At 43.7% G+C, this 112,628-nt stretch carries 132 protein-coding genes, 3 tRNA genes and 5 pseudogenes (2 of these 140 running past the window's edge); 34 read left to right on the top strand and 106 right to left on the bottom strand.

Annotated features, from left to right (window positions below; all coding sequences use genetic code 11):
* Both H6759_02360 and H6759_02355 read right to left on the bottom strand, forming a co-directional pair.
* Nucleotides 1-625: the 5' portion of a penicillin-binding protein 2 gene (locus tag H6759_02360; GenBank protein ID USN52883.1), read on the bottom strand. 1,250 nt of this gene lie to the left of the window's left edge; the window shows 625 of its 1,875 coding nt (coding positions 1-625); the start codon lies at nucleotides 623-625; the stop codon falls past the left edge of the window.
* 18 nt (nucleotides 626-643) lie between these two features.
* On the bottom strand, nucleotides 644-1,894 hold the full coding sequence (locus H6759_02355; protein USN52882.1) for a replication-associated recombination protein A: 1,251 nt from the start codon (nucleotides 1,892-1,894) through the stop codon (nucleotides 644-646).
* 81 nt (nucleotides 1,895-1,975) lie between these two features.
* On the opposite strand from H6759_02355, the gene xth reads away from it, so the two are divergent.
* Complete coding sequence (gene xth / locus H6759_02350; GenBank protein ID USN52881.1) at nucleotides 1,976-2,749, top strand: exodeoxyribonuclease III; 774 nt, start codon at nucleotides 1,976-1,978, stop codon at nucleotides 2,747-2,749.
* A gap of 8 nt (nucleotides 2,750-2,757) precedes the next feature.
* On the opposite strand, the gene H6759_02345 is transcribed toward xth, so the two are convergent.
* Complete coding sequence (locus tag H6759_02345; protein ID USN52880.1) at nucleotides 2,758-3,411, bottom strand: hypothetical protein; 654 nt, start codon at nucleotides 3,409-3,411, stop codon at nucleotides 2,758-2,760.
* Nucleotide 3,412: 1 nt separating this feature from the next.
* The gene (locus H6759_02340) at nucleotides 3,413-4,138 is read right to left on the bottom strand and encodes a hypothetical protein (protein ID USN52879.1); all 726 of its coding nucleotides are present in this window, start codon (nucleotides 4,136-4,138) and stop codon (nucleotides 3,413-3,415) included.
* Between the two features lie 6 nt (nucleotides 4,139-4,144).
* Here H6759_02340 and H6759_02335 point away from each other — a divergent pair, with 6 nt between their 5' ends.
* Nucleotides 4,145-4,507 (top strand): hypothetical protein, encoded by a 363-nt coding sequence (locus tag H6759_02335; protein USN52878.1) that lies wholly within the window; start codon nucleotides 4,145-4,147, stop codon nucleotides 4,505-4,507.
* A 1-nt stretch (nucleotide 4,508) separates the two neighbouring features.
* Here the strand turns inward: H6759_02335 and H6759_02330 are convergent, their stop codons facing one another.
* On the bottom strand, nucleotides 4,509-5,138 hold the full coding sequence (locus tag H6759_02330; protein ID USN52877.1) for a hypothetical protein: 630 nt from the start codon (nucleotides 5,136-5,138) through the stop codon (nucleotides 4,509-4,511).
* Between the two features lie 2 nt (nucleotides 5,139-5,140).
* Nucleotides 5,141-5,863, bottom strand: a complete 723-nt coding sequence (locus H6759_02325; GenBank protein USN52876.1) for a hypothetical protein — start codon at nucleotides 5,861-5,863, stop codon at nucleotides 5,141-5,143.
* Between the two features lie 17 nt (nucleotides 5,864-5,880).
* Between H6759_02325 and H6759_02320 the strand changes: the two genes are divergently transcribed.
* Entirely contained in the window at nucleotides 5,881-6,231 is a 351-nt protein-coding gene (locus tag H6759_02320) for a hypothetical protein (protein USN52875.1), read from the top strand.
* Here the strand turns inward: H6759_02320 and H6759_02315 are convergent.
* Nucleotides 6,178-6,813 (bottom strand): hypothetical protein, encoded by a 636-nt coding sequence (locus tag H6759_02315; GenBank protein USN52874.1) that lies wholly within the window; start codon nucleotides 6,811-6,813, stop codon nucleotides 6,178-6,180. The genes H6759_02320 and H6759_02315 overlap by 54 nt on opposite strands.
* Nucleotides 6,814-6,937: 124 nt before the next feature.
* Between H6759_02315 and H6759_02310 the strand changes: the two genes are divergently transcribed.
* From H6759_02310 to H6759_02280, 7 genes are all read left to right on the top strand, one after another.
* Nucleotides 6,938-7,480 carry a peroxiredoxin gene (locus tag H6759_02310; protein ID USN52873.1) on the top strand — a complete coding sequence of 181 codons (543 nt, stop codon included), beginning with the start codon at nucleotides 6,938-6,940 and terminating at the stop codon, nucleotides 7,478-7,480.
* A 200-nt stretch (nucleotides 7,481-7,680) separates the two neighbouring features.
* Nucleotides 7,681-8,304 (top strand): hypothetical protein, encoded by a 624-nt coding sequence (locus H6759_02305; GenBank protein ID USN52872.1) that lies wholly within the window; start codon nucleotides 7,681-7,683, stop codon nucleotides 8,302-8,304.
* Nucleotides 8,305-8,529: 225 nt separating this feature from the next.
* Nucleotides 8,530-8,874 (top strand): glycosyltransferase, encoded by a 345-nt coding sequence (locus tag H6759_02300; protein USN52871.1) that lies wholly within the window; start codon nucleotides 8,530-8,532, stop codon nucleotides 8,872-8,874.
* Nucleotides 8,875-8,891: 17 nt separating this feature from the next.
* On the top strand, nucleotides 8,892-9,263 hold the full coding sequence (locus H6759_02295) for a glycosyltransferase (protein USN52870.1): 372 nt from the start codon (nucleotides 8,892-8,894) through the stop codon (nucleotides 9,261-9,263).
* Nucleotides 9,264-9,378: 115 nt separating this feature from the next.
* Nucleotides 9,379-9,681, top strand: coding sequence for a glycosyltransferase (locus tag H6759_02290; protein ID USN52869.1), 303 nt, complete (start codon nucleotides 9,379-9,381; stop codon nucleotides 9,679-9,681).
* Nucleotides 9,605-9,949, top strand: a complete 345-nt coding sequence (locus H6759_02285; GenBank protein USN53032.1) for a glycosyltransferase — start codon at nucleotides 9,605-9,607, stop codon at nucleotides 9,947-9,949. The genes H6759_02290 and H6759_02285 overlap by 77 nt, the downstream gene beginning before the upstream one ends.
* A gap of 43 nt (nucleotides 9,950-9,992) precedes the next feature.
* Entirely contained in the window at nucleotides 9,993-11,348 is a 1,356-nt protein-coding gene (locus tag H6759_02280) for a glycosyltransferase family 2 protein (protein ID USN52868.1), read from the top strand.
* A gap of 61 nt (nucleotides 11,349-11,409) precedes the next feature.
* On the opposite strand, the gene H6759_02275 is transcribed toward H6759_02280, so the two are convergent.
* Together H6759_02275 and H6759_02270 are read right to left on the bottom strand one after the other, a co-directional pair.
* Nucleotides 11,410-12,210: a hypothetical protein gene (locus H6759_02275; protein USN52867.1), complete on the bottom strand. Its 801-nt coding sequence runs from the start codon at nucleotides 12,208-12,210 to the stop codon at nucleotides 11,410-11,412.
* 101 nt (nucleotides 12,211-12,311) lie between these two features.
* Nucleotides 12,312-12,920, bottom strand: a complete 609-nt coding sequence (locus H6759_02270) for a histidine phosphatase family protein (protein USN52866.1) — start codon at nucleotides 12,918-12,920, stop codon at nucleotides 12,312-12,314.
* A 106-nt stretch (nucleotides 12,921-13,026) separates the two neighbouring features.
* Here H6759_02270 and H6759_02265 point away from each other — a divergent pair, with 106 nt between their 5' ends.
* Entirely contained in the window at nucleotides 13,027-13,689 is a 663-nt protein-coding gene (locus H6759_02265) for a hypothetical protein (protein ID USN52865.1), read from the top strand.
* A gap of 94 nt (nucleotides 13,690-13,783) precedes the next feature.
* Here the strand turns inward: H6759_02265 and pyrF are convergent, their stop codons facing one another.
* Entirely contained in the window at nucleotides 13,784-14,461 is a 678-nt protein-coding gene (gene pyrF / locus H6759_02260) for an orotidine-5'-phosphate decarboxylase (protein ID USN52864.1), read from the bottom strand.
* Between the two features lie 95 nt (nucleotides 14,462-14,556).
* On the bottom strand, nucleotides 14,557-14,757 hold the full coding sequence (locus H6759_02255) for a DUF1059 domain-containing protein (GenBank protein USN52863.1): 201 nt from the start codon (nucleotides 14,755-14,757) through the stop codon (nucleotides 14,557-14,559).
* Nucleotides 14,758-14,993: 236 nt separating this feature from the next.
* Between H6759_02255 and H6759_02250 the strand changes: the two genes are divergently transcribed.
* A complete protein-coding gene (locus H6759_02250) occupies nucleotides 14,994-15,212 on the top strand; it encodes a glycosyltransferase (protein ID USN52862.1) in 219 nt (72 codons plus the stop codon).
* A 716-nt stretch (nucleotides 15,213-15,928) separates the two neighbouring features.
* Nucleotides 15,929-16,078: a hypothetical protein gene (locus H6759_02245; GenBank protein USN52861.1), complete on the top strand. Its 150-nt coding sequence runs from the start codon at nucleotides 15,929-15,931 to the stop codon at nucleotides 16,076-16,078.
* A gap of 25 nt (nucleotides 16,079-16,103) precedes the next feature.
* Here the strand turns inward: H6759_02245 and H6759_02240 are convergent, their stop codons facing one another.
* Nucleotides 16,104-16,307 (bottom strand): DUF1059 domain-containing protein, encoded by a 204-nt coding sequence (locus tag H6759_02240; protein USN52860.1) that lies wholly within the window; start codon nucleotides 16,305-16,307, stop codon nucleotides 16,104-16,106.
* 243 nt (nucleotides 16,308-16,550) lie between these two features.
* Nucleotides 16,551-17,663 (bottom strand): AAA family ATPase, encoded by a 1,113-nt coding sequence (locus tag H6759_02235; GenBank protein USN52859.1) that lies wholly within the window; start codon nucleotides 17,661-17,663, stop codon nucleotides 16,551-16,553.
* Between the two features lie 281 nt (nucleotides 17,664-17,944).
* On the opposite strand from H6759_02235, the gene H6759_02230 reads away from it, so the two are divergent.
* On the top strand, nucleotides 17,945-18,835 hold the full coding sequence (locus H6759_02230) for a class I SAM-dependent methyltransferase (protein ID USN52858.1): 891 nt from the start codon (nucleotides 17,945-17,947) through the stop codon (nucleotides 18,833-18,835).
* Nucleotide 18,836: 1 nt separating this feature from the next.
* Nucleotides 18,837-19,496 carry an RluA family pseudouridine synthase gene (locus tag H6759_02225; GenBank protein ID USN52857.1) on the top strand — a complete coding sequence of 220 codons (660 nt, stop codon included), beginning with the start codon at nucleotides 18,837-18,839 and terminating at the stop codon, nucleotides 19,494-19,496.
* Between the two features lie 258 nt (nucleotides 19,497-19,754).
* Here the strand turns inward: H6759_02225 and H6759_02220 are convergent.
* Nucleotides 19,755-20,659 (bottom strand): annotated as a pseudogene (locus H6759_02220) (VOC family protein).
* Nucleotides 20,660-20,922: 263 nt separating this feature from the next.
* On the opposite strand from H6759_02220, the pseudogene H6759_02215 reads away from it, so the two are divergent.
* Both H6759_02215 and H6759_02210 read left to right on the top strand, forming a co-directional pair.
* Nucleotides 20,923-22,751 (top strand): annotated as a pseudogene (locus H6759_02215) (RecQ family ATP-dependent DNA helicase).
* A 63-nt stretch (nucleotides 22,752-22,814) separates the two neighbouring features.
* Nucleotides 22,815-23,369 carry a hypothetical protein gene (locus H6759_02210; GenBank protein ID USN52856.1) on the top strand — a complete coding sequence of 185 codons (555 nt, stop codon included), beginning with the start codon at nucleotides 22,815-22,817 and terminating at the stop codon, nucleotides 23,367-23,369.
* A gap of 47 nt (nucleotides 23,370-23,416) precedes the next feature.
* On the opposite strand, the gene H6759_02205 is transcribed toward H6759_02210, so the two are convergent.
* Nucleotides 23,417-23,707, bottom strand: a complete 291-nt coding sequence (locus H6759_02205) for a hypothetical protein (GenBank protein ID USN53031.1) — start codon at nucleotides 23,705-23,707, stop codon at nucleotides 23,417-23,419.
* 119 nt (nucleotides 23,708-23,826) lie between these two features.
* Here H6759_02205 and H6759_02200 point away from each other — a divergent pair, with 119 nt between their 5' ends.
* Nucleotides 23,827-24,393, top strand: coding sequence for a hypothetical protein (locus tag H6759_02200; protein ID USN52855.1), 567 nt, complete (start codon nucleotides 23,827-23,829; stop codon nucleotides 24,391-24,393).
* A gap of 56 nt (nucleotides 24,394-24,449) precedes the next feature.
* On the opposite strand, the gene H6759_02195 is transcribed toward H6759_02200, so the two are convergent.
* From H6759_02195 to H6759_02175, 5 genes are all read right to left on the bottom strand, one after another.
* A complete protein-coding gene (locus H6759_02195; GenBank protein USN52854.1) occupies nucleotides 24,450-24,782 on the bottom strand; it encodes a hypothetical protein in 333 nt (110 codons plus the stop codon).
* A 47-nt stretch (nucleotides 24,783-24,829) separates the two neighbouring features.
* Entirely contained in the window at nucleotides 24,830-25,249 is a 420-nt protein-coding gene (locus H6759_02190; GenBank protein USN52853.1) for a DUF1801 domain-containing protein, read from the bottom strand.
* Between the two features lie 26 nt (nucleotides 25,250-25,275).
* The gene (locus tag H6759_02185; GenBank protein ID USN52852.1) at nucleotides 25,276-25,635 is read right to left on the bottom strand and encodes a DUF2200 domain-containing protein; all 360 of its coding nucleotides are present in this window, start codon (nucleotides 25,633-25,635) and stop codon (nucleotides 25,276-25,278) included.
* 60 nt (nucleotides 25,636-25,695) lie between these two features.
* Entirely contained in the window at nucleotides 25,696-26,715 is a 1,020-nt protein-coding gene (locus tag H6759_02180; GenBank protein ID USN52851.1) for a hypothetical protein, read from the bottom strand.
* Between the two features lie 104 nt (nucleotides 26,716-26,819).
* Nucleotides 26,820-26,894 (bottom strand) — tRNA-Asn (locus H6759_02175).
* A 115-nt stretch (nucleotides 26,895-27,009) separates the two neighbouring features.
* Between H6759_02175 and H6759_02170 the strand changes: the two genes are divergently transcribed.
* On the top strand, nucleotides 27,010-28,485 hold the full coding sequence (locus H6759_02170) for an ABC-F family ATP-binding cassette domain-containing protein (protein USN52850.1): 1,476 nt from the start codon (nucleotides 27,010-27,012) through the stop codon (nucleotides 28,483-28,485).
* Nucleotides 28,486-28,557: 72 nt separating this feature from the next.
* A complete protein-coding gene (locus H6759_02165) occupies nucleotides 28,558-29,040 on the top strand; it encodes a hypothetical protein (protein ID USN52849.1) in 483 nt (160 codons plus the stop codon).
* Nucleotides 29,041-29,218: 178 nt separating this feature from the next.
* On the opposite strand, the gene H6759_02160 is transcribed toward H6759_02165, so the two are convergent.
* The 5 genes from H6759_02160 to H6759_02140 form a co-directional block, all read right to left on the bottom strand.
* Nucleotides 29,219-30,481 carry a sigma-70 family RNA polymerase sigma factor gene (locus tag H6759_02160; protein USN53030.1) on the bottom strand — a complete coding sequence of 421 codons (1,263 nt, stop codon included), beginning with the start codon at nucleotides 30,479-30,481 and terminating at the stop codon, nucleotides 29,219-29,221.
* 154 nt (nucleotides 30,482-30,635) lie between these two features.
* Nucleotides 30,636-32,447 (bottom strand): DNA primase, encoded by a 1,812-nt coding sequence (locus H6759_02155; GenBank protein ID USN52848.1) that lies wholly within the window; start codon nucleotides 32,445-32,447, stop codon nucleotides 30,636-30,638.
* Nucleotides 32,448-32,504: 57 nt separating this feature from the next.
* Nucleotides 32,505-34,634 carry an excinuclease ABC subunit UvrB gene (locus H6759_02150; protein ID USN52847.1) on the bottom strand — a complete coding sequence of 710 codons (2,130 nt, stop codon included), beginning with the start codon at nucleotides 34,632-34,634 and terminating at the stop codon, nucleotides 32,505-32,507.
* 85 nt (nucleotides 34,635-34,719) lie between these two features.
* Nucleotides 34,720-35,391, bottom strand: coding sequence for a spondin domain-containing protein (locus H6759_02145; protein USN52846.1), 672 nt, complete (start codon nucleotides 35,389-35,391; stop codon nucleotides 34,720-34,722).
* A 125-nt stretch (nucleotides 35,392-35,516) separates the two neighbouring features.
* Entirely contained in the window at nucleotides 35,517-35,900 is a 384-nt protein-coding gene (locus H6759_02140; protein USN52845.1) for a hypothetical protein, read from the bottom strand.
* Between the two features lie 77 nt (nucleotides 35,901-35,977).
* On the opposite strand from H6759_02140, the gene dusB reads away from it, so the two are divergent.
* Nucleotides 35,978-36,919: a tRNA dihydrouridine synthase DusB gene (dusB, locus tag H6759_02135; protein USN52844.1), complete on the top strand. Its 942-nt coding sequence runs from the start codon at nucleotides 35,978-35,980 to the stop codon at nucleotides 36,917-36,919.
* 237 nt (nucleotides 36,920-37,156) lie between these two features.
* On the opposite strand, the gene H6759_02130 is transcribed toward dusB, so the two are convergent.
* From H6759_02130 to phrB, 12 genes and pseudogenes are all read right to left on the bottom strand, one after another.
* Nucleotides 37,157-37,675 carry a M23 family metallopeptidase gene (locus H6759_02130; protein ID USN52843.1) on the bottom strand — a complete coding sequence of 173 codons (519 nt, stop codon included), beginning with the start codon at nucleotides 37,673-37,675 and terminating at the stop codon, nucleotides 37,157-37,159.
* Between the two features lie 264 nt (nucleotides 37,676-37,939).
* Nucleotides 37,940-38,383, bottom strand: a complete 444-nt coding sequence (locus H6759_02125) for a hypothetical protein (protein ID USN52842.1) — start codon at nucleotides 38,381-38,383, stop codon at nucleotides 37,940-37,942.
* Nucleotides 38,384-38,391: 8 nt separating this feature from the next.
* On the bottom strand, nucleotides 38,392-38,787 hold the full coding sequence (locus tag H6759_02120) for a hypothetical protein (protein ID USN52841.1): 396 nt from the start codon (nucleotides 38,785-38,787) through the stop codon (nucleotides 38,392-38,394).
* A 227-nt stretch (nucleotides 38,788-39,014) separates the two neighbouring features.
* Nucleotides 39,015-39,677: a hypothetical protein gene (locus H6759_02115; GenBank protein ID USN52840.1), complete on the bottom strand. Its 663-nt coding sequence runs from the start codon at nucleotides 39,675-39,677 to the stop codon at nucleotides 39,015-39,017.
* Complete coding sequence (locus H6759_02110) at nucleotides 39,658-39,882, bottom strand: hypothetical protein (protein ID USN53029.1); 225 nt, start codon at nucleotides 39,880-39,882, stop codon at nucleotides 39,658-39,660. The genes H6759_02115 and H6759_02110 overlap by 20 nt, the downstream gene beginning before the upstream one ends.
* A gap of 49 nt (nucleotides 39,883-39,931) precedes the next feature.
* The gene (locus H6759_02105; GenBank protein ID USN52839.1) at nucleotides 39,932-40,225 is read right to left on the bottom strand and encodes a WecB/TagA/CpsF family glycosyltransferase; all 294 of its coding nucleotides are present in this window, start codon (nucleotides 40,223-40,225) and stop codon (nucleotides 39,932-39,934) included.
* A gap of 8 nt (nucleotides 40,226-40,233) precedes the next feature.
* Nucleotides 40,234-40,623 (bottom strand): WecB/TagA/CpsF family glycosyltransferase, encoded by a 390-nt coding sequence (locus H6759_02100; GenBank protein USN52838.1) that lies wholly within the window; start codon nucleotides 40,621-40,623, stop codon nucleotides 40,234-40,236.
* A gap of 193 nt (nucleotides 40,624-40,816) precedes the next feature.
* A complete protein-coding gene (locus tag H6759_02095; GenBank protein ID USN52837.1) occupies nucleotides 40,817-41,269 on the bottom strand; it encodes a hypothetical protein in 453 nt (150 codons plus the stop codon).
* The gene (locus H6759_02090; GenBank protein USN52836.1) at nucleotides 41,220-41,630 is read right to left on the bottom strand and encodes a hypothetical protein; all 411 of its coding nucleotides are present in this window, start codon (nucleotides 41,628-41,630) and stop codon (nucleotides 41,220-41,222) included. The genes H6759_02095 and H6759_02090 overlap by 50 nt, the downstream gene beginning before the upstream one ends.
* A 336-nt stretch (nucleotides 41,631-41,966) precedes the next feature.
* Nucleotides 41,967-43,085 (bottom strand): glycosyltransferase family 4 protein, encoded by a 1,119-nt coding sequence (locus H6759_02085; protein ID USN52835.1) that lies wholly within the window; start codon nucleotides 43,083-43,085, stop codon nucleotides 41,967-41,969.
* A 203-nt stretch (nucleotides 43,086-43,288) separates the two neighbouring features.
* A tRNA-Lys gene (locus H6759_02080) sits at nucleotides 43,289-43,364 on the bottom strand.
* 75 nt (nucleotides 43,365-43,439) lie between these two features.
* Nucleotides 43,440-44,784 (bottom strand): annotated as a pseudogene (gene phrB, locus H6759_02075) (deoxyribodipyrimidine photo-lyase).
* A 36-nt stretch (nucleotides 44,785-44,820) separates the two neighbouring features.
* Here phrB and H6759_02070 point away from each other — a divergent pair.
* Nucleotides 44,821-45,651 (top strand): prenyltransferase, encoded by an 831-nt coding sequence (locus tag H6759_02070; protein USN52834.1) that lies wholly within the window; start codon nucleotides 44,821-44,823, stop codon nucleotides 45,649-45,651.
* Here the strand turns inward: H6759_02070 and crtI are convergent.
* From crtI to H6759_02025, 9 genes are all read right to left on the bottom strand, one after another.
* Nucleotides 45,648-47,171, bottom strand: a complete 1,524-nt coding sequence (gene crtI / locus H6759_02065) for a phytoene desaturase (GenBank protein USN52833.1) — start codon at nucleotides 47,169-47,171, stop codon at nucleotides 45,648-45,650. The genes H6759_02070 and crtI overlap by 4 nt on opposite strands.
* The gene (locus tag H6759_02060) at nucleotides 47,164-48,021 is read right to left on the bottom strand and encodes a phytoene/squalene synthase family protein (protein USN52832.1); all 858 of its coding nucleotides are present in this window, start codon (nucleotides 48,019-48,021) and stop codon (nucleotides 47,164-47,166) included. The genes crtI and H6759_02060 overlap by 8 nt, the downstream gene beginning before the upstream one ends.
* Nucleotide 48,022: 1 nt before the next feature.
* The gene (locus tag H6759_02055; protein USN52831.1) at nucleotides 48,023-48,223 is read right to left on the bottom strand and encodes a hypothetical protein; all 201 of its coding nucleotides are present in this window, start codon (nucleotides 48,221-48,223) and stop codon (nucleotides 48,023-48,025) included.
* Nucleotides 48,207-48,950 (bottom strand): polyprenyl synthetase family protein, encoded by a 744-nt coding sequence (locus H6759_02050; protein ID USN52830.1) that lies wholly within the window; start codon nucleotides 48,948-48,950, stop codon nucleotides 48,207-48,209. Before H6759_02050 ends, H6759_02055 begins: the two co-directional genes overlap by 17 nt.
* Before the next feature lie 79 nt (nucleotides 48,951-49,029).
* Nucleotides 49,030-50,142 (bottom strand): UDP-N-acetylglucosamine--N-acetylmuramyl-(pentapeptide) pyrophosphoryl-undecaprenol N-acetylglucosamine transferase, encoded by a 1,113-nt coding sequence (locus H6759_02045; protein ID USN52829.1) that lies wholly within the window; start codon nucleotides 50,140-50,142, stop codon nucleotides 49,030-49,032.
* Nucleotides 50,139-51,287: a putative lipid II flippase FtsW gene (gene ftsW / locus H6759_02040; GenBank protein ID USN52828.1), complete on the bottom strand. Its 1,149-nt coding sequence runs from the start codon at nucleotides 51,285-51,287 to the stop codon at nucleotides 50,139-50,141. The genes H6759_02045 and ftsW overlap by 4 nt, the downstream gene beginning before the upstream one ends.
* 5 nt (nucleotides 51,288-51,292) lie before the next feature.
* Nucleotides 51,293-52,348 (bottom strand): phospho-N-acetylmuramoyl-pentapeptide-transferase, encoded by a 1,056-nt coding sequence (locus H6759_02035; protein ID USN52827.1) that lies wholly within the window; start codon nucleotides 52,346-52,348, stop codon nucleotides 51,293-51,295.
* A gap of 23 nt (nucleotides 52,349-52,371) precedes the next feature.
* A complete protein-coding gene (locus H6759_02030; protein USN52826.1) occupies nucleotides 52,372-52,749 on the bottom strand; it encodes a hypothetical protein in 378 nt (125 codons plus the stop codon).
* Between the two features lie 18 nt (nucleotides 52,750-52,767).
* Nucleotides 52,768-53,043, bottom strand: a complete 276-nt coding sequence (locus H6759_02025) for a NifU family protein (GenBank protein ID USN52825.1) — start codon at nucleotides 53,041-53,043, stop codon at nucleotides 52,768-52,770.
* 95 nt (nucleotides 53,044-53,138) lie between these two features.
* Between H6759_02025 and rpmA the strand changes: the two genes are divergently transcribed.
* Nucleotides 53,139-53,492 (top strand): 50S ribosomal protein L27, encoded by a 354-nt coding sequence (gene rpmA / locus H6759_02020; protein USN52824.1) that lies wholly within the window; start codon nucleotides 53,139-53,141, stop codon nucleotides 53,490-53,492.
* Between the two features lie 65 nt (nucleotides 53,493-53,557).
* Here the strand turns inward: rpmA and H6759_02015 are convergent, their stop codons facing one another.
* Together H6759_02015 and uppS are read right to left on the bottom strand one after the other, a co-directional pair.
* The gene (locus H6759_02015) at nucleotides 53,558-54,121 is read right to left on the bottom strand and encodes a hypothetical protein (GenBank protein ID USN52823.1); all 564 of its coding nucleotides are present in this window, start codon (nucleotides 54,119-54,121) and stop codon (nucleotides 53,558-53,560) included.
* A gap of 86 nt (nucleotides 54,122-54,207) precedes the next feature.
* On the bottom strand, nucleotides 54,208-54,894 hold the full coding sequence (gene uppS, locus H6759_02010; GenBank protein ID USN52822.1) for a di-trans,poly-cis-decaprenylcistransferase: 687 nt from the start codon (nucleotides 54,892-54,894) through the stop codon (nucleotides 54,208-54,210).
* An 84-nt stretch (nucleotides 54,895-54,978) separates the two neighbouring features.
* Between uppS and H6759_02005 the strand changes: the two genes are divergently transcribed.
* Nucleotides 54,979-55,812, top strand: a complete 834-nt coding sequence (locus tag H6759_02005; protein USN52821.1) for a bifunctional 5,10-methylenetetrahydrofolate dehydrogenase/5,10-methenyltetrahydrofolate cyclohydrolase — start codon at nucleotides 54,979-54,981, stop codon at nucleotides 55,810-55,812.
* Here H6759_02005 and H6759_02000 read toward each other — a convergent pair.
* On the bottom strand, nucleotides 55,797-56,921 hold the full coding sequence (locus tag H6759_02000; protein ID USN52820.1) for a hypothetical protein: 1,125 nt from the start codon (nucleotides 56,919-56,921) through the stop codon (nucleotides 55,797-55,799). The two genes, H6759_02005 and H6759_02000, sit on opposite strands and share 16 nt — an antisense overlap.
* A 158-nt stretch (nucleotides 56,922-57,079) precedes the next feature.
* On the opposite strand from H6759_02000, the gene dnaB reads away from it, so the two are divergent.
* From dnaB to recR, 3 genes are read left to right on the top strand one after another with little or no spacing between them, the layout of a single operon-like run.
* Complete coding sequence (gene dnaB, locus H6759_01995) at nucleotides 57,080-58,534, top strand: replicative DNA helicase (GenBank protein USN52819.1); 1,455 nt, start codon at nucleotides 57,080-57,082, stop codon at nucleotides 58,532-58,534.
* Nucleotides 58,535-58,555: 21 nt separating this feature from the next.
* Nucleotides 58,556-58,870, top strand: a complete 315-nt coding sequence (locus H6759_01990) for a YbaB/EbfC family nucleoid-associated protein (GenBank protein ID USN52818.1) — start codon at nucleotides 58,556-58,558, stop codon at nucleotides 58,868-58,870.
* A gap of 3 nt (nucleotides 58,871-58,873) precedes the next feature.
* Nucleotides 58,874-59,476, top strand: coding sequence for a recombination protein RecR (recR, locus tag H6759_01985; protein USN52817.1), 603 nt, complete (start codon nucleotides 58,874-58,876; stop codon nucleotides 59,474-59,476).
* A gap of 87 nt (nucleotides 59,477-59,563) precedes the next feature.
* Here recR and H6759_01980 read toward each other — a convergent pair whose 3' ends face one another.
* From H6759_01980 to uvrA, 15 genes are all read right to left on the bottom strand, one after another.
* A complete protein-coding gene (locus tag H6759_01980; GenBank protein USN52816.1) occupies nucleotides 59,564-60,013 on the bottom strand; it encodes an NUDIX domain-containing protein in 450 nt (149 codons plus the stop codon).
* 59 nt (nucleotides 60,014-60,072) lie between these two features.
* On the bottom strand, nucleotides 60,073-60,726 hold the full coding sequence (locus H6759_01975) for a hypothetical protein (GenBank protein ID USN52815.1): 654 nt from the start codon (nucleotides 60,724-60,726) through the stop codon (nucleotides 60,073-60,075).
* A 146-nt stretch (nucleotides 60,727-60,872) separates the two neighbouring features.
* Entirely contained in the window at nucleotides 60,873-61,175 is a 303-nt protein-coding gene (gene rplU / locus H6759_01970) for a 50S ribosomal protein L21 (GenBank protein ID USN52814.1), read from the bottom strand.
* 224 nt (nucleotides 61,176-61,399) lie between these two features.
* Nucleotides 61,400-61,867 carry a DUF192 domain-containing protein gene (locus H6759_01965; GenBank protein ID USN52813.1) on the bottom strand — a complete coding sequence of 156 codons (468 nt, stop codon included), beginning with the start codon at nucleotides 61,865-61,867 and terminating at the stop codon, nucleotides 61,400-61,402.
* Complete coding sequence (locus tag H6759_01960; protein ID USN52812.1) at nucleotides 61,864-62,925, bottom strand: undecaprenyl/decaprenyl-phosphate alpha-N-acetylglucosaminyl 1-phosphate transferase; 1,062 nt, start codon at nucleotides 62,923-62,925, stop codon at nucleotides 61,864-61,866. Before H6759_01960 ends, H6759_01965 begins: the two co-directional genes overlap by 4 nt.
* An 8-nt stretch (nucleotides 62,926-62,933) precedes the next feature.
* A complete protein-coding gene (locus H6759_01955) occupies nucleotides 62,934-65,597 on the bottom strand; it encodes an ATP-dependent Clp protease ATP-binding subunit (GenBank protein USN52811.1) in 2,664 nt (887 codons plus the stop codon).
* Nucleotides 65,598-65,600: 3 nt separating this feature from the next.
* Nucleotides 65,601-65,987, bottom strand: coding sequence for a hypothetical protein (locus H6759_01950; protein USN52810.1), 387 nt, complete (start codon nucleotides 65,985-65,987; stop codon nucleotides 65,601-65,603).
* A gap of 123 nt (nucleotides 65,988-66,110) precedes the next feature.
* Nucleotides 66,111-66,491, bottom strand: coding sequence for a hypothetical protein (locus H6759_01945; protein USN52809.1), 381 nt, complete (start codon nucleotides 66,489-66,491; stop codon nucleotides 66,111-66,113).
* Nucleotides 66,488-67,393, bottom strand: a complete 906-nt coding sequence (gene rsmH, locus H6759_01940) for a 16S rRNA (cytosine(1402)-N(4))-methyltransferase RsmH (GenBank protein USN52808.1) — start codon at nucleotides 67,391-67,393, stop codon at nucleotides 66,488-66,490. The genes H6759_01945 and rsmH overlap by 4 nt, the downstream gene beginning before the upstream one ends.
* Nucleotides 67,390-67,821 (bottom strand): division/cell wall cluster transcriptional repressor MraZ, encoded by a 432-nt coding sequence (gene mraZ / locus H6759_01935; GenBank protein ID USN52807.1) that lies wholly within the window; start codon nucleotides 67,819-67,821, stop codon nucleotides 67,390-67,392. The genes rsmH and mraZ overlap by 4 nt, the downstream gene beginning before the upstream one ends.
* A gap of 151 nt (nucleotides 67,822-67,972) precedes the next feature.
* On the bottom strand, nucleotides 67,973-68,887 hold the full coding sequence (locus H6759_01930) for an endonuclease/exonuclease/phosphatase family protein (protein ID USN52806.1): 915 nt from the start codon (nucleotides 68,885-68,887) through the stop codon (nucleotides 67,973-67,975).
* Nucleotides 68,830-69,066, bottom strand: coding sequence for a hypothetical protein (locus H6759_01925; protein USN52805.1), 237 nt, complete (start codon nucleotides 69,064-69,066; stop codon nucleotides 68,830-68,832). The genes H6759_01930 and H6759_01925 overlap by 58 nt, the downstream gene beginning before the upstream one ends.
* Nucleotides 69,067-69,080: 14 nt before the next feature.
* The gene (locus tag H6759_01920) at nucleotides 69,081-70,406 is read right to left on the bottom strand and encodes an excinuclease ABC subunit UvrC (GenBank protein ID USN52804.1); all 1,326 of its coding nucleotides are present in this window, start codon (nucleotides 70,404-70,406) and stop codon (nucleotides 69,081-69,083) included.
* A gap of 187 nt (nucleotides 70,407-70,593) precedes the next feature.
* Nucleotides 70,594-70,956 carry a hypothetical protein gene (locus H6759_01915; protein ID USN52803.1) on the bottom strand — a complete coding sequence of 121 codons (363 nt, stop codon included), beginning with the start codon at nucleotides 70,954-70,956 and terminating at the stop codon, nucleotides 70,594-70,596.
* A gap of 38 nt (nucleotides 70,957-70,994) precedes the next feature.
* Nucleotides 70,995-73,571, bottom strand: coding sequence for an excinuclease ABC subunit UvrA (uvrA, locus tag H6759_01910; protein ID USN52802.1), 2,577 nt, complete (start codon nucleotides 73,569-73,571; stop codon nucleotides 70,995-70,997).
* 74 nt (nucleotides 73,572-73,645) lie between these two features.
* Between uvrA and H6759_01905 the strand changes: the two genes are divergently transcribed.
* Nucleotides 73,646-74,203, top strand: coding sequence for an NUDIX hydrolase (locus H6759_01905; GenBank protein USN52801.1), 558 nt, complete (start codon nucleotides 73,646-73,648; stop codon nucleotides 74,201-74,203).
* 25 nt (nucleotides 74,204-74,228) lie between these two features.
* Here the strand turns inward: H6759_01905 and H6759_01900 are convergent, their stop codons facing one another.
* Nucleotides 74,229-75,617, bottom strand: coding sequence for a hypothetical protein (locus H6759_01900; protein ID USN52800.1), 1,389 nt, complete (start codon nucleotides 75,615-75,617; stop codon nucleotides 74,229-74,231).
* Between the two features lie 70 nt (nucleotides 75,618-75,687).
* Here H6759_01900 and H6759_01895 point away from each other — a divergent pair, with 70 nt between their 5' ends.
* Complete coding sequence (locus H6759_01895) at nucleotides 75,688-76,254, top strand: hypothetical protein (protein USN52799.1); 567 nt, start codon at nucleotides 75,688-75,690, stop codon at nucleotides 76,252-76,254.
* A gap of 59 nt (nucleotides 76,255-76,313) precedes the next feature.
* Here the strand turns inward: H6759_01895 and H6759_01890 are convergent, their stop codons facing one another.
* From H6759_01890 to H6759_01865, 6 genes and pseudogenes are all read right to left on the bottom strand, one after another.
* Nucleotides 76,314-77,624 carry an AAA family ATPase gene (locus H6759_01890; GenBank protein USN52798.1) on the bottom strand — a complete coding sequence of 437 codons (1,311 nt, stop codon included), beginning with the start codon at nucleotides 77,622-77,624 and terminating at the stop codon, nucleotides 76,314-76,316.
* Between the two features lie 21 nt (nucleotides 77,625-77,645).
* Nucleotides 77,646-78,581 (bottom strand): redoxin family protein, encoded by a 936-nt coding sequence (locus H6759_01885; protein USN53028.1) that lies wholly within the window; start codon nucleotides 78,579-78,581, stop codon nucleotides 77,646-77,648.
* Nucleotides 78,582-78,656: 75 nt separating this feature from the next.
* Nucleotides 78,657-79,339 (bottom strand): annotated as a pseudogene (locus H6759_01880) (sulfite exporter TauE/SafE family protein).
* Nucleotides 79,340-79,347: 8 nt separating this feature from the next.
* Complete coding sequence (locus H6759_01875) at nucleotides 79,348-79,938, bottom strand: thioredoxin family protein (protein USN52797.1); 591 nt, start codon at nucleotides 79,936-79,938, stop codon at nucleotides 79,348-79,350.
* Nucleotides 79,939-80,029: 91 nt separating this feature from the next.
* Nucleotides 80,030-80,401 carry a hypothetical protein gene (locus H6759_01870; GenBank protein ID USN52796.1) on the bottom strand — a complete coding sequence of 124 codons (372 nt, stop codon included), beginning with the start codon at nucleotides 80,399-80,401 and terminating at the stop codon, nucleotides 80,030-80,032.
* Nucleotides 80,391-80,603 carry a helix-turn-helix transcriptional regulator gene (locus H6759_01865; protein USN52795.1) on the bottom strand — a complete coding sequence of 71 codons (213 nt, stop codon included), beginning with the start codon at nucleotides 80,601-80,603 and terminating at the stop codon, nucleotides 80,391-80,393. The genes H6759_01870 and H6759_01865 overlap by 11 nt, the downstream gene beginning before the upstream one ends.
* A gap of 98 nt (nucleotides 80,604-80,701) precedes the next feature.
* Here H6759_01865 and H6759_01860 point away from each other — a divergent pair, with 98 nt between their 5' ends.
* Complete coding sequence (locus H6759_01860) at nucleotides 80,702-81,028, top strand: hypothetical protein (GenBank protein USN52794.1); 327 nt, start codon at nucleotides 80,702-80,704, stop codon at nucleotides 81,026-81,028.
* Nucleotides 81,029-81,075: 47 nt separating this feature from the next.
* Here the strand turns inward: H6759_01860 and H6759_01855 are convergent, their stop codons facing one another.
* From H6759_01855 to H6759_01830, 6 genes are all read right to left on the bottom strand, one after another.
* Complete coding sequence (locus H6759_01855; GenBank protein USN52793.1) at nucleotides 81,076-81,534, bottom strand: META domain-containing protein; 459 nt, start codon at nucleotides 81,532-81,534, stop codon at nucleotides 81,076-81,078.
* A gap of 29 nt (nucleotides 81,535-81,563) precedes the next feature.
* On the bottom strand, nucleotides 81,564-81,872 hold the full coding sequence (locus H6759_01850) for a GIY-YIG nuclease family protein (protein USN52792.1): 309 nt from the start codon (nucleotides 81,870-81,872) through the stop codon (nucleotides 81,564-81,566).
* 9 nt (nucleotides 81,873-81,881) lie between these two features.
* A complete protein-coding gene (locus tag H6759_01845) occupies nucleotides 81,882-82,190 on the bottom strand; it encodes a TfoX/Sxy family protein (GenBank protein ID USN53027.1) in 309 nt (102 codons plus the stop codon).
* A gap of 37 nt (nucleotides 82,191-82,227) precedes the next feature.
* Nucleotides 82,228-82,884, bottom strand: a complete 657-nt coding sequence (locus H6759_01840) for a hypothetical protein (GenBank protein ID USN52791.1) — start codon at nucleotides 82,882-82,884, stop codon at nucleotides 82,228-82,230.
* Nucleotides 82,885-82,942: 58 nt separating this feature from the next.
* Nucleotides 82,943-86,401 (bottom strand): hypothetical protein, encoded by a 3,459-nt coding sequence (locus H6759_01835; protein ID USN52790.1) that lies wholly within the window; start codon nucleotides 86,399-86,401, stop codon nucleotides 82,943-82,945.
* A gap of 84 nt (nucleotides 86,402-86,485) precedes the next feature.
* On the bottom strand, nucleotides 86,486-86,734 hold the full coding sequence (locus H6759_01830) for a GlsB/YeaQ/YmgE family stress response membrane protein (GenBank protein ID USN52789.1): 249 nt from the start codon (nucleotides 86,732-86,734) through the stop codon (nucleotides 86,486-86,488).
* Between the two features lie 185 nt (nucleotides 86,735-86,919).
* Here H6759_01830 and H6759_01825 point away from each other — a divergent pair.
* Both H6759_01825 and H6759_01820 read left to right on the top strand, forming a co-directional pair.
* A tRNA-Ser gene (locus H6759_01825) sits at nucleotides 86,920-87,009 on the top strand.
* A 54-nt stretch (nucleotides 87,010-87,063) separates the two neighbouring features.
* Nucleotides 87,064-87,486, top strand: a complete 423-nt coding sequence (locus tag H6759_01820; GenBank protein USN52788.1) for a DUF1761 domain-containing protein — start codon at nucleotides 87,064-87,066, stop codon at nucleotides 87,484-87,486.
* Between the two features lie 73 nt (nucleotides 87,487-87,559).
* On the opposite strand, the gene H6759_01815 is transcribed toward H6759_01820, so the two are convergent.
* From H6759_01815 to gatC, 10 genes are all read right to left on the bottom strand, one after another.
* Nucleotides 87,560-88,360, bottom strand: coding sequence for a hypothetical protein (locus H6759_01815; GenBank protein ID USN52787.1), 801 nt, complete (start codon nucleotides 88,358-88,360; stop codon nucleotides 87,560-87,562).
* A gap of 72 nt (nucleotides 88,361-88,432) precedes the next feature.
* Nucleotides 88,433-89,362: an ATP-binding protein gene (locus H6759_01810; GenBank protein ID USN52786.1), complete on the bottom strand. Its 930-nt coding sequence runs from the start codon at nucleotides 89,360-89,362 to the stop codon at nucleotides 88,433-88,435.
* Entirely contained in the window at nucleotides 89,359-89,751 is a 393-nt protein-coding gene (locus H6759_01805; protein ID USN52785.1) for a transcriptional repressor, read from the bottom strand. The genes H6759_01810 and H6759_01805 overlap by 4 nt, the downstream gene beginning before the upstream one ends.
* 109 nt (nucleotides 89,752-89,860) lie before the next feature.
* Nucleotides 89,861-90,610 carry a DsbA family protein gene (locus H6759_01800; GenBank protein ID USN52784.1) on the bottom strand — a complete coding sequence of 250 codons (750 nt, stop codon included), beginning with the start codon at nucleotides 90,608-90,610 and terminating at the stop codon, nucleotides 89,861-89,863.
* A gap of 76 nt (nucleotides 90,611-90,686) precedes the next feature.
* Nucleotides 90,687-91,340: a thioredoxin domain-containing protein gene (locus H6759_01795; GenBank protein USN52783.1), complete on the bottom strand. Its 654-nt coding sequence runs from the start codon at nucleotides 91,338-91,340 to the stop codon at nucleotides 90,687-90,689.
* 23 nt (nucleotides 91,341-91,363) lie between these two features.
* A complete protein-coding gene (locus H6759_01790; protein USN52782.1) occupies nucleotides 91,364-92,281 on the bottom strand; it encodes an NAD(P)/FAD-dependent oxidoreductase in 918 nt (305 codons plus the stop codon).
* A gap of 50 nt (nucleotides 92,282-92,331) precedes the next feature.
* On the bottom strand, nucleotides 92,332-93,087 hold the full coding sequence (locus H6759_01785) for a prolipoprotein diacylglyceryl transferase (protein USN52781.1): 756 nt from the start codon (nucleotides 93,085-93,087) through the stop codon (nucleotides 92,332-92,334).
* Nucleotides 93,084-93,557, bottom strand: coding sequence for a hypothetical protein (locus tag H6759_01780; protein ID USN52780.1), 474 nt, complete (start codon nucleotides 93,555-93,557; stop codon nucleotides 93,084-93,086). Before H6759_01780 ends, H6759_01785 begins: the two co-directional genes overlap by 4 nt.
* Before the next feature lie 9 nt (nucleotides 93,558-93,566).
* Nucleotides 93,567-94,985: an Asp-tRNA(Asn)/Glu-tRNA(Gln) amidotransferase subunit GatA gene (gatA, locus tag H6759_01775; protein USN52779.1), complete on the bottom strand. Its 1,419-nt coding sequence runs from the start codon at nucleotides 94,983-94,985 to the stop codon at nucleotides 93,567-93,569.
* Nucleotides 94,986-94,999: 14 nt separating this feature from the next.
* The gene (gene gatC, locus H6759_01770; GenBank protein USN52778.1) at nucleotides 95,000-95,302 is read right to left on the bottom strand and encodes an Asp-tRNA(Asn)/Glu-tRNA(Gln) amidotransferase subunit GatC; all 303 of its coding nucleotides are present in this window, start codon (nucleotides 95,300-95,302) and stop codon (nucleotides 95,000-95,002) included.
* A gap of 67 nt (nucleotides 95,303-95,369) precedes the next feature.
* Here gatC and H6759_01765 point away from each other — a divergent pair, with 67 nt between their 5' ends.
* Together H6759_01765 and H6759_01760 are read left to right on the top strand one after the other, a co-directional pair.
* Nucleotides 95,370-97,031, top strand: coding sequence for a DsbA family protein (locus H6759_01765; GenBank protein ID USN52777.1), 1,662 nt, complete (start codon nucleotides 95,370-95,372; stop codon nucleotides 97,029-97,031).
* A gap of 57 nt (nucleotides 97,032-97,088) precedes the next feature.
* Nucleotides 97,089-97,646 (top strand): hypothetical protein, encoded by a 558-nt coding sequence (locus tag H6759_01760; GenBank protein ID USN52776.1) that lies wholly within the window; start codon nucleotides 97,089-97,091, stop codon nucleotides 97,644-97,646.
* Here the strand turns inward: H6759_01760 and ligA are convergent.
* The 19 genes and pseudogenes from ligA to H6759_01665 all read right to left on the bottom strand — a co-directional run.
* Nucleotides 97,643-99,748, bottom strand: a complete 2,106-nt coding sequence (gene ligA, locus H6759_01755) for an NAD-dependent DNA ligase LigA (GenBank protein ID USN52775.1) — start codon at nucleotides 99,746-99,748, stop codon at nucleotides 97,643-97,645. The two genes, H6759_01760 and ligA, sit on opposite strands and share 4 nt — an antisense overlap.
* A gap of 13 nt (nucleotides 99,749-99,761) precedes the next feature.
* The gene (locus H6759_01750) at nucleotides 99,762-100,229 is read right to left on the bottom strand and encodes a hypothetical protein (GenBank protein USN52774.1); all 468 of its coding nucleotides are present in this window, start codon (nucleotides 100,227-100,229) and stop codon (nucleotides 99,762-99,764) included.
* A gap of 17 nt (nucleotides 100,230-100,246) precedes the next feature.
* The gene (locus H6759_01745) at nucleotides 100,247-100,705 is read right to left on the bottom strand and encodes a hypothetical protein (protein ID USN52773.1); all 459 of its coding nucleotides are present in this window, start codon (nucleotides 100,703-100,705) and stop codon (nucleotides 100,247-100,249) included.
* A 9-nt stretch (nucleotides 100,706-100,714) separates the two neighbouring features.
* Nucleotides 100,715-101,092, bottom strand: a complete 378-nt coding sequence (locus H6759_01740; protein USN52772.1) for a response regulator — start codon at nucleotides 101,090-101,092, stop codon at nucleotides 100,715-100,717.
* Nucleotides 101,074-101,874, bottom strand: a complete 801-nt coding sequence (locus tag H6759_01735) for a hypothetical protein (GenBank protein USN52771.1) — start codon at nucleotides 101,872-101,874, stop codon at nucleotides 101,074-101,076. The genes H6759_01740 and H6759_01735 overlap by 19 nt, the downstream gene beginning before the upstream one ends.
* Nucleotides 101,871-102,941 (bottom strand): type IV pilus assembly protein PilM, encoded by a 1,071-nt coding sequence (gene pilM / locus H6759_01730; GenBank protein USN52770.1) that lies wholly within the window; start codon nucleotides 102,939-102,941, stop codon nucleotides 101,871-101,873. The genes H6759_01735 and pilM overlap by 4 nt, the downstream gene beginning before the upstream one ends.
* 24 nt (nucleotides 102,942-102,965) lie before the next feature.
* A complete protein-coding gene (locus H6759_01725; GenBank protein ID USN52769.1) occupies nucleotides 102,966-103,406 on the bottom strand; it encodes a ribonuclease HI family protein in 441 nt (146 codons plus the stop codon).
* Nucleotides 103,397-105,121, bottom strand: coding sequence for a single-stranded-DNA-specific exonuclease RecJ (recJ, locus tag H6759_01720; GenBank protein USN52768.1), 1,725 nt, complete (start codon nucleotides 105,119-105,121; stop codon nucleotides 103,397-103,399). The genes H6759_01725 and recJ overlap by 10 nt, the downstream gene beginning before the upstream one ends.
* Nucleotides 105,122-105,197: 76 nt before the next feature.
* The gene (locus H6759_01715) at nucleotides 105,198-105,821 is read right to left on the bottom strand and encodes a hypothetical protein (GenBank protein USN52767.1); all 624 of its coding nucleotides are present in this window, start codon (nucleotides 105,819-105,821) and stop codon (nucleotides 105,198-105,200) included.
* A gap of 108 nt (nucleotides 105,822-105,929) precedes the next feature.
* The gene (locus H6759_01710) at nucleotides 105,930-106,085 is read right to left on the bottom strand and encodes a hypothetical protein (GenBank protein USN52766.1); all 156 of its coding nucleotides are present in this window, start codon (nucleotides 106,083-106,085) and stop codon (nucleotides 105,930-105,932) included.
* A 271-nt stretch (nucleotides 106,086-106,356) separates the two neighbouring features.
* Nucleotides 106,357-108,156 (bottom strand): elongation factor 4, encoded by a 1,800-nt coding sequence (gene lepA, locus H6759_01705; protein USN52765.1) that lies wholly within the window; start codon nucleotides 108,154-108,156, stop codon nucleotides 106,357-106,359.
* 75 nt (nucleotides 108,157-108,231) lie between these two features.
* On the bottom strand, nucleotides 108,232-108,681 hold the full coding sequence (locus H6759_01700; GenBank protein USN52764.1) for a hypothetical protein: 450 nt from the start codon (nucleotides 108,679-108,681) through the stop codon (nucleotides 108,232-108,234).
* Between the two features lie 36 nt (nucleotides 108,682-108,717).
* Nucleotides 108,718-109,320, bottom strand: coding sequence for a hypothetical protein (locus tag H6759_01695; protein ID USN52763.1), 603 nt, complete (start codon nucleotides 109,318-109,320; stop codon nucleotides 108,718-108,720).
* Complete coding sequence (locus H6759_01690; protein ID USN52762.1) at nucleotides 109,305-110,342, bottom strand: hypothetical protein; 1,038 nt, start codon at nucleotides 110,340-110,342, stop codon at nucleotides 109,305-109,307. Before H6759_01690 ends, H6759_01695 begins: the two co-directional genes overlap by 16 nt.
* Before the next feature lie 12 nt (nucleotides 110,343-110,354).
* Nucleotides 110,355-110,552, bottom strand: coding sequence for a hypothetical protein (locus tag H6759_01685; protein USN52761.1), 198 nt, complete (start codon nucleotides 110,550-110,552; stop codon nucleotides 110,355-110,357).
* Nucleotides 110,462-111,358, bottom strand: a complete 897-nt coding sequence (locus H6759_01680) for a glycosyltransferase (GenBank protein USN53026.1) — start codon at nucleotides 111,356-111,358, stop codon at nucleotides 110,462-110,464. The genes H6759_01685 and H6759_01680 overlap by 91 nt, the downstream gene beginning before the upstream one ends.
* Nucleotides 111,359-111,413: 55 nt before the next feature.
* Nucleotides 111,414-111,734: pseudogene (locus H6759_01675) on the bottom strand (TrmH family RNA methyltransferase).
* Nucleotides 111,719-111,871: a hypothetical protein gene (locus H6759_01670; protein ID USN52760.1), complete on the bottom strand. Its 153-nt coding sequence runs from the start codon at nucleotides 111,869-111,871 to the stop codon at nucleotides 111,719-111,721. The pseudogene H6759_01675 and the gene H6759_01670 overlap by 16 nt, the downstream one beginning before the upstream one ends.
* Nucleotides 111,872-112,239: 368 nt before the next feature.
* Nucleotides 112,240-112,628 carry the 3' end of a hypothetical protein gene (locus tag H6759_01665; GenBank protein USN52759.1) on the bottom strand. 1,183 nt of this gene lie beyond the right edge of the window, so 389 of the gene's 1,572 nt are visible here — the last part of the coding sequence; the start codon falls outside the window, past its right edge — the gene reads right to left on this strand; it ends in the stop codon at nucleotides 112,240-112,242.

Here is a 112,628-nt window from a genome sequence, read left to right as displayed (position 1 = left end):
TACCAGAGAGTTGCGCATCCATTTCACCTTCAATGCCATATTTACCTTGTCGCTTACCAGCATCATCTTGTCCGACAAAGCCAAAGACCTGACCACCTAAACCTTGCTCTGGATAAAAACGCGCTAATACCTTGGTCACACCGATGCCTGGTATTTTTAACGCCTTTATCTCATCACTTTTATTCGCGTCTACCTCACGTGCTAAAACTGCATAGGTGGTTGTAGGCGAAAGAAACTTTGCTAATAATTCTTCAGGCGGAATATCTAAGACAGGACCAAGTGCTACGGCCGAGCTTGTTGCTTGGTCTTCTTTCATTTCTCGCTTTAACATGAAAACCTGCCATGCATCACGATCTTTCGCGACGGGATGTAATGTTTGGTCAAAACGATCTTGTACATAGAGCGTTCCACGACGTGGGACAAGCTGTGCCTGCACCTCATGCTGATCTGAAGCAAGGATTTTATAGGTCTTACCTTCTACGACTTGCAGTTGGAATAAACGACCAAGGATAATAACGGCTAAAAGACTAAAAAGAACCGTAACAAGCAAAAGACGGCCTTCAAAACTTGGTTCTTGAGAGGCTTTTTTTGACGTTATCTGATAAGAGGCCCGAGTACTGCGCATTACCAAGAGTATATCACATTACCAGAATCTTTTTGTCTTGATTCTGTCTGGTAAAAAATCCTGTTTCGCTTGTGGATTATCGGGCGTATAAATATAACCCTTTCCATATCCGAGATCTTTCATGAGAGATGTTGGGGCATTACGGATAGCGAATGGAACACCGTCATTTGGATTTTCTCTCACTTCTTTGGCGGCATTATTGTATGCACGGTACGCATCAATAGATTTTGGTGCTTTGGCGAGATAACCAACAAGATGCGACAAATTTACCGCACATTCTGGCATCCCAATAAAATGACACGATTGATAAGCGGCAACAGCAAGAATAAGTGCCTGTGAATCCGCTAGACCTACGTCTTCAGAAGCAAAACGAACGAGCCGTCTTGCAATATAAAGAGGATCTGCACCTGCTTCGAGCATTCGCGCTAACCAATAGACACCAGCGTCCGCATCATTACCTCGTAATGACTTATGAAGTGCAGAAATTAAGTTGTAATACTCTTCGCCATTTTTATCATAGGCAAGAAAACCCTTTTGCAATAAGTCTTCTAATTCTGCCACGGAAAGATGTTTATCACCCTTAGGTGTCGCTGCAGCAGACTTAATGAGCATTTCAAGTACCGTAAGCGCTTGACGAACATCGCCGTCAGCCATTTGAGCTACGCGATGCAATAATCCATCATCAACCGTAATACCAATCTTTCGAGATGCTTTTTCAATTTCTACAGCGTGAACAAGCACTACTTCAAGCTCTTCCGCTTCTACACGTTCAAAAACAAATACTTTTGAGCGTGATAATAATGCGCGATTTACTTCAAAACTTGGATTTTCTGTGGTGGCGCCTATCAGAACGATCAACCCACGTTCAACGGCAGGCAGCAAAGCATCTTGTTGGGATTTATTTAAGCGATGAATCTCATCTATAAACAAGATTGTGCGAACCGTATGCCATTTAAGATCACTCTCTGCTGTTTTTAATACTTCGCGTATTTCAGGCACTCCAGATAATACCGCCGAGATTTCAACAAATTTTGATGCAGTAATGGTAGCAATCAAGCGTGCAAGCGATGTTTTGCCTGTACCTGGTGGACCCCAAAAAATCATTGACGCTAAATCATCCGCCTCGATCATTCGACGTAATGAGGCCGTTTTTCCGACTAATTTCTTTTGTCCAACAAAATCATCAAATGTTTTTGGACGCATTCTTTCTGCAAGCGGTCGCCAGCTTTGATCTCGTTGAGACGCAGCTAAATCAAATAGATCTGTCATGGCCAAATTCTATCGAACAGAAATAGAACGTGCAACTAGAGCCCTTGCTCATTTTTTACTGTGATAACATAATCAAGATCTATGTCGAAAACCCTTTCAATTGTCTCATGGAACGTTAATGGCATTCGTGCTGCAGAGAAAAAAGGTTTTCTTGAGTGGTTTCATACCTCAGACTATGACATTGTGTGCTTGCAAGAGACAAAAGCGCATGTTGGCCAGCTTTCACCTGAACTCGTTCATCCTGAGGGCTATGAGTCGTATTGGAGCTCGGCTATTCGTAAAGGCTATAGCGGAACTGCAATTTATACTCGTCTCTCACCTATCCTTGCTATCACCACGTTTGGCGATCCCTTTTTGGACGGCGAAGGAAGAATCGTTCTGCTTGAATTTGAAAAGTTCTTTTTATTTAACGTGTATTTTCCAAACGGTGGTTCTGGCGAAGAACGATTAGCATTTAAATTAGAATTTTACCGACGTTTTCTTAAGCTCATCGAAGGGTACCGTCAAATAAAACCCATTGTTGTTTGTGGGGATGTAAATACGGCACATACAGAAATTGACCTTGCGAGACCAAAAGAAAATGCCAAAGTCAGTGGCTTTATGCCCATCGAACGTGAATGGGTTGATAAGCTTGTTGAAACTGGCTATATCGATACCTTTCGACTCTTTGAAAAAGAAGGTGGGCACTATACCTGGTGGGATATGAAAAGTGGTGCCAGAGCAAGAAATGTAGGCTGGAGAATCGATTACTTCTTTGTTTCAAATGAGCTAGAAAAAAACGTAAAAAAAGCCTGGACAAATCCAGAAAAAGAAGGCTCAGATCATTGCCCAGTTGGATTAACCCTCTCATTTTGAGAGGGTTTTTATTCGTGTGGATTATATAACCAGATGGTGCTTTTGCTCACAGCGATGTCCTTAGGCAATACAAGACCATGCGCGATAGCATAAGGTACATCATTACCAAGAAAGAGCACATCTCTTCTTTTATCTGGTTCAACAGCTAGATAAAGTGCCCTCTGAACAAACGATGAACAAATATACTCGTCAGTAGCGAGGACATGTCTTACAAGTTTCTTTGTAAGCTGTACACCGATAAAACGCGAAAGCAAGAACTGAAAGAACAGATACATAACATGGTCATAGTCATACTCAATATCAATAACATCTAAAAAGAATCCTCTAAAGCGGTCAATCTCTTTAGGCGTTAGACCCGGCACGCGTTTAAAACCTATCTCATATTCATATTCTTGTAAGGCGAATGTTTCGAGGCGATGTAATCTCACCGTTTCATTAGCTTCGATTAAAATAACAGATAAAACCTCATCTCCTGATTTAACAATTTCAAATACAATGGAAACATGAGTCCAGTATGAACGGCTGACAATTCTATTGAGTGTTCTTTGCCAGCCAATTTTTCCATGAAAAAAGACTATGTCACCAATCTGAAGATGTTTGATGGCTTCATTATAATTTTTATAAACTGACTTGGGCTTGCGTTTTTTTCTGTATTGTTCCATATCAGTGTTTATTATAGATCCATTCGCTTAAAGGGCTTCGGCCAAAATCAGCGGGTGACGTTATATCGAGTAATTGCATAGGTGTAAATGCACGATTACCAAAAAGCACCTTCATGCGCACCGTTGGATCAAGTGCTTCATAGTAGGCTTTTTGTACCAAGGCAGAACACGAATATCTCTGACGAGTTAAAACTTGTTTTTTCGCCATGAAAAAAATATAGGGCTTTATCAGTCTCCAAGTTTTTAGTGGATAGTATGGCGTATCAATATTCATGAGAGCATAAGACCGTATCTTATGACGCTGAGCACGAGTGAGCCACGTTACACGTTTAATACCGATATCAAATTCTTTTGGATCGTTTAAATATTTATCAAGCGCATGTATTTCTGCGCCAAAGTAAAACGGTCTATCAGCCGAGCCCTGAATCGACTCAATAATAATGTTCGTTGAGTAACCACGTTCGATGTTTTTACCAAAGATGACTAGTGCTATGTGATCCCAGTAGCTATTCGTAATACGTCTAAATATCGCTCGTCCTATACCACCGTTCTTTTTACGTATTAAAACGATATCCCCGGTAAGCAGTTTTGGTAACTTACCGTTGATATATTCAAGAGGAGAAACCGTGACATGTTTATACCTCGTATGAGCAAGTTTTTTTGCAATGCGTTTTTGATTTTTCGCTGTTGCGAGCTCTTGTTGTTTTTTAAAAAGAAATGATATCATGCGAAAATGAAAAGCTCCCTACATATTACCACAGACGAGAAGCTTGATGTTGTTGATATCTCTTCTGAGCTCTTATCAACATTCAATATCAAAGAAAAAGACGCCCTGGGCAAACCTATGGATCAATGGCTTGATCGACAATGCCTAAGATCGTTTTTAAAGGATGTCTTACTTGCATACCGAGGCGAAAAAATATTTGAACACAATGCAACACTCGTTATAAATGGGGCAAAACATTTTCTCTCTATGGACATGATCCCAACTATTAAAAAAAACGACAGTCTTGCGAGTAAGCTTCAGTTTAATATCACTATCAAAAACCAAGCGGTTGATTGTACCCCGCTTTTTAAAGCAGTTCGATCAAATTGAACTACTCGTGAGCATTAAATACCCACATGGTATTTTTACTAGAAGATATTGTTTGTGGATTTACAAGATACATTTGTTCAACAAAAGTAAGTTCTGCAACATCGTTAAATAGAGCGGCTCTTCTACGTCCTGGCTCAGAAGCAAGGTATAAGGCGCGCTGGGCAAACGTTGTACAAATATACGAATTATCATGACTAAATTTTTTTACGAACCATCGGTAAGCCTTATTCCCTAAAAAGAAACTTAATATTCGTGCAAACATAATAGCGAATATATATGTGTAATCATATGGGATATCCAGAGCATCCAAAAAGAATCCACGAATACGATCTCTATCAAGTTCAGTGAGACCTGGAAGTCTTTTGATGCCAATATCATAACGCTCACTAGCGACATACGTCTCTAAACGATGGACCTCAATTGTTTCATTTGCTTCTACAATCGAAACAGATACAACCTCTCCACCAATGTTCACCGTTTCAAAGACCATGGCAGCATGTGTCCAGTAGCTTTGACTCAACTCCCGGATCGCTCGACGGAACAATCCATTAGAACGAGAGCGCATTAACACAATATCACCTACTTCTAGGTGTTGCATGGCCTCTTTTATTGTTGGGTAGAGCGTTGCCATAATTAGTGCTGATTATAGATCCAAGTCGTCACATCACTATTCGCGATATCTGCCGGTGAAGTGATGTCTAGAAGTTGAATCGGCATATAGTCAAGCTTACGAAACATAATTTTTTGTCGATCAGCTAAATCAACGGCTTCGTAGTAGGCTTTTTGTATAAGCGCCGAACACGTATATCGCTGTGTAGCTAAGATGCGTTTTCTTACACTCGGGAGAATAAGACCGAGCAAAAACTTCCATGTCCAATACGGATAGTATGGCGTATCTACATAGGCCAAAGCATAGGCTCTTACTCTTTGTCTGAGCGACTTATCTAGCCAAGTAAATCGTTTGATACCTATATCAAACTTTTCAGGATCATCTAGATATTTATTAAGACGATGAAGCTCGGCACCGAAATAATAGGGCTTCGTCCACCCACCACGCAATGACTCTAAAATAACATTAGACGAATACCCACGCGAATGATTCTCGCGGTACATAATCATAGCCGTATGATCCCAATAACTGTCAGTGATGATACGAAGGATTTTGCGTGCCAGACTCCCCTTTTTATGTCGAATAAGCACAATATCACCTGATAACAACATTGGAAGCTTGCCATTTTGCTCTTCTAACGGTGATAAACCCCCTTCTAGCTCACGCTTTTGTAGCACTCCTAAGATTCGCGTCGCGTGCTTGCGATGCTTTTGTTCTGCTGGAGTCTGTTCAAAAGAAGGTGTCATGATAAACTACAAGAGCTATGTCTACTACTTACAAGTTTACTACAGACCGCCACTTTCGTCTTGTGGACACGGATCCAGAATTGTCAGCTTTGCTATCTGTGAAGACTCTTATTGGCGAAGCACTTGATGAGTATGTCACACGTGAAGACTTACCACATTTTTTACAATGTATAGTTGATGTCTTTAAAGGTACCGAGATCAAACGCGAACCGGTTCACTTTCTGATTGGTGAAGCTAAATATAAAACACTGATAAATCTAAAACCCATTTCTGATAAGCATGGGCTTTTAACAGCCATCAAAGGTAGCGTCGTTTTACTTGATGAGCCCCTTCTCATCAAAAACGTGAAGAAGACAAAAAACACTTAACGCAGCGGCAAAGAAGCACCATACCGAGGTAAATACCGTCCAGAAAAGAACAAAAGAAAAAATAACAGCAAATAAACCAATAACACCCATTGGTCGCACCCAGCGATAACTCGAAAGCAAAGGCGCCACACAGGCAGAAACAAGATATCCAAGTGCAAGCGGTATTAGTACCGGTAGCTGAATTGGCACATCATACTGCAAACAACTTTGATGAATGAGTATTTGCATGGGTGTCATCAACAAAACCATGAGCAATCCTAAGCTTGTTGCTACCCCTATAAAAAGAAGCGCTAGCATAAGGCGTCTCTTTTTTGCGTCCAACTCAGCCTTGTAGAGCGAAAGTGGGATAAACCATGGCCAAAAGAGAAAGGCAAAAAACATAAACGCATACCCTAAATACTGATTTGGCTGTCCCGCATGTACGAGCATCCATTGAAAACCCTCTATGCCTTGTTGTATCCCAAATAATAATGGCGCTAGAGCGATGAAACGATCTTTTGGTTTTGCCTTAGTTAAGGCATAAGCACCTACTGGAATCAACGTTGCGGATGCAACGAAACTTGCTGTAGCTGAAAAACACATATATTAAAACTTTATCACGAAAGTTCACAAAATGACCAAGACCAATCTTTGACAGCCCCTTGTCCGACTGGCATCTTCAGTGCGTGGCTTGCCACATTTATTTATCTTTAAACCCTATAAAAACATGTCTCATTTAACAGAAGGCGCTCGCGTACCTGAGGTTGTATTTAAAACCCGCGTAAGAGATGAGAGCGTCGATGGTCCTAACCCGTATCGCTGGCAGGATCTCTCGACCAACGATATCTTTGCTGGTAAAAAAATTGTCTTGTTCTCATTACCTGGCGCATATACCCCTACCTGCTCATCAACGCATCTTCCTGGTTACGAAGCTGCAAACGATGATTTTAAAGCGCTTGGTGTTGACCAAGTTATCTGTCTCTCCGTTAACGATGCTTTCGTAATGTTCAACTGGGGCAAAGCACAGAATGTAGAAAAAACCTTCTTGCTTCCAGATGGTAATGGTGACTTCACTCGTGGCATGGGTATGCTCGTAAAAAAGAGCAATCTCGGCTTCGGTGACCGCTCCTGGCGCTACTCAATGTATGTTGTAGACGGCGAAATCAAGAAGATGTTCGTAGAACCTGGCTTCTCTGATGACTGTCCTACAGATCCGTTTGAGATCTCAGATGCGAAGACCATGCTTGATTATCTAAAGACGCAACAGTAAACAGAACCTTAGATTAATAAACACCCCACATGTGGGGTGTTTATTAATTATGTCTTATGAACGTATAAATAATATAATTAACATATAGCCTGCAACCATTTTTTGCTAAATAAAGCCATATTTTTTGCACAAAGAGGCGTTTTAGATTGACAAAATGGACAAATTCTGGCACAATCTCGCTTGTATTCTGTTATTATTTTATGCATATACTCTCTACTGACTGCTTAGCAAATATACCTGGGAATCGAGCCATTGAAGAAGGCGGCTTAGCACGGTTCTCTGCACAATTAGCTTTGTATTTAAAGAAATCAAAGCATCAGTATACTGGAATAATCATAAGAAAAGCAGACCTTTCAAAACCACAAGCAAAATCCGTATATAAACGTGGCTCCTTAGAATATATCGATCTGACGTTTCCTAAAAAGCTAGCAGTAAAAGTACGCAAAGCAAATCAACCCATAGACCCAACAGCAGTGCTAAGCAAGGTTATTGAACTCATAAGAGAACAACTACGAACATTGAAGCCAGATATAGTATTAATAAATGGAATGTTTTTAAGCCCTTGGTTGCTATTGATAGCTGCACATAAAGAAGGGATACCTGTCGTCCAATTGCATGCTGGCATACTGCATATAGAAGTCGATACTTACGCCGAATATTATACATCTCATACAGAAAATTTACTGAAGAGATTTGAAACTGATTCGGCTACTCTTGCCACAAAACAAGTCTTCTTAAATAGCTACAGCGAAGAAGTTTTTCAAAAAACAGTGCTGAGAACATCAAAATCAAAGCGCTGTATAATTCCACTTCCCGCCCTTTAGCAAGGCATCAAAGAAGAAACCACGATCTAAAAATACTCACAAAAATATAAACGTAGGTCTGGTTGCAAGATGGGACAGAATCAAGAATCACAATGCCGTGTTAGCACTAGCTGAGGAAATTGACGCACAAAAACTGCCTATCAAACTTCATGTTATTACAACAATTCTCGAGTCCAACAAACTTCAGAAGATGAAAAAAAAAAAAGATACCGAGAGCTCATTGAGGTGCACAAACCCACTGATAGTAAGGGGATTTTAAAATTCTTCAGTACAATGGACATCGCCATATTGCCTTCTTTGTTCGACGTATCTCCCACCGTTGTCCTAGAAGCTGCTTCACAAGGCATTGGAACCATTATCTCATCCTCTGTAGGATGGGTAAACCATTACCGAAAAACTGGCAACGCTGAATGGATTGGCGATTTTAACAAACCCAAAACCATAGTAAAAAAGATTGAAAAACTAGCCGGAACACCGCTTTCAGCAAAATTAATAAGTTTGTTCGAGAAAGAGCACGACCCTGAAAAAATATTTAAACAATATATCAAGTTATTTAAATCATTAATTTAACCTGTCCAATTGTAGTTATGAAGATAGCCCAACTCGTCTCAAACCTATACCCAGTTGACCCTCGATCAACTAAAGCTATTTATTCACATACAGGCGAACTGTCTGACGCTCTCGCAAAACAAGGGCATACCGTTACCGTATTTGGCTCAGCGGATTCAAAAGTAAAAACTCTGCTACACGGTTACCCATCTCGCTCACTAGCCCTATCATCCTTGCCCGAAACTGCTATCAGAAACCACACTCACGCATTAATCTCACAATGCTACAGCAGAGCAAGTGAATTTGATATAATTCACTCTCATTTTTCTTTATTGAGTTCTTTTTTCATTCAAACCTTGTTACTACCCCTACTGTATCATCGGTTCATACCACTATTACAGAAGAATTAAAGCCGCTTCTTCGTCAGTATAAAGATAATAACTACATTTCTTTTCGCTAGCTCAAAGAAAACAACTCCCAGAGCTAAACTGGGTTGCTAATATCTATCATGGCATTGATACAAATGTGTTTAAGTTTAGTAATACGCCTAAAGACTATTTCTTGTGCATTGGTAGACTTACTGAAGTAAAAGGTATTCATCTGGCTATTGAGGCTGCCAAAGCAACCAATTCTAAACTCGTAATCGCTGGGAAAAGCTACGCTAACGAAGGATACTGGCAAGAACATATCGAACCGCATATTGATGGTACAATGATTAGCTACGTTGGCGAAGCTGATCTAGAAAGAAAAAATCGAATTATTTCAGAATGCGAAAGGCCTGCTTTTCCCAATTCAATGGGACGAAGTATTTGGTCTCGTTATGATTGAAGCAATGTCTTGCGGTACTCCTGTAATCGGCTGGAACCGAGGATCCGTACCAGAGGTTGTACAACATGGTGAAACAGGTTTCGTTGTATCTTCAACTGAAGAAATGATTGATGCAATCAACAACATTGATAAAATTAATAGAAAAGCATGTAGAAACCGTGTTGAAAGACTATTTAGTGTGAATAAAATGGTTCAAGGATATAACAACGTATACCATCGTATTGTTCAAAAGAATAAGAGAGACGTAGAGCAAAAGAAACAAAGTTAATATACTCTATCTTTGCAGTCACACTGTAGTAAACTATACAAGTATGTCTCATAAACATCATTTTTCTGATTATACTCAAAGCGATATCCGAAAAGCTGAGCAAATATTTGCTGAACAGAGAAAAAGCATAGAGCCACTCCCAGCCATCAAAGATGATTGTATTATCAGCATCCTCGTAGCTGTATATAACGAATCTCTTTCACGCATTAAAAAACAAATACGTAGCTTTAACTCACAAACCTTAGAGAAAGACCTCTACGAACTTGTTTTTATAGTTAATAATCCTCCGATTAAAAAAACTGACCGCAGCGCTCTAAAGCAGAACTCACTAGTTATTAAGTACTTGTCAAATATTTCTCATAAAAATATTCATGTAATCGATCGTTCATCAAAAGGACGAGAATTAACTTTTGGCAATATCGGCGAAGCTAGAAATATCGGTCTTTTGAGTATTTCAAAACGTTATTTTGATCAAAAAAGAGACGGGATTATTATACATACTGATGCCGACACCTTTCCAAAAGATGATCAGTATCTCGCCAAAGTTAAAAGAGCTTTTGATATCCCAAAAGTTTACGGCGCGGCCGGTGGTATCAGATTCGTGCTTTCGTTAGATAATAATACGAAAAAGAATAGAGGCTTTTTTGAAGCTCATCTTTCCGTTTTTCATAAATACGTTAGATGGAACTTTTTATTAAGCGCACTTGAAACAGATGTATCAAGACTAAAGTTTGAGCCAACTACATTTTCAGGCGCTCATATGATTTCACGTGCTATAGCATCTATTTGCGTAGGCGGTATTAAGCAAGTGAATCGAACCGAAGACTACCTGTTCGGTGTATCGCTGCTTGAATTTGCAAAAAAACATCACGGGAAAATTCTCAGTATGAGAGATAAGTGGATAATGATTACTTCCTTGAGGGAATCTACCCGGTCAGGCACTTCATTCGGTCCAATATTTAATAATATCAAAGAAACTAACGGCAAACCACTCGTTAGAGACACAGCCACACCTTTTTTTCCAGTTTTTGCTAAAAGACTGCTAATAAAAATGGCAAAACTACCAAATAATCAACAAATGATTACAGCTAACCATTTTTTTGATATAAGTCTTAAAATTTCAAAAGAGGAGTTGCTTGCTATAAAGAAATTAATATCGCAACTAAAAAAAATAGAGGATACTAACAAATATTACGTTATCTACGAAGAAATACGCGCCAAGGATACACACACGATCTTGCATAAGTTTTTTAATAGACTCTATAAATTAATGTATCCAAAGATACAACTTAACGATAATGCATTAGCCGACCTACAAAAAAAAGTGTTTGCTCACCCAAAGAGAAAAGCCTATGCACTAAATGCGATCAAATATTATGGGACCTACTATTTAGATTGACTGCGAAAAAGTAAAAAGCCCCAGCTCAGTGAGCGGGGCTTTTTTCAGATCATGAAACTGTTTAGCGCATAACTTCGGCCAGGCACTCGTCGAGAGCGGCCAGACCAACCAAACAGATAAACAATTGCATCGCCGTGACTGTTGACGATGGCTCAAAAAGTGATCCCTTGTCTTTAAGTATGATTGAAGAGAACTCCTCTCCCATCACCTTCATCGAAAAGACATGCTTTTTCTTATCGAGCTTGAAGCTCGCGGCGGGGATGCTTTGCCCTAGGACGTCTTGATCGACGTAATACGGGATGATCTTTTCTTGAGCAGATCGCAATGCCTCGTGAACAAACAATGCGTCGCGTTTTTCTAGATAAGAAAGCATTTTCGTTGCATCCACGCTTAACTTGGATTGCAGAAGAAAAGCCTTGGGATACTCTGTAGGCAAGTCAAGTACAATTCGCTGTGAAGTCGAGTTTTTGAACTCTTCTTGCTCTTGAAAGGCAGTAAATACCGCTTTCATCGAGTAGTATGCGTGCATCAATGCATCAATGAGCATGCAGGTATCATCCACGCTTCTGATAGACGGAATGGTAATACTCCACGTCTCCGTGAGATCGCCGGTATTCAGTACGGAGAAACATTGACCATACCCCCAATCATTCTCACCATTGTAGTGAGTAAAATCACCAAGAATTTTTTGATCACGTTTCTCCGTGATTTCGCTCCGATGGTGATATGCCACTTCGACTGCTTTGCGAGCAATCTTTGCCGCAAGACAAGACGAAAGATGGATGTGAATATGGTCAGCGTCTTGGGTAAGACCGTATCCATAGCCATGTACGCTGTTTTTTTGCTGCGAAACGTTTTCCATTACCAATCCTTTGCAACCGTTAAATGAGCCAATAAAACCTTACATTATTTATACAAAAGGTCAATACTATAATAAAAAAGCCCCACGAAGAGTGGGGCGCTCTAAGAAGGCTGAAAACAGACCGCATCCTGCGGACGAAGGCTATTATCAAGCCAAACGAGATTTGCATTACCAAAATGGAATCGTTTGAGAGTATCCTCCCAATCTAGACCATAGAATTCTGCAAAGATCATCAAACCCGTAACACAATGCGTAACAACGAGTATCACGCCCGTATCATGCGTTTGGATGATTGATCCCAGCACGCGTTTTGCTCTTGCGCGTAATTCGGGGAAAGACTCCCCGTTTTTAGGCATCCGAGCAAAGCTTCTTTTGCCGGCGATGATGATACCACCGGTATCAACCTTTAGAGCCTCGGACTTTGTCATCCCCGTAAGGATGCCCATATCACGCTCTTGAAGATCGCGCTTAAGCATCGCTGTAGATGTATTAAGCGTACTCGTAATGATTTCTGACGTCTGCTGCGCACGGAGCGCGGTAGACGAATAGACCATGATTGGCCGTATCCCTTTCTGCTGGAGATACCGCGCCGCTTCTTGAGCTTGCAAAATACCGAGTGGCGTGAGAACTGAATCTCGACGACCACCCAGTATGCCAGCAAGGTTGTCCTTGCTTTGAGCATGCCGAGCGAGCAAGATTCGCGCTGTCACGTTTCACATCCCTTCTAAGGTCCTAGACCAGAAAACGGTATCGGAATTGAACGAAATGCGCAAATGCGCTATTTCGACACTACAGCTTCTTTGATACCATGTTTCTATGAACGCTCTCTACGCGATACTTACGCTTCTCATCATCTATTTCTCCCTCGAATATCTCAAAACAAGTGGTTTGATTCGTATTGGTCAAAACATGGCTCAAAAGACCCAACCGTTTACTCGAGAACTCAATCTCACAACAGAGCGTATTCTTATTATAGGTGATAGCACTGCATACGGCACGGGCGCATCATCACCAGAAACCTCACTTGCAGGCCTCCTTGGTAAGCGGTATCCAAATGCCGCAATCATTAATGAAGGAGTTAACGGCATGCGCATCCATGAACTTAAAGAAGCTCTTGAAGAACTAGACGATGAATCCTTTCGCCTCATTCAAATCCATATTGGAGGTAATGACATTGTTCATGGGACAGATCCAGCTGAATACAAAAAAGATTTGACTGCTGTTTTGCAAAAAGCAAATACCATGTCATCACATGTCATCTTAGTAACTTGTGGCAATGTGGGTACAGCGCCGCTTCTCCCCTATCTCTCTCGTTGGTATTTTGAAAAACGTACACGAGAGATCCGAGACATCTCAATAGAAGTAACGAAACAATTTCATGTCGACTACGTGGATCTCTTTCATGAAAAAAAGATGAGGACCCGTTTGCTCAAGAACCGAAAAAATACTACGCAAAAGATCTTTTCATCCAAGCAATGATGGTTACGCCTTTTGGTACGAGCAAATCAGAAATAACTATCCACCAGAATTATAAAACCCCTGCGATCATCCTTGGATGAAAGCAGGGGGTACATCAACGATGTTTGTTGATTTCTTCTTCGATCGCATCGAGAGCAGCGATAGGATCTTGCGCCTCAGTGATGGCACGTCCAATCACCAGCCTCGTTGCTCCGAGACGCATCGCACCAGAAGGCGTATTGAAACGCTTCTGATCATGCGTATTAGCTCCAGCAGGCCTGATGCCCGGTACGATGATATCGACCTTGCTAAACCCATCGCGCCTCAAAAGTGCGACTTCATCAGGCGAGCACACGATACCGTACGCACCACCAGCCTGTGCGATTCGAGCAAGCTTTAGAGCTGCTTCGTCAGTTGGACGTCCATATACTATATGCGCTGCTTTGGCATCAAGTGACGTAAGCACCGTCACCGCGTAGATCTTGGCTACTCCTGCATCAACAGCAGCACGAATCATCTCGACCCCACCACTTGCATGAACAGATAGGATATCAGCCTCCTCCATCGCCTTCACCCGAAGCGCGACGGTATTTGGGATATCATGGAGCTTATAGTCCACCCAAACGCGCGTAGCGCCAGCGTCCTTCAAAGCAGCGACCGCTGCCCGTCCACACTCATCGCGGAGACTGTGGATCTTGGCCGCGTAGATACGTGAACCTACTTGCTTCATGAGCTGCGCGCTTGCTTCGAGGTCGAGCCCATCGAGTGCCAAAATGATGCGAGATTCAGACATTTGTCCTCCTTGTTTACAAAAATGCGAGACTATCAGACATTAGTAGATAGTTCTTTAAACGTCAAAAACCCGACTCTTATGGAGCCGGGTTTAGATTACGACATCGTAATCATCATCTGCATCTTTTCTTCCATCGCTTCCTTAGTCATACCAGCGAGCATCATCTTTTGAATTTCATCTGCGTGCTTTGCCATACCGTGTTCGGTAAGGTCAGTCATGACTTCTTGCTCAGAATTACCCTTCGCGACAAAAGGACATTCAATACCACTCACGTCTTTACAGGAAAGATTATACATGTGTTTTAGAGAAAATAATTATAGAAACATAATACGTTTGCGACAATAAGTGCACAAGTATTGCTACTTAAAACATGTTTGATTATACTCTCGTAAATTTCTTTCAAGACAATATGCCTACCTTTTTGGGTATGAAAAACTACCCGGTATCCGATATTAAAATAGCACGCAATCGCTGTGCTAAGGTGCTAACAACCTACAAATACCCGTTACCGCCTCTGCATGAGGAATGTATCATGAGCATTGTCATCCCTGTTTATGATGAGTCGACCACACGTCTACGAGACCAGCTTCGATCTATCAATGCGCAAACGGTAAACGCTACGCAATGCGAGATTGTCTATATCGTAAACAATGGCGATCGAGCCACTACACCAAAGCCCGTATTAGCAGCGAACAATAAAGCACTCGCTTTTTTAAAGAAGGCTAAAGCCGCATTCCACTCATTGTCTTAGATTACACATCCAAAGGCCATGAACTTGAGGTAGGTAATGTCGGTAACGCAAGAAATACCGCTATCCATCTTGTTGCACAAAGGTACCTTAACCAAAATAGAGATGGGATCCTCTTTCAAACAGATGCAGACACTTTATTGACGAGCAATCGTCTTCTATCGTCGATGATTGCTGATTATAAAAAATATGGATGCATCGGCGCATCCGGCGGTGTTCGATTTGTGCTCTCTATGGATAGTCGTAAAAACAAGATCAGCTATTTTATAAACGCCATCTCCGTGACTTTAACATGTTTGCACAATGGGGTTACTTAATAAAAGCCCTCCATAACCGTAAACTAGCTCCCCTTGTCACACCCACACGCTTTTCGGGCGCGAATATGAGCTCACTCGTTATCGCTGCCGTTTGTGCTGGAGGAGTTCCGAAGCTCCATCGTGGTGTCGATCTTTATTTTGGAGAAAAACTAGAGCTTTATGCTAAAAACGAAATGCACTTATCTTGCCACGACGCGATAAATGGATTGTTCAAACCTCTTTTAGAGAGTCCACCCGCACTGGTAGCTCTTTTGGAGGCGCCTTCAGCTATATGCGCCATCACAATGGACGTCCTCTCGTCACCCCAATGACCGCGCCTGCCTTTCAGACATTCTTAAAAAACAACAAGCAAAGAGAAAGACACCTCTCAAAAAGAAAGACTTTTCAACGTTTGAAGCAGAAATGCAAGAAGAATATCTAAAACGTTACCCAAAAGTTCCGATAAGCAATGCTTCGTTTAAACAGTTAAAAGATCGAATCTATAAAGATGCAAAGCGTCGCGCTTACGCTGAGAATGCTATCAAATATTTCGCAACCTTTCATCTCAAATAAAAACGCCCCGTTTGGGGCGTTTTGATTACGACATCGTAATCATCATCTGCATTTTATCTTCGAGATCATCTTCGGTCATTTCTTCATCATCCATCATGGTATTGATGTGATCTTCGTGCTTGGTAAAAACATGATCTTTCACGTCGTCGATGACTTCGATTTCTGAGTCACCATCAGTTTTATATGGGCAGCTGAGCCCACTAACATCCTTACAGGATAAGTGATACATAGAGGTAAAATGTATTAGCCAGAAAATGGTATCGAAACACCATCTACTTTGCAAGATGCCTAAAACCCCTTTATACTTAAGGAAATTATGGCTATCTCCCCACCTGTGACATGTGTCAACTCGAGCTCTCAGACTATGGCGCTATCCTCCTCAGCCCACCAGACAGCAAAGATATGGTTCGCAAAGATCATATTTGCAAGAACTGCTATCAAAAGCTAAACGAGATGATTCAAAAGAAACATGTTATTTAATGATTTCTTTCACGAGTGATGGAACATCCACATCAAACGAAGTGGTGTCAACATAAATAACTTTGTCCGCATGAGAAAATGGCACCAGCTTTGTTAGAGCTATTTTCTTGATTGATTCAAGATTCTCACCATCAACATGACCAGGATGTCTTTCGCCGGACTCGTATCTCTTTTGAAACCGATCAATCAATACAGAGGGCTCAGTCGTGCAGATTATCTGGACAAAATGCAAACCATATTTTTCTTTGTAAGCAGAGAACCGATCATTCGCGTATTCCGGCACAAAGTTACTTTCAACGACGCAATCAACACCAGCGTCTAGCAATACCTCAAGCGAAAGATATAGCAACTCGTAGCTCGCCACTCCGTATTTTCTTGATGTCTCGCGATTATCCCATCCTAGCGAATCAAATAGTGCCTCCTTGTAGGCATCTCGAGCAATCAAAGAAACGCCAAGCAACTTAGCTACTTCTTTGCTAATGGTCGTTTTTCCTGTGGCTGGATGACCGGATATGATGATAAGTCGGCTCATAGTCTTAATAAAATTTCTCCCCTTCTTTAACATCTCTAATATCATTTGAAAACGTCTCTCCCTCGTCTCCGGCTTTTTTGCCGTATTCAAGCGAAATGAAATCGCCATAATATTCGCCTTGGTCAGCGTCGCAACAAACGCCTTCATCTTTTGATCTTTGTTAATCACCTTCATCAAATCCGCCGGGATTTCGGCTTTACTTGAGGGCGCATAAGCATTATCAAGACGTCCGTCATTCTTTGCAGCTTCGTATTGTTTCAATCCTTCAGCGTGCATTTTCTTTTCTTTTATCAAACGTTCAATATGTTCCATATTACGTTGCGACCAAATGCTCCGCGCACGACGTTGCGAAAACTTTTGAATAAACGACTTATTATCATACGTTTTCTTTTGACTATCGATCCAACCATAACAAAGCGCTTCATCAAGAGCTTCTTCATACGAAAACGTTTTCAAACCAGAATCTTTTTTGAAGAAGCGAATCCAGATCCCCTCTTCTTGCTTGTGATTCTTTGACAGCCACTTACGAAATTCGGCTGCGGTTTTGAAGGTGATGATTTCGCCTTTGATCATGCGAATAGCCTAGCAGAAAATCGCCCCTGCACCCCCTACCCCCGCCCGACTACGCAGAGCCTTCGTCGGGCGACCCCTTCCCACGTTTGTGGAAGGGGCTTGTCTGTTCTGAGTCAGAACTGAAGCTAAAACCAAAGACCCCTTCCTAGATGTGGGAAGGGGTCGGTTGGCACATATCTATAACAACCAATACATGTGATAACCGGGGGTAGGGGGTGCGCGGCTGCGTTGGCCTGCCCCTCCCCTATACAAAAAGACCAATAAACACTATCATCCGCCACATGAATTACATTATCACCGAGACCCTGCCGGAGCGCGATTATGAGCTCTTGGACAGTGGAGACGGCGAAAAACTTGAGCGTTTTGGCAAATATGTGACGGCGCGGCCTGATCCGCAGGCGCTTTGGCCAAAACGTGACTTAGATCTCTGGAAGCGCGCGAGTGCTGTTTTTGGGCATACTTCGGGCGAACAGCGTGCCAAAGGGGCTGATAAGGGCGAATGGGAGCTCAAAACCCGGCTCGACGAGCGTTGGAAGGCGACTATTGGCGAAATCACGTTTTGGATTCGTCTTTCGAGTTTTAAGCATGTTGGCGTCTTTCCAGAGCATGAGCCAAGTTGGGCATGGATGATGAAGACCATTACCGAGGCAAAGCGTCCGATTAAGGTACTCAATCTCTTTGGTTATACGGGTGGCGCATCATTGGCGGCTGCCAAGGCTGGAGCTGAGGTTGTGCATGTTGATGCTTCAAAAACCGCCATCAAAGCGGCTCGCGAAAATGCAGAGGCTTCTGGTTTGGCAGAAAAACCTATTCGTTGGATTCTCGAAGACGCTGCCACTTTTGTTGAACGTGAGTTGCGCCGTGGCAATACCTATGACGCGATTATCATGGATCCGCCAGCTTTTGGTCACGGTGCCAATGGCGAGATTTGGAAAATCGAAAAAGATTTGATTCCGCTCGTCAAAAACTGTGCAGCTATTTTAAACGAGAAGCCTTTGTTTATGTTGATGAACGGATATGCGGCTGGATATTCTGCGCTTGCCTATAAGCAAATCATGGAATCCTGCTTAAACCGTGGAGGCTCTACAGAAATCGGCGAATTAACCATTAAAGAATCCGGCTCAAACCCGCGTAATCTCCCTGCCGGCATTTTTGCCCGCTGGACACCCTAATATGAGCTACCCTATCGAAGTCCTCTACGAAGATAATCACTTGATTGCCGTTGTTAAACCACCAGGTGCCCTTATCCAAGCAGACGAATCTGACGAACGTTGTTTGATGGATGATGTGAAAGATTATCTCAAAAGCAAATATCAAAAACCCGGTAACGTGTTTTTGGGATTGATTCATCGCCTTGATCGCAATGTCACCGGCATCGTTGTCTTTGCCAAAACGAGCAAAGGCGCGTCACGCCTCTCCGAACAATTTCGTAAGCGAGATATCACCAAGACTTATCACGCGCTCGTAGAAGGTCACCTCGAGCGTCCACATGGCACGCTTATCAATATGCTTGATAAAGAAGAGCATAAGCGTATTGCCTACGAATCCCCAAAAGGCAAAGAAGCAAAACTTTCGTATAAAGTCATTAAAGAGCTAGGCGAAAATACCTTGGTAGAAATCGAACTCTATACCGGACGCTTTCATCAAATCCGCGCGCAATTTGGCTTAATCAATCATCCCCTTGTTGGTGATTATAAATACGGCGCCGACACGACGCTTCCTAACCAAGAGATCGCTCTTGCTGCCACCAAACTCGCTTTTCAAACAGCGACCGGTGAAAAAGAAGTTGTGCTCGAGATTCCCATTCCGACCTGGCATCCGACGAAAGAATAAAGCAAAATCCCACCAATCGGTGGGATTTTATAAATCATAGCTTTAATATCATTTTGTCTAGTCTGTCAGATAATTCATCTAACTTACCAGATAACTTTTCGAGGTTTTGTTTGATTGTAAATAACTCACTTAAAACATTAAAGATAAGCAACACTAGAAATAAGCGAAAATCAAAATATGACAACACCAAACCAATTGTAATATACGCAACAAGATCTACAAGAAACTCTTTCTTTGATTTATTAAAGATATTCATAATTACGCATTCTTCAACTTCTCAACATCCAATCTCTTCATCTCGAGCATGGCGTCTGACATGCGTTTGAATTTTTCTTTATCGGTCGTCGCCATCATTTCATTCATTTCATAAGGGACGATCTGCCAGCTTACGCCGTATTTATCTTTTATCCAGCCACATTGCTCTGCTTCTGGCACCGCAGAAAGATGGTCGTAAAAATAATCCATCTCTTCTTGCGAATCACAGTTTACAATCAACGAAACACCTTCATTAAAGGTATAGCCATGCGCTTCTCCGCTATCCATCGCAACGAGCCATTGGTCGCCGATCTTGATTTCGCTAAACATCACCGTACCTTCTTTGTCATTTGGCATGCCGGCTGGATAGTAAGCCGTCTGACCGCGCTTTGAGCCCTTAAATACGGATTCATAGAATGACATCGCCTCGTCTGCTTTGCCACAAACAGCTTCGGTAAACAAAAGTCCCGGCATAATAAGCGGACGTTCGTCGCCGACAGGATCGGTCAAAAGCAATTGCCATGAATTACCAAATCTATCTTGCAACCAACCATAACGCTTACAAAACGAATATTCACCGATAGGCATTAAGACCTTGCCGCCCTCAACTAATGCATTCCAAATTTCATCGATGCGCGTTGCTGCCTCAGGATCTTGCGATGGATCAAAATTCACCATCAGCGATATCGACGGATTCATCTTGAAAAACGGACCGGCAGAAATTGAAGCAACCTCATAGTTCATGATAGTGAAATTCACGATCTCAGCATTACCTGAAGGTGTACCGGGCAGGGTGACACTAAAGCCCATTTTTGAATTCGGAAAATAGACGTATAAAACTCAGCCGCTTGGCGAGCCTCTTTATCGAACCAGAGATGCGGCACGATCTTTTGGGTGAAGTTATTCATAATGATGAGTGTATCCATACAAATACCAACCGTCTAGGTTAACCTTGTTACAAAGGCGAGGCCCTTTGTCACCCCGAGCGCAGCGCTAGCGGAGCCGAGGGGACTCGCAGTCAGCTACGAGATTTCTCCACTCCTCGTCGGACTCGGTCGGTCGAAATGACAAATGCAACTGTCATCCCGAGCAACCGGAGTACTAGCGTAGGGCGTCGAGGGATTGACAAACCATTCAGTCCATGGAACGGAGTAGATACACTACACCGACCATGACTACGATACAACCTCGAGAACTCCTCAAAAAATACTTTGGATACGATGATTTTCGTACAGAACAAGAAGAAATCATCAATCATATTCTCGCTGGTCGTGATGCGCTCGTTTTAATGCCAACCGGTGGAGGCAAATCTCTTTGTTATCAAATCCCAGCACTGGCAATGAATGGCGTCACGCTCGTTGTCTCCCCTCTTATTGCGCTCATGAAAGATCAGGTGGATGCATTGCGCGCAAACGGTATCCCGTCGGCATTTATTAATAGTTCGCTCACATCATCAGCGATTGCGGATATTCAACGTCAATTACACGCGGGTGAAATCAAGTTGCTCTATGTTGCGCCAGAACGACTCGCGTCTCAAGAATTTCAATGGTTTTGCAATCGATCACCGTGTCGCTTATTGCCATTGACGAAGCGCATTGTATTTCAGAATGGGGCCATGATTTTCGCCCTGACTATCGCACGCTCAAAGATATTCGTGCGTTATTACAAAATGTTCCGCTAATTGCGCTTACCGCCACAGCAAATGACCGCGTACGCCAAGATATCATTGATCAACTAGGGCTTGAGAGCGGGCGTGTGTTTGTTGGAAGCTTTAATCGCACCAATCTCACTTATCGTATTCGACCAAAGAAAAAAGCCATCGAATCACTTTTGCCTATTTTGCATAAACGACGGGGTCAGTCGATTATTATCTATACGCTCTCTCGTAATAGCACCGAAAAGCTCGCGGATGAGCTTTGTCTCAATGGCTTGCCGGCGCTCGCCTATCACGCAGGACTTGATCAAAAAACACGACAAGCAAGTCAAGAAAAGTTTATTCGTGACGAGGTACAGATTATCGTCGCAACGGTGGCTTTTGGGATGGGCGTAAACAAACCAGACGTACGCCTCGTGGTTCACATGGATTTACCGCCATCTATCGAAGCGTATTACCAAGAAACAGGCCGCGCTGGACGTGATGGCTTGCCAAGCGACTGTCTTCTTTTCTTTTCTCTCGGTGATCGCAGTAAACGCGAATGGTTTATTCGACAAATGGCCGATCACAAAGAACGTGAGCGCGCCTACTTGCAACTCAATACCATGGTGGACTATGCCAGCAGTACTGCCTGTCGTCGCAAAACGCTATTAAACTACTTTGGTGAAGCGTGGACAAAGCAAAATTGCGGTCAATGCGATAGCTGTCTTCCTCAAGAGCAATCATCAACAGAATCCTTCGTTGAATTTAACGAAGTCTTATTTGATAAACTTCGTGCTCTGCGTAAAGCCATCGCCGCAGAAAAAAATGTTCCACCTTATATCATTTTTGGCGATAAAACCCTTCAACAAATGGCCCAAGTCTATCCGCAGTCTCCGGAGTCTATGTTAAAAATTACGGGTGTCGGTAAAGAAAAATTCACACAATTTGGCGAAGCATTTATCCATGTCATCCAAACATTTGCTCTTGAAAACGATCTTGTAGAACAACCCATCTATACTCGCATCACAAAGCCCACCGTTTCAAAAGGAAAAGCAAAAATAAGTGACACCATCGAAGAAACACATCGTTTATTTCAACAAGGTCTCTCATTACCAGAAATCGCCTCACGACGCGGTCTCGTTATTGGCACCATCGCGCAACATATCGAAAAACTTCTTGAAACAGGCGTACTACTTAAACTCGACAACGAAAGACTCGGACTTACAGAAAAATCAGCAAAAGATATCTTTGACGCTTTCGATAAAGTGGGAAAATGGGCATTAACACCCGCCTACAATCATCTCAAAGAAGCCTATTCCTACGACGAGATCAGACTTGCAAGAATCCTCTATACGATAAAATAGTCGTTTTGACGTCGCTTCTAACCTATGATTAGCTCCTGCTAGCACTTTTTGAAAGGGACGACTGTGCCAGCTGATCCAACCGTCAAAGAAACCATCCTCACGCTTCGTCGTGCAATCGATCATGTTTTATTGATCTGCGATTATGCAGAAAAATGTCATATCGTTCTACGAACAGAACGAGAGATGCTCTATGCACGTGTGCCTGTTTGTGTAGATTTTCCGCAATCAGAAGAGATGTATCGCATCAGTGCCAGAACCATGGTTCGCGAGCATGAGGTCAAAGGTCGTTGGTCTATGCAAATGGCCTTGTACTGCGGAAACCATATCAAGAGACAGTGGAGCCACGTTGCCTATCTCCAATGCGATCTCCACTATCCAAATGGATCACGCTATAGCATCCACATCGACGAAAGAGACGACCAACTCAAGAATCTCCTTGGCGTCACCGAGTGCGCAACCGTTTACCAAACATTCAATACCCATACTCGACTTGCGGTACCCATCGCTGATCGAAAACGGTATGAGCGAATATTGATGAGACTTCTACAGCTCTATGCCGAACAGCCACAAGACCTTACTCACCCGCGTGAAGACGAGGCACAAGTCGCACACCACTGACACTCAAAAGAGCGCACCCATTGGCGCGCTCTTTTTCATTTTCTTGATTAGTGCTTTTTCGGCAATCCCCATCTCCATGAGGGCTTTTCACCTTTGAGATAACAGATACGAATAAGTGTTATCGTAAGCAATGCAATCGGTAGAACAAAGGTAAACATTACTTCGCTATTAGACGAACGCTCGTCAATCGTAAAAGCAAATAAGGCAATCAATACAAGATACACCGCAATAACGGCCCATCCTTGCCACTTTACGGGCACCCAGCCATAGCCATAGAGCTTTGCTTTAAACCAATAGCCTTGTGGATTGTCTTTTAAGTATGCAATATAGTCTTTCATCATATTAAAATAACCATACTCGTATATGCGGGTTTTGTACAGTTAACGCTGTATAGCATTGACTTTATCATTAAAATATGTTTTTCTTCTGACAGAACTTTCATGAACCAGGAGTTGTCATGCGTCCATTTGTAAATACGTACTTTAAGGAGCAGGTACTCAAACACAGGCTCATACCCAAAATCATCACAAACGAAATTCTTCGCATCGCATTGATCGCAGAAGAAGAACGCATCACCTGCAATGGTAGTATGGTACGAACTGATGGCGAGTCTGGACTACTCATCTCTTTTTCGGAACGTCGAGGACCTTCTGAGGTAGCCCTTCAGATCTATTGGTCTCCCGTACAAGTCCATGGCAATGAGACGGTCTGCACAATCTCTTTACGATGCGGCGAACCTCATTCGCTCAATCCGCATTATCGAGCTTTGCTAAAACTGAGTACAAGCCCAGGATTGCCCCTCCAATATGATATCTCCGTAGAAGGCAGAGATTCTAAACTGCAGGATCGTTTGCAAATTCCTGACGAGCTCAAAACGCTGAAGTCTGATTCATATTACTTCGCTGAGATGCGCCTCGAAACACGCGAGCTCTACGAAGAAACGCTAAGACTCTTGTTGCGTGTCTACGTTGACCAACCAACGGACATGATCACTCAACAATACGCTTACGCGTCCATCAGCTAAGGAGCTTCTCCTAATCAAAAAGCGCAACATCCTACTAGATGTCGCGCTTTTTTCGATCACTTATTTTTACGTGTGAAAAGGTTAATAAGTTCATTAATCGCAGCAATAACGGGAACAAATAATACCCCACCCAAAGCGGCAAGACCAAGAAGACTAAGACTCATGTTAATAACTCTTATTAAAGTCATCATGCGTTGGACTTCTTGCGGAGAAGAGTTCGCTACGGAAAATATAGATGCGAAATAAAAACTCGCTATTGCCCACAAACCAATAATAATCGGCAATGCAACAATAGAGATGACAAATATTCGAAGTAACAAGCTCTCTTTTTTTGGTGTTACCACCTCAGCCTCTGTTGAACTCTGCGGTTTAATATCTAGAATAGCCATAGTATGTTTAGAGTATTTAATGATTAATTGTAAATGCTTATCCCTTTTTACGGTGCTACAAACCCAGGACTTTTTGCAGCTAACTGAAGAACTTTTTTTAATGTAGGAAGATGCAAGTCTTCTATTTTTTTAAAACGAATGCAGCTCTTTCCAACGCTCACCTTGCCAAGGTCATCCTTAAATTTTTCTGCAAAATATTCTTTTCCGTCGATAGCACAAACGTAAATGCTGATATAATTCTTTTGATTCGCCATCGCAATCGTAGGCCAAAGAATCTGTTCTTTTTTATAATTTACATACGGAAAAGAACCATACCCAAGCATATTATAGGCAAAATGCGGCTTGAGTTTTGGCACGGATTTTTGAATAAACGTATGCAAAAAGTCTATCGCTTCTTTTCTGTCTGCCGGAACAGAAGCGAGATATTCTTTTACGTTTGTAGGCTTTACCTTTTTAAACATATTCATATGCTGCAGCAAATTATCTAACGATGCTATTTTCTTAAAATCTTTTCCATTGGTCGACCTTTTGCCAACTCATCAACCAACTTATCTAGATAGCGAATCTCACGCATCAATGGCACTTTGATTTCTTCAAGACGAACACCGCAAATAGTTCCTGTAATCAATGACCGCGAAGGATTCATCTTTTTTGCCTCTGCAAAGAACGTCTCAAAATCTACTTGCTTTTTTATTTGTGATTCGAGTTGTTTTTGCGTATAGCCCGTCAACCAACGAATAACTTCGTCAACTTCGTCTTTCGTGCGGCCTTTTTTCTCCCCCTTCGCAATATAAAGAGGATAGACACTCGAAAAGGCCATTTTGTAGACACGGTGATTACGTTCGTCTTTCATAAAGAGAGAATAGCTTAAATAACAACAAAAAACCACCACTTGCGTGATGGTTTAATCAAACTAAGGACACTGAGCAAATTCGCAGTTTGGACCCGTTCGCCCTACGGCTGAGCCATCGCTACAGACCTTTGCATCTTGATTACATACTTTTGGTGGTGCAGAAACTCCGCTAAACGTGACAGGAATTTCGAGAGCATCATCATTTTGTGGCAAATCAGAGGGGTTGTCTTTCTTTAAGATGAGGGTACCACGATTACTATAAATATCTTTCTCTGTCGTATACGTAAGCGTTGCTTCGTACGGTACAAATTCGGTTGTCATCCAATCCCCTTTAGCTTGCGCAACACCTTGGGCAATAATCTTCCCATCCCAATCCGTCAAAAATATCGGAAAGCTCGCTTCAAAAAACCAATTTCCTCGTGCCTCGCCTTTGATGATAAGCGGACTTGAAATCGATTGATTTGGACGAGGTGAATCGATACGAATAAGATCTGACTTCTCGAGTTCATTGCCAATATACTCTGTATAGTTCGTTCCGTTTGCACGACATTGTCGAGGATAAGACTCCATCACCGGATTACCTGCAGCAACACATTCGGCAAAAGTAGTGGCGACGGCCGTTTGAGACTGCCAAATAACGCCTGTTATCCCAGGAATTCGTAAGAGATTGGTTTCGACGATAGGTTTACAGCTACAAAGCGTAATAGATACACCCGCCCAGCCATCAATCGCCGGGATCGAGACGATCCCATTATTTACCGTAATCTCAGACTGATCTAATACCGTTTGACACATGCCCGTTGTCGCGGCGTGGATCGTCTCTTTCACTAACTGGGTAATGGTAGGATTTTGTTCGAGAGTACTCGTTGTCCGCTCAACGGTAAGAGTCTTTTTATAACCCTCGCTATCCATTTGGTCACCATTACAATACCTTATGGAATCCTCTACAGAAGTCACATAAGACAGTGTCGTTACTGCTACAGGAACGACTTGTTGATTCTGCCACAGCAGAAAAGCACCGCCGCCTAATAAAAAGCTAGCAACAACAAGTACCGCGATATAATATGTGGAGATTTTCATTACTTATGGATACTCCTTTAACGTAAAGCTGTATAGAGTCATTCAAAATCATTATTCTTCCAAATTACAAACAAAAAACCACCACTTGTGTGATGGTTTGATGATGGCTCCGAGGGGGGGATTCGAACCCACGACCAAAGGATTAACAGTCCTCTGCTCTACCACTGAGCTACCTCGGAATAGTAAGTTGTGTCGGAATACTATCGTTTTGTGCCAAGATGGTCAAGATGTGGAAAACATACCTGAAACACTTGCCATTTTTGCCATTTTAAGGTATTCTCAGCGCAATTTTCTATGGAACACGGCAATGTAATCGTCCGCTTTCAGGACGTCACCTACGGGTACGATGAACAACACCCAACGCTTGAAGAAGCGAGTTTTTCGGTTCGCGAAGACTCAAAAATCACGCTCATGGGTCAAAATGGGGCTGGTAAATCCACGTTATTTAAGTTGATGCTCGGCGAGCTTAAGCCACTCGAAGGCAAAATCCATATTCGTGATAATGCCAAAATTGCCATCGGTTTACAGGTCATGGCAAAAGAAAACCTCGATAAAACCGTTCGCGAATACTTCGAGCAAGCGTTTGAGGAGACAAAATACGATCTCGATAAACGCATTAAAGATGTCCTCGAAGTCGTCAATCTTGATACCCCTCTCGATAAGGTTTTAAAGGCATTCTCAGGTGGCCAGCTCGCTCGTCTACTTTTAGCGTATGCATTGATTCAGGAACCAGATATTTTACTTCTTGATGAGCCTACAAATAATCTTGATACCGAAGGCATCGAGCATCTCACCGGTTTTTTGATGATGTATCCAAAAACGGTCATCGTTATTTCTCACGATGCGGATTTCTTAAATGCCTTTACCGAAGGCGTGCTTCATCTTGATAGCTATACGCACAAAGTCGAACAATACGTTGGTAACTATTACAACGTGGTAGAAGAAATCGCAGCCCGTCTCGAACGTGAACGCATGCAAAATGCCCGTATGGAAAAATCCATTCAAGATCGCAAAGATAAAGTAAACTTCTTTGCAAACAAGGGTGGTAAGATGCGTAAACTCGCTTCAAAACTTCGCGATCAAATCGAAGAAGCAGAAGAAAACATGGTAGACGAACGCCAAGAAGATAAAACGATTCGTGAATTTACCATTCCTTGCCAAGAATACAAAGAAGAGATCGTACGCATTAAATCTGTACGTATTATCAAACAACACGAACCTTACCGCGCCGAAGTAGATCTTGGTTTGCGTCGTGGCCGAAAACTTCTTATCTCAGGTCCAAACGGTATTGGTAAATCAACACTCTTGAGACATCTTGCTGACAATGATGATACAGGTGCGGTTATTGGCGAAGGCGTAAGCGTTGGTTACTATCGCCAAGATTTCTCTGGACTAGACTTTAATCAAACCGTCTACGAATCCATGGCAGAAGTGTACGGGGTAGAAGACAAAGAAGTGATTTATGCGACGGCAGCGCAATTCTTGATCCCTTCAAAGATCATGCATAATAAGATCGGATCCTTGTCCGAAGGCCAAAAAGGACTCCTCTGTTTTGCTCGTTTTGTTCTACAAAAACCTGCTCTACTTATTCTTGATGAACCTACGAACCATATTAACTTTCGTCACTTACCTGTCATTGCCAAAGCTCTTGATGCTTTCGAGGGCGTAGTGATCGTCGTAAGTCATATGCCAGACTTCGTAAGTCAAATTACCTTTAACGAATTCCTTGATCTCAGCACCCTCCTCAAGCGCGCTGAACCTGAGCTCTAAAAACAAAAACCCCGCCTTTTCAGCTGGGTTTTTGTTTGTTACTGTGTCGATGACTCGTACCAAGAGGTTCCCGTGCCATCACCCATCATGACATCAGAAGAACGCTATGCCCTTTCTCACGAAGAGCTCGAGAAGATCCGTGTTCTTGATACCGAACTCACAACACTGATTCATGCAAAAGGAGACTATGCTATCGGTGTCCTGAGAAGCAAGAGACCTGTTACCGATCTCGAAGTCGCCTTCTTGCAAGAACTCACCCGAGCAGAAAAACTCATTATCGCAATGGGTTGCGGCAATTTTAGCTTTGGCTATTCAGCAAACTTCTTTAGACATCCGCCAACAACCATGGCTGCTGGACACCTAGACAAAGCTCACTGCATCATAACCCTGCTCTCAGATCACTTCGCGCTTGTAGGCGAACAAAATAATCCCCAAGCACGCTATGATCGCATCTGGAAAGCTTTTGGCGATCTATTCTATAGCGAAGACAATAGACGTCTTCTCGCTTTTTACCACATGGATCCGCCCAGAGAACGTTCCTACTACAGCTACTGAAAAACCTCCCAATCGGGAGGTTTTCTGAACTTTTCCCTCCCCATCGCGTTGCTTGGGGTATCCCTTTCCACATTCGTGGACAGGGAGATATGGATTTTTTATAAACACTGTATTAAATCCGCATCCCCTTTTTCACGAACGTGAAAGAGGTGCCGAGCGAAGCGATGGCGGAGAAAGTCTAGTAATCCGCAAGTCTTCGAATCAATGGATGGTTTTGAATCTTCTCAAGAGCCTTGGCTTCAATCTGACGAATACGTTCACGAGTAACATCAAATTCTTTACCTACTTCTTCAAGTGTATGAGAGACACCGTCTACAAGGCCAAAGCGCATTTCGAGAATCTTTTGTTCACGTGGATTAAGATCTTTAACAATCTCATTCACATAATCCTTCAAGAGTTGGAGCGCTGCCGAACGATCAGGTGTGACATTCTTTACGTCTTCGATAAAGTCTTCAAGTGTTGAGTCTTCGTCATCATCACCAACGGAGGTTTCAAGTGAGACCGTGTCTTGTGAAATTTTGATAATGTGACGAACCTTGTCGAGATCCTGACCCATTTCTGCCGCGATTTCTTCTGGCATTGGTTCACGACCAAGTTCTTGGATCAATTCACGTTCAATTTGCTGGAACTTGTTGATCGTCTCAACCATATGCACCGGAATACGAATGGTACGACTCTGATCAGCGAGAGCACGTGTAATCGCTTGGCGAATCCACCACGTTGCATAGGTAGAGAATTTAAAACCTTTACGATATTCAAATTTCTTTACCGCTCTAAAGAGACCGATATTCCCTTCTTGAATCAAATCAAGGAGTGACAAACTTTTACCGGTAAACTTTTTTGCAATCGAGACAACAAGACGTAAGTTTGCTTCGATAAGCATTTGCTCTGCTTCTTTTTCGTTGCGTTCTTTGCGTTTTGCTAAAGCGACCTCTTCTTCTGCCGTAAGAAGTGGGATTTTACCAATCTCACGCAAATACATTTGGATAGAATCAGCCGTGAGGAGTTCTGAAGGATCTACGCGACCGCGACGCTCATCAATACTATGTAATGTATGCAAAATTTGATCGCGTTCTTTTTGACGACCAAGAATACCTTCTTTTTGCTCAACGATTGTTACACCAGCGCCATCAAGACGGTCGATAAAAGCTTCGTAAACATCAATATAGTCTTCTACCTCAGAAAAGGTATAAAGTACTTCATTTTCTGTTAAAAAACCACGTGCTTTTGCTTTTTCAAATAATCGATCAATAACTTCATCAGATGGAGGTAAAGATTTTTTATATGGTACGCGAACAGCCGGCGTTGCTTTTACCGTTGTCTTTTTTGCTTTTGTTGTTGGCTTTTTTGCTGAGCTCTTTGATGCTATTGTTGCGGGCTTCAAAGGCTTCTTCGCAGTCTTCTTGGGCGAAGGTTTTGTTGGTTTAAATGCTTTTGGCATTTTAGGGGACGTTTTTTTAACAGATTTAGGAGCCTTGGCTGCTGGCTTAGCAGTTTTCGCTTTTGTCTTTGTGGCTTTTACAGCCTTTGTCGTTGTACTTTTCTTCGTTGGCATATCCCTTGCCAGCACAAAGGTATTCTCTGTTGTGCCAGTATTAAGTCAGTTTTTGAAACTGTTCGAGAAGCGCCGTCATACGTTCTTGATCGTTGAGGCGTTCTGCTTCTCGCATCTGTTGTTCAAGATGTCGGCGTTGTTGTTTCTTCAGGCGGTCCTGAAGTGCGGCGACATCTCTCTGTAGTTCTCGCTTGAGTTGCTCAAGCGATTGCCCCTGGAATTCACGCTCTGCATAAAACGCGAGAGCGTCGAAGGTCTTCGTCTCTTCTGGCGCCAGGGTGGCCGGAGGACGGATGCCCGTCGCAATATTGGACGGAGATTCTTGACGTGACTGAGTATAGGCTGTCACCAGAGCTCTGTAAAGCTGCAATAGATCGTTTTTCTCAAATGACGGCGTATTCCAATCGCATTCTTGCAATAGAATATCAGGATTCTGCTTAAAACAAAGGCACATCGCCAAAATCCGCTCTTCCTGCGCATGAATCCAAGCAAGTTCTGGATCTTCAGGAATAATACGCGGAGCCTCCCCTTCTTCTGTAGATGGTAAAGGCGTATTATATTTTTTTACTTTCTCCTGTTTTTGCAAAACCTCCTCTAATGCCCCCAAGCTTGTATCAAGATCTTTGGCGAGTCGACGCATCCAGTGATCACGCTCAACAGCATCAGCGATACGACTTATTTCTGGCAAAATCATTTTTACAATTTCTTTTTTACCCTCTGGTGTTGAGGGTGACCCAGCTCGAAAACCCATTCGATACACCCATTCCATAATAGGGATTGCATTTTTAATCGCATCTCTCCACAATTGCGGATCTTTTCGTACCGCTTCATCAGGATCTTTGCCGGCTTCAGGAGGAAGAAGAATTACTTTAATTGTAAAGTCTTGTGATCGCGCTAAATCCAAACCACGCAATGTCGCAGCAACACCCGCTGAGTCTTGATCAAAGGCAATAGCAATATTTGTTGTAAAGCGCTTAATTAAAAATAATTGCTCTCCCGTTAATGCTGTACCGCTAGAGGCTACAACATTTTGCACATCGTATTGATGCGAACCCACAACATCCATATTACCTTCGACGATAACAGCCATATCTTCTTGTCGGATAGCACCTTTTGCCTTGTCTAACCCATACAATACCGCAGACTTTTTATAAGCTGGTGTCTCTGGAGTATTTACGTATTTTGGCTGATCTTTTGCATCCGTTAAGATACGCGCCGTAAAACCAATTACATGCCCCTGAACATCCCAAATCGGAAACATAAGACGCCCTCTAAAACGATCATAAACACCGCTCCCCTTTTCACGTTTATTTGCGAGACCAGCTTGAATTAACTCCGTATCAGTCACGCCTTTTGTTTTTGCGTAATCCGCAAAAGCCGACCATTCATCAGGAGCGTATCCAAGTGAAAAAAGATCGGCCGTAAGCGTATCTACGCCACGCTTCTCAACATAAGCACGTGCAATTTCTGCATCTTGTGAGGTCTCGAGCGTAGAACGATAAAAACGACGCGCTAAATCATTTACTTCATATAAGCGCTGTTTACTATTGTACTCCGGCTTATGCTCAAATTCCGGAAGCGTAACACCAGCTTTTCCTGCCAAAAACTCAAGTGCTTCACGAAAACCAAATCCTTCCATTCTCTGTACAAAAGAAAAAATATCACCGCCTTCATCACAACCAAAACAATGCCAACTCTGACGAGGACGAGAAACAAAAAACGACGGCGTACGCTCATTGTGAAATGGGCAATTTGCCTTAAACGTGCCCGTTCCTGACGGTTTGAGGGGCAAATACTCCCCTACAATATCAGCAACATCGAGTCGTGATTTAATCTCTTGTACCGGGTCCATATACGCTTATTATCATACCGTACGAAAAAAGAACAAATCCAGAACATCCTTTTATCGCTAGCGTGTTCTTCCGTGTCTCCCCTTCTTTTCTACTTGTTTCTTTTCTTTGTCTGGCAATGCTGATTCGCGATTTCTTTTACGTAATTCGTTATCGAGTTGATTGATTTCGTCACGCAAAATGGCTGCTAATTCAAATTCAAGATTTTTTGCCGCTTCTTTCATTTCTTTTTCTTTTTTCTTGATAATATCCCCTAATGCATGCGAATCCGCTGTGAGCTCGAGTTTTAAAATCTCTTTAATATCTTTTTCGCTTGTTGATAGACCAAGAATCTCACGAAGATCATCAATCGCTTTGATAATCGTCTTTGGCGTGATCTTGTGTTTGATATTGTATGCAATTTGCTTAGCACGACGACGTTCTGTTTCTTTAATAGCACGATCAAGTGACCCGGTCATATTATCCGCATACAAAAGTACACGCCCACGAACATTACGGGCAGCACGTCCAATCGTTTGAATGAGGGATGTTTCTGATCGCAAGAAGCCTTCTTTGTCCGCATCCATAATCGCAACAAGAGAAACCTCCGGAAGATCAAGACCTTCACGCAATAAGTTAACACCCACGATAATGTCATACGTGCCTTTGCGAAACTCAGAAAGAATCTCAAGACGCTCCACTGTTTCAATGCCGCTATGCAAATAACGCACCTTCAAACCGCGCTCTGTCATAAACGTTGTTAAATCTTCTGACATCTTTTTCGTAAGCGTTGTAACAAGAATACGCTCACCTCGTTCGATAACTTCTGGAATACGATTATTTAACAAATCATGCACTTGACCTTCATAGGGCGAAGGCAAGTCAAATGGTAGCGTGATTGGTAAATCTCCCGCTTCATAATCACCTGGCGTTACCGGTAACAATACAACCTCCGGATCAATAAGACCCGTTGGACGAATAATTTGCTCAACAATGCGAGAAGAGTTTTCTTTTTCGTATTTACCTGGTGTCGCCGAAACAAGAATCGTTTTTCTTAATTTGTTTTCAAGTTCTGCAAAGCGTAATGGACGATTATCAGCCGCTGATGGTAAGCGAAAGCCGTGATCAATAAGTGACTGTTTACGCGCGCGATCACCTTCGGACATCCCACCAAGCTGTGGAACCGTGACATGAGACTCATCAATCACTACCAAAAAGTCATCAGGAAAATATTCAAAAAGCGTATCGGGCGGTGAACCTGGTTCGCGTCCAGAAAGCGTCTGAGAATAATTTTCTACGCCATTACAATAACCAAGTGTCTCGAGCAATTCTAAATCGTATTTCGTCTTACGCTCTAAACGTTCAGCTTCAAGGAGCTTGCCATTCTTTTCAAAGTATTCGAGTCGTTCTTTTAGCTCTTGGCGTATTTTTGCTAGGGCCTTTTCTCGTTCTTCTGGCGCAGTAATAAAGTGCTTGGCAGGAAATAACCAAAGATCTTTTTGTTGTTTTAGAAACTCTTTTGACACAGGATCTTGTTGATCGATGTGCTCAATATAGCCACGCGTCGCATCAATACGATAAATATGCTCTTCGTTAACCGGCATGATCTCGAGCAAGGTTCCGCGCATTCTAAAACTTCCACGCGTTAAATCTGTTTGCGTACGAGTAAATTGCATGTCGATCAATCGCTGTAAGATTTTTTCACGATCAAAATCATCACCAACCGTAAGATGCATGACCGTTTTTTCGTACTCTTTTGGTGACCCTAAACCATAGATACAAGAAACCGTGGCAACAATAATAACGTCTTTTCTTGTAAGGACGGCCTGTGTTGCAGCGTGACGTAAGCGATCAATCTCTTCGTTAATCTGTGCTTCTTTTTCGATATACGTATCAGAGCGAGCAATATAGGCTTCTGGCTGATAATAATCGTAATAAGACACAAAATACTCAACGGCATTATCCGGAAAGAACCGACGAAATTCATTACAAAGTTGAGCCGCGAGTGTTTTATTATGAGCAATAATAAGCGTAGGTTTTTGCACGCTTTGAATAACGTTTGCGATAGTAAACGTTTTACCTGTACCGGTTGCACCAAGTAGCGTCTGAAATCGCTCCCCTTTTTCTACACCCTCAATCAGGCCAGCAATTGCATCTGGCTGGTCTCCTGATGGCTGATAGGAGGACTTTAATTCAAATCGTTCGGACATGCGAGTATCATGCCTGCTTTAAGCTATTTCGTAAATAAAATAGCCCGCCATGAGAGACGGGCCCAGAATACTGCTAAAAGCTGTGTTATTCGTTGGCGTCGATAAGTTCGACGGTAATATGCATAAGCTCATCGGCTTGCGGGTATGATTCGTCACCAGTGTGGACGACGCCGCCTTCCGGATCCCCGGAACCTGGCGATGGCTGGCGCGATGGCTGATTCGCGCCTTCGCCAAGAGGCTCATTGATCTCGGTACCAAGGTCATAAAGCGCCACATCGGTCACCTGCGTGAGCGGTAAGGGATAGAATCCAGAAAACAACTCAATCCCATCAGCGTCCGACGCGTAGAAGGAGTCATTACTTATACCGAGCATGGTTGCGAGATGGAGTGACTGTCCAGGAGCAGCCGTGATTTCGAAGACAAACGACTGCCCAGGTCCAATGGCGCCTTCGAGATAGTCGACGCTATCGAGATTGAAAACACTCCCCAAAACCCCCATTTGGATGAAGGCACGCGCCAAAGGCAATGGATCACCGTCTTCAGCCAAAGTCTCGAGGCCAATACCACGATCAGACTCCCCAACGGTAAAAAGCAGATTTTCTTCGGAGCTTACGAAATAAGCACCTGGTGCGATCTGACCATCTTGCGAGATGTTTTCGATTGTCACACGAAAGTTGTACGACTGGTTATAGTGCGGCGTATCTGCACATGCACACAAAACCAAACCCATGAGGCCAATTACCCAACGTGATAGCATTTACACATCTCCTAGATGATAATGAACAGAATAATAAGATAGTCGTTTTAGCGTCACTTGTCAATTACCTTAATAAGAAAAAGAGCCCCGCATAGACGAGGCTCAGTAAAAAGCATGACTTAACCTTAGAGTGATTTGGGTGGGTAGAATTCCATTACTACATCACTAAGCTTGGAATAGGCTATAACGCTACCAAAAGAATACGTTGCCATGAGGCTAAATGCTACCGTCAAAATAACAATCTCGAATTGAAAGCCGTCTGTTAAGAAGCCCGTAAAAAACATGATGAAAAAACCCAAAGCACTTACAATAGCAACAACGAAAGCTCGTGACCTTGCTTGCTGGATTTCATCCAAAAGCAAATTACAGTGTATTTCAAGCGCACGAAAAACACTTTCATTGTCTCGATACTTTAAACCAAGCAATATCACTTGTTTTTTCAAATCTTCTCGCAGAGCTGGCTCTAGTTCTTGATCACTTGATTCTAGCTCTTTTAGACTCAAGGCCATATTCACCTCCAGATAAAGGACGTTGGTGATTTAAGCATAGATTTGCTCATTTTGCAATAAAACATTACCATCCGTGCATGATTGACTGGAAATCCTACAAGAAACCAATTGTCGCACTTGCCCCAATGGCTGATATGAGTGACTTGCCGTTTTGCCTCGTCTCAAAAGAAGTGGGCGTATCATTGATGTTTCGCGAGATGGTAAGTTCCGAAGCCATTATTCGCCTCAACCCAAAAACATTAAAAATGGCCATGTTTGATGAACGAGAAAGGCCTTTAGTCCAGCAGATCTTTGGAGCAAATCCCGAAGTGATGGCCGAGGCTGCTCGCATCATCTACGAACGCTTTGAGCCTGATGCCATTGATATCAATATGGGTTGCCCTGTGTATAATCTCGTCTCAAATTTTAATGGCGCTGCCCTCATCAAAGAACCAGAACGCGCAGCGGCGATCGTAAAAGCAATGAAAGCCGCCGTACCTTGCCCTGTGTCCGTAAAAACACGTCTTGGTTGGGTAAAAGATACGGACTGTCTTGAGTTTGTAAAAGTCGTCGCAGATGCAGGCGCAGATCTTATCTCCATGCATGGGCGTACTCGTGAGCAAGGTTATGCCGGCACTGCAAATTGGCAACGCGTTGGAGAGGCGCGTGCCAATGTTGCCCACCTCCCCTTTCTCGTAAATGGCGACATTACTTCGGTTGAATCTGCAAAAGAAGCCATGACACAATCTGGCGCTGATGGTGTGCTTATTGGCCGTGGACTACTTGGTAATCCATGGTTTGCCAAACAAGTAGAAGCTTATCTAGAAGATGGGAGTCGTATCGAGCCACCAACACTCGAGCAACGTATAGAAGTTATCCGTAGACATGCAAAACTCCAGCTTGAGCACTATGGTGATCATGGTCTCACGAAATTACGCAAACATCTTCCTTGGTACTTTAAATACGATCCAAAGTTTAAACCACTTAAGGAAAAGCTCGTACGCATCTCATCATTAGAAGAACTCGAAGCAGATCTTTGAACAAGCCGCGGACTATAGAACCCCACAAGCCCCCTACCCCGGTTTCTTTCTACGGTATTGGATTTATGGTGTAGAAAAAACCACCCCTTCCCACGTTTGAGGAAGGGGTTTTTCTGATCATCTTAAATTCCCTTGCAACCACAAACCCCTTCCCAGATATGGGAAGGGGTCGGTAGACACATACCTTACGCACAATAAATGTGGCTACCGGGGGTAGGGGGCATGTTGGTTTTATGATCAAAGATCAGGCAAATAAGGCTCGGCATCTATTGGGATACCGTCTTTACGTAATTCGAAGTGAAGATGAGGGCCTGTAGATAGGCCGGATCCTGGAGCACCTGCAGCACCTCCGGATAATGCAATCACATCACCACGCTCTACATAGCTATCAGCTTTGACTTTAAAGGCAGACAAATGCGCATAGATCGTTGCATAGCCGCCTGGATGAACGATCATCAAATAATTACCGTATTGTTTACCTGTACGGGTAAAGGCAACGTATCCACCGGCAGCAGCTTTTACTTGAGTACCAACAGGCGTCGGCAAGTCTGTTCCTGGATGTTCAAACAAGTTTCGATACGGGTAGGTCTTATCGTGAAAATGTGCCGATATTCGCGTTACTCGAAATGGCCAACTAAACAAAACATCACCTCTCGCTAACGCTTTATCGATTTGGTTTAGCTTGTCTTTAATACGCATCTCTAGATCAGCAGCATTTGACGCTTCTTCTTGTCGTTGCTGACGCAGTTCATACATAATGCGTTGAAACTCTTCTTCTCGTGCTGATGTTTCTGCGAGAAGCGACGCCTTTGCTGCACGCTCTTCTTCTAGTTGGTTTTGTTGTGCGAGAAGATCAACCTGATCTTGCTCGAGATCTTTACGATAGGCCTCGACTTCTTCTTTTTTTTAGTTCAAGAATGCGCCTACCTTCTTTTTACATCCAAGGTCGCATTCGTCATTTCATCCTCAAGGCGCTTAAGTTCTTCCATTTGCGTAAAAATTCTGAAAGCGAGCCACGAGCTACATAAGACTCAAAAGACCAACGCCCTGAGCGTCCTGCAATTCTCCCAAAACACCACCAAGCGCCTCTTTGCGTCGCTGTAAACGCAGCTCTTCATTTTGTATCTGTAACTGCACACGTTGCAACTCAAGGTTTGCAATATCAATAAGACCTCTTACGCGTTCAATGGCGAGTTCTTTTTCTTGTATGCTATTTTCAATAAGAGCTACTTGGTTTTCTAGCGTTGCTTGTGCTCCAGCTTGCTCGTTAATACGTTGACGATATTTTGAGATAACATCTTCGAGCTCTTTAATGCGATTTTGCTTGTCTTTAACGGCGCTTTGTAGCTCATCAACCTCTGCTTTTGTGCCTGTATCTGTAGAGGTTGCCGCAAAAGCTATCGGCCCACCAACGAGGAGGGCGATAATCGCATACGAAAGTACGAGTCCTTGTCCTAATTTCATCCTCTCTATTATGCCAGAAGAGCGAGTGCTTCGTCGATACGTGTCAATGAAAGCGCTTTTTGATAGACGTATAACAACTCAAATGGGCTTGGGGATTTTTCGCGACCAGATAACGCTACACGCGTTGGCCAAAGCGTATCACCGTTGCCCCAACTCTTTTCTGCAATAAATGCCTTCATCGCTTCTTCGAGTTTTGCAACAGATGTAAAATCATCATCACTTAATCCAGAGACAAATGCACGTACGCCCTGCAAACGAGTAACCGCCTCTTCTTTGGTGGATTTCTTCCAAACGAGACTTTCTGCTGTTGGCGCTGGAGCTTCGAGAGCTTCGTTCACAAGCTCAGGTAACTGCGACAAAACACTCACACGCTCACGTGAGATGACCGTTGCACGTTGAATCATTTTGCATCACCTGGCACATCTTTAATGAAGGGTGTGGATTTTTTCAAAATTCCTCTTCAGAAAGCTGCTTGAGATAATGCGCATTTAACCAATCAAGTTTTTTCGATATTAAAGACCGCTCCAGCTTTGTTTACCTTAGTGATATCAAAAAGCTCAGCTAATTCTTCTTTGGTAAATATTTCACGATCAGCTGTTGGATTCCAACCGAGCAATGCCAACAAAATTAACTAACGCCTCTGGCAAGTACCCCTTTGCAAGATAATCCTCAACAGCAACATCCCTTGGCGTTTTGAAAGCTTTGAGCGATCAGCGTTCAACAATAATGGTAGATGTGCATATTCTGGCACGTCCCAACCAAAAGATTGAGCAATGAAAATATGCTTTGGCAATGAGGAGAGCCATTCTTCACCACGCACAACATGGGTGATCCCCATATCATGATCGTCACAGGTTGCCGCAAGATGATACGTAGGATACCCATCAGATTTAATCAAAACCTGATCATCAATTTGTGACCATGGAATCGTTACCTTTCCACGAATCAAATCATTCATGGTGATAGAGCCCTCGAGTGGAACAGCCAAGCGAATCACATGCTCATCACCAACAGCTGCACGATTCTCTGCTTTTTCTCGAGGCAAGTCACGACAGCAACGATCATACATAAATGGCTGTTTGAGCTCCTTTTGTTTTTGCGCAATCTCTTCTAGACGTTCTTTTGTACAAAAACAATAGTACGCGAGACCCTTTTCAATGAGCTCATAGGCATAGGCGAGATGACGCTCTTTGCGTTTGCTTTGCAAATAAGGACCATAGTCGCCTTTATCTTCAAGTTCTCCCGTCGAAGTAAGAATCAAACCCTCATCAGCTTCAAGATCGCATTGTTTCATCACCTTTATTAGGGTTTTCAATACTTCCCTCAACATAACGAGCGCGGTCGGTATCTTCTACACGCAATAAAAACGTCCCACCCATATTACGAGCTAAAAACCAGTTATAAAGCGCTGTCGCAGGGTACCGATATGCACATAGCCCGTAGGGCTTGGAGCAAAGACGTACGCGTACCGGATTTTGATGTGGCCATAGACAGCTAATTTAAGCGAAAAACGCTATTTTGACAATAAAACATGAATGGGAAACAAAATCACCGCATCAAAATACGTTTAATGCGTTTTGGCTCAATAAATACACGCCAAAGCCACTCAAGCCCTACTTGCCTCATCCATCTTGGTGCTCGTTTTACCGCACCTGACCAATAGTCGAATGTTCCACCAACACCCATGATCGCTTTTAGCGAAGGATAGTCCGTTTTGTGTTGTTCGATCCATAGCTCTTGCTTGGGATGTCCAAAAGCAACAAGGACAATCTGCGGATCAAATTGCGACAATCTCATCGAGGCTTCTTCGTTTGCAAGATCACCAATGCCTTTCTCATCCACCTTACCAGCTAGCTCCCCATCACCGAAATATCAGGATATGCTGCTCGAACATCACGAAGAAGCTTTTGCATTGCCTCTTGGGATTGTGAGCCAACCAAAGCAACGCGCCAACGCATCTCTTGCGCTAACTGCAATAATGACTCGGATAACTCAACGCCGGTGACACGCGTTACCTTTGATCCCTTCAAACGACAGGCGAGCGCCAAACCCATCCCATCAACAAGTCGAAATGATGCTTTCTTCACTGCGCTAGAATAAAGCGAATTTCTTTTTGTTTCTAAAAGAATTTCTGGATTAGCTGTTACAAGCCACTGCGATGTTGTGCTATGACGAATAATATCGATAATAGTATCTCGATGAAGTCCCTCGATAGGCAAACCAAAAATCCACGCCATCATACTATTGTTGTTTTGCAAGTTTCTTTGACGATCTTTACAAATTGTTCGCCGCGATCAAACTCATTGAGAAAAAATCCAAAACTCGCACAACCCGGTGATAAAAGCACGATGTCACCTTTTTTTTGCTTCTTCTTGTGCGCGTTCTACGCCATGCGCTAAATCAGCCACTTCTTCAAAAGAGACTTTTGCTTTATTAAAGGCTTTGATAATTTCTTCTTTTGCGGTACCTGGCAACAAAAAGACGCGAATATCTTTTACGCTTCTTAAAAAGCTTTGAGACTTCAGTAAAATCAAGCTCTTTATTTGCGCCACCAAACAAAATATTCACCATGCGCTTTGCTTTTTGCAAGGCATTTACTGCGGCCATCGCGCCATCAGGTGTTGTCGCTGTAGTATCATTGATATATTCAATACCTTTTATCGTAGCGATGGTTTCAATACGGTTCTCAAGCCCTTTAAAATCTTTGAGGGCTTTTTTAATAACCGTGGGTTTGATCCCAAGCTCAAACGCAATAGCTGCTGCAATTTCTGCATTACGCTTATTGTGTTCACCTGGTACACGTAATTTCGTCCCTGCGACAAGACTCACTTCTTCGCTATTTTTTTTTGCCAAAACGATAGACGTGACCAGGAGCTTCGCTTGCATATTCGTTATAGAATTTGTCAGACGGCAACAAAACAACGTCTTCAGGCTTTTGATGACGGAATATCTGTGCCTTAGCCTCAGCGTATGAATCCATGTCAGGATAGGCGTCTTGGTGATCTCGCATCAAGTTAGTCCAAACAGCAATTTGCGGAGAGAGTCCAGCATCACCCGTACCCTCTAATTGAAAGCTTGATAATTCAAGCACAACCAAATCATTCGATTTTACTTGCGATAAAAAGGTGAGTGGTGAAACAAGAATATTTCCACCTAACCAAACCTTACGCCAACGCTTTGCAGCTTGCGCAATCTCATACGTCATCATGGTTGTCGTGCTTTTACCTCGTGTACCCGTAATACCCACCACTGGTGCAGGACAGCGAGAAAGAAAAAGCGCAATATCAGAGGTTGTTTGAATATTCTTTTTGCTGCCTCTTTCATCTCTGGAGAGTCTTTACGAACTCGTGGACCACGCACAATAAGATCTGCCCAACGAATATCTTTTAGATCGTGTTTTCCAAAGGTAAAACGTACGTTTTATATTTTTTAACTGCTTAACATTACTTGCAAGTTCAGCCTCTGTTTTTAAGTCCGTCACGCAAACATCATCGCCTTGTTTAGCGAAGTATAATGCTGCGGATACACCACTCCCCTTTGCGTATTGGCCTGCTTCAATATTACTACGTTCATAGTATCTATCTTAGTGAGCCAGCAGCTCTTTGTATAGCTCTTCGAGACGCAGTATCACCGAATCCCAAGAATACTCTTTGCGCACAACCTCGCGGGCACGTAAGCCTCGCTGCCTTGTCATCTCTGGGTCATCCACAACAAGTTGCATTGCTACCGTTAACGCTTTTACATCATCGGTTGTATAGGCAAGACCGCTATGATCTACAAGCTCTAAATTTTCTTTAATATCTGACATAATAACAAGCTTGGCATTTGCCATCGCCTCAATGATAGCTACCGAAAGTCCCTCGGCTCTTGATGGATGAACGAAAGCATAAGCATGCGCTAATACTTGTTTAAGCGGCTCGCCACTTTGGTAACCGAGTAATATCACGCGTGGATCTTTCTCTGCTAAAAGACGTAACTTTTGATCGTAGTGACTTGAGTGAAATGCTTCACCAACAATCACGAGCTTTTTATCAGTAACGACATCACGAAATGCCTCGATAGCAATATCATAAGCTTTATTTGGGACTAATCTACCAACGCCTAATAGATACTCATTTGCTTTTAGGTTAAAAGCAGAAAGTAACTCAACACCTTGAGGTGCTGGGATATCTGCTCCATTTGGGATATAAGCAACTTGTTTATTGTAGGACTTGCGACAAAACACCTGGATCACATGTGATACCGCAATTGTTTTGTGCGGAAAATGCACGGCCGACCATTCACCGAACTGTAAATACCATCGAGCAAACCGAGACCATTTCGTATCAAACCAATCACGGCTATGAAACGTGGCAACAATTTTTGATTTCCATTTTAGCAACCGTGGAATCCATGCAAGCGTAGAAGAACCTACCCCATGAAAATGAATGATATCCGCTCTCTGAAAAAGCACATGCAATGTAGATAAAAAAACATGTGTAATCGTTGCCGTATTCTTACCGGGTAAAAAAGGCACGCGTATAAGCTTAACGCCATTCCATTCTTGTGCAGCATAGTGAGACGAGTTTCTCACATAGACAAATACCTCATGCCCGCGATCAACAAGACGCGTTGCAATTTGCTCAACATGCCTTTCAACACCACCAGAGCCCTGTATTGATGCCGAAGGTATGCCTTTAGAGCCTATGATATAGATACGCATGGAATTGTCTGTATTGTACCTAAATAGCAAAAAAACGTCACTTTTCGTCTTTTGGCATTAAAAAAACCGCTAATATTAGCGGAGGACAAAAGTGCACGACGTAGATTAATAGTAGCAACATATCACGCTTTTGTCAATAGTCACCTGGACAGTTACAGGACGGCAAATAAACCAAAACCCCTGCTTACGCAGGGGTAATTGTATGGTGGGACCTGTGGGATTCGAACCCACGACCCTCGGCTTAAAAGGCCGGTGCTCTACCAACTGAGCTAAAGTCCCAAGTGTTTTGATGGCGGGTATTATACTGAATTGAACAAAAAAGGCAATACACAAAAAAGCTACCTTCTCCTATACCTAGAGCCAACGCTTACAATAGGCCTCAACATCAAATTTTCTTGCACATCCGCGATCATTCATATAACGCACTCTTCCAAAAATTGGACGTCGGCTCCATGGTCGATCGTGAACACCACCCATTGACCATGCGATTCCAGCATAGCCATTTGGATCACGACCATCTAATTCATAACGATCGTTTAATGTAATAGCAATGTTCATCGCTTCTTCTACTGAGGCGCTCCACTCTAAAATCTTTTTTGCCCAATACATGCGCATATAACCATGCATCCTTCCTTGCTTCACCATCTCTTGTTGAGCAGCATTCCATAATGAGTCATGGGTTTTTGCTAACGCAAATTGCTTTAACGTATAAAGATAGTCTCTTTTGTCTTTACGATGTTTTGCAATATCTTGTTTTGACCAGTCAGGAAAACAACCAACCGTATCATAATCACTTGGATGATAGTAACAAAAATTATCCGCTAATTCTCGACGTATAATAAGCTCTTCTAAGTAGGCGTCTTTATCTTTTGTTGATGCTTTTGATTTCATCACTTCTAAGGCAGCTCTTTGCGGACTCAGCATCCCATAATGAAAGTAGGGAGATAAATCAGACTGTGCTTGTGCATTAGGATCATTACGACCTTCATCGTACCCATTTAATTCATGCTCAATAAATCCTCGTAGAGCTTTTTAACGCTTCTTTCTCCCCTGCTTTGATCCAAGTCACAGGAGCGATTTCTTTACCATTAAAGCTCTTTTCAAGAGCACTCCAGTTAATGGTAGACGACGACGTACTAATCGGATGTTTTTTTAGCTCAGGATATTCAACAAGAAATTCTTTTAACATCTTATTGATCTTTGTACGTAACGTATACGCACCATACTCAGGCTTTTCCGAAGCAATCCAACACGGAACAATATTATGCGCATCAACTTCAATAACAGGAATCTCAATAGCATTTACTACAGTCTTTAGCCACTTTCGTTGCAAACGTAAAGGTGCAAAATCCGTCACAAGTCCACCTATCTGTTCTTTCTTTACCCACTTGATCAAATCTACTTCTGTTTTTGATCCAATCATCAACGAAAAGCTTATCCCTTTTTTCTGGCAGTCCGTAAAGATTTCCTTAAGTGCGTCTAACTTAAATGTAAATTGACGACGACCTCCGCCTAAAAATCCAGGATCAAGATTATACGCGATTTTTAAAGCCACCTGTTCACGAATTGCCCAATCCTGAGCAGCAAGCAAAGCCCAATTATCTTTGAGGCGCATTTCGCGATTCATCCAATAAGCGATTGCTCCTTTTTGATAGGGGTGATGACTCAACGTGCGTGTACGTCTAGGATCTAAGCTCATAAGACAAAATGATAGCCAACATGCTACGCTTTGACCATGAAGCTCCCCTTTTGGCTCAAAGTATCAAGACCGAGATTTTGGATTTATCTTCTTGGCCCTTTTCTTATTGGTGCAGCGCTCCTCTATCGACAAACGGGCGTCATTCCTTGGCAACTCTGGCCCTGGCTCCTTTATTTTACCTATCCAGCAAATATCTTTATTTATGGATTTAATGACTGCTTTGATTATGAAACGGATGTTTTAAATGCAAAAAAACAAGATTACGAAGCACTTGTCCCGCCAGATAGACGAAATTTTATAGGCACTCTCATTGCTATCGCGCATCTCCCCTTCTTCCTTCTTTTTCTTGGATTATCGGCATTACCTCTTGCTCTCATTCTTAGCTTTCTCTTTTTGGGTCTCTTTTACTCGTCACCGCCACTACGCTTTAAAGTACGCCCATTCTTTGATAGCGCCTCTAATATTCTCTACGCTTTGCCAGGCTTTTTTGCCTACGCGCTTGGAGGAGGTACTCTTTGGAACTCTTCGATTCTTATCGCGGCAACGCTTTGGTGTATGGCGATGCATGCCTATAGCGCTGCTCCTGATATTGAAGCTGATACAAAAGCAGGATTACAAACCATCGCAACCAAGCTTGGCTGGAGATATACCGTCCTTTTTTGTCTTTTTCTTTATGCGATGGCCGCGCTACTCATCATTCCTTTGAGTCCGCTATTCGGCTTTGTTGCTGGAATAGCTTATGTCTTTATGATGGCGAAGAGCTATAAAGACGGTGACCTATTACTCACAAAAAACTATCGCTATTTTCCGATCATTAATACTCTTTTTGGAGCGCTCCTATTTTTTGTCGCCGCTTTTCTTCGTTAGAGATTTGATAAATCCGGTAGCTTTGTGAGTGCCTGCATGGACGTATCTTTCATTAAGCGCTTTACAATCAACTCAGCGCTAATAAGTACCATCGGCATTCCGATACCCGGTTGTGCACCAGCACCGACAAAGTAAAGATTATCAATCTTTGAATGTTTTGTTTTGGGACGGAACCAAGCTGTCTGAAGCAAGGTATGCGCAAGTCCTAGCGCTGTTCCACGATAGCTATTGTAACGTTTTTCAAAATCACGAATACTAAAAAGTTCTTTTACAACTATTCGTTCTGCTAAATGTGTTTCTCCCGTTTGCTCTTCAATCGTCGCAAGTATCTTTTGTAGATAGGCTTCACGTATTTCGAGTGTATCCTCTAAGCCAGCCGCAACAGGAACGAGGAGGAACATATTTTCGTGATCAGGAGGTGCAACCGTATCATCAGTCTTTGATGGCGTGCATACATAAAAAGAAGGATCCGTAGGCCATACCGGTTGATCAAAGATCTGACGAAAGTTTTCTTTCCAGTCTTTAGCGAAAACGAGCGTGTGGTGCTCAAGTCCTTTTACACGACCATTGATACCTAAATAAGCAATAAACGCCGAAGGAGCCAGTGTACGCTTGTTCCAGTAGCGGTCAGAGTGTTGACGGTGCTCTTCTCCAAGTAAAACTCTGTCCGTAAACTCAAGATCCGCATTAGAGACAACCATATCAGCTGCAATCTCTGAACCATCTTCTAGTTGTACACCCTTCGCTTCACGTCCTTCTACCAGAATCCGTTTTACTGCTGTGTTCACACGGTATTCAACGCCATATTTTTTGCCGATAGCCACGAGTGATTTCGTGATCTCATAGATACCGCCTTTTGGATAAAATACTCCTAACTCCGTATCGATATGCGTCATCATGCTGTAGATAGCAGGAGCATTAAACGGTGAATTACCTAAAAAGACGAGCGGATATTGCAAGAGCTTTTGAACAAATGGTGACGAAAACCAACGCTTCACATACGTATCCATGGTCTGGAATACTGAAAGCTTTGTACCCTCTAACAATAGTTGTGGGGTAAAAAAATCCAAAGGTGAATCAATATTTCCATACAAAAAATCTTTTTTGGACACTTCGTATTGATATTTTGATCTTTTGAGATACTCATCTAACTTTGACGAAGACCCTGACTCAAGTTGTTCGTAAATCTTTTTGTCTTCTTCTACGATAGAGCGTAAATCAACAGGCGCGACAGCCTCATCTTTAAAATACACGCGATAAGACGGGTCTAATCGCACAAGATCTAGATAGTCTTCGAGTTTTTCGCCAAGTAACGAAAAAGTATGCTCAAAAATATCGGGCATGAGGTACCAAGATGGTCCCATATCAAATCGAAACCCTTCTTTTTCAAGAATACTTGCACGACCTCCTAGTTGCTCGTTTTTTTCGAGAACCGTTACGCGTAAACCGGACTTTGCTAATAAGGCAGCTGTCGCAAGACCACCTAATCCAGAACCGATAATAACAACATGTTTAGACATAAAGCATTGATAACGGAATCGTTTTTATTTTTTCTGTTAATGATGTTTTTGCGCGCTTTGTAAAAACATCGTACTGATTTTGCTCAATCTTACGTAAAATAAACCGATAAAGGTCACTGGCCAGCCTTACTGGTAGTCTCCCTTCTTTATTCAATAGAGCAATCCCCTTATTCGCCTCTTCATACAACTCATCCGCACGAGCGATTTGCCATTGTAAAAATTCTACCATATTTTGACTCATAGACGCTTGCTCAATGTCTTTCTCTGTTAGATGAAATGTCCGCAGCTCATCTAGCGGCATATAAATACGTCCACGCAAGCGAAAATCTTCGCCAATATCGCGAATAAAATTGGTTAATTGCATCGCCTCACCTAATGCAGCAGCGGGCTGTTGCACTTGATCAAAGGTCGTGTCTTTTATCCAACCAATAATATAGACCATCATAAGCCCCACAACGACCGCAGACCCATACATATAGCCCTGTAACGAAGGATAGTCTTCGTAGCGCGTCTTAGTAAGATCTTGTCGCATGGCCGCTAAAAAATCCGAAGCGTATTGCATTGGAATATCATACTTAAAAAAAACATCTCTTGTTGCCATCAAGACAGGATGCGTTGTCTCAGCCCCATTCATGCACGCCATCCAATCAGCTTCCCATTGCTCGAGGAGAACATCTGCTTTTTCTGGCGTCTCTGTGTCTACCATCTCATCTGGCAAGCGAAAAAAAGCATAGAGCGCGTTCACCGCCTTTCTTTGCTTTTTTTGAAAAAAGAGCGTAGCAAAAAAATAACTTTTGCCGTGTTTTTTTTGAATGCGTGAACACTCTTTATAGGCTTGCTCTAACGTCATATTAACTTATACGAGAACAGATTTTCTCATAGAGCTCAATGAATCCTTTTTGTTTTTCTATACTCAATCCAGAAAGACGAATTGCTTTTTCTGCTTTTTTAAAATAATCATTCATCTTTTTTGTAATCATCTCAAATGCCCCACTTTCCTCAAAAAGAGCAAAAACACTCTCAGCGTTCTTTTTATCAATGGATGAGCGCATGAAGCTTCGCAAGGTTTCTTTCTGTTTCTTTGTTCCGTTTGTAAAAATGTATTGCGAAAAAAAGCGTATGTTGGCCATCGCGCAAATCGGAGAATGGCTGCTTACCCAGCTCTTCAGCCGTCCCTATAAGATCGAGCAAGTCATCTTGAATCTGAAAAGCAATGCCTAGTGGTCGACCAAATGACTCTGCAAATGACGCGAATTTTTTCGGAGATCCTGCCAATGCCCATCCCATTCTTAAAGGTTGGACGAAGGTATATCCGGCTGTTTTCATTGAGGTTTTTAGCAAGACATGCGAGTCATCTACTGTTGCTCGAGCCATACCATCTACATCAAGCATTTGCCCAAGCATTACCTCTTGATTCATTTCGGTATAAATTTGTTGTAATGCAATCAAAATATTTCGATCAAGTTTTGATTGATTAAAAATACATTCATTGGCCCAAACGAAAAGCATATCACCGATCAAAATCCCATGTGACTGACTAATATGCTGAAGATCACCAATACGTTTTTGTTTCTTAAAGGTTTGTTTTGCAAATTCATGAATGGTTGGCGTCCCATGTCTATCCGTGCCTAAATCCATAATATCATCATGCACAAGAGCGAAAGCATGAAATAACTCAATGCCTAACAACACTCTCCAGACAGACTCATTTAATTTGCCGCCATAGGCTTCAAAGCTTAAGGCGGCCATGTAAGGTCGTACACGCTTACCACCATTCATCACGATCTTTTTGTATGAGAAAAGAGGTCATTAATCGTTTTATCATCAACCTGTTTTTTGAGTTGCGCTAATTTACTGTCTAGATATTTCTCAAGTCTCGTATCAAAAACATCTTTGAACGTTGATAGTGTATGCATAGGTTATTGTAAAAAGTCTCTAGCTGCTGAACAAAAGCCTCACCGTGATCAGCTTTCATGACTTTTGAATATTGATCGGTAAGCATCTTTGCATCTTTTGGTTGTTGAATAAGAGCTAAAACACAAGCATGCAACAAAGAAGCAAAACCCTCATCTTGTTGATGTAAAACAATAGCCGCGTCAGCGTCTGCAAATACCTGAGCATTTGCCTCTTGTTGAGAAGACGGTATCGGCACAATAACACTGGGCTTTTGCAACGAAACAATTTCTGACAAAGAACCCATACCAGCACGAGTCACAACCACATCGGCTAGTGTATAAGCAGCAAGCATGCGTTCAGCATCTAAAAACTCATAAGATGAGTCGTCGGCTTTTTTTCCTTTGCCAGCAACATGTATTACTTGCATATCTTTAAACCAAGTATCTTTTTTTTGTAAAAAAGCGTCGTTTATTGCTTGTGCACCCGTACCGCCTCCAATAATCAATACAGTAGGCCTTGTTGCATCTAAAGCAAAATACGTTGCAGCCACCTCTTTAGACATCTCTTCTCCCATATCACGAACGGGAGTTGCGATTGTGTGAATAGAAGCCTTCGTAAAGAAAGGCGATTTTTTATAGGAAAACGAAGTGGTGATCCGAGAAGCAAACGGAGCGATAAGCTTATTGGTTAAGCTAGGATGTACATCAAGTTGATGTAAGAAGACCGGAATCTTTAATGAACGAGCCGCCAATGAAACAGGAAAAGCCGTAAAGCCACCAGCACCGATAACGATACTTGGTCGTTCATTTTTTAAATATTTTTTGGCTTCAGAATAGGCGCGATACAGATCAAATGGCCATGTTAGCCATTGCTTTGAAGGATACCTAGGAAATTTTGCCACAGAAATAGCATAAAATGGGATGCTGTGCGCCAAAATTACGGGCTTTTCTGGGCCGTTTGGGGTGCCAAACCAACAGAACTCTGCTTGAGCCTCACGCGACTTAAGCGTTTGGTATACGGCGATGAGTGGCGTAACCGGTCCCATCGTCCCCCCTCCTACAAATGCGTATTTCATAGTCGTTTTTTTAACAGATCAACTCCTCTTGAAGAGGCGTTTCTTGGCAAAGAAGCTACCAAGCCGATAGCAGCAAGTAAAACCGTCAAAGAAGTACCACCGTAAGAGATAAAAGGAAGCGTAACACCTGTCATCGGCATTAATCCAAGCATCGAAAAAATATTAATGACTGTTTGTAGGGCAATCCAAATACCAACTCCAGCAGAAAGATATTTTGCAAAACTATCATTCGATTGTTTCGAAATTTGAAAACAACGCCACACCAATACACCAATAACCGCAAGCACAACGCTGCAAAAAATGAGCCCCAACTCCTCAGCCATCACAGCAAAGATGGAGTCCGATTCAACAGCTGGTAAATAAAGAAACTTTTGACGTGACTTGCCGTAACCTAGACCAAACCATCCACCAGAGCCGATAGCCAGCATGGCTTGATTGATGTGATAACCAATGCCTTGAGGATCAAGCTCCGGATGCAAAAACGTCATAAAACGCGCTGCACGATACTCGGATGTTTTGATCAATAACCAAACTAAACCAACGCCAGAAGTACCGAGTGCTCCAAACCACCAGAGTGGCGCACCAGACAAGAGGTACATCATGCCTGACATCCCTGCAATCACCACCATAGAACCTGTATCAGGCTGCACGATAAGCAACAACACAATAGCGCCCAATGAACCGATAAACGGCAGAAGTCCCTCGTGTAAATCTTTGACTTGTTTAGCTGTGCGCGACGATAACCATGCGGCGAAGTAAAGGAGCAGACCAAATTTTACAAACTCCGACGGTTGAAATTGGATACCAGCAATATTAAGCCAACTTAATGATCCACCTACCCTTACACCAAGCGGCGTATAGACAGCGAGCAACAATACAAGGCTGCCTATAAAACCAAAAACAGCGAGCCGCTTCCAAATACGAAAATCAATGAGAGAAAATAACAAGAAAGCAAGTATTCCCGGAAAGACACCCAGTACAAGCTGACGCTTCACCATATGCAAGCTATCTTGCCAGCGCTGAAAAGCGATTGGACCTGTAGCAGACATGAGGATTGCTAAACCGACAATCAACAAAAACGCCGTCGCTCCGACGATGATCGGGTCTAGAGATCGTAAACGATCAAGTAACGACGGTGTTCTCATGTAAATTACGTTTTATCGAGGAGACCTAAAATAATACCGATACCTGCCATCACAAATGAGATCATCCAAAACCTCATCACGACACGAGGTTCACTCCAACCAATAGCTTCAAAATGATGATGAATAGGAGCTACTTTAAATACTTTTTTGCCATTACGAAGTTTTTTGCTCGTAAGCTGAATGATAACAGACAAACTCTCAACAACATACGGAAGTCCAATAACAAGTAAAAGCAACGGCTGATTCGTGAGTAAGGCAATCACACCAAGTGTTGTTCCTAGTGACATGGCACCTGTATCCCCCATAAAGACATCGGCAGGGTTGATATTGTACCAAAGAAAGCCTAAGAGAGCTCCACAAATCGCACCACATAACGTGGCAATATCATAGAGTCCTTGTGACCAAGCAATGATAGAAAAAGCACCAAAAGATGAAAGCAAAATTCCACCCGCTAAACCATCAAGACCGTCTGTAACATTGACCGAGTGTGATGTAGAGATAATAACAAGAATAAAGAATGGCACGTAGTACCAACCAATCTCAAACGTTCCAATAAACGGAATATGAAAATAATCCCAACCGAGCTTTAAGAAAAACCATAAAGCACCAACAACAGCAATAAGACCATAGGAAATGATGCGTTCGCGTTCGCGTAAACCACCTCCTTTAGAACCAATGCGTAAAATGTTTAGATAGTCATCCACCAAGCCAATGAGTGCTGCACCAAACATTAAACCAAGCGGCAACCAGGTTTGACCACGAGACAAAAAGTTCATTTGGCAAGCGAGTGAGTTTTCGCCAAATAATGAACAGGCGCCAGCTAAACCAAGCACAAGGACAAGCACCGTTGCCCAAATCACAATACCACCCATGGTAGGTGTGCCGGCCTTTGCCTTATGCATCGATGCCATGATCGGAGCATTCTCTGCTGCACGAATAGACTTACCCATTTTATACTTGCGTAATAACTTAATTAAGAGCGGCATCGAAATAACCGAGATAAGAAAAGCCGCTCCAGTAATTACAAGAGTACGCGCAAGCAAAATAGGTTCAATAGTCATAGTAATCGGGATAGCGTGATTGTTTATGTATTAAGTAAAGAGAGATAAAAAAGAAAACTCATCCAAGGTAAAGCCCAGACGAGTGCTAACGCCGCACTTGTATTCGCAAGTACAGCATCCGTTCGATAAAAGCCGTAGGCGACCAAGCTATCTAGCATTGTGAGCACAAACCAAATACCCGGAAAGAAAAAGACCCAGAGCCAAGTCTTTACCTCATCGATTCCAAAATAGACGTTATAATGAAAAGCAAAAGCGTTATTTTGAATCGCTTCTGGTAGAACGGTTGCGATAAACAAGCCACTCGTCACCAAGCATAATGCTACCGAAATAATTGTTGACCAACGCAAAAAAGGCTTTCCCCACGCGAGCTTTGCGGATAGCAACCAAGTGCTCCAATTCATGCTGCTATTCTAAGGGTATTACGCACTCTTTTCAATAGATTCTTCTGGGGGCGCTAAGACAACTTCTCTCACTTCTGGAATCATCTCATATAGCACCTCTTCTACACCGGCTTTGAAGGTAAAATCTGCCATCGAACAACCGACGCAGTTACCCTGAAAACGCACTTCTACCCGTCCCGTGACAGGATCAGCATCAACAAGTTCTACACTGCCGTTGTGAAACGCCAAGCCCTGGCGAACAACCTCAAGGACACCTTCAACCTCTTCTTTAAACTGTTCTTGGGTTTTTATCATAGATATAGCTAATTTTACTGATTTTGGCTTTCTTGACAAGTTTTTGCTACTTCAGTATCATTCTGCCCATCATTATTAATTATTAGCACCCTTTTATGGCATCAAAAAAGGCCGGTGGTTCTACCCAAAACCTGCGAGATTCTCAAGGTCAGCGTCTCGGCGTTAAACGCTATGCAGGTGAATACGTAAAACCAGGCAACATCATTGTCCGCCAACGCGGAACAGCTATCCGCCCGGGTCTCAATGTCATGAAAGGCAGTGACGACACATTATTCGCGGTAGCAACAGGACTTGTATCCTTTACGAATAAGCGCGTACGTCGCTTTACTGGCCAGCTCAAAATGGCTAAGTACGCAAACGTCGTTCCTACAGACGTAGCTCAAAAAGCTCCTGTGGTAAGAAAAGCTGCTCCTAAAAAAGCAAGCCGCAAAACAACCAAAAAAGCGTAATCGCTTAACGGTATGATAAAAGCACCCAGTCGGGTGCTTTTTCAGTAGAAACGATTCGGACACTATCAGACATGTGGACGACTAGAGCGCGCAAATGTCTGAAGACCGCTCAAAGACTCTTCGCTTTCAAAGTAATACTTCATGACCTCATGTAGATTACCCAAGAAAAGCCTCTGCAAGTCTTTATCAGAGATATAGTACTTAATCATCTCCCGCGTAAGAAATACCATACGCCCTTCGTTGAACCCCTGATGCTCGAGGCGAATAAACCAATCCATAAAGAGTTCTCTAGGGGCCAGGGCAAGAAATACATCTAAACTATACCTGTATGGATGAGGTGAGCCTCCGTTAGATTGAAGAATAAATCGTCGCGGAGTCTGTCGACTTACGCATCGAGACACTTCTTCTACAACGCTTTGATCACACCACTCTTCTGAGAGTTCGCGCTTCAGCGCGAGAAAAGGATTGTTGTCATCCTCTTCCTTCATATGACCACCCCAGAGTTGCATTCTTCCTCTACAACGAGGGTCAGGATGACCTTCATCGTTTACCTGAAAAAGAAATTTATATAGCCCTGGGCAGGCAATAATCACCCCTACGCTCTGATGATCTAACTCTTGTTCAGACATGTGTCGTAGCCTTTCAATGTGCGCTTTTTGTCATTAAACAAAAAGGAAGCGAATGATATCGCTTCTTTTTTTGACTGTAAAGAGTGCTATTTACCAAATCGACGCGACCGTTCTGCGAACCGTTCAAAAGACGCATCAACATCTCGTTCTTCGAGATCTGGCCAATACTTTTTCATCCACATGAGCTCACTATATGCTGCTTGCCAAAGCAAAAATCCACTCAAGCGCTCTTCACCTGAAGTCCGAATAATGAGATCAGGACCTGGCATATTAGACCAGTAAAGATGTGATGCTACGGTATCTTCGGTAATTTCATCAACAGAAATACCCGAGGTAACAATAGCCTTTACAGCATCAGTAATTTCTTGACGTCCGCCATAGTTCAAACAAATACAGAACGTAAAATCTTGAAAATGCTCAGTCTCTTTTTCTGCATTATCAATAAGATCAAGAATCTTTTTTGAAAAACCTTCACGTCTACCGATAATTCTCAAACGAATTTGTCGCGTAAGAAAATATTCGATTTCTTTTTCGAGCGCTGTTTCGAGTAAGAGCATCAAAAAGTTTACTTCGGTCTCTGAGCGTTTCCAGTTTTCTGTAGAAAACGCATAAACGGTAAGGACTTTGACTCCACGATCGATACACCAATCCCCTACCTTTTTCATTGTTTCGTAACCGGCCTTATGACCGTCAATCGTCGAAAGACCGCGTTCTTTTGCCCAGCGGCGATTGCCATCCATAATCATGGCTACGTGGTGTGGTCCCTGGGTCATATTAGTGGGCTTGAGAATAGCCGATTTTACCCTTCTTGGTCAAACGCTCTCGACTTTGAGGCCAACAAGCTTTATGCTTGGCTTATGCCTATTATAGACGGAAAAGCCTTGGCTCAGCGCCTCGAACAAGAAACAAAACAACAAATAGAAGCACTAAAAATCGCACCAACATTAGCCATATTGCAAGTAGGTGATGATTCAGCGTCCGATATTTATATTCGTAATAAAATGAAAGCCGCCGAACGTATTGGTGCAAAAGCTGTACTCGAAAAAGTCTCCGCCGATACTCCAGATCCTGAGCTTTTAGAAATACTGAAAAAATGGAATGAGAATCCCCTCGTAAACGGAATTCTCGTTCAACTCCCCTTAAAGGGCGAACACAATACTGACGCGCTTATCGCTTCTATCGATCCGCTAAAAGATGTAGACGCATTTCATCCAGAAAATGCAAAACGCCTCGCAGAAAAGAACCCCATTATCATCTCTCCTGTACATGAAGCATGTTTACGATTACTAAATGAAACCCCGGTAAAGCTCGCCGGCGCTATTGCGGTGCTCATTACAAATACTGACACCTTTGCAAATCCCCTCTCACAACTTTTACAAACAGCTGGATGCATCGTTACGATCAATCGCCCTGATGAGCTAGACTCCTTTAAGCTAAAAGAATCAGACATCGTAATTATCGCTATTGGTCGAGCTCAATTTTTACATCCTTCACTCACAAGCGAAAAAGCTATTATTATTGATGTGGGGATTAATAAAGAACAAGGTAAAACGGTCGGAGACGCTGATACACAAGCGTTTTTGGATGCTGATCATTGGATTACCCCTGTCCCTGGTGGCGTTGGACCTGTAACCGTTGCTCTCGCATTAAACAATCTTGCAAAACTGACAAAAACTCAAAATGCTTTGTAGACGGTATATAGAGCAAAACCAATATACGTAGCTGTGAGTAATGCGTAAGCTATCTTGATAAAAACCTTCGTCATAGACGATGGTTTTATTTTTATAACGGCAATCCAACAAATCATTGAGGCATTTAACCCAATAAACACCGCGCCAATAAATGAGATCACTCGTACAAATTCATGCGATGCAACAAGGAGCAATGAAATTGGCAAACAGTATGCGAGCACTGCCGCCGCCATTTTTGTTAATCCAAAATCACCACGAAAAACGGATTTGAGCTCTGCTGATGTTGTAATATAAGACGTTGCAATACCCGTTAAGCCTAAGACCGGCAGCAACCACATATAGTTACTTGGAACATAAGAATTGAACTCAATAACTCTCTCGCCTAATGTTCCGCGTGATGCCAAGAAAAAAATCACACCAAAAATCCATGTAAGAAAAGCAGAAATCATTGTGCCGACAATGACAGACGAATAGGACGCTTTCTTTTTTCTGCCAACTATCTCAACCACTTCTCCTACACCAGAAAAACCAGAAACAGCAAAAAGAAAAATACCGATTGCCGCTACAACGCTCGGATGTGTTGCGTATAAAACCTCAAAAGAAAGGACCTTCCATTGCAAGGCGCTCAACATCAATAATGCTGCAACCATGGCGGCGGTAACATAGGTTTCTACACGTGCAATCGCTCCATTACCAGCTGCTGAGACGACGCTAAATAACGCCCAAAAAAAGACAATGGCAATTGTTTCGGGTAAGCGCAAAGAAAAAAGATAAAAAAGCGCTGCTAAAAACCCTCCACCGAGCAATAAATAAGCATAACTCGTTGAAAGCAAGTGCAAAGGATAAGTAATATCTGGCAACCTTCCGATAACCGGCCCGAAATATTTCTTCACAAAAAAACTCAACCGGTGTTTACCGCCCGTGATAAGGATTTCTCTTGCTAAGGCTAGATGCGTCGCCAGCGCTCCAAATGCCAGTAACCAAAAGAGCAAGGTACCCCAACCTAGTCCGATATAAGAAAAAGCCGCCGGCAAAGCAAATAAACCAGCTCCCATAATCGTCCCCATCATCGAAAGTACAGACTTTGTCCACGCATGCGCGAGTTTCATAACGCGGATTATAGCACATTATTATACAAAAGATCTTGCGTCGTAAAACGTTTTGATCGTATATTTGGTGAGTTATCCACAATCCAAACCCACCTTCTCCCCTCTTTTGTTTCTTCTTGCATTGCCATCGCCTTGCCGCGCCCCTAAGATCCAAATATATGAGCTCGATTGAAAAACTGACTCCCCATAATATAGAAGCGGAACAGTCTTTTTTAGGATCTCTGCTTCTCGACAAAGACGCCATGGTCAAGGTAGCTGATCAACTCACTCCTGATGACTTTTACCTCGACAAACATCGTCGTGTCTTTGAAGCGATGCTTGATTTGTATCGCCGTTCGATGCCTATCGATCTGCTTTCTTTGGGTAATCGTCTCACGGACAAAGGCGAACTCGAAGGTATTGGTGGACGCGCTGAGCTCATGAGTCTCGCAAATGCCACACCGACCGCAGCTCATGTCGTGCATTACGCAGAAATCATTCAAAAGAAATCGACCTTGCGCCGCCTGCTAGTTGCCGCACAAGAAATCACCGCTCTTGGATATGATACTGCCGAAGATGTAGAGGTCTTGCTTGATACAGCAGAAAGCAAACTCTTTAATGTTTCGCAAAAGTTTCTCAAACGTTCGTTTACAATTATTCGTGACGTTCTAACAGATGCTTTTGATCGTATTGATGAGCTTCATCGCGAAAAAGGAAAGTTACGCGGTGTGCCTTCTGGCTATAACGATCTCGATAATATTCTTGGTGGTTTGCAAAAAAGCGATCTCGTGATTCTCGCTGCTCGTCCTGCTTGTGGTAAAACATCTTTTGCCCTTGATATTGCTCGTCATGCTGCCGTTAAACATAAAGTGCCCGTAGGTCTCTTTTCGCTCGAAATGTCTAAGGAACAACTTGTTGATCGTATGCTTTGTTCTGAGGCAAACGTTGATCTTTGGCGTATGCGTACGGGTCGTCTACAAGAAGGTGGCGAACACGATGAATTCTCTCGTATCGGTCACGCTCTCGGTATTTTGTCAGAAGCGCCTATCTATATTGATGATTCTGCGTCAGCAAATATCATGGAGATTCGAACCAAGTGCCGCCGTTTGCAAATGGAACATGGCCTCGGTATGGTAGTGATCGATTACTTGCAGCTCATGGAATCGCGTGGCAAATCATCAGATAATCGTGTGAACGAAGTTGCTGAGATTACGCGTGGTCTTAAATCACTTGCTCGTGAGCTCAATGTACCGGTACTTGCCCTCTCGCAGCTATCACGTTCTGTAGAACTGCAGAAGCCTGCTATCCCTCGTCTTGCTCACTTGCGTGAATCTGGTTCGATTGAGCAGGATGCCGATATTGTTCTCTTTATCTATCGTAAGGCCGCTGACAAAAACTACCGTCCAGAAGAGCTTTCGCCAGAAGAACTCAATACCGCCGAGATCCATATCGCCAAACACCGTAATGGTCCAACTGGTATGGTAAAACTCTACTTTGACGCCGCACGTGCTAGCTTTAAAAATATCTCCAAAGACCAGTTTGGCGGTGCCCCTCAACAAAATCCCCCACCTTCTGATGGTCAATCGTCGCAGAATCCATCAAACCCGATGGTCGGCACTGGCGTTCCTTTCTAAAACCCTTTACCCTATAGCCCTATGTTCAACAAACTCAAACAGATCAACGATCTTCGTTCCAAAGCAAAAGTCCTCCAAGAATCCCTTAGCAAAGAATTTGTTACCGGCACTTCTGGTTGGGGTGACAAAGTAAAAATCACAATTAATGGCACACAAGAAGTGACCAATGTCGAAATCGACGCTTCTGCCATGGATGACCGTGAAAAACTTCAATCAATGGTGAAAGATGCCGCAAACGACGCCATGAAGAATCTCCAAAAGACGATGGCAACCAAGCTCAAAGATATGGGTGGAATGGATCTCGCCAATGAACTTGGTGATTTGATGAAACAATAATCAATGTCCCTACCTGAGCCATTACGGCAAGCTGCAGCCGCCTTCGACAGCCTCCCCGGCGTTGGTCCGAGGGCGGCTTTGCGTTATGCCTATTGGCTCGTGAACCAACCAAAAAACGTCGTCGACCAATTCTCACGCGCTCTCACCCAGCTCGCCGAGCGCATGCATCTCTGTGATACGTGTGGAATGTGGTCCGAATCCTCCCCTTGCAGCATTTGCTCTGACTCACGCCGTGATCAATCCGTGCTTTGTGTTATCGCGACCAGCCCAGATATTCGTGTAATCGAAGACGCAGGTATCTTTAAAGGACGCTATCTCGTTCTTGGTGGCACCATCGACCCTATCGAAGGTCGCACACCTGAAACGCTTAATATCGCCAAACTCATCAATCGCCTCTCTCATGCAGATTCACCTATCAAAGAAGTGATTCTCGCCTTAGACGCAAATATCCCTGGTGATGTAACCGCGATGTATTTGAAAAAGCACTTGAGCTCGATGAATGTGCGCGTTACACGTCTCGCACGTGGCTTACCGACGGGTGCAGCACTTGAATATGCGGATGCGCATACGTTAAATGACGCGTTTCAGCATAGGAGTGAATCATAGACTTTACCCTCCCTGCGCTTTGCTGGGGTATCCCTTTCCACTTCGTGGACAGGGAAAAAGAAGTCAGCCTTATGGGCTGATTTTTTGTTACCACATCTCTTCCCGTGGCTTCATCTTTAGATACTCTTCAATACGTCTTTTTGTCGCTGGTGAAATATCAACCGGCAAATGATCGAAAGCAAAAAACTTCGCCTCCTTCACTTCTCCACCTCCCTTTGGCTCAAAAACCGAGGTCTTCACTTCAAAAAGTACGATGTGATCATTCTTATACTCACCAAAATTTGAATGGGTAGCGAGCAAGTTCAAAGCACCATCATAAACAAAACCCACCTCTTCTTTAAGCTCACGACGCACTACATCTTGCAGCGTCTCACCACGACCAACTCCCCCACCGGGTAAATACCAATTCTTTAGATACGAATGATTCACCAATAAAACACTCTTCCCGTCCGTAACGATAGCGCGAGCACCGATAGTGATCGGGCGACGAATCCACCAATAGAGACGACGGAAGGTGTTGGCGATTTTGTACAACATAGACCAAGGCTAGCATGCAAAACAATAAAGAAAAATCCCACCAAAAGGTGGGATTTTGACTACTCTTTGATCGATGCAATGATGCCGTCGATATCACTTGTGTATGGATATCCTTTGCTAAAATTTACATCCATCACATAACTACCTTTTCTGGTGCTGATGTAGAAAATTCGTGTCGTATCACATCCAGGACCATCACAAGCAGAAATAAATTCTTTTACGAGAGGATTTTTTGTGTCAACAAACGTTTCTTCTCCTGAGAAGTGAATCTGACCTTCGCCAAGCTCACGAATATCTAACTGAATACCTTCGACAAATTCACCAGCCATTGGTTTAGCTGATCCTCCACCAGCAAGAAAGAGTGTGCCAGGCTTGCTTGTGAGACGAAGGTTCTTTTGACCTGAGTAAAACCCGTCATCTACCAAAGCCACCGTATAATCCTCTGGATACTGCAATGAAAAGTCCCATTGGTAATCCTTGTATTCAACGATTCCCGCATCACAATCACCTTTGCATGGCGTGGTTGCTTCTTCAGCAGCAGTAACCTCTTCAGTCTTAACAGGCTCTTGTTTTATTTGTTGCTCAACGACAACAAGACGATTAGAGATCGTGCTAAGCGTGTTATTCGTGTTCATTTGCATGAAACCAAGGCCTACGATACCGAGCAGGATAACCATCGCGATGGTGATAAGAGAAAAGTGTTTGCCGTCCATAATTTTTTTTAAATGATAAGTAAGTACTGATACTAACGTACCATATTATAGTACATGACACCATGTACAGCCTAGGTAATAATAAACAAAAACCCCTCCGATCGGAGGGTTTTTGAACCCCTGTCATCCCGAGCAACGTCGAGGGATTACGCGATCTTTGTGATTTTCACTTCTGTGAAGTGTTGGCGGTAGCCATTACGACGTACGTAGCGGCTTTTTGCTTTGTATTTAACAACTTCGATTTTTGGATGACGTGCATGACGAATAACTTCTGCTGTCACCTTTTCGCCAAGTGATGGCGTACCGAGATTGAGGTTATCGCCCTCAGCGGTAAGGAGTGTCTCAAAAGAAACGGGCTTGCCTGCTTCTGTTTCGAGCTTTTCGATTTTGATGACGTCGCCCTCGCTTACGAGGTATTGTTTGCCGCCAGTAGAGATAACTGCAATCATAGAATTTTTGGGATTGGCCGTATAATAGCGGTTTTGAGCCCGGCTGTCAATAAAAGAGCTCTTGGCTAAGGTTTGCCCTAAAAACACTAGAATAGTAATAAATTACCTACTAATCTTATCTGCAGTACTGAATTTCAATACATCTGTAAATACGGGCTAATACCTGCAGCTATGTTTCCCTACGCTCTTTCACCATTGGCTTGATAACAACAACATTAAACAAGCTATCTTAGCTCGTTTAATGTTGTCTTTGTCCCCTCTTCAAGTTTTAGCTCGGTCGCCCTCCCTGCATTGAGTTCTAGCACCATGTCTGCCATTTCTTTTGACTGATGCGTAGGTATCGATACCAGACTTGGTTTTTGCAATGTCACCAAGTCCACTACTCGACCCTCTCTTAAAAAGACAATATCTAATGGAAACTGCATTTCTTTCATCCAAAAGGTCTGCGTTTCTACATTTGGCATGATAAAGAGCATCCCTTCATCCTCTTCCATCTTTTTACGCCCACTTAATCCCCTCGTGATTGCTGATGGTGATTGTGCTATTTCTAGCTTTAGCGATTCACCATTGATCGTGACTTCTTTGTCATGCCTCATTTGTACGGATGCCGGTTTTGATGCATACCAGGTACCGATACAGATAATGATTGCTATTGATACAATACTTGTCGTTTGTAATAATTTTTTGCTCATAGTGATTTTTGTCTTTGCTTATAACTTGCATCTGCCCAAGCAGAAAGTCCTGCGGTCACAGCACACAAAAAGATAAACAGAAGGGCCTTACCTCGAGTTTGCACAAAAAGCCCCGCAGCACCTGCAAGAGCCGTTAACGACCACAACAGATAGACCGCGTGTCGTTTATCAAGTCCTGCCTTAATAAGCTTGTGGTGCAAGTGAGAATCATCGCCCTTAAATAGAGAAACGCCTCGCCTTAATCTTCCAAATAGGACAAAAAAGAGATCGGCGATTGGTAAGCCAAGTACCATAAGTGCCGTAGCAAGCTTTGCACCACTTAATATCGCGAGTGAACCAAGCAAAAAACCAGCGAGCGTACTCCCAGATTCACCTAAAAATTGTTTTGCTGGGTTTACGTTATGAGGCAAGAAACCGATAAAGGCACCACAGACAACCGCGGCAAGGATTGCCATACTCGGCTGGTAATAACGTTGCGTTAGCGACAAGGCAATAATAAGTGATGCGCCAATAACGACTTGGCCCGTAACAAGACCATCAAGACCATCCATAACTTTCGTGGCATAGGTCACGCCTAATAACCAAAAAAATGCCAGAAGACTCGGTAATAATGCTATCCCACCAACAACGAGATACTCTAACGAAATAGAACCGCCAATAGGATTCGTGATATATTGAATAGATAGCCCAAAAAATACAGCAATAGCACTCGCAGCAACCGGAAAGATGATTTGATACTTAGCCGGCAAGTCATACCGGTCATCAAGTGCACCACCGATCAATAGGATGACCATCGCTATCATTAACCCGGTTATAGACCAATGCGGAACATTTACAAAAAGCGACAAAGCCCCAAATGCTATCAAAATAATAAGACCTATCCCCAGCCCTCCTAAGAGGGGCGTTGGTACGGTATGGATTTTGCGCCCACCCTTTGGATAATCTATCGCTTCAATACGACGAGCGAATCGCTGTGTTGCAAAAGCCAACGACCAAGACAAAAGCGCGCTCGCACCTCCCACGAGAGCTAGAATCAAATAAAGGGTTTCGCGATTCATAGTCTTATCTAACCCTGCCATTTATCTACACGCAAGTGTCCACCCTCTTCGAGTACAAGCGTGTCTTTACGTGATACCTCACCACGAAGTAATACGTCCGCAATTTCTGTTTCGACCTTATCTTGAATAAGACGTTTAAGCGGTCTTACGCCAAACTGCGGATCAAAGCCTTCGCGAGCGAGCCACTGCACTGCTTCGTCATCTGCTGTAAACCCAATACCCTTTGTCTGTAGGTTTTTTGCTAAGCGATTAATTTGAAGCCAGGTAATTTGTTCTACTTCGTCTAATGTAAGTGGACGGAATACAATCACCCCATCAAAACGATTTAAAAATTCTGGGCGATAGACGGTTTGTAATTCGCGTTCTAATAGTTCACGCTTAATAATATCCAGAGACTTTTCTTCTCTGACGGCTTGCTGAATATAACTTGCGCCAGCATTTGATGTAGCGATAATAATCGTATTTGTAAAATCTACCGTTCTACCAATACCATCCGTTAATCGACCATCATCAAGCACCTGTAAAAATAAGGAGAGTATATCTGGATGTGCTTTTTCGAGCTCATCAAGCAAGACAATAGAAAAGGGTTGTTTTCGAATCGCCTCTGTTAAGAGTCCGCCTTTATTGTCGCCAGGAGCTCCAATGAGACGAGAGACCGATGAGGCGAGTTGATATTCGGACATATCAAGACGTACTAAAAACGCTTCATCACCAATATATTCTGAGGCTAATGCTTTTGCGAGCTCGGTTTTACCTATACCTGTAGGTCCTAAGAATAAGAATGTTGCCATTGGACGACGCGCCTCACGCACATCAACACGTGCACGACGCATCGCTTGAGATACGGCTTTTACCGCCTCTCCTTGTCCAATTACACGTTTCTTTAAACGGTCCTCTAAACCGAGAAGCTTTTCTTTTTCGTTTGAGTTGATTGATTCTACAGGAATGCGCGTCTTTTCGTGGATGATTTGCGCGATATCTTCTTCAGTAACAAGGGCACCTGTACTGCGTTTGCGTTGCACAGAAGAAGCCGCCTCCGTCATAAGCTGAAGCGCGCTTTTAGGTAAACGTACATCTTTGATATAGCGCTTTGCTGAAGTATAGGCCTGCTCTAAGGCGCCGTAGGTAAAAAAGACTTGAGTTTTATATTCTATACCACCTGCTTTTGCCATTAATAACTCCATAACTTCTGCTTGTTCTGGCTCGGCTAATAGAAGCTTACTCATTTGTGCGCTGAGCGCATTTGGCTCAATAATCTCGGTCCAGGCACCAGGCGTTGTCGTCGCGAGCAACATTAAACGCCCTTGTGATAGATCAGAAGCCAAGATATCTGCAAGATCTATGCCATTTGTAGACGCACGTAATAACGCATCAATTTGTTGTAAAACAAGCAAAATATTGCCAGAGCTTTCTGCTTCTCGAATAAGCTCTAGCAATCGTTGCGGCGCATATGCAGGATCACCCCCCGCAAGAACATGCGCAACATCCACAACAACCATTCTCTTATCAAATAAAACAGCTGGCACATCTTCGATGACCATTCTTTGAGCGAGGCCTTCGACAAGCGCTCGTTTGCCAATACCCGCATCAGCGATAATCGTCATCGCGCGATGACCGCTTTCAAAACCTCTTAATAGCTGATCCATGTCCTTGTCTCTTCCAATGAGCGGAAAGAGATAATCATGACGTGCAGAGCGCGTTAAATCTTCACCATACTGATCCAAGAGTGGCGTTGCATGTGCAAGCATTGCACGATCCATTGATGCATCTGGCTTTAATTGCGCGAGCTGCTGAAAAGCGCGATGATCTTCGATAAGTTGCTCTTGTAATCGTAACCAATGAGCTACTTGCGAAAGTCTTTCAGGAGGAACACCTACAACATCTAATGCATCTCGAATCGAACCATCAACCTCTACCGCAGCTTGAAATAGATCTAATACACCAATCGTGCGTCGTTGATTTTCTCTGGCAAAAAGATAGGCGCGTAGTAAAACCTCACGTGTATTGTCCGACAAAACAGGCTTTCCATGATCCGCGTATTCTATACGCGCCAATAACTGACTGAGTTGCGCCTTCCAAGCTTCAAACGTTGTGCCGAGACGAGATAGAAGCGTGCCGCCCTGCGAAGAAGTGAGTGCCGCTGCAAATACATGTATCGGCGAGAGAAATGCACGCTCTTGCTTTGAGGATAAGTCATAGGCGAGCTGTAATATTTGCCAACCGCTCGTATCGAGGTATTGCGAAACCTCTCGGATATAGGGCGTTGCCGGAATATTTACTGCAAGCGGTGGGATGAGCTTTTGCGTATCAGACCACGTCACTGCACGGAAGACTAACAACAACGAGGCAATTAGCACACCACAGAACAAAAAACCAAACGTCGATCCAGAAACAATGAGACCTAATGAAAAAAGTGTTGACGGCATTGCCAATACCCAAACAAGGCCAATAAGACAAGCAAAAATACTTAATACAATCAATGCGACACTTATTTTTCGAGCAATAGCTTGAACGCGCCTTGTTGCAAAGAGTGATGGCTCAATAGCCTTTGACCAAACAAGTTGCTCAGTATTATCAACGAGCAATGCAAACTTTGCCCCTTGGCAATGCTGACAAAGGCTCCCTACTTCATCGGTAGGACAGTTTTCGCAAGGAATGTGTTGAATATCCATAGATCAAATTCGAATAAAGCCAAGTGCCGCCATACTATTTAAAACGAGCAATGCAACGACGAAAGCAGGGACAAAAAACCAGAGCAAGATGACAATAAAGTAGAGTAATATCGTGAAAAACAGTACGAACAATCTCCACAACAAAACAAGAAAACGCATCACCACACTTATCGCTCTACCCGTAAAATCATATTGACCATACATTGGCTGAAATAAGTGCTTGGACCAAGAACGTACTGCAAGCGAACGCCAACGAAACGAAAGTCGTTGTTGTGACCATGCAAGAATGCGCGTAAGCCCATCCGAATACCACCAAAAAAACGTTTTTGGTATAACGCCAAATAACTCTGAAAGAATAATACCGAAAGAAGATGTAAGTGGCGCTGACATACGCTGATTATAACAATAATCCTCCCTACACGCTATGAGGGAGGATTATCTCGGTGATTACGATTGTAACTACCGGCATGAGGGCGCCACTATCAATGAACAGTGACAAACTCATGCCCGAAGTTACCGTGCGACAGCTACACCTTCACGATTGATATCAACAAATTCCATACGTTCTGCAGCAACATACCCAAGACCGCTTACACGTGACTCAATGCTTCGAATAGCGCGCTTTTGCGCGACCTGGTCTTCAAGTGAAGCCACGGTCATACGCAAGCGATCGAGACGATATTCTTCATCACGTAAAGCAAATCCTTTTGTTGCTGTGTGATTCATCTGAAACACGTAAGAGACCATACCAATAACAGAAAGCCCAATGAGTAAATATACCCATGAACGTTCTGCAACATGCGCGAGACGCTTACCTAAAGGCAATGCTAAACCAAGCGCTTGCTGTGGCGAGCGTAGGCTATAGGCGTAATGCGCACGTGTATTTTGTATCATAGTGAAGGTTCGTTTTTTGATGCGATACGCAGCTTTGCACTACGTGAACGCGGGTTTTCGGTGAGTTCTTGCTCACCTGGTGTCAAAGGTCTTTTGTAGAGATTTGACCATTTTTCTTCATCTTTGAGCGCGAGTTTTACTACGCGATCTTCGATGGAGTGAAAGGAGATGATCGCCAAACGGCCATTAGGGGCGAGAATGCTATAAGCACTCTCGATAGCCTGTTTTAGCGACTGAATCTCATCATTAACTGCCATGCGTAAGGCCTGAAAGGTTCTTGTAGCTGGGTGAATGCGACCTTGTTCATAATTGGCTGGGACAGCAGCTTTGATAATCCCCGCGAGCTCAATCGTACGAGTAATGCGGGACACGCGACGCGCGTCGGCAATAGCCGTAGCAATTCTGAAGGCGAACTTTTCTTCGCCAAAGTTGCGGATCATTTCAGTTAACTCTGTCACCTTCCACGTATTTACAATGTCTGCAGCAGTTAAGCCGTCTTCATTTGCTTTTGGACCAAGCCTCATATCGAGTGGACCTTCGAGCTGAAAAGACAGACCTTTTTTCGGATCTGAGATCTCATCAGAGGAGAAACCGAGATCTAACAGAATACCGTCTACCGAGTTCACACCTCTTTCACGTAGGCTATCTGCCATGGCGCGAAAGTTTGCTTCTATCCCCTGCCATCGGTCGCCGTATTCAGTGAGCGTCTCCTTTGCTCTCAAAAGAGCTTGTGGATCAACATCAAACGAATAGACACGACCTGTTGGTGCTGAACGCTTTAACAACTCACGCGTATGCGTGGCGCCACCAAGAGTACCGTCAACATAGACACCGCCATCATGTGGTTCGAGGCCAAGCATGGTTTCCTCGAGCATCACAGCGATATGGATGGATTGGCTCATACTCCTAGATCGGTTAATCGTTCTGCAATGGCATTACCTTGCTCTTCGGTTTGACGAGCATAGGCTTCGTAAGCATCTTCGTCCCAAATTTCGAGACGATTATACAAACCAGCAACAACAACGTTTTTCTGCAACCCTGAATAGGTACGCAGATATTCTGGCAATAATACGCGACCCGCTTTATCGATTTCTGCTTCCATTGCACCGGCTAGCATCAAACGTGCAAAAGCACGAGTATCAGCCTGACCAAGTGGAAGCGCAGCAAGTTTTGCAGCAAGCACTTCCCATTCCTGTTTAGGATAAAGAAAGAGACTGCGATCTAAACCACGAGTGACGACGACACCCTCCGCGAGGGCAGCACGAAACTTCGCCGGAATAGACATTCGGCCTTTTTCATCGAGACTATGATGAAATTCTCCGATAAACATGCGCGTATAATTCGTGTTTTGAAATGTTCCCACTTCATCCCACGTATTCCCATTTTATACCACTTTGCTCCTTTTGTACAAAAAGCGTCACGAACAAAAAACCCGCTACCTTAGCGAGTTATTGCGTTCTGTTCTTGTTCTTGTGTATAAGTTATCTCCCACTTTTGCATTTAAACTCCCCAATCAGTGGTACATGATCACTAATATCTTGAGTATCACGCGAACGAACTTTGTGATTTTTTGCCATTAGTAAGCTTGAATAAAAGAAATAATCCGTCGTTCTATCGAGCTTAAAAAGATCCTTACGATTTGGAGCATAAGTATACCAGCGCTTTTTTTGCTTCCCTCTCGTTTCGCTCTTTTTTGGCAATAGAGCAAATGATTTTGTGAGATAATGGAGTTCTGTATGTGGGTTATAATACTCTGCTTGGTCATCTGCTAAAGATGCTCTCGCCTGGTCATTAGGTAGCAAATTGAAATCACCTCCAATGACCCACGGAATTTTTTGATCTGTCCTCTCTGTCAGCAAAGCTTTAATTTCTTTAACCTGTTTTGCCATCGTATTTGATCCCTGCGCATAAGCATCTAAATGCGTATTCATAACAGAAAAATGGCCGCCATCTGCGAAAGGAATACGCGCTTCTAATACACAACGCTTTAAATAAAATAGTCTAACGATCCAGAGTGCCGGCTTGATACTAAGCTGATATCGTTTCGCCTCATTGATCGAATATTTTGAAAAAATAACAAGCTTCATTCTCCACGGTCTCAAGATATGACGATGTGGATGAAATCCAGACTTTATGTAATAAGCAGAAGTGCGATACGGGTACTCTTTGAGCTTTTCTGCTAATTCTTCTTCTTGATCATGCATGCGTGTCCGCGAAGAACGTTCGTCAACTTCTTGCAGAAGCAAAATATCTGGGTCTTCAGCTTTAACAATTTTTACGAGATGGTTTTTATTACGTCGTAGCTCTGACTCTTCTACGGTAATACGCTTACCCTCGTTTAGCGGAAGATCAAAAAATAGACGTGATTTCTCCCACCAAAGAATTCTTGATTCCACGTCATGATTTTTAACACTTTACCCTTTGGAAGTTTTTTTTCTTTTGCATCAGATATAATTGCGCAATCTTCTACAGTTTTTGGATGATAGGAAAAGAAATACAAATAGAGTGCTAAAACAACAAGAAGCACCGCCATTGTTCCGAGCGTCCAACACAAAAAGAGCGATACCGCGATCATGCCGACAGTATACACTATTTACGCTTCGTTTTGGTAGATGATTTTTTACCAATAAATGCGGCGCTCCTTACTTTACGATGAAACGTAATAGCAAAACGATGCGATTCATCACGTACTTGCGTCAACAAATCAATATGCGGTTCTAATAATGTACATAAACTTGGACTCCGATCTGAGCAGATAAGATCCGTACGTTTACGCTCTGGCCCTTTTGCCATCCCAACAACAGGCACCTGTACGCCAAGTTCACGAACCACCTCCTCTACAGCATGCACTTGAGGCTTGCCACCATCAATCAATAATAGTTGCGGAAGCGGCCATTCGTCATGCTTTAAACGACGTGTAAGCACTTCTTTTAACGAACCAACGTCATTGGAACCCTCTACAGTTTTGATTTTAAACTTACGATACTGCGCTTTAGCAGGTGCGCCATTTTGAAAGACCACCATACTCGCCACTTGTGATGTGCCACTAATATGCGAAATATCATATCCTTCAATACGTCCATAAATATCAATCTCCCCTTCTGAACGCTTAATGGTACGCGCTTCAGGCTCATCACGCATAAGAAGTGCGATATCTTGTATATGTTCTAACGAGAAAAGTTGATTACGAATCTTTGCTGCCTCTTCAAACCTTTCTGCTTTGGCGAGCTTTGTCATTTCTTTGGTCAAACCTTTTACAATGTCTTCTTTTTTGCCTTCAAAAAACTTTATCAGATGACGTATGGTTGCTTTATACGTCTTTGCATCAATTTTACGAATGCATACGCCGGGACAACGACCTATTTGATAATCAAAACAGGCCTTCGCAACCCCTACCCCCTGCCCCCTTCCCACATTTGTGGAAGGGGGTTTTGGTGGCACACAAGTCGACCACGGAAAAACCTTACGCACCAAATCCAACGCCACGCGCAATGAGCGCGCTGAAAGATACGGTCCAAAAATGGCCAGCGAAGTTTTTTCTTCTTCTGGAAGTAGATCCGTTGCGCGCTTAAGAATTGGTCGTGGATATTCTTCATCCGTAATGACCAAATACATAAAGCTCTTATTGTCTTTTAGTAAGACATTGTACTTAGGCCAATAGTGTTTAATGAGGTTTGCTTCAAGAATCAATGCCTCAATCGCTGTGCCTTTTTCGATATAATCAATCTCACGCACCAGCGGTGTCATTTCTTGAATGAATGGCCCGTGTGGACGATCAAAGTGCTGTTGTACACGTCGCTTTAGATTTACCGCTTTGCCCACATACAAAACCTTCCCACGCTGATCTTTCATGAGATAAACACCTGGAGTATCAGGCAGAGCATCATTTTTGATGCGGATGTCAGAAGGTATCATATGAGGCTTTACCCTCCCCTGCGCTTCGCTGGGGTATCCCTTTCACTTCGTGAAAGGGAGGAAGTGGATTGTTCCTTACGTTTATCTCAAAAGAGATGAACGGATAAAAAATATATTCGGCTAACCTAATCCCCTTTTTCACGAAGTGAAAGAGGTGCCGCGCGACGAGCGTCGGCGGAGAAAGCGTTTACTTTTTACTCACCTTTCCCATTATCCAATAGGACAAAGGAACAAAAACATAAGGTGTTGCCCAAAGAAATGCCGTCATTGCAAGCTCTGTACCCTTAAAAACGCTGTCACTTCCTGTTACTAATTGATAGATGCTAACAATCCACAATGCAGGCAATACAACTAATAGCTTTACCATTGATGTAAAAGCCTCAAAGCCAATAGCAAATGCCTCTGACACCGGCAAACCAGGCGCTGCTTTATTGACGTAAATAACGACATTAAAGATCGCAAAAATCAAAACCAATAAAAGCCATATTCCTGCGCTATAAAGCCATTTTTGCGTATTGGTGAGTGTCTTTTTCGTTATTTCTTGTGTCATATGCATTTAGTATAGCGTAAAATTAGTAATTACGGAGCTTAGCGCTTCTTTAACACCTCTTTCAAATACTTACCCGTCCAGCTTTTTGGATTCTTGGCGACGTCTTCTGGTGTGCCTTGAGCGACAATGGTGCCGCCTTTGTCACCACCTTCTGGGCCCATATCAATAATCCAATCGGCATTTTTAATGACGTCGAGATTATGCTCGATAATTACAACCGTATTACCGCGCGAAACAAGACGATGAAGCACCTCGAGCAACTTACGAATATCTTCAAAGTGAAGACCCGTTGTTGGCTCATCGAGAAGATAGAATGTTCTGCCCGTATCACGTTTTGCGAGTTCACTAGAAAGCTTAATGCGCTGTGCCTCTCCACCAGAGAGCGTGGTTGCACTTTGACCAAGCTTTAGATATCCCAAACCCACTTCTTCGAGGATTTTCGTACGGTCATGAATCACAGGGATATCACGGAAGAATTTACTCGCCTCTTCGATCGTCATATTGAGCACGTCAGAAATATTCTTCTCACGATACGTCACCTCAAGCGTCTCACGATTAAAGCGCTTGCCCTTACACACATCACAAGGCACATACACCGTTGGCAAAAAGTGCATCTCAATCGCGATTTGTCCATTACCTTCACAATGCTCACAACGACCACCCGCGACATTAAAAGAGAAACGCCCTACTTTATAACCGCGAATACGCGCCTCAGGCGTGAGCGAATAAAGCTCACGCACATGATTCCAGATACCCGTATAGGTCGCTGGATTCGAACGCGGAGTTCGTCCGATAGCGCTTTGATCCACATCAACAACTTTATCAATCCAATCTAGTCCTTCGATACCTCCGTGTGCACCTGGTTTTGTTGTGGCGCCATTAAGATGTTTGGCGAGTTCGCGATACATCACATCAATAAGCAAGGTAGATTTACCAGAACCTGATACACCCGTTACACACACCATGCGACCAAGAGGGATCTTGGCATTCACATTCTTCAAGTTATTTTCTGTTGCTTTCTTTACTTCTAAAAATGCCTTACCCGCTGGACGACGTTTGTGTGGATAGCTGATCGTTTTATCGCCACGTAAATAGGCACATGTTAAGCTATCTTTATTTTGCAAGACGCCTGGCATAGCACCTTCGGCAACAATTTCACCACCATGAACACCAGCACCTGGACCAATATCCACCAAATGATCTGCTGCATGAATCGTGTCTTCATCATGTTCAACAACGATAATAGTATTGCCAAGATCACGTAGCTTGATGAGCGTATCGATCAAGCGTTTATTATCACGTTGATGCAAGCCAATGGTTGGCTCATCTAACACGTACAAAGCACCCACAAGATGCGAACCAATTTGCGAGGCTAAACGAATACGCTGTGCCTCTCCACCAGAAAGTGTCCCTGCGGTGCGATTGAGCGTGAGATATTCTAAACCAACATCCAATAAAAAAGAGAGGCGCGAAATCACCTCGCGCAATACTGGCTCGGCAATGGCCATTGCTGTTGGATCAAGAGACAATTTCAAAAAGAAATCCGCCGCTTCATTAATAGGAAGATTTGTTACTTCGACAATGCTCTTGCCATCAATCCAGACAAAGAGGCCCTCTTTACGCAAACGCGCGCCGTCACATTCTGAACATTTTTCGTCAGAAAAAAGCGACTCTGTGCCAATACCATTACATGTCTGACAAGCACCATAAGGTGAGTTAAACGAAAATAAACGCGGCTCGATTTCTGGAAAAGCAAAACCATCGTCTGGACAAGAAAATTTTGCCGACATCATCACTTCGGTTGAGTCATCCATAATAACCGTCACGGTTCCATTAGCACGATCTAGCGCAGATTCCATTGCTTCGCTCAAACGTGATTGCAAGCCTTTATTGTTGGCGATTGGCCATCCAAGCGGGATGCGATCCGTTACTACCTCAATGGTATGACGGTCATAACGCTCAAGATCAATCGGTTGACGAAGACTATGCCACTTACCATTAACACGCACTTCACTAAAACCCGATTCAAAAAGATCTTGAAGAAGTTGATGGTATTCGCCTTTACGTCCACGAACAACTGGTGCAAGAATCACTAACTCATTGGTGAGTTTTGCATTCTTTGCACTTTTCTTTGGTTTTGCATCACCGATGGCTGTGGTAGCAGCCCCTGCATGGATCTCATCTGTTTTCTTTAGGATGCGATCAACCATTTCATCAACCGTCATCTTTTGAATCGGCTTTTGGCAAACCGGACAATGCGGCTTACCTGCACGTGCATAAAGCACACGTAGATAATCGTAGATTTCGGTAATCGTTGCCACCGTAGAACGAGGGTTTGCTGAGTGCGCTTTTTGATCAATCGAAATAGCTGGTGATAAACCCTCGATCTCATCAACATCAGGCTTATCCATTTGCCCCAAAAATTGACGGGCATATGCCGACAAAGACTCCACATAACGGCGTTGACCTTCGGCAAAGATCGTATCAAAAGCCAAAGAGGACTTTCCTGAACCAGAAAGTCCCGTAAATACGGTCATTTTGTGACGTGGGATCTCAAGAGAGATATTCTTAAGATTGTGTTCGCGAGCACCGCGAATGATGATTTTGTCTTGCATAACGCAGAAAGCCGCCCTTTTTCTGAGCGATAGGCCGAGTATAGGCTAACTCCCCTATTCTATCAACCGACAATATGAAAGAATACCTATCTATGGAAATTCAAGACCTTCCCAAAATAACTGCTTCAAAACAGGACTTTAGTTGTCCCTTTTTTACGGTGCGTCATGACTCTTTGCAACATCCTGGTGATGGGAGTTCTGAGTACTACGTTATTGAGTTTCCAACGGTCGCAGCTGTTATTGCAGAGCATGAGGGTGAATTTTTATTCGTCTCACAATACCGCCACCCTATTAGAGAACGTACCGTTGAATTTCCAATGGGACGCGTTGATGAACATGAGCTTATAGAAGAAGCCGCAAATCGCGAATTACAAGAAGAATCCGGCTTTCGTGCTAATAGTCTTACTCGCCTCTTTACGCTTGTGTCATTTGTTGGACAGGCTGATCATCATATTGAGTTCTTTCTTGCAAAAGATCTTGTCGAATCAACAAAACAAGCTGATCCGGGTGAATACAACCTCACGACACAATGGATGAGCCCCGAAGAAATTGATGACGCTATCACTCAAGGCATCATCAACCACTCTGAAACAATAGCCGCTTGGTACAAGTTCAAACTTACACAAAAATAAAACCCACCAATTGGTGGGTTTTATTTTACTTACGAATTTCTCCCGTATACACAGCTTCAAACGCTGAACCTTTGATATTTTTTAATTGGTTGAGTTCGTCATCATTCCAGCGATCGTCTGTTGCTCCTTGAAAGTACCAAGGCGAGCCATTGTCTGCGACAATCAAGCCGTATTCTTTCATGGCTTGAGCAACAATTTTTGCCGAACCTGTTAAACCAGAAATGTCATAATCTTTTTTCAAACGTAGACGCAATCCCATCGGTGGCAAATTCGCATCATTTGATCCTGCGTGATGTGTTGCTGGCAAAATGTGCCCTGCCTGACTTCTTGGTACGGTAACACGAATAGCGTGAGTGATTTTACCTGCTGCTATTTCGTCATAACGCACCAGACCGTTAAAAATTGGAAGACCTGCTGCATCAGCACTTGTCCAACCCTCTGGCCGTAATGCACCCGTTCTCAAATCCCACTTTGCGCCTGAGTCAGCATTCCAGCCCGTTGTTGTTTTTACTGCTGCGTAGAGCTCATAAAGCATACAAGCGTCTTTATCTACAACGAGCACATGTCGATCGCTCCCACCTTCTACACGTGCATTTGGTGGGATCGGAAATGGACCAGCATCACTCTCATCGCCATACGCCGTGTAGTTTATGGCGACCTTAGGCGTATTTGCATCAACCGTTGTATAAGGGATGCCATAGCTCTGATTTTCTCCAAAGTCTGGATGTAACGATGCAGAAGACCCTATCGCATTAATATAGGTCGCGGATTTTTCATGCACCGTTAAACCGTCGACGCGCTGATTCCAGGCATTACTCGCAGGAAAGACGGGACATCCTTTAAACATTGTGCTCATCGTAACGGGAGCAGGTGGTTCTGGATTTGGAATGCCCTTATACCATTGATAGAGCGTCTTAACGGCAAGTTGATCGTCTAAGACATAATCTGATGAAGAGTAGACCGGCTCACCTACCGAATAGTTCACAAAAAAAGCATCTGCAAGATCATGGACTTTTTTTGCCCAATCATCTCCATACAGTTCTTGTGCAACACCCTCGGTACCCAACCAATGCAATACACCCTGCTTAGCAACGACGTAGACTTTTGGATCACTTTCGATCTTTACAAGTTGCGTACCTGGTCGATACGCGATATTGCCTCCAATTTGATACGAAGCCAATTCGCCATCTGTTACGAGCTGTACAGTTGAAAAATCGATATACCAACTCTTATAGATACGTTCATTTGGAAAGACATAACGCTTACCATCCAATACATAATAAACAGCGCTATTATTTGGACTTTTAATGAGGACATCCTGAAGCGCCGCCTTTACCGGGAAAAATGGCAGAACCGACAGAAAAAGAGAAAAAAGGCTTATCTTGGCAATTATTTGCTGTATAGAGCGAGACATATACCTATATAATAACATATCTTGCATTGTTAACAGAGCGCTAGACAAAAATACTATAATATGCTAGCCTTTGGCGGCGTACCTTTTTACGCTGGAGGATAGGATGCTACAGACAACCGTAAACAAAAACAGCTACCCCGCTCTCGTGTCGATCTCGGAGTACGAGACGAGAGGCTACGTCATGGTCTTCGCCTGCACCAAGACAGGCCTAATGCTACCGCTAGATGCAAGCGGCAAGATCTCGGCCTCTCATCCGTTTCTCTCTGCAGAAATCGGCCCCATCAATTGCCTCAACGGGGACGAGTACACCGAGATCCTGAACAAGCGGGTTCGAGCGATCGCACGAGCGATCATCGAGAAGTCCTCGCTTCAAGAGGTCCACGTGCCGCGCAAGGGCCAAATGGCCAGCGCCGCCGCCATGACCAAGCTAAAGAAGCGCGACAAGAACATGAAGATCTACCAGATCATGCTTCTGCGAGCTGAGGTCGAAGAGGTACCCGACTACATCCACGTGCCCTATGAGGGACTCTCGAAGAACGAGCGGCTCTGCCCGATCATGAAGGATATCATCGAACAGCTCGAACACTTCGAATGCTTCGAAGACTTCGCCTCGAGAATTGAGGACGAAGAAGACTGAACTGAAGCGCTCACGCGCCTTGACCCTCGACTAACCTCGAGGGTCTTTCATTTTTTTTACTATTCACTTACTGATACTGAGCGATGATAATCCATAAACTGCACCACTGCTTCATCAAGTCGCACATCACGATTTGTAACCGGCTTCGTTAATGACAAGCCCTCTAAACTTCGACAACGACTAAGCGCAACATAGGCCTGCCCCGAAGCAAAAGCTCCTTGTCCAAAATCCACTACCACATGATCAAAGGTTTTGCCCTGACTTTTATGAATGGTTACTGCCCATGCCAACCTCAATGGTAATTGTGTAAAACTCCCAACAGCCTCTTGCTCGATAGTTTTTGTCTCATCATTGAGGACGCTTTGATAGAGGCTCCACGTATGTGGACCTACTGCCACGGTCTGACCATCATCTAATCTTACAAGCACAAAAGATGTGCCTTGCTCATCAGTGTCAAAACCTTCGACCCAGCCCAAGCTTCCGTTTACAAAACGACCAAGCGGATCATTTGCGATACACATCACACGCGCTTGTTTTTTTAATAGCAAAACTGAGTCTGTTGGTGTCTCATGGCGTTCAAAATCACCATTCAATAAACCATCAAACGACTTCTCTTCACCTTTGAGTTTTTTTAAGCGCGTTGTGTTGATGGTGTCCGCATCCACATTGCGTGTAGTGAGTGTAATCGCGTCTTTGGGAAGTGTTGCTCCAACTACGGCATTGAGCTCTTGCATGTCGTTCTTTGTAGCAGAACGATGACGAATACCATTTAGTAGATGAATAAATCTTTCATCTTTTTGGCGATAGATTTTTGTAAGTTCGATTAAACAAAACGCTTCGGCATCAAAAATCTGTCCCATGACTTGTGAAGAAAAAAAGTATGGCGTTGGATAAACAGCACCAAACGCTTCACGATCTCGTGTGGTTACCACGGGTGGAAGCTGATACATATCCCCCACCACAACCATCCGAACACCACCAAAAGGACGCTTGTCATTGCGTGCTATTCGCAAAAAAACGTCCATACAATCCATAAGATCGGCGCGCACCATCGAGATCTCATCAATAATGATGAGATTGATTTTGCGAAATATCCCCACACTTGAACGCGTCTTTGCTTCTACCTTAGCTTTCTCTGGGGTGACATTTGGTGAAAATCCAAAAAAACGATGGATCGTTTGCCCGCCAACGTTTAATGCGGCGATCCCCGTAGGTGCAAGTACCGGTACAAACTCAGGCGTTTCTAAAAGAAATTGCTGTAATAATGTACTTTTACCCGTCCCTGCTCGACCGGTAATCATGGTAAAGGCTCCTCCGTGATGCAATTGCTCAAGCGCTTCTTCAAAGGCTTCTGTGCGTTCGAGTTTCATTGGCAAGAGGATACCTGCCCGCTATCCGAAGGTAAAGGTATACGCCTCTAGGCCCGCCTCTGGAACAATGAGCTCAAGATCATGGGACTCGTTTTTACCTGTTGAACGAAAGAGTGAATAGAGACGTTCTTCTTGTACTCGAAGATAGCTTTTGCCATCACGAAAGAAAATATCTTCACCGGCTTGTTGTTCAGTTAATGACTTTCCATCAAGTAACACTTCTACATCTTGTCCTTCGGCACTTGCGGCGACGAAATAAACTTCTGACGCATCAAAACGATAAGCAATTTGACTTTGCGTTGCTGAACTTACGGCAAAATCCGGCTGGATATCCCACGTACCACCAAGCGACAAGGCATTAAGCTTAAGAGGCTTCGTAATAACTCCATTTGCGATACCACTCACACCCGTAGGCGATGTAATGAGAGTACGATTACGCGCTGATCCAAAATACGTTTCTGGACTTCGTGAATTAAGAACATCACTCTTATCAAGATCACTTACTTTCGCTTTTACTTTTAGTAATTCTTGGATCTTCATTTCTGTTTCTTCGTACTGACCTTCGCCGATATGGTCATAGACAATGTTTCCGTCTAAATCAATCAAATACTTACGCGGCCAATAGCTGTTTTGATAGGCATTCCACGTACCGTAATCATTATCCATGACAACAGGAAACGTAATACCGTATTTTTTCATTGCCTCAACCACATTCTCACGCTTCTTTTCAAAAGCAAACTCTGGCGTATGAATACCTACAATCACCAAACCCTGATCTTTGTATTTGTCATTCCAATCGTTGAGATACGGAAATGTACGAATGCAATTAATACAACTATAGGTCATGAAATCAACCAAAATCACTTTCTTGCCAATGAGATCTGCGATCTGAAAGGGTTCCGTGTTTACAAAACCTGAAGGATTCGCGATCTCACGATAGCGAGGATAATTTTTCATTGAAACCGGTTCATTATCTGAAGCCTTTTCTTGTGGTAACGCTTTTTCTAAAAGCTTTTGTTCGACGTTTGTGATATTGAAGTATCCCTTCTCAAGTAAGTAAGCTTGTAGTTTTTATCAGTGCCTGTCAGTATAAAAACACCAACAATAAGAAAGAGAATACCTAAACCACGCTTAAACCACCCGTTTGGATCAGCCGCCCATGCAGCACCACGCGTAAACTTTTGCCCAAGCAAACTAACGAGAAACAATACCAAGCTCAAACCAAGCGCGTAGGCAATGAGATACAATGTTCCTTCTGCCAAGCTCCTCGGTAATACTGTTGCCAAGATAAGAAAATACGTTGGCGAACAACTAGAAAACACCGGTCCTAGCGACATACCAATTAATACATCTCCCCACCGAGAAGATTTTTGCGCAGACTCAGCAAGCAATTCTTCTGACTTAGCTGTAAGTTTAAATTTCAAACTAATACGATCCCAAGTAGAAGGAAAAACGCTTATTAGTCCAAATACGATAATAATGACGCCCGAAATAATACTCCATGTTTCTTGCGGAATATCAATAAACGCTGTACTAAACTTCAGTAATAACGTGAAAAGAACAATAGACATCGCTAGCGAAGCCGTTATCAGAAACGGGCTTCGTTTTTTTGTACCTTGCGCTGCTCCTCCAATAATGATCGGCAGCAATGGGAGTACACACGGCGCAAGCACCGTAAGTACACCAGCGATAAACGAAATGAGGAGCAGCGCCATAGAGTTATTTATTTAACGTTTTTCACGACATCGCTTAGCGAAGGGCTACCGCTCCATTTTGTGATCTGATTGCCCTGTGCATCAACCTGAACAAAGGTATGTTGATAGGTTACGCCATACTTCTTTTTCAAATCTGTGGCTGTATCATAGTCAACTTTAAGAATCGTTGTGTTGTATGGGATATCACCCAAGCGCGACACAATATCTGCATCTACCGCTTTACACGAAGGGCACCAGCTCGCCTTAAAAAACAAGACAACTTTTCCATCATTTGCAAGATCGAGTTTATCAGCTGAGTAGTCTTCATAGGTACCTTTGCGCATCATAACGCCTTCTGCCTCTTTCATCATGGATTCATCCTTCATTACACCATCTTGTTTCATGGCATCGTCCTGCTTCATAGCATCACTTTCATCTTTCATCATTGAATCACCTGTTTCTTTCATGACGCTATCATCTTTTTCTTGCATCATCGCTTCATCCTGCTGCATGACTGAGGTATCATTGTTAGGTGTATCTTGACCAGGAAGTCCGCAACCAGCGCCTGCTAATACCAATAGAAGAGCAAGACCCATCAAACCAGAAAATGTTTTTGTCATAATGTGAAGAAAATTAATTGTAAACCTTACTTTACATTCTACGCGAATCAAAAAAGATGTAAAGCTCTCTTTACATCTTTTTTGTGGATAACTAGCAATGCTTTTCTAAGGCGATACGAGAAATTAATTTACTCAATACCATAACAATCAATACCATGAGCAGCCACGGATCTAATTGATGTTGTAGTGATTGATAGATAATGGCACCAACGAGCACGGCACACCCAGAGAGAAAACCAAATCGTCCGGCCATCAAGCGATGATGCATGTCGCGCTCATCACCATCAGACTCACGCCAGATGAATGCAGAAAAAACAACAAAGGCTACGATAAAGCCTACAAGTACCATACTCATAAACATCGTGGGCATCCAAATTGCTTGCAATGGATTCAAAAATAACAATGTTAATCCAACAAGAAAGACAGAGAGGGCAATCTCTAAAACAAAAGGCTTATTTTTCATAGACAATAGTAAAGATATCATGAACAGACTTCTTAAAACATTTAGCAACCTTTAATGCTAATAAGACCGAAGGAGTGTAATTACCCTTTTCGATCGCAATAACGGTTTGACGACTAATGTCGAGTTTTTCGGCTAGCTCTTGCTGAGTCCACCCACTGGAGAGTCTCAGCTCGCTTACCGTATTCACAACAGACTCCTTCATATGTTAAGGAAGGCTAGCAAGACACAATAATTATGTAAAGCAAACTTTACTTTACATGATTCTTTAAAACCCGCTAAGATCCAGAAGGAGGCATCCTCATGAATATTGCTCAGTTGTACGAAATTGTATCGAGTAAGTACGTTTTTCATCGCGATACGTACCCAGCGCTCAAAGACATCAACGCAGGAGAGCCTTCGCACCGTGCCTTTGCTCTCAATCATGCGCTTTTACACACCATGAAGCAGGTGGGAAAACTTGCCACGATCGCCGAAGCCTTTGATCACACCAATACATTCGACGACAATGCCAAGGCGATGATTCGCGAGGCATCAGCAAAACTCATTGTTAACGCCATCCAATTCGCCGCTCATTTTGACATCGATCCCGCAAGTTTAGAGACCGCTATCCAAGAATCCCTAAGCTAACTCAACCATAAACAACAGCTGATAGACCGCTTACCAAGTGGTCTATTTTATTTAACGCGTTTAAACGTATACACACGTTTCAAGAGATTTTCTGACAACGTTAATATATCTCCTTCAATACGAAATTTAAGACCCACCGCAAGATCTTGAATCAAAACACCTTCAACCTCACTAGATAAGCCAGCGCAATACATTAGTGTTGAAACAAGCTCATCTGCAACAAGAACATCTTCGATAAGACCGTAGTTACCCCCTATCGTATTGCAAATCTTGCCACTAATGACACCCTCTTCAAAAGTAAATCTCCAACTCTGTGCAGAAACATCTTGCACAACCATTTTGCTTTTTTGAAACGTATCCATTTGCCATGTGCCTTCAATACCATCATTTTGCGCAGCGGGCTGCTGTACAGGATTATTTTGTGACGGAACAACAGGCGCTTTAGCCACCTGACATCCTGCGCCCGTCAACAAAAGTAAAGCAAATAAAGCAAGGGATTTTTTCATGAGTAGTGAGGCAAGAGAATAAGAATTTCTTAACTATAGCAAATTAACCGCTCTTTATCTGCCTTTGTCATCTTTTTTATCTCTGCTTCACGTTTGCGTGCTGCGGTAGCCGTTTTATGCTCTTCTGCGTAAACAAGCTCGACAGGACCACGTCCACGCGTATATTTTGCTCCTGTCCCATCATTATGTTTCTTCATACGTGTGTCGAGATTATTCGTCATTCCGCAATACAAAGAACCATCACGACAACGCAATAAATAAACAAACCAAAGTGAACTACCCTCGCCCCTTCTGAACCCCCCTGCCCCCACGCTTGTGGGGGTTCTTATAGACTTCATAGAAACATCTTAACGCTTCTTTGGTGGATTCGCGATAGCGATAGATTTTAACGCCCACACCTTTGCTAGTTCATGATCTTCGAGCGCTTCTTCTGGCAATGACCAATAGTTTAACGTGGCTACTTCGCCATCTTTCATTGGGTAGGAAAAAACTATACTCCCAGCTTCTTTGAATTCTTCTTTTAATGCTTCATCTGCCTTTAAGTAAAGCGTTCCGTCATCAATTATCGCAAAGAATCTTCCAGCAGAATACAAACCGTAGGCGCCAAACATTCGGCGATGCGTTAAAGCTGGTAAACCAGCAAGTAGATCGTTGATAACGAAATCTACGAAGGGACTTAGTTGAGACATAGACCTATGATTCTTGATATACGATCGTTCGTAATGTCTCTGACTTCATTGAACACGTATGTAAATTTGGCAATGTTTTGAGCGGGATAAGAACATTCTTTATAGGCGAATGCAAGATTTTTCGCATCCCGTAACGTGACTTGCGTTGCAATAATGACGAAGCCATCAAACTTTGATCCCAAGGACAATAAATATTCGTGAGAGACAGTGTTCCTAATGTTAATCGATCAATAACAAGGTCATGCTTAACACGTTTTTCATGCTCAATATCAGCCTGCACAAAATAGATATTTTTGACGGTTTCTGGAATGCCGAGCGTATTCATCATCTCCAATACATAACGACATCCTAATGAATGACAAACAATGGTTTCAATAACATTATCTTCTAAGAAAGAATAAAGCTGCTGTAATCGTTCTAGCTCAAGAATGCGTTGCTCTTCTTCTCGATACAGCGCAAGTAAGGGCAATCCCATCATTATTTGAGATAGCGAAAAATACCGCTCTATCCCCCAACGAAATACCTTCACTTCACCGCGATCCACTCCGTTCTTAAAAGCAGTAAAACCAGCATCTGCAGGCATCGCTGAACGAAATACCGAAAACGTCGCCTCAGTGGCAAAACCGGGGATTAGAGCGATATTCGGTAACGTTTTCTCCATAGATCAATCCTAGCGCTCTCCAGCAGAATAGTAAAACCCCGCTCTATGCGGGGTTTTACTATTTAACCTCAAAAGCAACAATGTTATTCACGTAGACTCTGGTTGAAGGACCAAAGAAGCCTGTGCCTTGTGTGAGATTGATTGGTGTAAGAATTTCTTCTTTGTGTGCATTTTGATACTTGATGAGCGCATTATATGTTAAAGCGCCAAATCGTTCTGTTTCAAATCCTGGAGCACCTGGACCAATGTCGGCGAGTGTAAAGCCCTGTTGATTTAAGAATTGCTGGAGTCTTTTTACATCAGAGCCGGTATCACCTAGTCGAAGATCGTTGTTAAACCTAATAGGTGTTTTAGTAGCAGCTTCTGGAGGAGTTACAGGTTTCTGTAAAGAACAGGCGAATTGCGCATCAACAAATGCCTTGGTCGAAGGACCAAAGAAGCCTGTGCCTTGTGTGAGATTGATTGGTGTAAGAATTTCTTCTTTGTGCGCATCTTGATATTTGATGAGCGCATTATGCGTGAGAGTGCCAAACCGCTCTGTTTCAAATCCTGGAGCACCTGGGCCAATGTCGGCGAGTTTAAAGCCCTGTTGATTTAAGAATTGCTGGAGTCTTTTTACATCAGAGCCGGTATCCCCTAATGCCAACAGCCTTGCAAAAGGGTTCGCGCGACAAACCGGAGTTTCTGTCGGCTTTGGCGGAGGAACGAGCTCCGGCACCACCCCAGGGATATCCGTTGGTGGAGGAGTTATTAAACCCACAGTAGGCAATGGATTGTTTTCGCTTAATCCACCGCCGCCTATAACGCCCGTTGTTGAATCTACAACGGTATAAACATTGAGCGCAGGTATTAATGCTGAAACAGTATTACCAGCATTATCCATAAGTGTCTCAACAAATGAGACAGACCCGGCAAAAGATCCGGCGATTACCGTATGTGGGTTTCCTGTGACGGTTGCTGTTGAACTCCCCGTGAGAAGCGAGAGGTCGAGCGATGTAGTATCTGTGTCCGGAATCGTAGCCGTGCCCGCCGTATAGTTTAGCGTGTCTCCCACATTCACTAAACCATTATTTGTCTGATCAACAGCAAAGGCCAAAGACCCTGTCGCAGAAAATATCGGTGCAACCGTATCAATGCTAATAGTGCTTGAATCAATCGTGGCGGTATCAGTCGTTATCTGGTTTCCTGCATTATCCGTAGCTGTTACAGCAAAGGCATAAGAGCCGTCATCCACAGACCCGGGCGTAAGAGTAACAGATGTATTGTTTGCTTGAGTTGCAGATCCAAAAACACCTGAGGCGTCCCATGTAATACTATCACCATCATCACTGACAAGCGCGGCATTTAAACGAATCTCATCTGGAGCAATACCATTGCCATTGAGCGCAGCAACACCCAAAACACCATTATCTACAGCAATTGATAGGTTTGAGGCGCTGAATTCAGGAAGGATAAGATCGATGGTTAATCCATCTGTGTTTAAAACAGGCCCCGTAGTAACACCGATATTACTTGCGGTAACAGATACATGCGCATCTACAACATCAATCGCTTCTTCACCGAGGTTGAGACACGCTTCATAGATATCGTCCCCCGCGGTTCCGCCGCACGCCGACGTATCCGTCATAGGCGTAAGATTGCTACCCCCAAATACAGAGAGATCCGCATATACCGAAGTAAGACTCACTGCTTGTATATCCCCTGCTGCTGAAGCATCCCAAGTAACCGTAATACTATCTCCGACGATATATGCCCCACCCGTACCAGAGCCAGCGGTAATAGCAATATTACCAGACGTCACAATTGGTGGAGGAAACTGGTATCCGTAATCCGCATCATTATAATCTTGACCAATAATGGTATGAATCAATTCTGGTTCAGCATTTCCTCCAGTTTTTGATGCGCTCGAGAGAAGGTTACTTGCGTCTGTGATATCTACCCAATAGTCTCCGGCAGGAAGACCGATAAAATCATACTGCCCGCTTCCTGATGTAATGGTCGATCCAATAAATGTATCATCTAGTTCAAATACACCAGGGTTCACACCATCATCGCTATAAAGAGAGATAGTGACGCCATTAATACCTATTTCGGCACCCCCATCATCAACGCCATTTCCATTGACATCGCTCCAGATCTTGTCGCCAATCGTAACAGGCAAAACACCGAGCGTAAAATAATCCCCATCGTTAAAAGAAACGTTTTGGAATGTGACTTTTCCGGAGTTAAGTGTATCTCCGGAGATAATAGGCGCGTCGCTAAAATCTGTATCCGTATCTTTTAGTAAGACATACCCTCCAGGAACACCCCCTGTTAAGCCCAGTGCAGCAACATCAAACATGACATCAACCGTGCCTATGTCATTTGTTTTTTGTATGCGCCATACACGTGTTGTACGCGAAGCAAGTGCCGCAGGCATGGCTGCCGTTGACTGAGTTATTGCGCCATCATCATTACCCCAAAGCAAGAAATCTCCATCGTCTTGACTTGAAGCATTACTCACAGTAATGAGCCCGTCTCCACTCTGTGATTTGGATATAAGTTGATTTAATGCTGAAACATCGTCACGCCCAATACCGGCAACATCATTAAGATAGCCAGCCATGGTAGAACTATTCCAAATCGTAAGACTTCCAGAATCAAGATAATCTCCTACTTTATGAATACCGTATTTCAGCGCAAGATAGGACTCAATACGATCTACCTCATTTTGCGTTTGTGTGTCATTCGCATAATAAATCACTTCCGCAATCTCCCCATCGTAATAAATATTGTTTCTGCCAGCATCAAAAGCATTGGCCTCAGAGCCATCGCCAATAAATCCATAGCGCTTAGTATTCGTGCCTAGGGCACTTCCATTAGATTCTCGATTAGAGGCGAGATCTTGCGCGCCATTAATACGCAAAATCGTGTCATTCGTAAGCGCACCATCGTAGATAAATACACCTAATTGTGGTCGATCATTGTTAAGATTTGGTGTAGCTCCGCTATTATCTCGAGTTGCCGCCCCTCTATAAGAAGCGCCTAAACGACCATTATCACCACGCAGATAAAAATCAAAGTAATCACTCCGATCAAAGTCAAGAAACGCCCAATTTCTGTTATAGCTATTACCACTAAAATCTGTTTTAAAAACGACGTAGGCCGCCAGATTATCAATGGCATTTATCCCCTGATAATTTAGATCTTTGATCGCACAATATTCATTAGAGCCGTTAAATGTAAGCGCCGGGTTAAAATTGATTTCATCAATCATTAACTCAGGCCCATTAGAACCTGGAGAGCTTCTTGTACAATCATAATTATTATCACTAAAATCTGCCCAATTTGAAACATTCGTCGTACCTGTAACTCCTTCATTAGCCTTAAACCACAATTGCAGACCATCTGAAACACCCCCAGGCGTATAGAGTGGTGCAGCCTTTACTACTGGCGCAGAAAAAATAAATTGCTGAAGAGCGAGCGCAACAAGAAGAAGCCACGCGATACGTCTAGAAAAAGAAAACGAGCCTACCATACATAAGCATCCTACCATACCGTTATCCCTCCGTCAATCATAAAACCCCGCTCTATGCGGGGTTTTGTAGGATGAAGAAACCTTTTATTTACGCACCGCCTTCACGATCGCAAGCAAGATAACGGCACCGATAACAGCAACGATAGTGCTGTAGAGATTGAACCCTGTTACGCCACTTTGACCTAAAAATTGCATCACATAACCACCGATAATTGCACCGATGATACCAACTACGACGTTCAATACAATTCCTTGTTGACCATTCGTATTCATAATCATCGAGCCAATCCAGCCAGCGATACCACCAAGAATAATCCACAAAATGATACCCATAGAAAATGAAGGTTATGGCTTTTAGAATAAACCCATTTAGATGGTACCATAATACAACAAAATACGTTGAAAATACGCTTTACTTGCCTTTACTCGTGTTTTTCGATATGATCCGGCCATCTTTATGAGGCGTCACGCTTCATGAGATCGGTCTCAAAAGACCTGGTAAAAGGCCCAAAGACAGTGGAGAGGTCGCATAGTGGCCTAGTGCACTTGCTTGGAAAGCAAGCATACCTTCATCGGTATCGGGAGTTCGAATCTCCCCTTCTCCGCCAGTACAAAATCCGCCGAAAGGCGGATTTTGTAGTTTTGGTGTAAACTATTATCGTATGCCACAAATCAACTACCTTGCCGTCTTTTTAGCGGCTGTCGCGGCCATGGCCGTCGGTTCACTTTGGTACTCGCTTAAATCACCAACAGGAAAAATTTGGCTCAAAGAACTAGGGTTTAAAGAACCTACCGCCGAAGAACAAAAAAAGATGGCTTCAGCCATGATGAAGAGCATGTCGATTTATTTCATCGGCGTTATGATAACGATGTATGTGTACTTTCACATGCTTGCCACTTATCAAACCGTTACCTACTCAATGGCTCTTCAAGGTGCTTTTTGGACTTGGCTCGGCTTCTTTGCTGCTCCAGGCATGTCCCCTGTCGTCTTTGAGCGCAAAAGCTGGAAGCTCTTTGCGGTAAATCAAAGCTATAATCTTGTTCTCCTCATTATCGCTGCACTGATTTTTGTCGCGATGGGTTAATGCTTTGTTTTAAATAAAAGACCACGGATCGTCAGAGCGACGTATCCGTGGTTTTTTATCAGAGAAGCTTCGACTAGCAGTCGAGGCTATTGGGCTCCTGCATAAAGAGCTGCAGAGCCGCCGTTGCGTAAGGTGCAAGCGAGAGCTTACTCCCCCCGCCCTTCTTGCCGACTGATCCGCAACAGTTGAGCCGAACCATCTCGATGTCAAAGTGCGCGTGCAAAAGCGTTCGCACGGGCCAGATACCGAGAGCATCCACCAGCTCCTTGAAGAGCGCGGGATCAGACGCCTTGGACTCGATGTCGGCATAGATCCTAGTCGAATCCAAGTCACGAGTAAGTCGCTCGAGATACGCGTATGCTCGTGGATACTCGGCACGAATACGCTCGATCGTCTCAGGCTCATCCTGATAAGCAGCGCTGTAACGATGATCATCGTTATGCGGCTTCTGCTCAGAGAGACCGAAGAGCAGCTCTCGGAGCTCCGACTTCGTGAAGCGGGCTTCATCAACCAAGACCCAGCGATGAGAGGCGGTGCGGTAGAGACGCACACCGCCGTGATGTCGAGCGAGCACATCGTTCATCGCGGTACCATAGGCGGCGCGATTGAGATGCCCCATTTCAACCGGACTGAAGTGATGGTCGCAGAGTCGCTGATAGCCGATCTCACCTTCTTTGACAGACGAGGCATGGCGATCATAAAACTTCATCGCCCCCGGCAAAGATCTCTGAACGATATCCAGAGAAACGTTGTCATCTTGGAACGTCTCGATCTCGCTCAAGGTCGGCGGATGACTGATATAGCCCTGCGCATCAAGAATACCAAGACGCTGTTGCAGGTTTTCTAGAACGGGCAAAGGAACATTGAGAGACATAAATACTCACCTTCTTCCATCCGCACCTAGCGGATGGACGACGATCGCCTTCAAGCAACCAGCGTCCACCCGTTAAATAGGGTAGCGAAACGAACGGTCTATTTGTTGTGTAAGATCTTTTCCAATACTTGCATTGCCCCAAGAAGCAGCGTTACGTTTGTGAAATTGGCAAAGCGTATCAAAGCGACGTTGCCAATCAACACGGCATTCCGCAATCGTATCATCGATTTTTTGAAGAATGGGCAAGACCTCTGCTGGAATGGACTCGAGAGGAGTAATCCCCTTACGCTCGCCAGCAACAACTGCATCACTCCAAGGCAATGAGCCTAAATATGCTTCTCCCAACATCTCTTTCAGATAGGTCTCATCTTCTGCTGATCGAATCTTATTGCCAATCGCCACATATCGTACGCCATACGGTTCGGCATAGGCACGATATTGATGAAAGACATCGAGTGATTTTTTTGTAGGCTCAACGACAATCACCGTGAGATCAAAAGCTGCAAACAAGCCTGAGGCAAAAGAGTCTGCGCCAGCCGTCATATCAACAACAACACGATCGTCTCGGCTATCAAGAAGATGACTTAGCACTAATTCAACTGCCCCTGTCTTTGCGTGAAAACAACGAATACCAATATCTTCTTCATGAAATTCTCCCGCCCCCGTAAGCCAAAGATTTTGATGAGATAATGCAAAAGGTGCCAAAGAAGCATCCCCTAAACGAAAAAGCTGAGAGCCCTCTCCTGGTGGCGTTGTTTTAATCATTTCTTGAGGAGCTCCAATCATGGCATTTGTACCTCGCGTATAGGTCTTGAGCTGCCCCATCAAAGAAGCAAGCTTTGGTGTAGACGTATCCTGCAACCCTAATGCTTCGGTGAGATGTTGATTGATATCGGCGTCAATAGCCAAGAGCTTAGCTTGCTTAGCAAAAAGAAAACGAATATAGAGTGATGCTAGAGTTGTTTTGCCGCTACCACCTTTTCCAACAAAAGCGATCCTCATACAGTTTTACAACTTGAGCAATGCCCAATAAAATCTACGATATGCTTTTTCGTTGCAAAGCCAAGCTTAGCAAGTGATGCCTCCATGCTAGCAATGATATCTTCGATATCAAGCTCAATAACAGATTCGCAATTCTCACAAATCGCGTGATGATGGTGCTCCCCTGCTGCAACACGCTCATAATGAGTTGCGCCATGCAAAGACATCTCGCTTAAAAGACCGTCGGCCTTAAGACGCATAAGTTCGCGATAAACCGTTGAACGGTCGCTCTTGAGACCCATCTCATGAACAGCTGCCACCAATTCGCTCAAACTCAAAGGACCCTGCGCAGCATCAAATACCTGCTGGACAGCTTGTTTTGTTTTGGTTTGGCGACGTTGAATCTCCATGGTCAGCATACTAATGCAATACCGTTGCATTAGTCAAGAGCACGCAATAACAAAATATCCCCCACGTTTGTGGGGGATATTTTTCTAAACCGTTTGTAGGGGTTTGGTTTTATTTGCTTGCGCCTGCAGCTTGGATCGCTGCCTTTAATTGCGCGTAAGGAACAGCACCGGAAATGAGCTGACCGTTTACGAAGGTTGCAGGAGTACCTTCTACACCAGCGTTTGCACCTTCAGAGGCGTCTGCGTTTACACGAGCTGCCATTTCACCTGAGTCAAGACAAGCCTTGAATTTTGCTTCGTCTACACCAATAGCTTTTGCGCTATCAAGATAGGTTTGCGTGCCAAGCGTTTGTTGCTTAGCAAAGAGCATGTCATGCATAGCCCAGAACTTATCGTTACCGCCAAGTTTTGCTGCACATTCGGATGCTTCAGCAGCTTTTTGCGCTTCAGGGTGAATCGCAGAAAGTGGGTAATGGCGATACACAAGACGAACATCTTCAGGAAAATCTGCAAGAGCTGAGTCGAGCGAAGGAAGATGACGTGAGCAGAATGGACACTCAAAATCAGAATATTCGATCAAGGTGACTTTTGCGTTCTTGCTACCCTTGATGTGATCGACTTTTTCGTCCACTGGCTTCACTGGACCTGCTGCAACAGGCGCTTGCGTCGGATCATTGACCGTAGGAACGGTAGGAACATTGCCTGCAACCGAGCCACCTGTAGGAAGCTTGCCGCCAGCTACGAGGCTAAAAGCAAGAATAAAACCAATAACCGCCGATACCGCTACTCCGAGAAAAAGACCCGAGAGAAACATGGTCTTAGGACCACCATCAAAAAAGGAACCTTGTGACTGTGACATAGTTGAAGAATTACGTACTAAAGTGAATGAAGGATATCAATTATTCTTAAAGACGAATAGATTTTGTCAATCAACTCTATTGAGCGAGTGCCGCTGTAAGAATTCGATCCCAATCTTGTGCTCCCAAACCGTTATAGACCTTTCCGCCCACAACAAAGGTTGGTGTTGCACGAATAGCATTGCGATTACCTTCGGCAACATCATTCATAACGATGGAGTCAAAGGTTTTATCAGCAAAGCATTGACTAAACGACTCGGCATTTAAACCAATTGCGACAGCATAGGCCGTAAAGGCTTCATCGAGCTTTGAAAGACCTTGCCAAGCTGACTGATTATTGAAGAGTTGATCGGTATACTCCCAAAACTTTCCTTGATCATTTGCGCAACGCGCTGCATTGGCCGCATTACGTGCATTTGGGTGAATGCTCATGAGCGGAAAGTCATTCCAGACAAATTTCACGCGATCGCCGTACTTATCTATCGCATACTTCAAGCCAGGTTCTGATGCTTTACACGCTGGACACTGTAAGTCGCTGTAGATTTGGACTTCGAGTGCTGCGTCAGCATTACCTTTTATCGGAGCATTTGTATTATCAAATGTGAGTGAACCTGCGACCTGGCCAGGACCATCAGAAGGGAGGCTGATGAGTGCCCAAGTTAATGCACCAAAGATTGCTACGACCGCAACGATCGTACCAACGATAAGCCCTTTATTCGTTGTTTCTTGCATAGACGGGATTGTGCCAAACGGAATTAAAGATGTGAAGGATGACTTTGCAGATATCGGATAATGTCAATAGCTGCACGTGATCCGTCACCCACAGCAACAGCAATTTGCTTTACAGGGGTTTCTGTTACGTCACCCGCTGCCCAAATACCATCAACATTTGTTTTACCAGTTTTATCAACAAGAAATTCTCCCATCTTGTTTTTACCGACAAAATCCACCATGCCAGATTGTGGTACAAGTCCAATCTCGATAAACGCATAGTCTACATCAAGCGATTTTTCTTCGCCTTGCGACTCGTAAACGATTTTTGAGAGCTTTGATTCGCCTTCAAAACGTTTTGTGGTAGCCGATGTAACGATATGAATGTTTGGACTCTTTTCGCAATGCTGGATCATAACCTCATCACCAATGAGTTGCTCGTTCAGTGTCATGATAGAAACTGATTGTGCATACTTTGCCAAAAGAAGCGCTGCATCCATGGCAGAATTTCCACCGCCAATCACAGCAACCGCTTTTTCTTTTGCTAATGGTGCTTCGCATGTTGCGCAATACGTCACGCCATTACCAAAGAGCCGATCTTCTCCAGGAACGTGCAGTTTTCGATGCTCAGTACCTGTAGCAAGAAGGACGGTCATTGTTTTATACGTGCGAACGGCGGTTTTTATTTCAAAACCTCCATGTATTTTTTCTATCGAAAGCACTGGCTCTTGCTCAAAGAGGTCCATGCATTTGCGATAATCCTCAAGATGTTCTTGAAACTTTTGAACGAGCTTTACTCCACTAACATTATGAATACCTAAATAATTCTCAACATCGCTAGACCAAATAGCTTGGCCGCCCATCTGCCCTGAGAACATGGCAAATGAAAGTTTTTGGCGCGCAAAATACACAGCCGCAGCCATTCCGGCAGGTCCTCCTCCAATAATAACGACATCGTACATGAAGAGAGTATAACACACTCGCTACGAGATCTCTCCACTTCTTTAGTTGTTTATTTTTTTGATTCTGTCGGTCGAGATGACGAGAAAACAAATACCATTCCAGCAAAGAACATCGGCATCGCGAGCCATTGTGTCGGCGTAAGCGCATAATAGGTTTTGTCAGCAATGCGATAAAAATCTAACACAAAGCGCGTAACACCCTCGATAACCAAATAACTCCCCAACCAAAACCCAGGATGACGCTGTTTACGATTCATCCACAAGAACAAAAGCCCTGTTGCAAATCCGATAAGAGATAAATACAAACCATGATCATGACGAATATCGCCATTAGGATAACGCACACCTAGTAGCGAATGCGTTAATGTACCCGGATGATCATGAATCAAAAAACAACCAATACGCCCAACACCACACCCCCAAGGCAATCCCCAAATGAGTGTATCTGCATACACTAGCGCATTAAGTTTATGTTTCTTAAAAAACAAAAGCGCTGCTACTGCCGCCCCGATAAGCCCTCCAAACATCGAGAATCCCGCATGACGAGGATCGAGAATTTGTAGTGGTGCCGCCCAAAAAGTGCCATCATCATAAAAAAGCACGTGCAAGAGACGCGCCCCAACAAAAGAGGCAATAAAAATCCAAACCGAGAGATCTAAAACTTTTTCTGCATCAAGCCCTTTGCTCTTAGCGCGTCGATACGCGATATACGTCCCTAAAAGATAACCAATAGCAACCAGAAGACCCCACGTATAGATGGTGATGGGTCCAAGAGAAAAAGACGTCCAACCAAGGTATGGGATCATAAGGCTTTGAGTAACTTGAGAGCTTTTTCAAAGGCACTAAGCGCTTCTTTTCCGTGACTCATACGTAATTCGTATGTCGAATCATGCACCAACATATTACGCGTTTTATGCGCAGGCCAGACACGTCGAATGTCTGGATATTTAAATTCTGCCATCTTTAATCGCTCGCCCATGGTGTCGCCAGGAATAAGGAGTTGACGCATCACATTATCTACCAGCTTATCTGCCTCAATAACAGCGAGCTTCATCCCCATCAACCCCATGCTAGACGTTTTTTGAATCTCATTCCATGTTGCGCGAATTTTTTTGCGATCAAGACCATCGTCATAATCTCGTGGTCGTAACTTTAAAAACGCGAGCACCAAAAGAAAAACAATGATAAGCACCACCATTGCCCCCATCCATGGAAAACTGGTTGTGGTTGTTGTTTGTGGCGCATTAGAAAGAGCGACGACTTGAAAGATCAACATATATCCGCATTATGACGCGGATTCAAACGCGGAGGCAATAGAGAGGAGCTGATCGTCCTTAAACTGAGCGCCAATAAATTGTAAACCAACTGGCAATCCATCGGTTTTACCACAAGGGACTGACACTGCCGGGATACCCGCAACGTTTACGCCAACGGTATAAATATCCTCAAGATACATCGCGAGTGGATCATGAATTTTTTCTCCAATCTTAAACGCAGGCGACGGCGTTGTTGGTGTTACGATCACATCTACACCTTCAAAGGCTGCCGTATAAGCGCGACGAATAAGCGTTTGTACTTTGCGAGCTTTGCGATAGTACGCGTCATAATAACCTCGTGAAAGCGCATACGTACCGAGCATGACACGACGACGCACCTCTTCGCCAAGACCTTGCAAACGAGACTGTCCGTAGGTTTCTAAGAGCGGCAAACCTGGTGCGCGCTGACCATAGCGAATACCATCAAAACGAGAAATATTTGCTGATACCTCACATGGCATCAAGACATAATAGACAGCGAGAGCTTCGTCCATATAAGGCAAATCAATCTCAACCATTTCTGCACCAAGCTCTTTGAGCTTTTCTAATGCTGCGCCACATTCTTGTCGAACGCCAGGCGTCATCCCCTCTCCCCATGCTTGTTTTGGAATACCAATACGAACACCCTTGAGATCGGTGCGTTTTTCGAAACGAAACGCTGGTGTATTTACCGTTGTTTGATCATGCGCATCTTCGCCACGAATCACTTGATAGAGCATTGCCGCGTCCTCAACGGTTTTTGTCATTGGACCAATTTGATCAAGTGATGATGCCATAGCCATCAAGCCATAACGCGAGACGGTGCCATAACTTGGCTTCAATCCTACGATACCCGTAAAGGCTGCCGGCTGACGGATAGAACCACCCGTATCAGAGCCAAGGGCAGCAACACATAAATCCCCTGCGACAGCCGCAGAGCTACCACCTGATGAACCACCAGGGACACGCTCAAGATCAACCGGATTACGTGTAATACCATATGCAGAGCGCTCGGTAGATGAACCCATAGCAAATTCATCCATGTTTACACGACCTAAAAACACCGCGCCCGCAGCTTTGAGTTTTTGGATAACTGTAGCATCATAAGGCGCAACATAACCCTCGAGAATCTTTGAACCGCCAGTAGCATGCTCGCCTTCGATTAACATATTATCTTTGATCGCTAGAGGAATACCGTCGATCTCAGAAAGCACTTCGCCTGCCGCGCGTCTTTCGTCTGAGGCTTTTGCTTGCTCGAGGGCATGTGCTTCAAAGACTTCAAGATAGGCGTGAATCGCTTCATCCTTTTCGTTGATGCGTTGCAAATAAGACTGCGTTAACTCAACCGACGTTACGGTTTTGTTCGCAAGCGCTTCTGATGCTTGCTTGATGGTCATGTGTTCGTGCATACAAGAGTGTCGGATTAGGATTTTGGATTGTCAAAAACAGCTGGCGCGCGAAGCAAGCCATCTTTTTTATCAGGAAAGTTTGCCACAATCACATCGTGAGTTGATTGACTTGCAGGGATTGCTTCATCCACACGCAAAGCGCGAGCATCTTCAAATGACTCCGTTTCAGGAATCCCATCCGTATTTACTTCTCCAAGACGTCCAACATAATTCAATATTGGATCAATAGTTTGCTCCATACGAGACATTTCATCTTCGGTGAGAGCGAGGCGGGACAATTCTGCGAGCCTTATAATATCAGTGCGATTAAGAGCCATATGTGCGCAGAATGCCACGATAAACCTAATTGCTCAAGACATACGCTCATGTTAGCCTTTTTGGCGTATGAAAACATCCTTTTTCAAGTCTGGCATCGCCGCATTGACGTTAGCCTCCATGCTCTCGCCTGCAGCCGCTTTTGCCCTCACCCCAACCCAATGGTTTAACCAATTGGTACGTACCCCAAGTACAACGACCGCAGCTGAAGCGGCCGATGCAACACTTAGTGTTGCCGTCACCGAACGTTTTAACGATAAAAAACGCAAAAATAACACAGGAAAAGTAGATCTATCTTTTTCTGTTCGTGCTTTGCCAAAACAAGGCGCTGTCCAAACGTCTGAAGGAGCATTCTCGCTCAATACACTTGTCATGTCCGATAGTACACTTGGACTCCCCTTTTCTGTTACTGAACCAATCGCTTTTGACTGGAAGCAAACCGAAGACACCATTTATGTACGCGTCACAAATATTCCTGATAGCCTCATGAGCTATCTCGAAGAGAGCAGCGCTGTAGATTTTTCTGGTCTCATGAATAAATGGATTGCTATGCCATTTGATCAAAAAGAACTCCTCCAAGAATCTGGTTTTACCGATGCGCAAAATACCAATGACATCTTAAACAAAGGTCCTCTCGCAAAAACACAACTCATCAATCGTGTATCCGTTGAGAAAAAATGGAAAAACGACAAAGGCGAAGAAATCCTACGTTTAAAAGGTCGCGTGAATACTGCTATCGCCTATACGCTCTATCTTGAGCAGGTAAAACAAGCAAAGAAAGATTACCCCATTGGTGCTGCTCGTACCGAGAGACTCAAGACGCTATATAAAGATTACATCAAAATGCGTACTGCTCTCTCGAGCGTTTATCTCGCCGCAAATATCAATACAGCACAAAAACGCATTGAACGCTTAGAGTTTAGTGCAAAAATCACTGAGCCAAAAGAAGATTGTATCTGGAATAGCAGCTTTACAAAACAAACATGTAAAACCATTGGCACAGCCGAAGTTGTTTTAAAGGGCGGAATCAATATCAAAAAAGATGCTGGTCTACCTATTGTGGCTCCTGCAGAATTTATGACCCTAAGCGACGTTGAAGATTATTTTGACGCTCAAAGACCGGCGCCCCTTTACTATGATGACGAGTACTATAATGAGACTTATGGCGATACGAGCTATGAGACCTACATTCCAAGCTATGCTCCTGTATCAGCAATAACACCGGCGGATCATATTCGGGGCTATCAAGGTGCACCTATTACCTTGATTCAGTATTCTGACTTTCAGTGTCCTTTCTGTCAGCGCTTTGTTCCATCCCTAGAAAAAGCATTGGTTGATTATCCATTAGATATTCGTGTGGTGTATCGTCATTTTCCACTGTCCTCTATCCACCCAGAAGCAAAGAAAGCCGCTGAAGCATCCGAATGTGCCGCGAAACTCTCTGGCGAAGAAGCATTTTGGGGGATGCATAATCTTCTCTTTGCCAATCAATACAATCTGAGCCATGCCTACTATCTCGAAGCAGCAACTGAGCTTGGTATCAACGAAAGCGCCTTTGCGTCTTGCCTTGACTCAGGCGAAATGGCCGCACGCGTAAACAAAGATCTAGAAGAGGGTATGCTCTCTGGCGTAGAAGGAACACCCGCAACCTTTGTAAACGGCGTAATGATTTCTGGCGCTGTTCCTTATGAGCAACTAAAAGCTGCCATTGAGGTAGCAAAAGCAAAATAATCCCCGAACCCCTTCACAAAAACGTGAAGGGGTTTTAAGGTCTCCTCGGAGGTAATCATGCTTACACACAAAAGAATGATCGGTTTGAATAAGTGGATTGATCGTATTGACCCTGTCAATCAAAAGGCCCTTTGCACCCTCTATCAAAAAGAAGCAGAGCGGATCATTCGTTCGCCTGGCTCAACGTATAATCATCAAGTTTGGCCGGGTGGTTATCTTGATCATATGATCGGCATGCTTGAATATGCTGATCGCCAATACTTCGGTTGCGGTCTTGATCTGCCATTTGAGCTTGGGGATGCTGTGCTCGTTATCCTCCTGCATGACATCGAAAAGCCATTTAAGTACGTTGATAGACCGAAAGGTACACAATGCGAATTCAATTCTCCTTTTGAGATAAAGAAGTTTGTTCTAACACTCCTGTTAGAGTATCGCTTTAAGCTCACCGAGATGCACCTCAATGCACTCCAGTACGCTCATGGCGAAGGTGATGACTATCGCCCCGACAAGCGCGTCATGAACGAGCTCGCAGCATTCTTACACGCCTGTGATATCTGGAGCGCTCGCATCGAATACAATCGACGCATACTATCTGAACTGAGGGACGAAGATTAGGCCAGCTTCTTCAAAAACCCTTCCTCATCAAGCACAGTGACTCCAAGTTTCTGTGCTTTTTCTAATTTTGAACCGGCTTTTTCTCCTGCTACAAGATAGGTTGTTTGTTTTGAAACCGAATCTGAGACAGCACCTCCCAGTGCTCGGATTTTTTCTTTTGCTTCATCACGTGACAGTGATTCCATTGTGCCGGTAATGACCCAGCTCGTACCACTTAATGGTCCATCTTTCGCGATAGCTGGGTATTGTATGGTTACTTGTTCAAAAAGATGTTCAGCGCGTTTTGCATCTTGCTTATCTGCAAAAAATTCTAAGATCGCTTGTGCGACAACTTCGCCAATACCTTCGACTTCTTCGAGTGCTTCTGCGCTCGCATCCCGTAAGTCTTCGTAAGTCTTAAAAGCTTTAGCAAGATCACGAGCTGTTTCTTCGCCTACATGTCTAATCCCTAAAGAAAGTAGAAATCGTGCATAAACAATCTCGCGCTTTGATTGAATCTCATCAAAAAGTTTTTGTGCGGATTTTTCGGCAAAGCCTTCGAGCCCTAAGAAATCATCTTTTGTCAGCTCATAAAGCTCTGCTGGTTCATGAGCAAGGCCTGTTTGCACGAGTTGCTCTACAATCTTATCGCCTAGTCCACGAATATCAGCCGCCGTACGCGAGGCAAAATGTCGAATACGCGCCACTTCCTGAGCAAAACAATTTTTATTGGTGCAAAGCGTTGCTACTTCTCCCTCGATACGCGTAACATTTGAGCCACAAATTGGACACTGTACTGGCATCTTAAAACGCTTTTCTTTTCCGGTACGCAGCTCGGTGAGAACTTTTATCACCTTTGGGATAATGTCCCCTGCTTTTTCGATGATAACTGTGTCACCGATACGTACATCTAAACGCTCGATCTCATCTTGATTATGCAAAGATGCACGAGAAACCGTCGTGCCAGCGACTTGAACAGGATCCATAATGGCAACCGGTGTCAAAGCGCCCGTTCTTCCAACCGAGACTTCAATCTCTTTTACAATGGTTGTGACTTGCTCGGCAGGAAACTTCCATGCGATACAAGCTCGTGATGTTTTACCGACGACGCCTAGCGATTCGTAAAGCGCATCGTTATTCACATTCACAACAATACCATCAATCCAATATTCAAGCTTTTCGCGTTTTTTACCAATTTCAATAAAAAGCTTTTCTACTTCATCAAGATTTTTGCAAAAACGATTAGCTGGATTTTGCGGAAAGCCTAAAAGCATCAATACCTCGTGAGCTTGTTCATGTGTTGTTAAGCCGATATCACTAATGAGCGCATAACCAAAGAACGAGAGCTTACGCTCGGCAACAATAGCTGGATCCAGTTGACGAATCGTACCCGCAGCCGTATTGCGCGGATTTGCATAAAGCGGCTCCCCTCTTTGTTTCTGCAACTTATTGATTTGCTCTAATTGTTTTTGCGTTAAATAAATCTCACCACGAACCTCAAGACGGCCCGAGCCCCTGCCCCCAGCACCTGACCCCCTGCCCCCACGATTATGGGGTTTCTGAAGAAAATCGGTTACGCGCTTTTCGTCTAGATTGCCTTGATGTTTTTTTATGAAGGCTTGTATCTCTTTTTGCTCTGGAGTGCGCAACACCAAAGGTACCGCGTCTACTGTACGGACATTATGCGTAACATCTTCGCCAACCTGCCCATCGCCACGAGTAGAAGCCTCTACGAGCTCACCATCTTGATAAACGATAGAAATAGCTAATCCGTCTAATTTTAATTCTGCAAAAAAATCAAATGCTGCTGAAGAGAGTTTTTGCAAACGAGCAAGCCAAGCGTCAGCCTCTTCGCGCGAAAAAACATCTTCGATAGATCGCATCGGCACCTCATGACGAACCTTTTTAAAACCCTCCATCGCTTCTCCGGCAACACGTTGCGTTGGCGAATCTTTTGTAATCAAATCAGGGTACTCTTGTTCAAGCGTATAGAGCTCATGTTTTAAGGCATCCAAAGCCCCTTCGCTAATACTAAGTTTATCGAGAACGTGTTGCTCGTAACGATAGCGATTAATGGCGTCACGTAGTTTTTCTACACGTAGCTTGGCTTCTGCCTTGTTCATACGGGTTAGATTATCAGCCTAGAAGCGCCTCGGCAAACCATTGCAAAAGCCTTCCGTTGGTCAAAAAAGCCAATAAAACACCACCAAAAAGCATTGGTGCAAAAGCCACTCTTTGTGGCTTTTTAATAAGACCCGAAAAAGACAGAATAATAACGAGAGAACCAATAACTACATACGTGAGATACCACGCCTCTAGACTATGTGTAACGCCTAAAACAGCTCCTGTGAGCGCCGTGAGCCATAAATCTGCATAACCCATCCAACGACCACCTGAGAGATACCAAATACCTCCGGTCCAAGCAAACCAAAAAAGCGCACCAAAAAGCGCGTCCAAAAATCGACCTTGATACAAGCTCCAAAGAAAAGCAGCTATAAGCGCACCCCACATCGGCTCAAGTGGTAACACGTGTTTTTTTGCGTCAAAAATCGCTGCCCATCCTAAAAAGAGCAATAGCAATCCTTCAGAAAAAGTCGGGAGCATCGAAAATAGCTTTGCTATTAGCGATCTGTATCTTCGCCATCAATACCAGTAGCGTGAGCGTAATACACGTTTGGTTCGCCTAATTCTGTTTTTGTTTCTGTCTTAAAGCGAATAGCATAGCCATTTGAGCCGCCACGATAACGGTAATACTCACCGCTCTTTGGTGGAGTTGGCACACGATCAAGATAGGTTGGGCCTTGTACGGTTTGACGACCGATAAAGCCATTTGCTGTTAACATATCAGCATTACTCCCTGGTTTGCCAAGTTCTATACTATCAGAAATGGGATAGGTGGCTTTTTCTAACCAGTATTGTCCGAGAGATGCACGCAGTGTGCCAATATCAGAAAGACGTTGAGCATCACGCGCACTAGCACGCGCACTGTTTAATGAAAGCGTTGCAAGTGTGGCAAAGAGTCCAAACACAGCAACAACAATAATGGCTTCAAGCGCATTAAAAGCAGGTCGATAACGCATATAAAAAGATTATACCACAGCCAACTGTCTCTCGATATGATGAACAAGATCATCAATGGGATGCTGTTGTTTTACAAGGTATTGATTTGCTCCAAGCGCAAATGCTCGAGCAACATCTTCACGATCACATAAGCGCGTTACAATAAAGACGGGGATCATAAATGTATCGCTATCGTCGCGGATTTCTTGTAAGACCTGAAAACCATCCATGGCAGGCAAACCAATATCTAGTAGCACAAGCTGCGGTTGTTTTTCTTTGATTTTTCGCAAGCCGTCTTCTCCATTTGTCTCATGAAAAACGCGATATCCTAATGACTCAAGGTGCGATATCACAATGGAAGCGTAGAAACGATCGTCCTCGATCAAGGCTATGAGGGGTTTTTCCATATCGTATTATGTAGATAAACAGGAATATCCGTATCATCCAGTACTTGCCACCAGGCAGGTTTAGCACTTGTGACTGAGACGAGGACCGTACCGCCAAATAACGCTTCATGCAAGGCATCTTCTCTACTTAAGTCATCCTCCGTTTTCTGAAAGATATTTCTTCCATCAATAGACTTTGTGAGATAATGCTCTGAAATATATGCATCTGGTTGGATAAAAACATATAAACCAGCCACTCCTGTTTTGAGCGCATTTATTGCCTCTGATTGCTCTACTGGGTGGGACGCCGAACGCTTTTGTGCACGAATCAACCGTATCCCATTATGTGCATGTGTCGAAAAATCTCTTACCTCCCAACCTAGTCTATTGCTCCAACGACGTAAACGCATTACGAGCGCGGGGTAAATAGTCATTGGTAATTCGGTAACCTCATGGGATTCACCATAGACAATACGCACCGTCTGTTGCGTTGGGATAAATACGATCTCATACGCATCACGATCATTCGCCGTACGCAATAGCTCTTCGATTTCTGTATTAAGCGAACGTAACTTCGTGGCAGGAACCTTACGTTGATCGCCCATGACATACTCTTCAGGTGAAACGCCGACAGCAGTTAACCCATCGATAAACTCTGATTTTTGTATAAACCGCGTACCAAGGAGTGCTTGCTCGAGCGTACATCCTTGTTGCAATAAATCAACGACAAGAGCATAGGACTGTGTATCAAGTAGTCCATTAGATTGCATATGCCCCAACATACGTCGATCGATTGTCCTCATGTCGTTTCTTGATCTCGCATTGCGCAACCTACCGTCACAGCAAAACGTGGACCCAGCTCTTCGAGTACCGGCCGTAATTCTGGTGGGTAAATAATACGAGCCCAAGGATTACCCAAATAACAATTGATATTGAGTTGTTGCGTCAAAAATTCTGGCAAACGCGGCAATAACGAAGAACCACCCGTCAAAATCATTTTTTCAATGCGATCATTTGGCGATTGTTTTTGATACTCACCAATAATGTACTTGATCTCATCTAAAATCGGCTTTGCAAGCACACTCAAAATCGGCGTAAGATCACCCGTTGGCGCAAAGGTTTGCATCGACTTAATATCACGCTTCATGCTCTCGGCTTGCTCAGGAGCAATACCAAGTGTACGTGCAATGGTTTGCGTGATCGTATTACCACCCGTTGCAATAGAACGCGTGATAAATGGAATGCCGTTTTTTACCACCAAGACATTGGTACGCAAAGCGCCAATATCAATAAGCATCATGGTTGAACGGTCTTTGCCAACAAGTGAGCGGATCTCTGCAAAAGCCTCGGTCTCTAATGAGATAAGCTCAAGGCCTGTTTGTTTAAAGATCTCGATATACTTTGCAACGACCGTTTTCGGCGCTGCCGTAACAAGTACGCGTGTAGCTGGCTTACCCTCACCTTCTTTAGGCTCGGTTTTATCAATCACTTTAATATCAAGTGATACTTCTTCGATAGGCAAGGGTAAAAGTTTTTTCGCTTGTGCGGTGACAAGTTCTTTTAATTCTTTTTCGTTTACCGTCGGCACAGATAGAACAGAAGAAAAAACAGAAGAGATTGGCAAAGCGGCAATCACTTTTTTCGAGCTTGCACGTGCTTTGGCTACCATTTGCTTAATCAGTTCGGCCGTACCTGGAACATCGTGAATAAGCGACTGCTCTAATGTTTCAATTGGTACGTTTGCATATGAGTACGTCACAAGACGTGAACGACCTTTTTCGGTCTTCAATTCGACCAATTTAATACCGCCATAGCCGATATCAATACCGAGATATCCGGTCTGTGCCGGCGAAGAAGAAAAGAGACCCATAGTTGGGTCTCACTTTACCACAAATTACCCGGTCACGTCATCCACAGCTGCAGGTTTTACGATTCCCATCCCTTCGTCCATGGCTTTGTTCGAAAGGGCGTCGGCATGTTTATTTTGTTCGCGACGTACATGAATATATTTTACTTTACCAATCACCCGCTCTGCACGAAACAAATCCTGAAATAACGGCACAACATTAGGATGTTTTACCTTGTATTCACCATTCGCCTGCTTAATCATAAGCTCACTATCGGAATAGAGCGTTACCTCAGTAGCGCCAAGCTCGCCCGCACGCCGCAAAGCAAAAATCGCTCCTGCGTATTCGGCTTGATTATTGGTTTTGCGTCCAAGAAAAACGGCGTGCTCTTCGAGAACCTTTCCGTTTGCGTCTTCGATAACCGCACCAAATCCTGCTGGACCAGGGTTACCACGTGCTCCCCCATCTGTTCTGACAATTAATTGCATAGTTTTACGTCAATGATTCTAAGCTCGGCTGTTACTCGGCCATTCCACTCATTGGCTGACAAAGAGTATGCCACATCCACCCACGAACCGGGAGTGAACTCCGCAACGCGCGTGCCAAGCCGAAAGCCAATCCCTTTTCGTGTTGCTCCGCTTTGATCTTGCAGCTGCATACGCAAAACGTCTTTCTTTTGACCAATAGCGTCCGCAGAAACAACGAGGCATTTTTTTGTCATAAATACCGGAACAGCATTGCCCATACCAAATGGCTCAAGGGCATTGACCGCCTCAATGAGCGGCATCGTGACACTCGATAAATCAAGCTCCATATCAATATTAAGGATCGGTCGCACATCTTCTTCTGTTAAATTTGCTGCTGCATGCTCGTAGAGCTTTTGCGCAAAGAGCGGAACATTCTCATTGCTATGTAGTGCAAAGCCACAAGCCTGTACATGACCACCTGAGCGCGTCAAAAGTCCTTCGCCAGCTTCTCTTACGGCTACCGTAATATCGTAATGTGAAGGTGAACGACCTGAGCCAATCCACTGATCACCGTGTTTACCAATAGCAATAACAGGTTTACCGGTAGACTCTAAGTACCGTCCAGCGACAAGACCAACAAGCGCTGGCGACCAATCGGGTGACGATAGAACAATTATTTCTTTCGACGTATCCACCATTTTATCGGCCTCATCCATCATGCGACGCGTTGTCTCTTGTCGTAAGCGATTGCATCGTTCTAGTTCTTTTGCATAAATCTTTGCCTCTTCTAATGACTCGGCAAGTAAAAGCTTTAAGGCAAGTTCAGCATGATCCATACGTCCCGCTGCATTAATACGCGGACCAATCGCAAAACCCACTGATTCTGAAGTGATTGCACCTTGTTGCAAGCCAGCAGATTCAAAGAGCGCTAAAAATCCAGGTCGACGCGTCTTATTTAAAACACGCAAGCCGAATGTCTCGAGAACACGATTTTCTCCATGAAGTGGTACCATGTCGGTAACCGTTGCAATCGCGACCAAATCCAATAACCACTTTTCCCATCCTTCGACAATCTCTAGCCCTTGTTTACGAGCTTCATCAATCAATAATAAGGCAAATTTATACGAAACCCCCACAGCAGCAAGATCCTTAAAGGGGTAGGTTTCGTTTGGTAAACCCGGATGAATGAGCAAGCCATCCGGTAAAGCATCACCAAATTGGTGATGATCTAAAACAATCGTATCAATCCCCTGCTCTTTTGCATGTGCAATTTCTGCTACACAAGAAATACCACAATCAACCGTGATTAGAAGTGACGTACCACGATCAACAAGCTTAGGCACCGTACCCATTTGTAGTCCATAGCCCTCTTTGTCACGATGCGGGATATAATAATCAATCAAATCACGAGACACCTGCATCCGATCAGCGATTTGATATAAAACCGTCAATATCAACGTCGAGCCAGTAACACCGTCTGCATCATAGTCACCATGCACGGTAATACGCTCACCGTTTTTTAGTGCCGTAAAAACACGCTCAACCGCGGTAACGGCATCACGAAATACACTTGGATGATGGAGATGCTCCTCAAACGAAGGCGAGAGAAACTGTTGCGCTTCTTCGGCGGTACGAATGCCACGATTCCATAAAAGCGTAGCGGGAATCTGTGCAATCTGAAATATTTTTGCGAGATCTTCGGTGCAAGGTTCTGCCAATTGCCAGCGTTTTGTCATGGACCCATAGTGCTAGACGCGTAAACGCTTGTAAACAAAACACCTCCAGAAGGAGGTGTATCAAGAAGGTAGCTCATCACAAGCCAAGAATGGTAGGAAATTGGCTGATTCCGAGACATACAACAATAACAATGATCATGGCTGTAATCGATGCCTGGTAGCTTAGAGCACCTAGCTGAAATGGTAACTCTGGCAATGCACGAAAAGCATCGAGTGTTTTACGAATGCTGTCGCCATAAAACGAAAGCGCTGATACCTCATGATAGAAGGTATTGAGCTGGTCTTCGCTTGCTTCGACGTCTTCATTTGCAAATGCTACCAAACCCTGGTGTAAATATTGAGCAGTAGCCGCATTAATTCGCGCAAGCGCACTATCAGCGACATCACGCAACCGCTTATTCGCGTATTCATAACTATTTTTCAGCTTATCAAAGCGCGAAGGATCGCATTCGCGCCACTCACGAAAAAAGCTCTCCAAAGCCTTGCAAACCATGTTTACAGCTTCGATAAACTCATCGTCATGATACTTTAGCTCATCAAGAGCTTCTGTCGGCAAATCGTTTCGGTTTGGGTCTGCAAAGAGCGTAAGCTCAGCAGAAAAAAGCGCCACCTGTTTTTGTCTCAACTGTTTTACCAAATCCAAGAAGGTAAAGAATCTTGGATCGATCATCGGATCATTTTGTAGACTTGCGCTCACCATACCCTCCAATGTTCAAGACAAAACCGACTATACAGATAAATGCCCCAAATACGCAAATACCCCACCAAATGGCGGGGTTGCAGTAGGTCGGGACGCCAATGGCATCCGCTAGTCTTCTTCATCTTCGTCAGCTCCTTCGGCAAGCCTGTTGAGCTCGCGAAGGTCTTCGTTGTACTGCGCAAGCGCAGCACCGGCAGCGCTCTGGGCAAGCTGGGCTCGTAGGCTCAGCTCTTCAGATGGCTGTGGCTCTTGATGGATACCCATGTTAACGGTCTTCCATAAGACTTACATCTCCTTCACTTCTCCAGAACCAATTTCACTGATCATTTTTACCTCCTTTGTTTTTTTGAGACAAAAAACAGCACTTCTAAAGTGCCACTTTTTGGAGAAAACGTCAATCGATTAAAACATCGTAAACGGAGCCACCATCATGAGAACGGTAATAAAGGCAACAAAGCCTGCAAAGATTTTCATAGCGAGGCGGCGACGGTTTTGAAGATTTTTTGTATTCATAGGCATTGTGTATAAAACTATTTTACCCTCTACGTAACACTTTGATAAAGGTATCCGGCGGAATCTCTACCGAGCCTTTACTATGTTCAAGCATGCGCTTTTTACCCTTCTTTTGTTTTTCAAGCAATTTCATTTTACGTGTAACGTCACCGCCATATAAATATCCCGTCACATCTTTACGATAAGGCGCGATGCGTTCTGAGGCAATAATCTTTGCGCCAATGCAGGCTTGAAGTTTAATCGCAAATTGCGCACGTGGTAATTCTTCTTTTAATACTTCAACAATTTCTTTGCCTCGACGATAGGCTTCACTCTCGTGAAGAAGTGTCGCGAGTGCTTCTGACGGTTCTTCAGCAACATGAATATCAAGACGAACAATTTCTGAAGGGCGATATTCTTTGAACTCATAGTTCATTGAAGCGTAGCCCGCTGTAACGCCTTTAAGCTTGTCGTGAAAATCTACAATCACCGAAGCAAGAGGCATTTCATAGGAAAGCAAAGCGCGAGTCACATCGAGATATTGGGTATTCATATAAATACCGCGTCGATCTTGAACAAGCGACATCACATTGCCGATATAGTCTTTTGGACAAAGAATATCGACTTTGACCCAAGGTTCACGCGTTTCTGCAATACGAGAACGGTCTAAAAATTCTGCTGGCGATTTTACGAGGATTTCTGTTCCGTCTGTTCTTGTAACCTCGTAACCTACCGATGGCGTGGTGATCACAACATCCATATTAAACTCACGTGACAAGCGCTCTTGCACAATCTCGAGATGCAACATTCCAAGCATACCCGCACGAAAACCAAAGCCAAGCGCTTTTGAATGTTCTGGTTCAAAGACTAGCGCTGCATCATTGAGCTTGAGCTTTAACATCGCATCACGCAAACGCTCATATTCATTACCTTCTTCTGGAAAGATACCCGCGTACACCATTGGATGGACTTCTTTATACCCAGGCAATGGTTCGGCGCCAGATTTTGGAGTAGTGATCGTATCACCAACACGCACATAGCCGATCTCTTTAAGACCTGTAACAAGATAGCCGATATCCCCCGCCTCCATGATGCCAGAGATGGTTTTTTCGGGCTTCATATAACCAAGTTCAAGCGCTTCGCCATCACCGTCAGTGGCGATAAAATGTACCTTGTCTGTTTTCTTGAGTACTCCATCAACGCAACGTACAAAAGCAACGACACCTTGATAGTCGTCGTATTTAGAATCAAAGATCACGGCACGAAAAGGCTTGTCACGATCTCCTTTTGGTGACGGAACCTGTCTAATCACTTCTTCGAGAATGGTTGGGACGCCTTCGCCTGTTTTGCCCGAAGCGGTAAGAATTTCTTCACGCTTGCAACCAATAAGTTGCATGAGCTCATTAGAACGTTTCTCAACATCAGCATTTGGTAAATCAATTTTGTTGAGCACAGGAATAATCACGAGATCTTGCTCGAGAGCGAGATAAAGATTCGCAATAGTTTGTGCTTGCACGCCCTGTGTTGCATCAACAAGAAGAATCGCGCCTTCAACAGCCGCAAGTGAGCGAGAAACTTCATAAGTAAAATCTACGTGACCTGGAGTATCAATAAGATTGAGCTCATATTCAACACCGTCTTTTGCTGTATAACGCATGCGCGCCGGCTGTAATTTGATGGTGATACCGCGTTCTCGCTCAATATCCATGGTATCAAGAGCCTGGTCCTTCATCTTACGTTTTTCGATGGTACCGGTAACCTCAAGGAGTCGATCCGAGAGGGTCGACTTGCCGTGATCAATATGCGCAATAATACAAAAATTGCGAATTCTAGACTGTTCCATTTGATGCGGATCCTACGTGATAAAGCAAAAAACGTCCACACGAGGGCAGACGTTTCATAAGATGCTGATGTTTTTTCATCGATAAGCCTTTTGGCGCAAGAGCTCATTAAATTCAGGGTCTTTTTGTAGATTGAATTCAATAGAGACAAGCCAATGAAAAAACCGATTAAAAGCTATACCTTTGCTAAGCGAAGGTTCAAGCGAAGGATAAAGCTCGAGGCCATATTTGCTTGGGATTTGAATACCTACACGGTAGGGACCCGCATCTGTTTTTCCAGACGAGCTCTTTGGGTAAAGCTTAATGAGCGAAATATAACGCTCATTTACTTGGCAAAGGTGGAGAATGTTGACGAAATCCTCATACGTCCAAGCCTCGCTTATCTGCACGCAAGGCCAGGTAACGATGCCTCTCACACCAACGATACGATCTACAACTCTGCACGCTTTGCAGATACGTCTTGCTTTGCCGTCTTTATCACTAAAAGGCTCCCATTCATGCTGTTTTAGCCAGATACGCTTATCCATGAGTCACCTCCGAAAGATGTAAAAGGGTGCTTACTTTTATAACAAAATACCTTCTTCGTCAAGGTTCTTGGTTGTGACACGTTTCCAAAGCCTGCGTTTGATGGTTTCGATAAGTCCAGCAAGCTCTTCTGATTTAACAAGGCTTGCAACAATCAAAAAGGCTAATCCACCGGCGAGTAGGGTCCCTCCCGCTTGTAATGCGAGCTGCCAAACCGTACGCAAAGGAAAGACCGTACCTAAATACTCACGTACCGGAAACCCTGCAACACAAAATGCGATGGTTGCCACTGTCGTTTTATAAGCTGACACAAATGAATCACCCTTTGCATAATGACCAAAGGTGCGTCGCAAAAGAAACGCATGGATGGCAAGTTGTAACCACGAACCTACAGCGATAGCTATCGCGATACCCGTCACGCCGAGAGAGTCTCTAAAAGACCAGGCGGTTAAAACGATAAAGAGCTCTCCAAAAAGACTCACGAAAAATGGTAACCAGGTATTTTGCATCGAGTAAAACGCTCTCGTAAATAACGGAATGAGTGCTTGAGCGACCAATGCAAAAGCAAGATAACCAAGAATATCTGCTGTAAGAATAGTATCCGTCCAATCAAATCTCCCCTGTCCTAAAATGAGACGCACAATTTGAGCGCGTAGAAAAAAGAAGATGGCCAGTTGACGGCAATAAGTAAAAAGATTTGTCGTGTAGCTGATGAAAAGGTTTGACGAAATTGCTGAAAATCTTCTTTTGCATAAGATTTTGAAAGCAACGGGAATGCTGCCATCGCCAATGACAATCCAAAAACACCCAGAGGAAAGCTTTGTAAGTTTGTCGCAAATTGCAAAGCACTCACCGAACCTGTTCCCGTAAATGCCGCGAGCGAAAGGAGCGCCGTTAGACTAAATTGCGAAACACCAAGACCCAAAATACGCGGACCCATCAAACGCAAAATCTGCTTTAGCCCTATAGCATGCCCACGAAAGCGCTCGATCCCAACAAAACCCATCGAGTAAATGGTACCTAGCTGAATAATCGCATGAGCAAGTGCACCAGCGATTACTCCCCAAGCCACCGCCTGAATACCAAAACGATTGCCAAAAAATACCGCCGCTACAATAATCCCCACATTGTAAAGCATCGGCGCTAGTGCAAAAGCGATATAGCGTTTTGTTACCTGAAGTACACCACCCGCAACCGAGGATAATCCAAGCAAGAACGGTGACAATGCCATGACTCTCGTTAAAAAGATCAATCGTAACATCTGCTCACCCTTAAAGGCAGGAAACACGAGCGGCAGAACAAAAGGAGCACTAAAATAAATACCCACCGCCGCTATCAACAAAAGCACACCAACAATAACGAGTAGTTGCGAAACAAGTTTCTTTGCCTGCTCTTTGCCATTTTTTTCTATCGTCTCAGAAAAGACCGGGATAAAACCCGCAGATAATGCACCAATGATGAGCAAGGTATAAACCGTATCCGGCAATCGAAAAGCAGCATAATAGACGTCGAGGTCATACCCCGCACCAAACGTCGAGGCAAGCACACGATCACGAACAACACCCAAGATACGTGAGCCAGCTGACGAAACACCAATAATAATAGCCGCTGCCGTAAGTCCACCCGATTCTTTGTTCCACAATTTCTTTATCCACTGGATCATAGCGGCATTCTATCAGGCAAATGGATCAATCGGTAGATCTACCTTTGCATACACAATTCCATCATCCTTTAAAACCGTTTCTACCTTAGCGAGAAAGCTCCCTGGAGGCGCTTGCCCTACTAATGCCTCACCCGTAAGTGCATTAAACTCAGCAAAATGCCACTCACAGCGAAAACGATCATCACCACATGATTGCAATGGTCCACCCATATGCGTACACGTATTTCGATACGCAAAATCTGATCACCTTTACGAATAGCAATCCCTTTGCACCAGGATAAAGCGACAGTGTTTTTGTTTCTCCCTGTTTCCATGAGCTCAGCGCGCCGAGCGGGATAAGTCGTGACATAGCTATTTTTTCTTCGTATCCAAAAATGCGAGAATTTATAATCAAACAATGGCTTGCGCACAGGTCCTTTACATCGCATGTAGAGCTCTGTTATCACATAGCGATAAGCCGTGGTCCAATGACCATCTTTTTCTAAACGACGAACCGATACGAGAACAGGGCCTGCATCAAGCACTCCAAAACAATAGCCGTGCTTGGCGAGACGCTGCACAAATTCCATATCTTCCGCAAAGATCACCGTCTCATCAAAGCCTTTACTTACTTCAAAAGCCTCACGTTTCACAAAAATACAACTCCCCGGAGCATGAGGAACAAAAGGTGCCGTTGCGCGCGTAAAAAATTTATAGACATGATGATACACACGATTCATCAACGTATGAGAACGTGGTTTTAAATCGCATGTTGCTATATCAAGTTGTTGTTGTTCTAATTCACGAAGACAGTCCTCCAACCATTCATCTGACGAAGGTCGTGCATCAGCGTCCATAAATAAGATCCATTCACCCGTTGCCACGGCAGCACCACGATTGCGTCCCGGACCAGGCATACCACCATCAACCACGCGCGCACCTAAAGAAAGCGCTATCTCGCGTGTACGGTCCGTCGAAAACGCATCTGCAACAATACATTCGCAATCTGAAAAGATCGTTTGTTGTTTTAACGAAATAAGCTGCTCTGGTAATTTTGCTCCTCATTTTTGACAGGGATTACGATGCTTAATTTCATACGTTGTGATTAAGAATAGCATAACTAGCGATGGCTGCCGCTATGGTTACATTCATGGATTCTTTAACGCCATGCATTGGAATCTGAATGAGATGATCACAACGTTCAATCAAAGACGGCGGAATACCCGTTGTTTCTGTCCCGAGTAAAAGCGCGATTTTGTCTGGTGGTGCATACGAACGTATGTCTACCGATTCTGCACCAAGCTCTAATCCCACCAAGGTAAAACCTTCGTTCTCGAGCTGCTTTAGTACGAGCTCAATATCTTCGTGCTTTTCGAAGGCAACGGCATTCTCTGCGCCTAATGCCGTCTTTGAATTTTTGGATCAGGCGGTGCCGGCGTATAGCCAGTAAGCCAAATCTTGTGAACACCAAGCGCATCCGCTGTTCTAAACAGGGCACCGATATTTTCGCAGGATCGAATATCGTGAGCGATAAGATGGAGTTCTCGCATGAGCCGGAGCCTAGCGGATTTGTATTATATTGACAATATCTGAAGATTTTGCTATATTCTCGGCAGTTCCGTGACCAACTGATCGGAGCAGAAAGGCAGCTATGGACGAACGAGTCCATTTTTCTCAAGGTATCAGTAATTCCTTCGATCAAGGAGTGCGTGATGCCGCAAACGGCCTGCCGATGCAGGACACCCTCAACAGAGACTACGCTCGGGGCTACGGGCGCTCTCTGTTCTACAGCAAGTCGGAGATGAAGCGAGCGGGTCAAGCGCCTGCCATCTGTCTCCTCTGAATCTCGTGTGCGTCTAGCCGTTCCATCTCGACACACACTCTCCGCCCCACCTCTTTCGTCCGAGAGGTGGGGATTTTAATTAGTAATAGCATCAATAACCTGCTTCCTGAATTTCTGAACTCTGGCAATCGTCTCTGTATCATTTTTGTACATTTCTTGGAGATCACTACCGTTAGCCCAATTGTTAAATGTTTCTTGAAGCCCAGCTCCTGAACCATCTAACTTAGATGCAAAAGCCAATTTATCTGAAAAATATTTCTTCAAATTCCTTGTAGACGAGTCAATCAAATCCTTTCTTGGTACAGGCGAATACTTATAATCGTATAATTGACGACCAAATCTTTCTAATTGGTTAATTAGATCGAAGTTTATCATCTCTAGAGCTTTTGTTTTCATTTTATTAACGACTTCTTCTTTTTGCTCTTCCGAAAAACCCAAAGTACCCACTTGCTGCAATCTCCTAT

The organism is Candidatus Nomurabacteria bacterium, from assembly GCA_023898425.1.
Classification (GTDB): Bacteria; Patescibacteriota; Patescibacteriia; order 2-12-FULL-60-25; family 2-12-FULL-60-25; genus HK-STAS-PATE-2.
The sequence above is the reverse complement of the archived record's forward strand: the minus strand, read 5'-3'. Positions and strand labels throughout refer to the sequence as shown.

Excerpts from the sequence above, each read along its gene's own strand:
- H6759_02055 (USN52831.1), bottom strand. The coding sequence starts at position 48,223 with ATGCGCTCATCCATTGATAAAAAGAACGCTGAGAGTGTTTTTGCTCTT.
- H6759_01710 (USN52766.1), bottom strand. The coding sequence starts at position 106,085 with ATGGGTATCCATCAAGAGCCACAGCCATCTGAAGAGCTGAGCCTACGA.
- H6759_02315 (USN52874.1), bottom strand. The coding sequence starts at position 6,813 with ATGTGTTTTTCAGCTACAGCAAGTTTCGTTGCATCCGCAACGTTGATT.
- H6759_01725 (USN52769.1), bottom strand. The coding sequence starts at position 103,406 with ATGCAATTAATTGTCAGAACAGATGGGGGAGCACGTGGTAACCCTGGT.
- H6759_01965 (USN52813.1), bottom strand. The coding sequence starts at position 61,867 with ATGAGCAAAAAATTATTACAAACGACAAGTATTGTATCAATAGCAATC.
- rsmH (USN52808.1), bottom strand. The coding sequence starts at position 67,393 with ATGAGCCAATCCATCCATATCGCTGTGATGCTCGAGGAAACCATGCTT.
- H6759_01960 (USN52812.1), bottom strand. The coding sequence starts at position 62,925 with ATGAATCGCGAAACCCTTTATTTGATTCTAGCTCTCGTGGGAGGTGCG.
- mraZ (USN52807.1), bottom strand. The coding sequence starts at position 67,821 with ATGTTTATCGGAGAATTTCATCATAGTCTCGATGAAAAAGGCCGAATG.
- H6759_01670 (USN52760.1), bottom strand. The coding sequence starts at position 111,871 with ATGCGAGAACTCCATCTTATCGCTCACGATATTCGATCCTGCGAAAAT.
- H6759_01795 (USN52783.1), bottom strand. The coding sequence starts at position 91,340 with ATGCAAGAAACAACGAATAAAGGGCTTATCGTTGGTACGATCGTTGCG.
- H6759_02195 (USN52854.1), bottom strand. The coding sequence starts at position 24,782 with ATGGCTATTCTAGATATTAAACCGCAGAGTTCAACAGAGGCTGAGGTG.
- H6759_02355 (USN52882.1), bottom strand. The coding sequence starts at position 1,894 with ATGACAGATCTATTTGATTTAGCTGCGTCTCAACGAGATCAAAGCTGG.
- H6759_01850 (USN52792.1), bottom strand. The coding sequence starts at position 81,872 with ATGAAGTCTATAAGAACCCCCACAAGCGTGGGGGCAGGGGGGTTCAGA.
- xth (USN52881.1), top strand. The coding sequence starts at position 1,976 with ATGTCGAAAACCCTTTCAATTGTCTCATGGAACGTTAATGGCATTCGT.
- H6759_02140 (USN52845.1), bottom strand. The coding sequence starts at position 35,900 with ATGGCCTTGAGTCTAAAAGAGCTAGAATCAAGTGATCAAGAACTAGAG.
- H6759_01835 (USN52790.1), bottom strand. The coding sequence starts at position 86,401 with ATGGTAGGCTCGTTTTCTTTTTCTAGACGTATCGCGTGGCTTCTTCTT.
- H6759_01805 (USN52785.1), bottom strand. The coding sequence starts at position 89,751 with ATGGAGATTCAACGTCGCCAAACCAAAACAAAACAAGCTGTCCAGCAG.
- H6759_02325 (USN52876.1), bottom strand. The coding sequence starts at position 5,863 with ATGACACCTTCTTTTGAACAGACTCCAGCAGAACAAAAGCATCGCAAG.
- dnaB (USN52819.1), top strand. The coding sequence starts at position 57,080 with ATGAGCTCGATTGAAAAACTGACTCCCCATAATATAGAAGCGGAACAG.
- H6759_01865 (USN52795.1), bottom strand. The coding sequence starts at position 80,603 with ATGAAGGAGTCTGTTGTGAATACGGTAAGCGAGCTGAGACTCTCCAGT.
- H6759_02345 (USN52880.1), bottom strand. The coding sequence starts at position 3,411 with ATGGAACAATACAGAAAAAAACGCAAGCCCAAGTCAGTTTATAAAAAT.
- H6759_01700 (USN52764.1), bottom strand. The coding sequence starts at position 108,681 with ATGGATAAGCGTATCTGGCTAAAACAGCATGAATGGGAGCCTTTTAGT.
- rplU (USN52814.1), bottom strand. The coding sequence starts at position 61,175 with ATGATTGCAGTTATCTCTACTGGCGGCAAACAATACCTCGTAAGCGAG.
- H6759_01735 (USN52771.1), bottom strand. The coding sequence starts at position 101,874 with ATGAGGACAATCGATCGACGTATGTTGGGGCATATGCAATCTAATGGA.
- H6759_02100 (USN52838.1), bottom strand. The coding sequence starts at position 40,623 with ATGATGGCGTGGATTTTTGGTTTGCCTATCGAGGGACTTCATCGAGAT.
- H6759_02045 (USN52829.1), bottom strand. The coding sequence starts at position 50,142 with ATGAAATACGCATTTGTAGGAGGGGGGACGATGGGACCGGTTACGCCA.
- H6759_01800 (USN52784.1), bottom strand. The coding sequence starts at position 90,610 with ATGTCACAGTCACAAGGTTCCTTTTTTGATGGTGGTCCTAAGACCATG.
- H6759_02205 (USN53031.1), bottom strand. The coding sequence starts at position 23,707 with ATGAAAGACTATATTGCATACTTAAAAGACAATCCACAAGGCTATTGG.
- H6759_02340 (USN52879.1), bottom strand. The coding sequence starts at position 4,138 with ATGATATCATTTCTTTTTAAAAAACAACAAGAGCTCGCAACAGCGAAA.
- H6759_02235 (USN52859.1), bottom strand. The coding sequence starts at position 17,663 with ATGATCAAAGGCGAAATCATCACCTTCAAAACCGCAGCCGAATTTCGT.
- H6759_01920 (USN52804.1), bottom strand. The coding sequence starts at position 70,406 with ATGATACCTTCTGACATCCGCATCAAAAATGATGCTCTGCCTGATACT.
- H6759_02085 (USN52835.1), bottom strand. The coding sequence starts at position 43,085 with ATGCGTATCTATATCATAGGCTCTAAAGGCATACCTTCGGCATCAATA.
- gatC (USN52778.1), bottom strand. The coding sequence starts at position 95,302 with ATGGCTCTTAATCGCACTGATATTATAAGGCTCGCAGAATTGTCCCGC.
- H6759_01875 (USN52797.1), bottom strand. The coding sequence starts at position 79,938 with ATGACAAAAACATTTTCTGGTTTGATGGGTCTTGCTCTTCTATTGGTA.
- ftsW (USN52828.1), bottom strand. The coding sequence starts at position 51,287 with ATGAGAACACCGTCGTTACTTGATCGTTTACGATCTCTAGACCCGATC.
- H6759_02230 (USN52858.1), top strand. The coding sequence starts at position 17,945 with ATGAATTACATTATCACCGAGACCCTGCCGGAGCGCGATTATGAGCTC.
- H6759_02295 (USN52870.1), top strand. The coding sequence starts at position 8,892 with ATGAAGATAGCCCAACTCGTCTCAAACCTATACCCAGTTGACCCTCGA.
- recR (USN52817.1), top strand. The coding sequence starts at position 58,874 with ATGTCCCTACCTGAGCCATTACGGCAAGCTGCAGCCGCCTTCGACAGC.
- H6759_02155 (USN52848.1), bottom strand. The coding sequence starts at position 32,447 with ATGGACCCGGTACAAGAGATTAAATCACGACTCGATGTTGCTGATATT.
- H6759_01750 (USN52774.1), bottom strand. The coding sequence starts at position 100,229 with ATGCTCCCGACTTTTTCTGAAGGATTGCTATTGCTCTTTTTAGGATGG.
- H6759_02225 (USN52857.1), top strand. The coding sequence starts at position 18,837 with ATGAGCTACCCTATCGAAGTCCTCTACGAAGATAATCACTTGATTGCC.
- H6759_01830 (USN52789.1), bottom strand. The coding sequence starts at position 86,734 with ATGGGTATCATTTTGTGGATTATTCTTGGTGGTATCGCTGGCTGGATT.
- H6759_02330 (USN52877.1), bottom strand. The coding sequence starts at position 5,138 with ATGGCAACGCTCTACCCAACAATAAAAGAGGCCATGCAACACCTAGAA.
- H6759_01990 (USN52818.1), top strand. The coding sequence starts at position 58,556 with ATGTTCAACAAACTCAAACAGATCAACGATCTTCGTTCCAAAGCAAAA.
- H6759_02265 (USN52865.1), top strand. The coding sequence starts at position 13,027 with ATGAACGCTCTCTACGCGATACTTACGCTTCTCATCATCTATTTCTCC.
- H6759_02145 (USN52846.1), bottom strand. The coding sequence starts at position 35,391 with ATGCTATCACGTTGGGTAATTGGCCTCATGGGTTTGGTTTTGTGTGCA.
- H6759_02115 (USN52840.1), bottom strand. The coding sequence starts at position 39,677 with ATGAAACAATGCGATCTTGAAGCTGATGAGGGTTTGATTCTTACTTCG.
- uvrA (USN52802.1), bottom strand. The coding sequence starts at position 73,571 with ATGCAAGACAAAATCATCATTCGCGGTGCTCGCGAACACAATCTTAAG.
- uppS (USN52822.1), bottom strand. The coding sequence starts at position 54,894 with ATGACCCAGGGACCACACCACGTAGCCATGATTATGGATGGCAATCGC.
- H6759_02120 (USN52841.1), bottom strand. The coding sequence starts at position 38,787 with ATGATTCAACGTGCAACGGTCATCTCACGTGAGCGTGTGAGTGTTTTG.
- ligA (USN52775.1), bottom strand. The coding sequence starts at position 99,748 with ATGAACAAGGCAGAAGCCAAGCTACGTGTAGAAAAACTACGTGACGCC.
- H6759_01760 (USN52776.1), top strand. The coding sequence starts at position 97,089 with ATGCTTACACACAAAAGAATGATCGGTTTGAATAAGTGGATTGATCGT.
- H6759_02275 (USN52867.1), bottom strand. The coding sequence starts at position 12,210 with ATGGAAAACGTTTCGCAGCAAAAAAACAGCGTACATGGCTATGGATAC.
- H6759_01945 (USN52809.1), bottom strand. The coding sequence starts at position 66,491 with ATGATACAAAATACACGTGCGCATTACGCCTATAGCCTACGCTCGCCA.
- H6759_01840 (USN52791.1), bottom strand. The coding sequence starts at position 82,884 with ATGGAGAAAACGTTACCGAATATCGCTCTAATCCCCGGTTTTGCCACT.
- H6759_02335 (USN52878.1), top strand. The coding sequence starts at position 4,145 with ATGAAAAGCTCCCTACATATTACCACAGACGAGAAGCTTGATGTTGTT.
- H6759_01905 (USN52801.1), top strand. The coding sequence starts at position 73,646 with ATGAAAGAATACCTATCTATGGAAATTCAAGACCTTCCCAAAATAACT.
- H6759_01685 (USN52761.1), bottom strand. The coding sequence starts at position 110,552 with ATGGGTGGACCATTGCAATCATGTGGTGATGATCGTTTTCGCTGTGAG.
- H6759_01765 (USN52777.1), top strand. The coding sequence starts at position 95,370 with ATGAAAACATCCTTTTTCAAGTCTGGCATCGCCGCATTGACGTTAGCC.
- H6759_02150 (USN52847.1), bottom strand. The coding sequence starts at position 34,634 with ATGTCCGAACGATTTGAATTAAAGTCCTCCTATCAGCCATCAGGAGAC.
- H6759_02170 (USN52850.1), top strand. The coding sequence starts at position 27,010 with ATGGAACACGGCAATGTAATCGTCCGCTTTCAGGACGTCACCTACGGG.
- H6759_02125 (USN52842.1), bottom strand. The coding sequence starts at position 38,383 with ATGAAATTAGGACAAGGACTCGTACTTTCGTATGCGATTATCGCCCTC.
- H6759_02200 (USN52855.1), top strand. The coding sequence starts at position 23,827 with ATGCGTCCATTTGTAAATACGTACTTTAAGGAGCAGGTACTCAAACAC.
- H6759_02025 (USN52825.1), bottom strand. The coding sequence starts at position 53,043 with ATGATAAAAACCCAAGAACAGTTTAAAGAAGAGGTTGAAGGTGTCCTT.
- H6759_01780 (USN52780.1), bottom strand. The coding sequence starts at position 93,557 with ATGTTGATCTTTCAAGTCGTCGCTCTTTCTAATGCGCCACAAACAACA.
- H6759_01915 (USN52803.1), bottom strand. The coding sequence starts at position 70,956 with ATGACACAAGAAATAACGAAAAAGACACTCACCAATACGCAAAAATGG.
- H6759_02185 (USN52852.1), bottom strand. The coding sequence starts at position 25,635 with ATGAAAGACGAACGTAATCACCGTGTCTACAAAATGGCCTTTTCGAGT.
- rpmA (USN52824.1), top strand. The coding sequence starts at position 53,139 with ATGGCATCAAAAAAGGCCGGTGGTTCTACCCAAAACCTGCGAGATTCT.
- H6759_01855 (USN52793.1), bottom strand. The coding sequence starts at position 81,534 with ATGAAAAAATCCCTTGCTTTATTTGCTTTACTTTTGTTGACGGGCGCA.
- H6759_01890 (USN52798.1), bottom strand. The coding sequence starts at position 77,624 with ATGAAACTCGAACGCACAGAAGCCTTTGAAGAAGCGCTTGAGCAATTG.
- H6759_02070 (USN52834.1), top strand. The coding sequence starts at position 44,821 with ATGAAGCTCCCCTTTTGGCTCAAAGTATCAAGACCGAGATTTTGGATT.
- H6759_02240 (USN52860.1), bottom strand. The coding sequence starts at position 16,307 with ATGTATCACTTATCCTGTAAGGATGTTAGTGGGCTCAGCTGCCCATAT.
- H6759_02245 (USN52861.1), top strand. The coding sequence starts at position 15,929 with ATGCAAGAAGAATATCTAAAACGTTACCCAAAAGTTCCGATAAGCAAT.
- H6759_02130 (USN52843.1), bottom strand. The coding sequence starts at position 37,675 with ATGTATGAACTGCGTCAGCAACGACAAGAAGAAGCGTCAAATGCTGCT.
- H6759_02280 (USN52868.1), top strand. The coding sequence starts at position 9,993 with ATGTCTCATAAACATCATTTTTCTGATTATACTCAAAGCGATATCCGA.
- H6759_01810 (USN52786.1), bottom strand. The coding sequence starts at position 89,362 with ATGAGGATCGCTTTTGTTGGAAAAGGTGGTAGCGGCAAAACAACTCTA.
- H6759_01955 (USN52811.1), bottom strand. The coding sequence starts at position 65,597 with ATGGATATTCAACACATTCCTTGCGAAAACTGTCCTACCGATGAAGTA.
- H6759_02250 (USN52862.1), top strand. The coding sequence starts at position 14,994 with ATGAGCATTGTCATCCCTGTTTATGATGAGTCGACCACACGTCTACGA.
- H6759_02190 (USN52853.1), bottom strand. The coding sequence starts at position 25,249 with ATGAATATGTTTAAAAAGGTAAAGCCTACAAACGTAAAAGAATATCTC.
- H6759_02015 (USN52823.1), bottom strand. The coding sequence starts at position 54,121 with ATGTCTGAACAAGAGTTAGATCATCAGAGCGTAGGGGTGATTATTGCC.
- H6759_01815 (USN52787.1), bottom strand. The coding sequence starts at position 88,360 with ATGTCTCTCAATGTTCCTTTGCCCGTTCTAGAAAACCTGCAACAGCGT.
- H6759_01785 (USN52781.1), bottom strand. The coding sequence starts at position 93,087 with ATGATCCCATACCTTGGTTGGACGTCTTTTTCTCTTGGACCCATCACC.
- recJ (USN52768.1), bottom strand. The coding sequence starts at position 105,121 with ATGACAAAACGCTGGCAATTGGCAGAACCTTGCACCGAAGATCTCGCA.
- H6759_01975 (USN52815.1), bottom strand. The coding sequence starts at position 60,726 with ATGGACGGCAAACACTTTTCTCTTATCACCATCGCGATGGTTATCCTG.
- H6759_02060 (USN52832.1), bottom strand. The coding sequence starts at position 48,021 with ATGACGTTAGAGCAAGCCTATAAAGAGTGTTCACGCATTCAAAAAAAA.
- H6759_01870 (USN52796.1), bottom strand. The coding sequence starts at position 80,401 with ATGAAAAATAAGCCTTTTGTTTTAGAGATTGCCCTCTCTGTCTTTCTT.
- H6759_01715 (USN52767.1), bottom strand. The coding sequence starts at position 105,821 with ATGGTGAGCGCAAGTCTACAAAATGATCCGATGATCGATCCAAGATTC.
- H6759_02050 (USN52830.1), bottom strand. The coding sequence starts at position 48,950 with ATGAATGGTGGTAAGCGTGTACGACCTTACATGGCCGCCTTAAGCTTT.
- H6759_01820 (USN52788.1), top strand. The coding sequence starts at position 87,064 with ATGCCACAAATCAACTACCTTGCCGTCTTTTTAGCGGCTGTCGCGGCC.
- gatA (USN52779.1), bottom strand. The coding sequence starts at position 94,985 with ATGCACGAACACATGACCATCAAGCAAGCATCAGAAGCGCTTGCGAAC.
- H6759_01745 (USN52773.1), bottom strand. The coding sequence starts at position 100,705 with ATGCGTTATCGACCTGCTTTTAATGCGCTTGAAGCCATTATTGTTGTT.
- H6759_02310 (USN52873.1), top strand. The coding sequence starts at position 6,938 with ATGTCTCATTTAACAGAAGGCGCTCGCGTACCTGAGGTTGTATTTAAA.
- pyrF (USN52864.1), bottom strand. The coding sequence starts at position 14,461 with ATGTCTGAATCTCGCATCATTTTGGCACTCGATGGGCTCGACCTCGAA.
- H6759_01790 (USN52782.1), bottom strand. The coding sequence starts at position 92,281 with ATGTACGATGTCGTTATTATTGGAGGAGGACCTGCCGGAATGGCTGCG.
- H6759_02095 (USN52837.1), bottom strand. The coding sequence starts at position 41,269 with ATGCAAGCGAAGCTCCTGGTCACGTCTATCGTTTTGGCAAAAAAAAAT.
- crtI (USN52833.1), bottom strand. The coding sequence starts at position 47,171 with ATGTCTAAACATGTTGTTATTATCGGTTCTGGATTAGGTGGTCTTGCG.
- H6759_01925 (USN52805.1), bottom strand. The coding sequence starts at position 69,066 with ATGATCGCGGTATCGCTCTTTTTGTGTTGGACGCTCGGAACAATGGCG.
- H6759_02305 (USN52872.1), top strand. The coding sequence starts at position 7,681 with ATGCATATACTCTCTACTGACTGCTTAGCAAATATACCTGGGAATCGA.
- H6759_02255 (USN52863.1), bottom strand. The coding sequence starts at position 14,757 with ATGTATAATCTTTCCTGTAAAGACGTGAGTGGTATTGAATGTCCTTTT.
- pilM (USN52770.1), bottom strand. The coding sequence starts at position 102,941 with ATGGGTCTCTTTTCTTCTTCGCCGGCACAGACCGGATATCTCGGTATT.
- H6759_02035 (USN52827.1), bottom strand. The coding sequence starts at position 52,348 with ATGACTATTGAACCTATTTTGCTTGCGCGTACTCTTGTAATTACTGGA.
- H6759_01950 (USN52810.1), bottom strand. The coding sequence starts at position 65,987 with ATGTCAGCGCCACTTACATCTTCTTTCGGTATTATTCTTTCAGAGTTA.
- H6759_01900 (USN52800.1), bottom strand. The coding sequence starts at position 75,617 with ATGTCTCGCTCTATACAGCAAATAATTGCCAAGATAAGCCTTTTTTCT.
- lepA (USN52765.1), bottom strand. The coding sequence starts at position 108,156 with ATGGAACAGTCTAGAATTCGCAATTTTTGTATTATTGCGCATATTGAT.
- H6759_02030 (USN52826.1), bottom strand. The coding sequence starts at position 52,749 with ATGAATTGGAGCACTTGGTTGCTATCCGCAAAGCTCGCGTGGGGAAAG.
- H6759_01980 (USN52816.1), bottom strand. The coding sequence starts at position 60,013 with ATGTTGTACAAAATCGCCAACACCTTCCGTCGTCTCTATTGGTGGATT.
- H6759_02005 (USN52821.1), top strand. The coding sequence starts at position 54,979 with ATGCCTATTATAGACGGAAAAGCCTTGGCTCAGCGCCTCGAACAAGAA.
- dusB (USN52844.1), top strand. The coding sequence starts at position 35,978 with ATGATTGACTGGAAATCCTACAAGAAACCAATTGTCGCACTTGCCCCA.
- H6759_02320 (USN52875.1), top strand. The coding sequence starts at position 5,881 with ATGTCTACTACTTACAAGTTTACTACAGACCGCCACTTTCGTCTTGTG.
- H6759_01860 (USN52794.1), top strand. The coding sequence starts at position 80,702 with ATGAATATTGCTCAGTTGTACGAAATTGTATCGAGTAAGTACGTTTTT.
- H6759_02160 (USN53030.1), bottom strand. The coding sequence starts at position 30,481 with ATGCCAAAAGCATTTAAACCAACAAAACCTTCGCCCAAGAAGACTGCG.
- H6759_01740 (USN52772.1), bottom strand. The coding sequence starts at position 101,092 with ATGGAAAAACCCCTCATAGCCTTGATCGAGGACGATCGTTTCTACGCT.
- H6759_02180 (USN52851.1), bottom strand. The coding sequence starts at position 26,715 with ATGAAAATCTCCACATATTATATCGCGGTACTTGTTGTTGCTAGCTTT.
- H6759_01690 (USN52762.1), bottom strand. The coding sequence starts at position 110,342 with ATGATCCAGTGGATAAAGAAATTGTGGAACAAAGAATCGGGTGGACTT.
- H6759_01885 (USN53028.1), bottom strand. The coding sequence starts at position 78,581 with ATGAAAAATTATCCTCGCTATCGTGAGATCGCGAATCCTTCAGGTTTT.
- H6759_02000 (USN52820.1), bottom strand. The coding sequence starts at position 56,921 with ATGAAACTCGCGCATGCGTGGACAAAGTCTGTACTTTCGATGATGGGG.